The 113,417-nt window shown below is 52.3% G+C and carries 105 protein-coding genes and 1 tRNA gene (2 of these 106 only partly in view); 65 read left to right on the top strand and 41 right to left on the bottom strand.

Annotated features, from left to right (window positions below; genetic code table 11):
* On the bottom strand, positions 1 to 614 hold the 5' portion of the coding sequence (locus AC3CB2_RS21450) for a LysR family transcriptional regulator (protein ID WP_037037725.1). 289 nt of this gene lie to the left of the window's left edge; the window shows 614 of its 903 coding nt (coding positions 1-614); its start codon is at positions 612 to 614; its stop codon lies beyond the left edge, outside the window.
* Positions 615 to 699: 85 nt separating this feature from the next.
* Here AC3CB2_RS21450 and AC3CB2_RS21445 point away from each other — a divergent pair, with 85 nt between their 5' ends.
* Positions 700 to 1,332 carry a class I SAM-dependent methyltransferase gene (locus AC3CB2_RS21445; protein ID WP_352936279.1) on the top strand — a complete coding sequence of 211 codons (633 nt, stop codon included), beginning with the start codon at positions 700 to 702 and terminating at the stop codon, positions 1,330 to 1,332.
* On the opposite strand, the gene AC3CB2_RS21440 is transcribed toward AC3CB2_RS21445, so the two are convergent.
* The 6 genes from AC3CB2_RS21440 to AC3CB2_RS21415 form a co-directional block, all read right to left on the bottom strand.
* Positions 1,329 to 2,189 (bottom strand): endonuclease/exonuclease/phosphatase family protein, encoded by an 861-nt coding sequence (locus AC3CB2_RS21440; RefSeq protein WP_352936277.1) that lies wholly within the window; start codon positions 2,187 to 2,189, stop codon positions 1,329 to 1,331. The genes AC3CB2_RS21445 and AC3CB2_RS21440 overlap by 4 nt on opposite strands.
* Positions 2,190 to 2,424: 235 nt before the next feature.
* Positions 2,425 to 2,877, bottom strand: a complete 453-nt coding sequence (locus AC3CB2_RS21435) for a hypothetical protein (RefSeq protein ID WP_352936275.1) — start codon at positions 2,875 to 2,877, stop codon at positions 2,425 to 2,427.
* Positions 2,878 to 3,138: 261 nt separating this feature from the next.
* Positions 3,139 to 4,866 (bottom strand): ABC transporter ATP-binding protein, encoded by a 1,728-nt coding sequence (locus AC3CB2_RS21430; protein WP_352936273.1) that lies wholly within the window; start codon positions 4,864 to 4,866, stop codon positions 3,139 to 3,141.
* Between the two features lie 11 nt (positions 4,867 to 4,877).
* Positions 4,878 to 5,840, bottom strand: a complete 963-nt coding sequence (locus AC3CB2_RS21425; RefSeq protein ID WP_352936271.1) for an ABC transporter permease — start codon at positions 5,838 to 5,840, stop codon at positions 4,878 to 4,880.
* A gap of 21 nt (positions 5,841 to 5,861) precedes the next feature.
* Positions 5,862 to 6,842, bottom strand: coding sequence for an ABC transporter permease (locus tag AC3CB2_RS21420; RefSeq protein WP_014287057.1), 981 nt, complete (start codon positions 6,840 to 6,842; stop codon positions 5,862 to 5,864).
* An 84-nt stretch (positions 6,843 to 6,926) separates the two neighbouring features.
* Positions 6,927 to 8,507 carry an ABC transporter substrate-binding protein gene (locus AC3CB2_RS21415; RefSeq protein WP_352936269.1) on the bottom strand — a complete coding sequence of 527 codons (1,581 nt, stop codon included), beginning with the start codon at positions 8,505 to 8,507 and terminating at the stop codon, positions 6,927 to 6,929.
* Between the two features lie 315 nt (positions 8,508 to 8,822).
* Here AC3CB2_RS21415 and AC3CB2_RS21410 point away from each other — a divergent pair, with 315 nt between their 5' ends.
* A complete protein-coding gene (locus AC3CB2_RS21410; RefSeq protein WP_352936267.1) occupies positions 8,823 to 9,173 on the top strand; it encodes an ArsC family reductase in 351 nt (116 codons plus the stop codon).
* Between the two features lie 85 nt (positions 9,174 to 9,258).
* Here the strand turns inward: AC3CB2_RS21410 and AC3CB2_RS21405 are convergent, their stop codons facing one another.
* Together AC3CB2_RS21405 and AC3CB2_RS21400 are read right to left on the bottom strand one after the other, a co-directional pair.
* A complete protein-coding gene (locus AC3CB2_RS21405) occupies positions 9,259 to 10,500 on the bottom strand; it encodes a B12-binding domain-containing radical SAM protein (protein ID WP_352936265.1) in 1,242 nt (413 codons plus the stop codon).
* Between the two features lie 113 nt (positions 10,501 to 10,613).
* Complete coding sequence (locus AC3CB2_RS21400; RefSeq protein WP_352936263.1) at positions 10,614 to 11,417, bottom strand: creatininase family protein; 804 nt, start codon at positions 11,415 to 11,417, stop codon at positions 10,614 to 10,616.
* Positions 11,418 to 11,625: 208 nt separating this feature from the next.
* Here AC3CB2_RS21400 and AC3CB2_RS21395 point away from each other — a divergent pair, with 208 nt between their 5' ends.
* From AC3CB2_RS21395 to AC3CB2_RS21385, 3 genes are all read left to right on the top strand, one after another.
* Positions 11,626 to 12,561 (top strand): hypothetical protein, encoded by a 936-nt coding sequence (locus AC3CB2_RS21395; protein WP_352936261.1) that lies wholly within the window; start codon positions 11,626 to 11,628, stop codon positions 12,559 to 12,561.
* 93 nt (positions 12,562 to 12,654) lie between these two features.
* Positions 12,655 to 13,449 (top strand): ABC transporter ATP-binding protein, encoded by a 795-nt coding sequence (locus tag AC3CB2_RS21390; RefSeq protein ID WP_352936259.1) that lies wholly within the window; start codon positions 12,655 to 12,657, stop codon positions 13,447 to 13,449.
* Between the two features lie 178 nt (positions 13,450 to 13,627).
* Complete coding sequence (locus tag AC3CB2_RS21385; protein ID WP_008551675.1) at positions 13,628 to 14,155, top strand: MarR family winged helix-turn-helix transcriptional regulator; 528 nt, start codon at positions 13,628 to 13,630, stop codon at positions 14,153 to 14,155.
* 156 nt (positions 14,156 to 14,311) lie between these two features.
* Here the strand turns inward: AC3CB2_RS21385 and AC3CB2_RS21380 are convergent, their stop codons facing one another.
* Positions 14,312 to 14,839 (bottom strand): DinB family protein, encoded by a 528-nt coding sequence (locus AC3CB2_RS21380; RefSeq protein ID WP_352936257.1) that lies wholly within the window; start codon positions 14,837 to 14,839, stop codon positions 14,312 to 14,314.
* Positions 14,840 to 15,041: 202 nt separating this feature from the next.
* Between AC3CB2_RS21380 and AC3CB2_RS21375 the strand changes: the two genes are divergently transcribed.
* Positions 15,042 to 16,091 (top strand): LacI family DNA-binding transcriptional regulator, encoded by a 1,050-nt coding sequence (locus AC3CB2_RS21375; RefSeq protein WP_008551321.1) that lies wholly within the window; start codon positions 15,042 to 15,044, stop codon positions 16,089 to 16,091.
* A gap of 302 nt (positions 16,092 to 16,393) precedes the next feature.
* On the opposite strand, the gene AC3CB2_RS21370 is transcribed toward AC3CB2_RS21375, so the two are convergent.
* The gene (locus tag AC3CB2_RS21370) at positions 16,394 to 16,873 is read right to left on the bottom strand and encodes a hypothetical protein (RefSeq protein WP_352936255.1); all 480 of its coding nucleotides are present in this window, start codon (positions 16,871 to 16,873) and stop codon (positions 16,394 to 16,396) included.
* Between the two features lie 349 nt (positions 16,874 to 17,222).
* Between AC3CB2_RS21370 and AC3CB2_RS21365 the strand changes: the two genes are divergently transcribed.
* On the top strand, positions 17,223 to 17,639 hold the full coding sequence (locus tag AC3CB2_RS21365; RefSeq protein WP_014287048.1) for an AprI/Inh family metalloprotease inhibitor: 417 nt from the start codon (positions 17,223 to 17,225) through the stop codon (positions 17,637 to 17,639).
* Positions 17,640 to 17,642: 3 nt separating this feature from the next.
* On the opposite strand, the gene AC3CB2_RS21360 is transcribed toward AC3CB2_RS21365, so the two are convergent.
* On the bottom strand, positions 17,643 to 18,821 hold the full coding sequence (locus AC3CB2_RS21360) for a pyridoxal phosphate-dependent aminotransferase (RefSeq protein ID WP_352936459.1): 1,179 nt from the start codon (positions 18,819 to 18,821) through the stop codon (positions 17,643 to 17,645).
* 195 nt (positions 18,822 to 19,016) lie between these two features.
* On the opposite strand from AC3CB2_RS21360, the gene AC3CB2_RS21355 reads away from it, so the two are divergent.
* The 5 genes from AC3CB2_RS21355 to AC3CB2_RS21335 all read left to right on the top strand — a co-directional run bounded on the left by AC3CB2_RS21355 (position 19,017) and on the right by AC3CB2_RS21335 (position 23,009).
* Complete coding sequence (locus AC3CB2_RS21355; protein WP_352936253.1) at positions 19,017 to 19,253, top strand: hypothetical protein; 237 nt, start codon at positions 19,017 to 19,019, stop codon at positions 19,251 to 19,253.
* A 160-nt stretch (positions 19,254 to 19,413) separates the two neighbouring features.
* Positions 19,414 to 20,511: a CobW family GTP-binding protein gene (locus AC3CB2_RS21350; protein WP_008551310.1), complete on the top strand. Its 1,098-nt coding sequence runs from the start codon at positions 19,414 to 19,416 to the stop codon at positions 20,509 to 20,511.
* A gap of 6 nt (positions 20,512 to 20,517) precedes the next feature.
* A complete protein-coding gene (locus AC3CB2_RS21345) occupies positions 20,518 to 21,495 on the top strand; it encodes a WD40 repeat domain-containing protein (RefSeq protein ID WP_014287044.1) in 978 nt (325 codons plus the stop codon).
* 21 nt (positions 21,496 to 21,516) lie between these two features.
* The gene (locus tag AC3CB2_RS21340; protein WP_352936251.1) at positions 21,517 to 22,041 is read left to right on the top strand and encodes a DUF2937 family protein; all 525 of its coding nucleotides are present in this window, start codon (positions 21,517 to 21,519) and stop codon (positions 22,039 to 22,041) included.
* Positions 22,042 to 22,067: 26 nt separating this feature from the next.
* The gene (locus tag AC3CB2_RS21335; protein ID WP_008551573.1) at positions 22,068 to 23,009 is read left to right on the top strand and encodes a LysR family transcriptional regulator; all 942 of its coding nucleotides are present in this window, start codon (positions 22,068 to 22,070) and stop codon (positions 23,007 to 23,009) included.
* Between the two features lie 14 nt (positions 23,010 to 23,023).
* On the opposite strand, the gene AC3CB2_RS21330 is transcribed toward AC3CB2_RS21335, so the two are convergent.
* Entirely contained in the window at positions 23,024 to 24,112 is a 1,089-nt protein-coding gene (locus tag AC3CB2_RS21330) for a Glu/Leu/Phe/Val family dehydrogenase (RefSeq protein ID WP_352936249.1), read from the bottom strand.
* A 230-nt stretch (positions 24,113 to 24,342) separates the two neighbouring features.
* Here AC3CB2_RS21330 and AC3CB2_RS21325 point away from each other — a divergent pair, with 230 nt between their 5' ends.
* The 15 genes from AC3CB2_RS21325 to AC3CB2_RS21255 all read left to right on the top strand — a co-directional run bounded on the left by AC3CB2_RS21325 (position 24,343) and on the right by AC3CB2_RS21255 (position 43,241).
* Entirely contained in the window at positions 24,343 to 26,238 is a 1,896-nt protein-coding gene (locus tag AC3CB2_RS21325) for a HoxN/HupN/NixA family nickel/cobalt transporter (protein WP_352936247.1), read from the top strand.
* A gap of 704 nt (positions 26,239 to 26,942) precedes the next feature.
* A complete protein-coding gene (locus AC3CB2_RS21320; protein WP_008551339.1) occupies positions 26,943 to 28,031 on the top strand; it encodes a TRAP transporter substrate-binding protein in 1,089 nt (362 codons plus the stop codon).
* 129 nt (positions 28,032 to 28,160) lie between these two features.
* Complete coding sequence (locus tag AC3CB2_RS21315; RefSeq protein WP_008551693.1) at positions 28,161 to 28,694, top strand: TRAP transporter small permease subunit; 534 nt, start codon at positions 28,161 to 28,163, stop codon at positions 28,692 to 28,694.
* A gap of 6 nt (positions 28,695 to 28,700) precedes the next feature.
* Entirely contained in the window at positions 28,701 to 30,281 is a 1,581-nt protein-coding gene (locus AC3CB2_RS21310; protein ID WP_008551314.1) for a TRAP transporter large permease, read from the top strand.
* 453 nt (positions 30,282 to 30,734) lie between these two features.
* A complete protein-coding gene (locus AC3CB2_RS21305; protein WP_054783525.1) occupies positions 30,735 to 32,717 on the top strand; it encodes an AMP-dependent synthetase/ligase in 1,983 nt (660 codons plus the stop codon).
* Between the two features lie 5 nt (positions 32,718 to 32,722).
* Positions 32,723 to 33,532: an ABC transporter ATP-binding protein gene (locus tag AC3CB2_RS21300; protein WP_037037744.1), complete on the top strand. Its 810-nt coding sequence runs from the start codon at positions 32,723 to 32,725 to the stop codon at positions 33,530 to 33,532.
* 9 nt (positions 33,533 to 33,541) lie between these two features.
* Positions 33,542 to 34,525 carry a branched-chain amino acid ABC transporter permease gene (locus AC3CB2_RS21295; RefSeq protein ID WP_008551597.1) on the top strand — a complete coding sequence of 328 codons (984 nt, stop codon included), beginning with the start codon at positions 33,542 to 33,544 and terminating at the stop codon, positions 34,523 to 34,525.
* Between the two features lie 12 nt (positions 34,526 to 34,537).
* Positions 34,538 to 35,614 carry a branched-chain amino acid ABC transporter permease gene (locus tag AC3CB2_RS21290; RefSeq protein ID WP_008551299.1) on the top strand — a complete coding sequence of 359 codons (1,077 nt, stop codon included), beginning with the start codon at positions 34,538 to 34,540 and terminating at the stop codon, positions 35,612 to 35,614.
* 74 nt (positions 35,615 to 35,688) lie between these two features.
* A complete protein-coding gene (locus tag AC3CB2_RS21285) occupies positions 35,689 to 37,002 on the top strand; it encodes an ABC transporter substrate-binding protein (protein ID WP_014287033.1) in 1,314 nt (437 codons plus the stop codon).
* Positions 37,003 to 37,091: 89 nt separating this feature from the next.
* Complete coding sequence (locus AC3CB2_RS21280) at positions 37,092 to 37,955, top strand: ABC transporter ATP-binding protein (protein ID WP_008551673.1); 864 nt, start codon at positions 37,092 to 37,094, stop codon at positions 37,953 to 37,955.
* Between the two features lie 123 nt (positions 37,956 to 38,078).
* Entirely contained in the window at positions 38,079 to 39,104 is a 1,026-nt protein-coding gene (locus AC3CB2_RS21275) for a ribonuclease T2 family protein (RefSeq protein WP_352936243.1), read from the top strand.
* Between the two features lie 74 nt (positions 39,105 to 39,178).
* Positions 39,179 to 40,423: a phenylacetate--CoA ligase family protein gene (locus AC3CB2_RS21270; RefSeq protein ID WP_352936241.1), complete on the top strand. Its 1,245-nt coding sequence runs from the start codon at positions 39,179 to 39,181 to the stop codon at positions 40,421 to 40,423.
* A gap of 174 nt (positions 40,424 to 40,597) precedes the next feature.
* Positions 40,598 to 41,644 (top strand): ferrochelatase, encoded by a 1,047-nt coding sequence (gene hemH / locus AC3CB2_RS21265; RefSeq protein WP_352936239.1) that lies wholly within the window; start codon positions 40,598 to 40,600, stop codon positions 41,642 to 41,644.
* A gap of 149 nt (positions 41,645 to 41,793) precedes the next feature.
* Positions 41,794 to 42,768: an SPFH domain-containing protein gene (locus tag AC3CB2_RS21260; RefSeq protein ID WP_083417390.1), complete on the top strand. Its 975-nt coding sequence runs from the start codon at positions 41,794 to 41,796 to the stop codon at positions 42,766 to 42,768.
* A 5-nt stretch (positions 42,769 to 42,773) separates the two neighbouring features.
* Complete coding sequence (locus AC3CB2_RS21255) at positions 42,774 to 43,241, top strand: NfeD family protein (protein ID WP_352936237.1); 468 nt, start codon at positions 42,774 to 42,776, stop codon at positions 43,239 to 43,241.
* A 3-nt stretch (positions 43,242 to 43,244) separates the two neighbouring features.
* Here the strand turns inward: AC3CB2_RS21255 and AC3CB2_RS21250 are convergent, their stop codons facing one another.
* The 3 genes from AC3CB2_RS21250 to AC3CB2_RS21240 all read right to left on the bottom strand — a co-directional run bounded on the left by AC3CB2_RS21250 (position 43,245) and on the right by AC3CB2_RS21240 (position 46,115).
* A complete protein-coding gene (locus AC3CB2_RS21250) occupies positions 43,245 to 44,105 on the bottom strand; it encodes an OmpA/MotB family protein (RefSeq protein WP_008551683.1) in 861 nt (286 codons plus the stop codon).
* 24 nt (positions 44,106 to 44,129) lie between these two features.
* A complete protein-coding gene (locus AC3CB2_RS21245; protein WP_008551696.1) occupies positions 44,130 to 44,900 on the bottom strand; it encodes a motility protein A in 771 nt (256 codons plus the stop codon).
* A 201-nt stretch (positions 44,901 to 45,101) separates the two neighbouring features.
* Positions 45,102 to 46,115: a KpsF/GutQ family sugar-phosphate isomerase gene (locus AC3CB2_RS21240; protein ID WP_352936235.1), complete on the bottom strand. Its 1,014-nt coding sequence runs from the start codon at positions 46,113 to 46,115 to the stop codon at positions 45,102 to 45,104.
* Between the two features lie 305 nt (positions 46,116 to 46,420).
* Between AC3CB2_RS21240 and AC3CB2_RS21235 the strand changes: the two genes are divergently transcribed.
* The 4 genes from AC3CB2_RS21235 to AC3CB2_RS21220 all read left to right on the top strand — a co-directional run bounded on the left by AC3CB2_RS21235 (position 46,421) and on the right by AC3CB2_RS21220 (position 52,039).
* Positions 46,421 to 47,869, top strand: coding sequence for an outer membrane beta-barrel protein (locus tag AC3CB2_RS21235; protein ID WP_352936233.1), 1,449 nt, complete (start codon positions 46,421 to 46,423; stop codon positions 47,867 to 47,869).
* A gap of 202 nt (positions 47,870 to 48,071) precedes the next feature.
* Complete coding sequence (locus AC3CB2_RS21230) at positions 48,072 to 49,289, top strand: lytic murein transglycosylase (RefSeq protein WP_352936231.1); 1,218 nt, start codon at positions 48,072 to 48,074, stop codon at positions 49,287 to 49,289.
* 62 nt (positions 49,290 to 49,351) lie between these two features.
* Positions 49,352 to 50,512, top strand: a complete 1,161-nt coding sequence (locus AC3CB2_RS21225; protein WP_352936229.1) for an SGNH/GDSL hydrolase family protein — start codon at positions 49,352 to 49,354, stop codon at positions 50,510 to 50,512.
* Between the two features lie 186 nt (positions 50,513 to 50,698).
* Positions 50,699 to 52,039: a methyl-accepting chemotaxis protein gene (locus AC3CB2_RS21220; protein ID WP_352936227.1), complete on the top strand. Its 1,341-nt coding sequence runs from the start codon at positions 50,699 to 50,701 to the stop codon at positions 52,037 to 52,039.
* Between the two features lie 295 nt (positions 52,040 to 52,334).
* On the opposite strand, the gene AC3CB2_RS21215 is transcribed toward AC3CB2_RS21220, so the two are convergent.
* The 3 genes from AC3CB2_RS21215 to gltB form a co-directional block, all read right to left on the bottom strand.
* The gene (locus AC3CB2_RS21215; RefSeq protein WP_352936225.1) at positions 52,335 to 53,993 is read right to left on the bottom strand and encodes a DUF1963 domain-containing protein; all 1,659 of its coding nucleotides are present in this window, start codon (positions 53,991 to 53,993) and stop codon (positions 52,335 to 52,337) included.
* Between the two features lie 686 nt (positions 53,994 to 54,679).
* On the bottom strand, positions 54,680 to 56,113 hold the full coding sequence (locus tag AC3CB2_RS21210; RefSeq protein ID WP_008551603.1) for a glutamate synthase subunit beta: 1,434 nt from the start codon (positions 56,111 to 56,113) through the stop codon (positions 54,680 to 54,682).
* Between the two features lie 11 nt (positions 56,114 to 56,124).
* On the bottom strand, positions 56,125 to 60,807 hold the full coding sequence (gltB, locus tag AC3CB2_RS21205) for a glutamate synthase large subunit (RefSeq protein ID WP_352936223.1): 4,683 nt from the start codon (positions 60,805 to 60,807) through the stop codon (positions 56,125 to 56,127).
* A gap of 722 nt (positions 60,808 to 61,529) precedes the next feature.
* Between gltB and AC3CB2_RS21200 the strand changes: the two genes are divergently transcribed.
* The 7 genes from AC3CB2_RS21200 (at position 61,530) to AC3CB2_RS21170 (ending at position 67,400) form a co-directional block, all read left to right on the top strand.
* Positions 61,530 to 61,823 (top strand): BufA1 family periplasmic bufferin-type metallophore, encoded by a 294-nt coding sequence (locus tag AC3CB2_RS21200; protein ID WP_008551278.1) that lies wholly within the window; start codon positions 61,530 to 61,532, stop codon positions 61,821 to 61,823.
* Positions 61,824 to 61,919: 96 nt separating this feature from the next.
* On the top strand, positions 61,920 to 62,822 hold the full coding sequence (bufB, locus tag AC3CB2_RS21195; protein ID WP_075697942.1) for an MNIO family bufferin maturase: 903 nt from the start codon (positions 61,920 to 61,922) through the stop codon (positions 62,820 to 62,822).
* Positions 62,806 to 63,642 (top strand): HvfC/BufC family peptide modification chaperone, encoded by an 837-nt coding sequence (locus tag AC3CB2_RS21190; RefSeq protein ID WP_352936220.1) that lies wholly within the window; start codon positions 62,806 to 62,808, stop codon positions 63,640 to 63,642. The genes bufB and AC3CB2_RS21190 overlap by 17 nt, the downstream gene beginning before the upstream one ends.
* Positions 63,643 to 63,713: 71 nt before the next feature.
* Entirely contained in the window at positions 63,714 to 64,304 is a 591-nt protein-coding gene (locus AC3CB2_RS21185) for a DoxX family protein (protein WP_054783539.1), read from the top strand.
* Positions 64,305 to 64,445: 141 nt separating this feature from the next.
* Positions 64,446 to 65,294, top strand: coding sequence for an endonuclease/exonuclease/phosphatase family protein (locus AC3CB2_RS21180; protein ID WP_352936218.1), 849 nt, complete (start codon positions 64,446 to 64,448; stop codon positions 65,292 to 65,294).
* A 78-nt stretch (positions 65,295 to 65,372) separates the two neighbouring features.
* Positions 65,373 to 66,410, top strand: a complete 1,038-nt coding sequence (locus AC3CB2_RS21175) for a threonine aldolase family protein (RefSeq protein ID WP_352936216.1) — start codon at positions 65,373 to 65,375, stop codon at positions 66,408 to 66,410.
* Between the two features lie 186 nt (positions 66,411 to 66,596).
* Positions 66,597 to 67,400, top strand: a complete 804-nt coding sequence (locus AC3CB2_RS21170; protein WP_352936214.1) for a hypothetical protein — start codon at positions 66,597 to 66,599, stop codon at positions 67,398 to 67,400.
* Positions 67,401 to 68,029: 629 nt separating this feature from the next.
* On the opposite strand, the gene AC3CB2_RS21165 is transcribed toward AC3CB2_RS21170, so the two are convergent.
* On the bottom strand, positions 68,030 to 68,494 hold the full coding sequence (locus AC3CB2_RS21165) for an Hsp20 family protein (RefSeq protein ID WP_008551438.1): 465 nt from the start codon (positions 68,492 to 68,494) through the stop codon (positions 68,030 to 68,032).
* Positions 68,495 to 68,840: 346 nt separating this feature from the next.
* Here AC3CB2_RS21165 and AC3CB2_RS21160 point away from each other — a divergent pair, with 346 nt between their 5' ends.
* Positions 68,841 to 69,209, top strand: coding sequence for a hypothetical protein (locus tag AC3CB2_RS21160; protein ID WP_352936212.1), 369 nt, complete (start codon positions 68,841 to 68,843; stop codon positions 69,207 to 69,209).
* An 81-nt stretch (positions 69,210 to 69,290) separates the two neighbouring features.
* Here the strand turns inward: AC3CB2_RS21160 and AC3CB2_RS21155 are convergent, their stop codons facing one another.
* Positions 69,291 to 69,929, bottom strand: coding sequence for a pyridoxamine 5'-phosphate oxidase family protein (locus AC3CB2_RS21155; RefSeq protein WP_352936210.1), 639 nt, complete (start codon positions 69,927 to 69,929; stop codon positions 69,291 to 69,293).
* 118 nt (positions 69,930 to 70,047) lie between these two features.
* Here AC3CB2_RS21155 and AC3CB2_RS21150 point away from each other — a divergent pair, with 118 nt between their 5' ends.
* Positions 70,048 to 70,989 (top strand): alpha/beta fold hydrolase, encoded by a 942-nt coding sequence (locus AC3CB2_RS21150; RefSeq protein ID WP_352936208.1) that lies wholly within the window; start codon positions 70,048 to 70,050, stop codon positions 70,987 to 70,989.
* Here AC3CB2_RS21150 and hisN read toward each other — a convergent pair.
* Positions 70,986 to 71,777 (bottom strand): histidinol-phosphatase, encoded by a 792-nt coding sequence (gene hisN, locus AC3CB2_RS21145; RefSeq protein WP_352936206.1) that lies wholly within the window; start codon positions 71,775 to 71,777, stop codon positions 70,986 to 70,988. The genes AC3CB2_RS21150 and hisN overlap by 4 nt on opposite strands.
* A 422-nt stretch (positions 71,778 to 72,199) precedes the next feature.
* On the opposite strand from hisN, the gene catB reads away from it, so the two are divergent.
* A complete protein-coding gene (catB, locus tag AC3CB2_RS21140) occupies positions 72,200 to 72,823 on the top strand; it encodes a type B chloramphenicol O-acetyltransferase (protein ID WP_352936204.1) in 624 nt (207 codons plus the stop codon).
* Positions 72,824 to 72,838: 15 nt separating this feature from the next.
* Here catB and AC3CB2_RS21135 read toward each other — a convergent pair whose 3' ends face one another.
* Positions 72,839 to 73,741 (bottom strand): N-formylglutamate amidohydrolase, encoded by a 903-nt coding sequence (locus tag AC3CB2_RS21135; protein ID WP_083417428.1) that lies wholly within the window; start codon positions 73,739 to 73,741, stop codon positions 72,839 to 72,841.
* A 398-nt stretch (positions 73,742 to 74,139) separates the two neighbouring features.
* On the opposite strand from AC3CB2_RS21135, the gene cpdR reads away from it, so the two are divergent.
* The 4 genes from cpdR (at position 74,140) to AC3CB2_RS21115 (ending at position 75,955) form a co-directional block, all read left to right on the top strand.
* A complete protein-coding gene (cpdR, locus tag AC3CB2_RS21130) occupies positions 74,140 to 74,496 on the top strand; it encodes a cell cycle two-component system response regulator CpdR (RefSeq protein WP_008551455.1) in 357 nt (118 codons plus the stop codon).
* 133 nt (positions 74,497 to 74,629) lie between these two features.
* Positions 74,630 to 74,704, top strand: a tRNA-Val gene (locus AC3CB2_RS21125).
* A 192-nt stretch (positions 74,705 to 74,896) separates the two neighbouring features.
* Positions 74,897 to 75,022 (top strand): type B 50S ribosomal protein L36, encoded by a 126-nt coding sequence (gene ykgO, locus AC3CB2_RS21120; RefSeq protein ID WP_008551489.1) that lies wholly within the window; start codon positions 74,897 to 74,899, stop codon positions 75,020 to 75,022.
* A gap of 222 nt (positions 75,023 to 75,244) precedes the next feature.
* Complete coding sequence (locus tag AC3CB2_RS21115; protein WP_352936201.1) at positions 75,245 to 75,955, top strand: tetratricopeptide repeat protein; 711 nt, start codon at positions 75,245 to 75,247, stop codon at positions 75,953 to 75,955.
* A gap of 11 nt (positions 75,956 to 75,966) precedes the next feature.
* On the opposite strand, the gene AC3CB2_RS21110 is transcribed toward AC3CB2_RS21115, so the two are convergent.
* Positions 75,967 to 76,506 (bottom strand): TetR/AcrR family transcriptional regulator, encoded by a 540-nt coding sequence (locus tag AC3CB2_RS21110; protein ID WP_352936199.1) that lies wholly within the window; start codon positions 76,504 to 76,506, stop codon positions 75,967 to 75,969.
* Between the two features lie 79 nt (positions 76,507 to 76,585).
* Between AC3CB2_RS21110 and AC3CB2_RS21105 the strand changes: the two genes are divergently transcribed.
* Positions 76,586 to 77,524 carry an oxidoreductase gene (locus tag AC3CB2_RS21105; RefSeq protein WP_352936197.1) on the top strand — a complete coding sequence of 313 codons (939 nt, stop codon included), beginning with the start codon at positions 76,586 to 76,588 and terminating at the stop codon, positions 77,522 to 77,524.
* 114 nt (positions 77,525 to 77,638) lie between these two features.
* On the opposite strand, the gene pyk is transcribed toward AC3CB2_RS21105, so the two are convergent.
* Together pyk and AC3CB2_RS21095 are read right to left on the bottom strand one after the other, a co-directional pair.
* A complete protein-coding gene (pyk, locus tag AC3CB2_RS21100; protein WP_008551633.1) occupies positions 77,639 to 79,069 on the bottom strand; it encodes a pyruvate kinase in 1,431 nt (476 codons plus the stop codon).
* Positions 79,066 to 79,560 carry a DUF1036 domain-containing protein gene (locus AC3CB2_RS21095; RefSeq protein WP_037037809.1) on the bottom strand — a complete coding sequence of 165 codons (495 nt, stop codon included), beginning with the start codon at positions 79,558 to 79,560 and terminating at the stop codon, positions 79,066 to 79,068. The genes pyk and AC3CB2_RS21095 overlap by 4 nt, the downstream gene beginning before the upstream one ends.
* Before the next feature lie 994 nt (positions 79,561 to 80,554).
* Here AC3CB2_RS21095 and AC3CB2_RS21090 point away from each other — a divergent pair.
* Positions 80,555 to 80,821, top strand: a complete 267-nt coding sequence (locus tag AC3CB2_RS21090) for a DUF2312 domain-containing protein (RefSeq protein ID WP_008551513.1) — start codon at positions 80,555 to 80,557, stop codon at positions 80,819 to 80,821.
* A 202-nt stretch (positions 80,822 to 81,023) separates the two neighbouring features.
* Here the strand turns inward: AC3CB2_RS21090 and mepK are convergent, their stop codons facing one another.
* From mepK to AC3CB2_RS21075, 3 genes are all read right to left on the bottom strand, one after another.
* Positions 81,024 to 82,715: a peptidoglycan L,D-endopeptidase MepK gene (gene mepK / locus AC3CB2_RS21085; protein ID WP_352936458.1), complete on the bottom strand. Its 1,692-nt coding sequence runs from the start codon at positions 82,713 to 82,715 to the stop codon at positions 81,024 to 81,026.
* A gap of 245 nt (positions 82,716 to 82,960) precedes the next feature.
* Entirely contained in the window at positions 82,961 to 84,613 is a 1,653-nt protein-coding gene (locus AC3CB2_RS21080; protein WP_054783548.1) for a L,D-transpeptidase family protein, read from the bottom strand.
* Between the two features lie 286 nt (positions 84,614 to 84,899).
* Positions 84,900 to 86,456 (bottom strand): sigma-54-dependent transcriptional regulator, encoded by a 1,557-nt coding sequence (locus AC3CB2_RS21075; RefSeq protein ID WP_352936195.1) that lies wholly within the window; start codon positions 86,454 to 86,456, stop codon positions 84,900 to 84,902.
* Between the two features lie 228 nt (positions 86,457 to 86,684).
* Here AC3CB2_RS21075 and AC3CB2_RS21070 point away from each other — a divergent pair, with 228 nt between their 5' ends.
* The 3 genes from AC3CB2_RS21070 (at position 86,685) to AC3CB2_RS21060 (ending at position 89,989) form a co-directional block, all read left to right on the top strand.
* Positions 86,685 to 88,532 carry a M3 family oligoendopeptidase gene (locus tag AC3CB2_RS21070; RefSeq protein WP_425328967.1) on the top strand — a complete coding sequence of 616 codons (1,848 nt, stop codon included), beginning with the start codon at positions 86,685 to 86,687 and terminating at the stop codon, positions 88,530 to 88,532.
* A gap of 174 nt (positions 88,533 to 88,706) precedes the next feature.
* Positions 88,707 to 89,339, top strand: coding sequence for a hypothetical protein (locus AC3CB2_RS21065; protein WP_352936193.1), 633 nt, complete (start codon positions 88,707 to 88,709; stop codon positions 89,337 to 89,339).
* Between the two features lie 38 nt (positions 89,340 to 89,377).
* On the top strand, positions 89,378 to 89,989 hold the full coding sequence (locus tag AC3CB2_RS21060) for a hypothetical protein (protein ID WP_352936191.1): 612 nt from the start codon (positions 89,378 to 89,380) through the stop codon (positions 89,987 to 89,989).
* Between the two features lie 54 nt (positions 89,990 to 90,043).
* Here AC3CB2_RS21060 and AC3CB2_RS21055 read toward each other — a convergent pair whose 3' ends face one another.
* The 3 genes from AC3CB2_RS21055 to AC3CB2_RS21045 all read right to left on the bottom strand — a co-directional run bounded on the left by AC3CB2_RS21055 (position 90,044) and on the right by AC3CB2_RS21045 (position 91,787).
* A complete protein-coding gene (locus AC3CB2_RS21055) occupies positions 90,044 to 90,514 on the bottom strand; it encodes a PaaI family thioesterase (protein WP_352936189.1) in 471 nt (156 codons plus the stop codon).
* An 18-nt stretch (positions 90,515 to 90,532) separates the two neighbouring features.
* The gene (locus AC3CB2_RS21050) at positions 90,533 to 91,309 is read right to left on the bottom strand and encodes a helix-turn-helix domain-containing protein (RefSeq protein ID WP_352936187.1); all 777 of its coding nucleotides are present in this window, start codon (positions 91,307 to 91,309) and stop codon (positions 90,533 to 90,535) included.
* Positions 91,310 to 91,409: 100 nt separating this feature from the next.
* Positions 91,410 to 91,787 (bottom strand): VOC family protein, encoded by a 378-nt coding sequence (locus AC3CB2_RS21045; protein WP_352936185.1) that lies wholly within the window; start codon positions 91,785 to 91,787, stop codon positions 91,410 to 91,412.
* Positions 91,788 to 92,086: 299 nt separating this feature from the next.
* Between AC3CB2_RS21045 and purB the strand changes: the two genes are divergently transcribed.
* From purB to AC3CB2_RS21020, 5 genes are all read left to right on the top strand, one after another.
* Positions 92,087 to 93,415: an adenylosuccinate lyase gene (gene purB / locus AC3CB2_RS21040; RefSeq protein WP_008551578.1), complete on the top strand. Its 1,329-nt coding sequence runs from the start codon at positions 92,087 to 92,089 to the stop codon at positions 93,413 to 93,415.
* Between the two features lie 30 nt (positions 93,416 to 93,445).
* The gene (locus tag AC3CB2_RS21035; protein ID WP_008551442.1) at positions 93,446 to 93,805 is read left to right on the top strand and encodes a VOC family protein; all 360 of its coding nucleotides are present in this window, start codon (positions 93,446 to 93,448) and stop codon (positions 93,803 to 93,805) included.
* Between the two features lie 154 nt (positions 93,806 to 93,959).
* The gene (locus AC3CB2_RS21030) at positions 93,960 to 94,760 is read left to right on the top strand and encodes a metallophosphoesterase family protein (protein ID WP_008551496.1); all 801 of its coding nucleotides are present in this window, start codon (positions 93,960 to 93,962) and stop codon (positions 94,758 to 94,760) included.
* Complete coding sequence (locus tag AC3CB2_RS21025) at positions 94,747 to 95,298, top strand: RBBP9/YdeN family alpha/beta hydrolase (protein WP_352936182.1); 552 nt, start codon at positions 94,747 to 94,749, stop codon at positions 95,296 to 95,298. The genes AC3CB2_RS21030 and AC3CB2_RS21025 overlap by 14 nt, the downstream gene beginning before the upstream one ends.
* Positions 95,299 to 95,358: 60 nt before the next feature.
* The gene (locus tag AC3CB2_RS21020; RefSeq protein WP_352936180.1) at positions 95,359 to 96,267 is read left to right on the top strand and encodes a heme-dependent oxidative N-demethylase family protein; all 909 of its coding nucleotides are present in this window, start codon (positions 95,359 to 95,361) and stop codon (positions 96,265 to 96,267) included.
* On the opposite strand, the gene AC3CB2_RS21015 is transcribed toward AC3CB2_RS21020, so the two are convergent.
* On the bottom strand, positions 96,264 to 97,088 hold the full coding sequence (locus AC3CB2_RS21015; protein ID WP_352936178.1) for a helix-turn-helix domain-containing protein: 825 nt from the start codon (positions 97,086 to 97,088) through the stop codon (positions 96,264 to 96,266). The two genes, AC3CB2_RS21020 and AC3CB2_RS21015, sit on opposite strands and share 4 nt — an antisense overlap.
* Before the next feature lie 84 nt (positions 97,089 to 97,172).
* On the opposite strand from AC3CB2_RS21015, the gene AC3CB2_RS21010 reads away from it, so the two are divergent.
* The 6 genes from AC3CB2_RS21010 (at position 97,173) to AC3CB2_RS20985 (ending at position 102,792) form a co-directional block, all read left to right on the top strand.
* On the top strand, positions 97,173 to 97,586 hold the full coding sequence (locus AC3CB2_RS21010; protein WP_352936176.1) for a DUF3224 domain-containing protein: 414 nt from the start codon (positions 97,173 to 97,175) through the stop codon (positions 97,584 to 97,586).
* A 115-nt stretch (positions 97,587 to 97,701) separates the two neighbouring features.
* On the top strand, positions 97,702 to 99,072 hold the full coding sequence (locus AC3CB2_RS21005; RefSeq protein ID WP_352936175.1) for an ABC1 kinase family protein: 1,371 nt from the start codon (positions 97,702 to 97,704) through the stop codon (positions 99,070 to 99,072).
* A gap of 136 nt (positions 99,073 to 99,208) precedes the next feature.
* The gene (locus AC3CB2_RS21000) at positions 99,209 to 99,493 is read left to right on the top strand and encodes an aa3-type cytochrome c oxidase subunit IV (protein WP_208609234.1); all 285 of its coding nucleotides are present in this window, start codon (positions 99,209 to 99,211) and stop codon (positions 99,491 to 99,493) included.
* A 157-nt stretch (positions 99,494 to 99,650) separates the two neighbouring features.
* On the top strand, positions 99,651 to 100,964 hold the full coding sequence (locus AC3CB2_RS20995; protein WP_054783559.1) for a hypothetical protein: 1,314 nt from the start codon (positions 99,651 to 99,653) through the stop codon (positions 100,962 to 100,964).
* A 141-nt stretch (positions 100,965 to 101,105) separates the two neighbouring features.
* Positions 101,106 to 101,876, top strand: a complete 771-nt coding sequence (locus AC3CB2_RS20990; protein ID WP_014286984.1) for an acetoacetate decarboxylase — start codon at positions 101,106 to 101,108, stop codon at positions 101,874 to 101,876.
* A 10-nt stretch (positions 101,877 to 101,886) separates the two neighbouring features.
* Complete coding sequence (locus AC3CB2_RS20985) at positions 101,887 to 102,792, top strand: alpha/beta hydrolase (RefSeq protein ID WP_352936172.1); 906 nt, start codon at positions 101,887 to 101,889, stop codon at positions 102,790 to 102,792.
* 48 nt (positions 102,793 to 102,840) lie between these two features.
* On the opposite strand, the gene AC3CB2_RS20980 is transcribed toward AC3CB2_RS20985, so the two are convergent.
* Together AC3CB2_RS20980 and rpsU are read right to left on the bottom strand one after the other, a co-directional pair.
* On the bottom strand, positions 102,841 to 103,701 hold the full coding sequence (locus tag AC3CB2_RS20980) for a tetratricopeptide repeat protein (protein WP_352936170.1): 861 nt from the start codon (positions 103,699 to 103,701) through the stop codon (positions 102,841 to 102,843).
* Positions 103,702 to 103,896: 195 nt separating this feature from the next.
* Positions 103,897 to 104,145, bottom strand: coding sequence for a 30S ribosomal protein S21 (rpsU, locus tag AC3CB2_RS20975; protein WP_235861627.1), 249 nt, complete (start codon positions 104,143 to 104,145; stop codon positions 103,897 to 103,899).
* A gap of 705 nt (positions 104,146 to 104,850) precedes the next feature.
* Between rpsU and AC3CB2_RS20970 the strand changes: the two genes are divergently transcribed.
* Together AC3CB2_RS20970 and AC3CB2_RS20965 are read left to right on the top strand one after the other, a co-directional pair.
* Complete coding sequence (locus tag AC3CB2_RS20970; protein ID WP_244421328.1) at positions 104,851 to 105,588, top strand: class II glutamine amidotransferase; 738 nt, start codon at positions 104,851 to 104,853, stop codon at positions 105,586 to 105,588.
* Between the two features lie 184 nt (positions 105,589 to 105,772).
* Positions 105,773 to 107,173, top strand: a complete 1,401-nt coding sequence (locus tag AC3CB2_RS20965) for an MATE family efflux transporter (RefSeq protein ID WP_208609232.1) — start codon at positions 105,773 to 105,775, stop codon at positions 107,171 to 107,173.
* 71 nt (positions 107,174 to 107,244) lie between these two features.
* On the opposite strand, the gene AC3CB2_RS20960 is transcribed toward AC3CB2_RS20965, so the two are convergent.
* The 3 genes from AC3CB2_RS20960 to AC3CB2_RS20950 all read right to left on the bottom strand — a co-directional run bounded on the left by AC3CB2_RS20960 (position 107,245) and on the right by AC3CB2_RS20950 (position 109,257).
* A complete protein-coding gene (locus tag AC3CB2_RS20960; protein WP_352936167.1) occupies positions 107,245 to 108,333 on the bottom strand; it encodes a 5-(carboxyamino)imidazole ribonucleotide synthase in 1,089 nt (362 codons plus the stop codon).
* Between the two features lie 84 nt (positions 108,334 to 108,417).
* Positions 108,418 to 108,921 (bottom strand): 5-(carboxyamino)imidazole ribonucleotide mutase, encoded by a 504-nt coding sequence (purE, locus tag AC3CB2_RS20955; RefSeq protein WP_008551529.1) that lies wholly within the window; start codon positions 108,919 to 108,921, stop codon positions 108,418 to 108,420.
* A 123-nt stretch (positions 108,922 to 109,044) separates the two neighbouring features.
* Positions 109,045 to 109,257 (bottom strand): YdcH family protein, encoded by a 213-nt coding sequence (locus AC3CB2_RS20950; RefSeq protein ID WP_008551464.1) that lies wholly within the window; start codon positions 109,255 to 109,257, stop codon positions 109,045 to 109,047.
* A 399-nt stretch (positions 109,258 to 109,656) separates the two neighbouring features.
* Between AC3CB2_RS20950 and AC3CB2_RS20945 the strand changes: the two genes are divergently transcribed.
* Positions 109,657 to 109,827 (top strand): YdcH family protein, encoded by a 171-nt coding sequence (locus AC3CB2_RS20945; protein ID WP_008551400.1) that lies wholly within the window; start codon positions 109,657 to 109,659, stop codon positions 109,825 to 109,827.
* Positions 109,828 to 109,888: 61 nt separating this feature from the next.
* Here AC3CB2_RS20945 and AC3CB2_RS20940 read toward each other — a convergent pair whose 3' ends face one another.
* Complete coding sequence (locus AC3CB2_RS20940; protein ID WP_352936166.1) at positions 109,889 to 111,535, bottom strand: acyl-CoA synthetase; 1,647 nt, start codon at positions 111,533 to 111,535, stop codon at positions 109,889 to 109,891.
* Between the two features lie 469 nt (positions 111,536 to 112,004).
* Between AC3CB2_RS20940 and AC3CB2_RS20935 the strand changes: the two genes are divergently transcribed.
* A complete protein-coding gene (locus AC3CB2_RS20935) occupies positions 112,005 to 112,577 on the top strand; it encodes a hypothetical protein (RefSeq protein WP_352936165.1) in 573 nt (190 codons plus the stop codon).
* Here AC3CB2_RS20935 and AC3CB2_RS20930 read toward each other — a convergent pair.
* Together AC3CB2_RS20930 and AC3CB2_RS20925 are read right to left on the bottom strand one after the other, a co-directional pair.
* Positions 112,560 to 113,324, bottom strand: a complete 765-nt coding sequence (locus AC3CB2_RS20930; RefSeq protein ID WP_352936164.1) for a sulfite exporter TauE/SafE family protein — start codon at positions 113,322 to 113,324, stop codon at positions 112,560 to 112,562. The two genes, AC3CB2_RS20935 and AC3CB2_RS20930, sit on opposite strands and share 18 nt — an antisense overlap.
* 79 nt (positions 113,325 to 113,403) lie before the next feature.
* Positions 113,404 to 113,417, bottom strand: partial view of a sulfite exporter TauE/SafE family protein gene (locus AC3CB2_RS20925; protein WP_352936163.1) — the 3' end only. It continues 745 nt past the right edge of the window; 14 of the gene's 759 nt are visible here — the last part of the coding sequence; its start codon lies off the right edge, out of view; it ends in the stop codon at positions 113,404 to 113,406.

The raw sequence follows: 113,417 nt of genomic DNA, 5'->3' as shown, positions 1-113,417 counted from the left end.
AGGAACAGATCTGGTCGGTCAAAAGCGATGAACTCGTGGGTTGCCATGTCGCTGGTGGACTGAGGGCGGCCTTTGCGGTCCAGATAGGTTTTGCTGGCGTAAAAGTGCGCCGTTGTTTCCCTGACAAGCCGTGCGGTGAGGTCTGGCTGTTCCGGTCTTACATGGCGAATGGCGATATCGGCTTCGCGCAGCTGCAGATCGCTGACGGCATTGGTGGCGACGATCTCAACATGGATGCCGGGTGCGATCTCGCGGAGCTTCTTTAGGATTGGCGGGAGGATATAAGCCGAAGCCGTGTCGCTGGCACTGATGCAGACGGTGCCGTCAATCTCCTGCGATTGGCCTGAAGCCGTCAGCGAGATGCGGTTGGCAGCTTCGCCCATGGACTTCACGTGTTCCAGCAGTTCCATGCCTGCCTGCGTAAGGGAGAGCGAGCGTCCTGCGCGTTCAAACAAGGTTACGCCAAGCGCTTCCTCCAGCGCGGTGACTTGTCTGCCCAATGTGGGCTGGGTGAGGCCCAAAGCCCTTGCTGCAGCCGACAGGGAGCCTTCCTCCGCAGTGACAAGGAAAGCGCGGGCCTGGTTCCAATCAAAAGAGACGCTCTGCCAATTCATGCATATTTGTATACCTCAGCTGCGAATTTTGGCAATTTGTTTTGAGAATTTGCATGGATACACTGCAGGAAATGGAGGGTTTTCTATGCAGGATTCCGCAGGATTTTGGGACAAACAGGCGCCGGGGTATGTGGCGCGTCCTATGAAAGACGTTGCTTCCTATGAGAAGGCAATGGACCGTGTGCGCTCTTATCTCTCCTCTGAGCAAGAGGTGCTGGAGCTGGGGTGTGGCAGTGGCTCAACCGCGATGCTTTTAGCCAAGCATGTCAAGTACATGACTGCCAGTGACATTTCCGGAAAGATGATTGAGTTTGGGCAGGAAAAGGCCTGGAACGATGGCATTGAGAACATTAGCTTTGTGCATACTCCCGCTGGCAGCAGAGTGTTTGAGGGCAAAAGCTATGATGTGGTGATGGCCTTTAATGTGGTTCATCTGATCAAGGGGCCTGTGAGTGTTCTCAAGCAGGTGCACCGGATGTTGAAGCCGGATGGGTTGTTTATCACCAAAACGCCGTGTGTGGGTGATTGTCCGTTTTACTGGCGGTGGCTGATCAACGTGATGCGTCTTGTTGGTTATGCGCCCTATGTGAACTACTTGAAGCAGGTACAACTGGAGCGGATGATTGAGCAGTCGGGTTTCAAGATTGTCGAAACCGGCAACTATCCATCTTCGCCGATGGGGCGGTTTATTGTGGCGCGTAAGGTTCAGGCTGCTTAGAGATCGACCTGTGCGTAAAGGCCGTGGTGGTCTGAGCCGTAGTAAGGGCGGAGAAACGTTTGGCCGCCCTTTGGTGCGAGCACATGGTCAATACGCATGGCGTAGGTGCCTTTGAACAGGAAGCTGGCTTTGAAGGGGCCAGCCATCTGCGTGTTCGTTACCTCGGTGTACTGGCCCATAATATGGGACCACGGCACCATGTTGAAATCACCCGCCACGAGCTTGAGGCCCTTTAGCTCAGACAGGATCGGGATGATCTGTTCCGCCTGATTTTCCTGATAAAACGGCCAAGGCCAGTGCTGGTGGATGGAAACGACCCAGAGCGGACCTTCCTTGCTTTGGATATGCAGGGCAGCGATGCCCAGACCGATCTCGCAGCGGAAGGAATCTGTAGCGAGTGGCAGGCGGGAGAGCACGGCCACAGCGCCGACTGCCGTGAACGGGCAGACGATGTGGGAAGGGTAGTTTTCCTTCAACGCATTGATCAGCGGCAGGTGCCTTTTATGGACCTCCTGCATGGTGATGACATCCGGTTTCAGCATCAGGATATCTTCCAGCACATCAACACGGTCGCCGGGCCGGAAGCTCAGGTTCTTCTGGTAGACGGTGAGGTCATAGCTGTTTGGAACGCTCTCTCCCTGATACGCCCACAAAACGGTTGCGCTGCTGAAGATAGCGATGATGAAGCCGGTGATCATCATGGTGGGCTGGCGATAACAGAACAAGGTGAGGACCGCGAGCAGGACCGCCAATGGCAGCCGGAACACTGACAAGCTATCGCCAAGCGGATGTACCATGCCCAGAAAGGACATGAGGAGCAAGGTGATTACTCCGATTATGGAAAGGTGCATAAACATGACAGGTTTTCGTCTGCGAAAGAAGGAAGATGCGAACCTGCTATGTGTACGCCTAACTTTGGCGAATATTTGACAGCGCAATCATTTGGCGGAAATGCTGGGTTTTTTGAGAATTAGCGGGCCGTCGTGCGCCAAAGAAAATGCCGCGCCATTGGTGGATGGCACGGCATGAGAAGCTGCTCGTTTACTCGGTCAAAGCTTGTTTTGTGCTCTGACGAGCTAGAGGGGCGTTCCGTCAGGATTTGTCTGGTTGCCCAACGGTGATGTGACCGCGGCAGGTGCCGTCAGAAAATACGCCGGTGACTGGGTTTTCACCGATCAGGCCGGAGGCAAACATCTGCACTTCAACTGGTGGGTTGTTTGCGCTGTCTTCAAAGACGATTTCGTAGGTGTTTGAAATTGTGAAGATACCTTCGCCAACGGTGCCGTCAGACTCTGCAATCAGAACGCCGGAATCCTCGGAGGCTGCCTGATCTTCACTTGTGTCAGCTTTGCCGTTCTTCGGGGTGACTGTGTAACCGCCGGAGTAACGTGTTTTGCAGGTGCCATCATCAGGCGAACCATCAACCAGAGACAGGTTGGTGAACTCGACTTTGGGTTGGCCGGTGTCGTGATTGTCAGCCAGTACTGGAGAGATGAAAAGGGCCAATGCGCCAAGGCCAGCGATGGTAGCAGTTGTTTTTTTCATTGTGAGCCTGCTCTGATCGGGAGAAGTTGCATTTGTAGCTTTGAGTCCTCGCGGACGCGCAGACCATAGCGGCGGTATCCTTAACGAAAATCCTAGTGCACCTCGTAAGTTTTCTCTGAAGGTAATACGAGGTGAAGATTGAGATAGTGACTTTAAACGCTATTGAGTTAGAGATTGTGGGATCGCGTTAACTTGTCTGGCATGCAGGCAAAAGAAAAGGGCCCGTGAGGGCCCTTTGTGGTGTTTGGGATTTGGGGGGCGTCAGGCCAGTTCTTCTTCGAGGTTCTGGCGGGACAGGCCTTCCATGCTTGGCATCAGGGAGAGGAGCTCCTTGGTGTAAGCGTGTTGGGGATTGTCGAAGAGGTCTTCGGTGTCCGCGACTTCCAGAAGCTGGCCGTGGCGCATAACGCCGGTGCGGTTACACATCTGCCGGATGACCGCGAGGTCATGGCTGATGAACAGCATGGTCAGGCCCAGCTCGTCCTGAAGATCCTTCAGCAGGTTGAGGATCTGAGCCTGAATTGACACGTCCAGCGCAGAGGTTGGCTCGTCACAAACCAGGAAGCGTGGGCGGGTCGCCAGTGCTCGGGCAATGGAGATACGCTGACGCTGACCGCCGGAGAACTCGTGCGGGAACTTGGCAGCAGCTGCAACGCCAAGGCCGACGTGCTCCAGAAGGTCATCAACGATCTGGTTTACTTCGCTGTTGGTGCTGGCCAGTTTGTGAAACTTGATTGGTTCCGCAACAATATCACGCACACGCATACGGGAGTTCAGGGAAGAGAACGGATCCTGGAAGATCATCTGCATCTGACGACGCATTGTCAGAACCTGCTTCTTGTCCTTCAGACTGGTCAGTTCCTGCCCTGCGAAGTGGGCGGTGCCACCTGCTGGATGGTAGAGACCAGTGATGACGCGGGCCATGGTTGATTTACCGGAGCCACTTTCGCCCACGAGGCCAAAGGTTTCACCTGCGTGGATGTCAAAGCTGACCTTATCCAGAGCGGTGAAGTACTGCCTGTTCTTAGAAATCCATGCGTCCTTGGTGAGGAACTTCATGGTGATGTCTTTTACATCCAGCAGTGGACCATCGACAGACTTGTAGTCACGGGCCTTACCCAGCCAGTGGGTGGAGATGTCGATCTGTTTGAATGGCTTAGCGGAGCCTTCAATGTAGTCTACCTGCGGGAAGCGATGTACTTTCACGTCAGGGCGAGGCACAGCAGCGATCAAACTCTGGGTATATGGGTGCTTTGGAGCGCCCAGAACCTGCTTAGACTCGCCGTATTCGACGAGATCTCCGCGGTACATCACTGCAACGTGGTCGGTGAGGTCCGCAATCACACCCATGTCGTGGGTGATGACGACCATTGCCACATTCTTCTCTTCACACAGACGCTTCATCAGCTTCAGGATTTGCGCCTGAATGGATACGTCCAGAGCGGTTGTTGGTTCATCGGCGATGACAACTTCCGGGTCTGCGCAGAGGGCAAGGGCGATTACAACGCGCTGGCGCATGCCACCAGAGAACTGGTGCGGGTACTGCGAGATACGCTCTTGCGGGTTTGGAATGCCGACCTGATCCAGCAGATCCACCGCGCGGGCACGTGCTTCTTCCTTAGAAAGCGGCAGGTGCAGGCGGATGGTTTCGACCAGCTGAAACTCGATGGTCTGCAGTGGATCCAGAGAGGTCAGCGGATCCTGGAAGATCATGCCGATGCGTTTACCACGCAGCTTACGCATGCTTTCCGGATCAAGATTGTCGATGCGCTGACCGTCGAGGTGGATTTCACCTTCTGCAATGCGGCCTGGATGTTCCAGCAAGCCGATGGTGGCGTTACCAACGGTGGACTTACCAGCGCCACTCTCGCCCACAACGCCGAGGATTTTACCGGCGTCTACGGAGAGATTGACATTGCGGGACGCCGTGAAGACGTCTTTGCGGCTCGGAAACTGAACGGTGAGGCCGCGAATATCTAAGATGCTCATGGTCTCTCTCCCTAGCGCAGTTTCGGGTTCAGTGCGTCGCGGAGCCAGTCGCCCAGCAGGTTCACTGCCAGAACGAGGATCGCGAGCGCCAGACCTGGGAAGATCGCAATCCACCACTCGCCTGAGAACAGGAAGTCGTTACCGATGCGGATCAGCGTGCCCAGAGATGGCTGTGTTGATGGAACGCCAACGCCGAGGAAGGAGAGAGTTGCTTCTGTGATGATCGCCAGAGCAAGGTTGATGGTTGCAATAACCAGAACCGGGCCAAGCACGTTTGGCAGCACATGACGGATCATGATGATCCATGCCGGAATGCCGATCACGCGGGCAGCCTGAACGTATTCCTTGTTCTTCTCAACCAGCGTGGAGCCGCGCACTGTACGTGCATACTGCACCCAGAAGGACAGACCGATGGAGAAGGTGAGGATCCAGATTGCCCAGGTTTCACGGTCGATGTTGCCGAAGATACCGTTTGCGATACCGTCAATAAGCAGCGCGAGCAGGATTGCCGGGAAGGTGAGCTGAACTTCTGCGATACGCATGATAATCGCATCTGTACGACCACCCACATAACCGGAGATCAGGCCCAGAGTAATGCCAAGGACTGCTGCAAAGGCAACGGACAGGAAGCCCACTGCCAATGAAATGCGCATGCCGTACAGGATGCCGGAAAGCAGGTCTCGGCCCTGATCGTCAGTACCCAGCAGGTAGCGTGGGTCGGACCATTCCATGCCGATTGGCGGGATACGCGCGTCCAGAATGCTGATCTGGGCCAGATCGAATGGGTTGAACGGTGCCACGATTGGCGCAAACAGAGCAGCCAGCATCAGACCCAGCGTAGTGATGGCCGCAAGAACGGTCACCTTGGAGCTGAGGAAGCTGTGCAGCAGGTCGCTGTCCAGAAAACGAGCTAATGCGGAGCGGGAGGCTTCTGAAGCCTCGCTGCCGGAAACGGTTGGTGTGTTATCTGTCATGATTGTTGTCCTTACCGTTTCTTATGCGCGGCCGCGTTCGGTGCGCAGGCGTGGGTCAATCACAACGTAGAGAATATCTACGATGAGGTTGATGACCACGAAGATGAAAGCGGTGAGCAGCAGGTAAGCTGCCATGATCGGAATATCCACGTTCTGCACGGCTTGCAGGAAGAGGATGCCCATACCTGGCCATTGGAACACTGTCTCGGTGATAATCGCGAAGGCGATGATGGAGCCGAGCTGCAGGCCGGTGATGGTGATAACAGGCACCATCGTGTTTTTGAGTGCGTGGATGTAATAGACGGACCGGTTCGGCAGGCCGCGTGCGCGGGCGAACTTGATGTGGTCGGTGCGCAGAACTTCCAGCATCTCAGCGCGGATCAGGCGCATGATGAGGGTCATCTGATAAAGACCAAGGGTGATCGCCGGCAGGATGATTGCCTTGATACCACTGATGGTCAGGAAGCCTGTATCCCAGAACGAGCCGAGCTCAGTGACTTCGCCACGACCGAAGCTTGGCAGCCACTGCAGGGTGACTGAGAACAGGAAGATAAACAGAATACCGATAAAGAATGTTGGCAGGGAGATACCTACGAGAGATACCGACAGGAACATCTTTGAGAGCCATGAATCGCGGTTCAGACCGGTGTAAACGCCCATTGGAATGCCGAGTGCCAGTGCGAAAACTGCAGAAGCAAAGGACAGTTCCAGAGTTGCAGGCAGACGGCGACCGATCAGGTCTGCCACAGGCTGCTTGAACTGGTAGGAGTTACCGAAGTCGAATTGGATCGCACCCATGACATAGCGGAAAAACTGAACGAGAACAGGGTCATTCAGGCCGAGGCTCTGGCGCAGGGCTTCACGTTGCTCTGGGGTGGTCTCAATGCCCACCATCTGGTTTACAGGATCTCCAACGAAGCGGAAAAGCAGGAAGGAGATTAAGGCTACGACAAACATGACCACGAGAGCCATGGCGATACGCCGGGAGATAAAGCCAAACATGGTGTTTTATAGTTGTTCCTGAGAATAGAGGTGCCCGGCGCCGAGGGCGCCGGGCTATTATCTTTTTTTGGCTAAGCGTTAAACTTAGTTCTTCACTACATATTTGAAGTGGAACTCGTTATCCGCACGCTGCTTCAGAGTAACCTTGTCGGAAACACCCCAAGCCAGACCCTGCTGGTGCAGAGGAATGTGAGATACTTCGTCGTTCAGGATTGTGTAAGCTTCTGAAATCAGAGCGTTACGCTTCTCTTCGTCGTTTTCGGAGAGAACCTTCTTGGTCAGCTCGTCAACTTTCGGGTTACAGTAACCACCCAGGTTGAATGGGCCGCCGGCGCCTTTGTCGTCACGACAGTTGTTCAGGTTCAGCAGAACGTTGTAGCTGTCGAAAGAACCTGGAGTCCAGCCGAGCATGTAGAAGGAAGTGTCGTAACCACCGGACGCGAGAACCTTCGCGAAGTATTTCGCTTTAGGCTGTGCGTTCAGGTTCACTTTGATGCCTACGCGTGCGAGGAATGCTGCAGTTGCCTGACAGATTGCTTCGTCGTTCACGTAACGATCGTTCGGGCAGTCCATGGAAACTTCAAAGCCGTCACCGTAGCCAGCTTCTGCAAGAAGCTTCTTGGATGCTGCTGGGTCGTATGGGTAACGAGAGAAGTCGCCGGAGTTTGCGAACAGGAATGGTGAGATCATCAGAGCTGCTGGCTCGGACAGACCACGCATGATTTTCGCTTTGATCGCGTCAACGTCAATTGCCTGGTAGAACGCCTTACGAACGCGAACGTCCTTGAATGGGTTCTTGCCTTTGATGTTGGAGTGGAGCAGCTCATCACGCTTCTGGTCGAAACCGAGGAAGATGGTGCGCAGCTCAGGACCGGTCAGAGCGGATGTGCCAGCATTGCCGTCTACACGCTTGATGTCCTGTACCGGGATCGGGAACGCCATGTCCAGCTCGCCAGAGAGAAGAGCTGCAACGCGGGTTGCGTCAGATCCGATTGGGGTGAACTCAACACCAGTCAGGTTGTGTACTTTGTTGTCCCACCAACCGTCGTTTACGGTGAAAGTGGTTTTAACGCCTGGCTCATGCGTTGCGATTTTGAACGGGCCGGTGCCGTTTGTGTTCAAAGATGCGTAGTTTGGATTGGTGTCAGAAGCAGAAGTCACCTTTACAGCGTTGTTTGCTTCAGTCCATTCCTTATCCATGATGTACCAAGTGGACCACTCGGAGTGCAGGATTGGGTTAACGCCTGGCAGGATGAAGTCAACGGTGTAGTCATCGACCTTAACAACCTTCACGTCTTTCGCGATGCGGGTTGTCATGTCGGAGCCTTCAGCGCGCACACGGTCTGCAGAGAAGACCACGTCGTCAGCTGTGAAGTCGTTACCGTTGTGGAACTTTACGCCTTTGCGCAGGTGGAAGCGCCAGCGGGTTGGCTCAAGAACTTCCCAGCTTTCAGCAAGGGCTGGTTCGATCTTAAGGTCTGCAGAACGGCGCACGAGGCCTTCATATACGTTGCCGTGCATGCCGAGTGTAAAGGTTTCGTTCAGGCTGTATGGGTCCAGCTGGTTGTATGTCCCCTGAAACGCGAACTTAAACGTTTCTGCATTTGCCTGAGTTCCGGCAGCAAGCGTCATGGCCAATGCAGCGGATGCAATCTTTAAACGCATTCTATTTTTACTCCCCTTGTCCCCCTCATGCAGATAATTAATTGTTCTGCAGGGGCCCCTCTGGTTTCGCCGTCCACTTATTAGGCGGATTCTGGCGTCTTAGTGATATTACCCATATGAATGAATGCGTCTAGGGGGCATTGCGTAGTTGAAACGAGGAAATAATGTGGGAGCAGCGCAATTTCATAGCGTATTCAGGCGCTAAGGGATGTATTTCTTGCGGTTTAATGCGTATCAGTTGAGAGACACTCCAACGTTAAGATGAGTATATTTCATCTAATGATGAGGAAATGAAGGGTTCTGATCTTGTTGATTATGTATGGTATTCGCAATTGCGACAGTGTTCGCAAGGCTCGTAAACTTCTGGATGAATCAAAAGTCGACTACACTTTTCACGATTACAAAAAAGATGGTGCAGATGAAAATGCACTCAACGAGGCCTGCGAGAGATTCGGGTGGGAGTCTGTTCTTAATAAACGCGGTACCACATGGCGCAAACTGGATGATGAAACCAAGGCGGGCGTGGCTGATCAGGCTTCTGCTATCGCGTTGATGATGCAAGAAACTTCATTAATTAAAAGGCCACTTATTACGGGTGGAAAGCAGCTTTTGCTTGGTTTTGATGCGGCTTTGTGGGGTGAAATTATGGAAAAAGGAGAGCTGTAAAAGCTCTCCTTTTTTGGACGGAAAAGTTCCAGGGTTGGGATCCTTTGGGCTTTGCCATCCTTCCAATGGTATGAGGCGCTGGCAATCACGAAATCTGAAGTGTGGTTGCCAACCCGAAATCTTTTATCTGACGAAGTTTTCTCGAAGCTGACCGCGATACTGAGTAAAAATGCTGCGAGAATTCTTCCGCCCCGGCCTCAAGCTCTTCACAGCTCATGTTTTTTGGTTGGTAGACGGCGTGGGCGCCATCGTATTCACCCCAGTTGTCAGAGAGTAATCTGTCTTCCTGTTCCAGCTGTTTGTAGAAGCGTGAACCAGGGAACGGAATGGCAATGGCTGGGGCAGTAATATCGACCCCTATCTCATGGTAGAACTTGGCGGTTTCGATGAAAATTTCTGGTGTATGTTCGTCAAAGCCAAAAATTGCTGTGGTGTCGACAATAATACCATGTGCATGAATGTTAGAAATTTGAGATTTTAAGTTTTCAGGTTTCACAAAACCCTTTCCGGCACGCTTAAGAGCTGCTTTGGATGGGGTTTCTATTCCAATCAGCAAGTACTTCGCACCGGAGCGGGCAGCTGCTTCGAGAAGTTCCGGGTCATCTGCTATGCGAATAGTGGTCTCACCAGCCCATCTAATCTTGAGCGGTTCTAACGCTTTGAACAGCTCCAGAGCGTAGTCGCGATCCTCGGTCAGGTGGTCTGCGTGCAGCTCCACCCAATCCGTTTCCATTTCAGAAATCTCATTAATAATGTCTGGAATAGGCCGGTAGCGGGTTTTTCCGAGCATGCCGGGGATGAGGCAGAAGCTGCAATTGTGTTTACAGCCACGGCTCACCAGTACAGACCACTCCCAATTGTACTGCTCAGCCGTGATGAGGTGGCGTGGATACGGGTTGAGTTTGGACATGTCGGCATAGGTGCCGGTGTATCTTGGTTTGAGGTCGCGGTTCTGGGCGTCCTGCAGCAGCTCGTCCCAGATGTTTTCGCATTCACCTGTCATCACTGCATCTGCGTATTCGCTGGCTTCATCCGGCATGAAGGTGGCGTGGAGGCCGCCGATCACAACCTGACTGCCTTTTTCCGAGAAAGCTGAGGCGAGCTCGTAGCCTCGGTTGGCGTCCGGCGTTGCGAAGAAAAGCACCACGAGGTCAGCGGTCACCTTGCGGGGATCGACCATCTTGATGGTTTCGTCATGCATCTCCAGCTGAAAATGGCGGGGGGTTGCTGCCGCAGCTGAGAAGATGGACTGAGGCGGGCCTCCACGCGCTTTCTTGTAATCTTTAAAGTAGCTCGGTGCAGATGCTTTGATGAGACAGATCTTCATTGCCAACCTCATGTGTTTGTTTTGAGTAAACTGTCATAAATGACAATTTATGGCAAGAGGAATTTTTACGAGGTATTACCACGTTGAAATTGCGTGATTAATTCAGGTTCTGGTTAGTTCTTACCGAAAGATGAAACATCAAATCTTTGCACATCGCGTAGGAGTTTGATGAACTCCTGAGAGGCGTGTGTGAGGGATGCCTGACCTTTCTCTGCAGTGGCAAGGGCCGCGTTGCCGAGGGCTCCGGTTTTGTTCAGATCTTCGCTCATCCAGCCATATTGATGGCGACCATGGGCGCGTAGGTAAGCATCGTTTTTGATGTGGTCGGTTTGAGTGGAGGTGAAGTCTGTTGCCTGATCCATGCGCACCAGATCCGGGCGAAGAGCCAGCATGATGGATGTTTCGATGTCACCGCCATGAATGCCGTAGGTGAACTCTTCCTCAGAGAAGAGACCTTCCGGTTGCCCGAAGCGGAGCCAGCTGGATTCCACGGCGAGCATGTTGTGTTTAAGACGCAGGTCGCGGGTGATGATGTCCATTAGTGGTGAGTTGCCACCGTGGGAGTTGGCCAGCACCAGCTTGCGGATGCCTGCTCTGGCGACACATTCCCCAATCTCAATCCAGGCTTTGACAGCGGTTTCCCATGTAAGGCTGAGCGTGCCGGGGAATGAGTGATGCTCGTCTGACTTGCCGACAGCTTGAACGGGCAGGAATGTGACTGGCAGATCATCGGGCAACAGCTCAACCGTGCGAGTGACTTGCCCTTCCGCGATGCAGGTGTCCGTGTAGACCGGCAGGTGAGGGCCATGCTGCTCAATCGCCGCAATCGGCAACACCGCGATCCAGTCGCTGGTGTCATTCTCAGAGAAGTCAGTCGTTGTCATCTCATGCCAAAAACGGCGGGGCAGGGCGCTCATGTGGTTTTCCGGTGTTTGTTGTCTTGGCGCGCAGAGTAACGCGTCGGAGCGCAGACGTCATGGGGGAAGGCGCGGGATGCTCTGGTTTTTCAGAGGTAGTGGGTAGGCAGGCGTTTACTCTGGTGATTGGCTGTTGGGGCTAGTGGCTCACGCGGAGAGCAATGCCCCGTCCTTCTTGGTGGCTAACAATAAGAAGGAGAAGCCGATTATGTTTTCCAGAAAGACACGAAAAGGACTGCTCGGCGGTGTTGCACTGGCGCTGGCTGGGTTGATGGCTGGTGAGGCTGGGGCAGATGATGCAGCATTGGCATCTGGCAAAAATCGCGCCCTGTTGATTGATCAGCGCATTTGTAAAAATGTGAATGTGGCGATTGCCATCGAATGGGCGAGAAAAAACAACTACGGATCAGACATTTTTTATATGACTCCTGAAGGTGCGTTCTACGGTGTAAACACCGGGAAATACATGCACGACTACAAAGACTTTATGGTGTTGTCTCATGGTAGTCCTAAGACGATCGGTGGTATTCCAAACAAGACTTTTGCCGAGCATTTCTATTTGACACAGGATGAAGCCCCAAACAGTATGTTCTTTAAATCCTGTAGTTCTGCTGTAGCCCCAGATGGAAAGCCAAGCCTGCTTCGCTATATGCAACAACAGTTCAAAAATTCTGAAGGTTGGACTGAAGGTACCAAGGGGATTGGTGTGTTGTCAGGTGCGCCAGGTCCATGTCAGCTAGTCCCTCAAGCTGTGATGAGGTATGCCGGTGCAGAAGTGCGAACAGGTGCAGAGCGGAAAACTTTACTTGATTTTGACGCCATTGCTGATCCCATTGTTCGCAACGCGTTTCAGACGGTTCCAAAGAAAACCATCCGAGAGAATATCACCGATAAATGGAATGCTAGTGGCGTTTTTGCTAACGGCAAGGACTTTAAGGCGACATGTGAGGTTCTTATAGCAAATGTGAAAAATAAGCGCACTGAGTTGCTGGAGTTTATCGAAGACGCCATCATAGAGTTTGGACAGGAAGATCAGATCCCTGACAACTCTTTGGCAAACATGCTAACTAACTATTCTTATTCCAAAGGTGGTGTTGCCAATGTGAACTGCGGTCGGACTGCTGATTGTCCTTCTAACGAATAGCAGAGAAACCCAGATGGACTTGCGTTTTGAGTTGCTCAGAGCGCAAGTCTTCCGTACCGTCCGTGCTTTGGCGACCTTACATGAGATCGCTTTATGTCTGATAGCAAAGAATATCTGATTGTTGGTACGCACTCCCCCCTCCTATCCCTAAACAACATCTCCAAGACCTTCGACAATGGCACCACCGCTATCGATGGGTTCGACTTGGATGTGAGAGCGGGGGAGTTTTTGAGTATTCTTGGGCCGTCAGGGTGTGGGAAGTCTACTATTCTGCGGCTCATTTCTGGGTTGGAGGAGCCAAGCTCAGGCGAGATTGTCCGGTCTGGACAGGGTGAGGTTGGGTTTGTGTTTCAGGAACCGACCTTGCTGCCGTGGGCGAGTACCTTTGAGAATGTCTATTGGCCGTTGAAGGTGAAGGGTGTTTCCAAGCGTGATGCGAAGGATCGCGTTGAGGAAGCGCTGGAGATGGTTGGGCTTTCCAATTTTGCAACGCATATGCCCTCTGAGCTTTCTGGCGGCATGAAGATGCGAGTTTCCATCGCGCGGGCTCTTGTCACCAAGCCGAAGCTGTTACTGATGGATGAGCCGTTTGCGGCGCTGGACGAGATTACCCGTAACAAGCTGAATGACGATCTGCTTGAGCTGAAATCCACCTATGACTGGACCATTCTGTTTGTGACGCACTCTGTTTATGAGAGCGTGTTCCTGTCCTCCCGTATTGTGGTGATGGCCGCTGGGCCGGGGCGGATTACCCACGACATGACGTTGGATGCATCTTACCCCCGCTCACTGAATTACCGGATGGAATCACAGTACGCGGCGTATTGCCGTGAAGCGGTGGATGCTTTGGAACAGGCGATGGGACACCGGATAAAAGTATCCGCGTAACCTCAAAAATCCCACTGAGTAGAACTTAAAGAGCTTATTCGCCTAAGAAATCTCATTAGGTCACTAAATAATTATCGAACTGTCATCTGAGTTATATATTCGGCGGCTATCACTGCTGTACGGCGCCTTTTTTCGGGCGTTTTACGTTGATCGGGACAGCAGCGAGATTAGCCAGACCATGGGTTTCAATTTTAAAAAGAGCACGACTTTTCGTCTTGCTCAAGCCGCGAAAGCGCAGCGGGCGCGTTCTGGGGCACACTTATCGCGCATTGGATTGCATCCGGGGCAGGAAGCGGTTCTGAAGGTTTTGAGCGAGACAGATGGCAAGACCATGAGCCAGCTGGCGTTGGCGCTTGGTGTACAGCCTCCGACAGTTACGAAGATGGTGACACGTCTGACTGCGCAAGGGCTTGTGTTTCGTCGGATCTCCGAAACTGATGGCCGGCTTGCGAGAGTGTTTCTGAGTGAAGAAGGCCGTGAGCGGATTTTGCAGGTCGACCGTGCATGGAAGCGGCTTGAGAAAGAAGCGCTGGCTGGCATGGATGACAAGGACCGCAAGAAGCTGCGTCGTTTGTTGCGTCAGGTTGAGAAGAACCTTTCTGCCAGCTTTGAAGATGATCCGGATCTGGAAGATGAGCTGGAGAATGAAGACAAAACTGCTGAAGCGCAGGCAGAAAAGAAAGTAGAGCTGGAAGCGGCTGATTGAGCTGACGGCTTCAGGCCTGCGCATTGAACACAGGCCTTTATATTTTATAGATTTAGAGCATGCTTGCGTTCATTTGCATTCACGCCCCATACTCTAACTTCTTTATTTTGAGCGAATTCTTGTCGTTTGATTGAACTCAATCAAACGGAACGCACTCTAAGCGTCCCGGCAAAGAAACAGCAGATCTGTATCTGGTGTTTCCAGTCCGAACTGGGTGAGCAGGGTTGTTATCTGCCCCCGGTGGTGGGTTTGGTGGTTGAAAAAATGCAGCACCAGATCCCCGAAGTTTTTCGTCGCTGGTATGCCCTTCATGTTGGCATATGAAAGAGCCTCGTCTGCCTCAGATGGGGTGATGTCCCCTGCAAATTCTTCAATGATTTCATCCAGACTCTGACGTGCTGCTTTCAGGTCCTCCCAGTCTTCAAAAGGGATGGACGTGAGCGCTGTTGGGACCGGAAATCCCTCTAGTTTCTGCAGGCTTTTGTAGCTTGGTGAGTGCTGGGCGAAGCGGCGCAACCATGTGAGATCTCCCACCACGATATGATTGAAGGTTGCAAAGATGGATTGGAAAAATGCGCCGCGATCTTCCTTCAGCTGCTCCTCACTGAGTTGCTCCGCACATGTGTAGAGCCGGGTGTTCATCCAGGTGTTGTATTGGGCGAGCAATTTGAAGTCGGAATACATATTCTGAAACCTACCAATGCGATTATGAGTTATCGGCAAATATATCAGGATGTCTGATGGGTTTAACAAGTGACTGAAACTTGAGAATTCATAATGAATTCTCTTTGTTGGCAGTCTGGAGTATTGCTATTTGCTAATGTTGCTGTGCATAAGTGCTTAAGAATACAAAACGGATCCGGCTGGATATGCGAGGACATCAGCATTGAGCGGCACTGGTAAACCATTGAGATTAGGCGATCTTGCTGAGAAACTGGGTGTTTCGACGGCTACAGTTTCCTTGGCTCTGAGAGATTCTCCTTTAATCGCTAAAGCCACCAAAGCGCGGGTGAAAGCCTATGCTGAGGAAGTGGGCTATATCTATAACCGCTCGGCAGCATCTTTGCGGACATCTCAATCCAACATGATTGGGGTGGCGGTTCACGATATTCTCAATCCTTACTTTGCTGAGGTGTTTCGTGGGCTGGAAGAAACGTTGGCGCAGCACAACAAGACCATCCTGATCTGTAATCACCGTGATATTGTGGAGCGTCAGAAGCATTTCACGGACACGCTGCTGCAGCACCGCGTGGATGGGCTTATTCTTTGCGCTTCTGTTGGCACCACAGAGAAGGATATCAACTCAATCGTGCGGCAGGGCGTGCCGGTGACGTTGGTGTGCCGGGATGTGGCTGGTGCGGATGCACCTTGTGTTCGCGGGGATGACTTTCTTGGCTCCTATCGCATTACGAAGCATCTGATTGAGCAGGGGCATACGCAGATTGCAATGGTTGGTGGTCGGCGTGGCAGTTCTGCAGGCCGGGACAGAAACCGTGGTTGGCGCTCGGCTTTGGAAGATGCGGGCATCAATGCGGATGACCAGATGGATATTCCAGAGCTGATGACGCAGGATGATGGCCGGTCTGTTGCCAGGCAGATTGTTGAGGCAGACCCGAAGCCAACGGCTGTGGTGTGCTTTAATGACCTTGTTGCGCTGGGCGTGATGAGTGCTGTGCGGCGACTCGGTGTGGAGCCGGGGCCAGAGCTGGCGATTGTTGGCTATGATGACACCGACGGCACCGAAAATCGTACGCCCGCTTTGACCACTGTGGACAATGGCGCGAGCACCATCGGTGTAAAGGCTGCAGAGCTCATGCTTTCGCAGATGAAAGGCGAAAAGCTTAATAGTGAGTTGATGTTAATTGAGCCGAAGCTGCGCATTCGCGAGAGTGCTCCGCCACCGGGTGAGCGCCTTGTTTCCGTGGATGGGTTGTGAGCGAATCCTGAGTAACTGACCTTTGAAATGGTGTGGTGGCCGCGTGATCGTGAAACTGCCGCATTGAAACTCTATGTTTACTATGCCGCGCTTATCTAAGCGGCATCTTGTATTGCGTTTCGGAGTTTCACCATGGTCAGTTTCCGCGGTAGTGTTGAAGATCATAAAGACCTGAAGATGTTCGGCTTTTTCACGCTGGCCATGACTTGTTTGGTGCTGCTCGTCGGTTAATCAATCAAACGACTCATCTGTTTCGATTAAGGAACGCTCTTGAATGAGCGCTCCCTTTGTTGGCTTGGTGTTTAGCCGATATTCCTGATATTCAAGTTGCCGCCCTGAATGCGGATAATGTGCTTGCCGTCGCCTGTATCGTTGCTGACAGGAGGCTGGTTGTTGTTGCGTTGTCTGATCAGGTCGCGCAGGCGGTTGTAGCCGTTGGTGAGCGCTCCGCCGGTGTTTCTCCATTCATCCGTTGCCCCAAATAAAATGGCTTCGTCGAAATTGGCAGAGTTTTCTTGCAGGCGCAGGCTGTCGATGTAAGCGAAGACTGTGTCTGCATCTGCAGCGTTGAAGATCTGCAGATTGGCTGGCGCAACATAAGGGATTTGCTGGCCGTACATGACGAGATGAGCAGCCATGAAGCGATTGCCAACACGGACCGCGACGCCGATGCAGGAGTTCAATGTCGTTGTGATTGCATAATCGAGCAGGCCGGTTGGGCTGGCAAACTCCTGCTCAGCCAATGCCTGGGGGTTGCAGGCCTGGTTCATAACGTACGCCATTTCGTCTTCCTTGTTTGTTGTTGTTTTGAATGCGGGAAGGGCCGCTGACCTTAGAAGACGAAGAGGCGGTTGATTTGTGAAGCAAATCACCTAAAGCGGATGTGCTTTGCACTTCATGTAAATAATAACTAGTATATAATTTGATTTATTTTAGATTGTATCTGTACTTAACAAGTAATGCGTGTATTTGTTTTTGTGTTAAATCCATGAATAATTTATGTTTTTAGAGCTGTTATCTCTCGCTTAGTTTCTTGTTAACCTTGAGTTAACTGATTGCGCCCAGAATCTGAACATAAAACAGATCCTGGAGGCTGTTCGCATGCATGGGATTTTGAGAAAAACAGTAGTAATGGCTGGCGCAACCCTGGCGTTTGCTGGCTTAGGCGTCCTTTCCAGTCAGGCCAGCGTGATTTCCGGTCACTGGTCCATTTCTGATGCATTGTCATCCAAAACCTGTTCTGCGCAACTGGAGACGGAGCCAGCTGCGAGCGGGTATGGCAATGCGTTCAAGACAACCAACTGTCAGGGGCTTTATGCGCCGATCTCCAAAGCCACGGCGTGGCAGTGGAGCTATGAAGAAGGTTTGTCTCTTCTGGATGCCGAAGGGCAGGTGGTGCTTCAGTTCGATATTGACGAACTGGATGGCTTAACCTCCGTTGGTCCGTCCTCGCTGTTTCTCATCATGCAGCCAGTGCATCATGACAGCAAAGCTTCCGACCTTTCCGAGCTGATCGAAAAAGCCATCGTGGTAACAGCGCAGCGCTAAAATCTAGCTTTTGTGGGTGCCCAAAAAGTCGGCCACGCGGTCTAATGCGCGGCTGATGTTTTCCTCTGAGTTGGCATAGGAAAAGCGCAGATAACCTTCTCCCAAAACGCCGAAATCAGGTCCGCCGATGAGAGCGACACCAGCTTCCTCCAACAGAGCTGATGCCAGAGGTTTGGCTTGCCAGCCGGTTTCCTTGATGTTCGGGAAAGCGTAGAAGGCGCCTTTGGGTGTTTTACAGGAGATGCCGGGGAGGGCGTTGAGGCCTTCCACCACCAGTTTGCGCCTGCTGTCGAAGGCTTGCATCATCTGATCAACTGCATCCTGTGGCCCTTCAATTGCGGCGATGCCAGCGTATTGGCTGGGTGTGTTGACGCAGGACCAGCAGTTCACGGCTAGTTTGCGGGCTTTGTCGATGAGAGATGATGGCCAGACGGAATAGCCCATGCGCCAACCAGTCATGGCCCATGTTTTGGACCAGCCGTTGAGCAGGATGAGCTGATCTTTCAGCAGCTCAAATTCCAGCAAGGATGTATGTTTGAGCCCGTCATAGGTCATGCGGGAATAGATCTCATCTGAAAGCACGGGCAGGTTTGGATGGCGTTCTAAGCCTTCGACCAGTTTCTCAATCTCTGAACGTGGTGTAACTCCGCCTGTTGGGTTGGCTGGGGAGTTGAGGATGAGAAGGGCTGTGCGTTTATTGATGAGATTCAGGGTTTCCTCGGCTGAGAAGGCGAAGTCGTTTTCCTCGCGGATTGGCACCGGGATGGGGGTGGCGCCCGTGAACTCGATCATGGAACGATAGATCGGGAAGCCGGGATCCGGGTAGAGGATCTCTTTGCCGGGTTCTCCAAACATCAGGATAGCCATGAACATGGTGACCTTGCCGCCGGGGACAACCATGATGTTGTCAGGAGAGACGCTTATGCCTGTTTCCGCATGAAGGCTTGAGGCAATGGTTTCGCGTAGTGGGAGAATACCGGTGGCGCCTGTGTAGCCGTGGTGTCCGTCGCGCAGGGCTTTGACGGCTGCTTCCACGATGTGTTCCGGTGTTTGGAAATCAGGCTGCCCGATGCCGAGGTTGATGATGTCGCGGCCTTGTTGGGCAAGCTCTGTGGCACGTGCCAAAACGGCGAATGCGTTTTCATCTCCGATGCGGTCAAACGCTTCTACGGTTTTCAGCATGATGGTCGGCCTCCCAGTCTCCCAAAACAATCGGCTGGATGGTAGGGGATGGAAGCGATTGAATGCAAACAGAAAATAGTAGAGTGGGTTGAGCCGCTTGCGATTGCTCGTGCCCGCTTCGCTCATCGATGTTGGCTTCTTGCTTCTGTCAAATAACGGGCCTAGGATCTCCATGTATTTTGATTGGAGATTTTTATGAGTAGCCTTCGTGTGCCTGAGGCAATCAGGTCTATGGGTGTTTTCCAGTTTGTGACAAGAAGCCCGGCGCGCACATTTGTGACAATGGCGATCCTGATTTCGATTTATCTGTTTTTCTTCTCCCCCCTGCTGAACAGCAGCATGCCGATTGCGATCAGCGTTGTGGTGTTTTTTATCGTCTTCTGCATTGTTTTCCTGCTTGTTCTGGAGCTTCGGTACAAGCTGGGGCTGTGATCCCCGTTAAGAGGTATCGGCCAATTCCTGGGGGACAGGAACCCGGATATCAAACAATCAGCAGCTAGGGTCTTTTGCTGGCAGATCAACTGTCTATATTGAGGGCACGAAATTATCGTGCCAGCTGATTGCGAGCGCACGCCCATCCAAGGAGACGTAAATGTCCGAGGCTGCTGATAGCCGTATTCCTGTTACCGTGCTGACCGGGTATCTGGGCGCAGGTAAAACCACCTTGTTGAACCGTATTCTGAGTGAAAACCACGGCACGCGCTATGCTGTGATCGTCAATGAATTCGGTGAAATCGGTATCGACAATGACCTTCTCGTTGAGTCTGACGAGGAAGTCTATGAAATGAACAATGGCTGCATCTGCTGTACTGTTCGTGGCGATCTGATCCGTACCGTTGAGAACCTGATGAAGCGCAAGGGTGCGTTCGACGCGATTATCGTGGAGACCACCGGTGTTGCTGATCCTGCTCCCGTGGCGCAGACGTTCTTCATGGATGATGATGTGCGTGAAGCGGCGAAGCTGGATGCTGTGGTTGCTGTTGTTGATGCGCGCCACGTTCAGCAGCGCTTGAAAGACACCAAGGAAGCTGAAGACCAGATCGCGTTTTCTGACGTGATTTTGCTGAACAAGACCGACCTTGTTTCTGCTGAGGAACTTGTTGGTGTTGAAGCGGCGATCCGCAAGATCAATCCATATGCGAAGATCCACCACACAGAGCGTTGCCAGATTGAGATCGGTGATGTTCTGGATCGTGGTGCATTCGAGTTGGATCGTATTCTGGATCTGGACCCGGAATTCCTGAAGAAAGCCGAGCACGCGCATGATCATGAGTGTGGTCCGGATTGCGATCACGATCATCACCATCACGGGCATGACCACGGCCACGCACATGACCACGATCATCCTGACCATGAATGCGGCCCGGATTGTGATCATGACCATGAAGACACGCACTCTGTGAAGTCCTTCTCCTTCACTGCAGGTGATCTGGAGCCGAAGGTGTTCTTCGACTGGATCAATCAGGTAACCCAGATTCAGGGTCCGAATATCCTGCGTATGAAGGGTATTTTGGCCTTTAAAGATGATCCGCAGCGTTATGTGGTGCAGGGTATCCATATGATTGTGGAAGGCAACCACCAGCGTGACTGGAAAGACGATGAGAAGCGTGAGAGCCGCATCGTGTTCATCGGTCGTGAGCTGGATGGTGCAGCGCTGAAGACTGCGTTTGAAGCTTGTGTTGCGGAGTAAGTTCTGGTGCCTGTAACTGCTCCTCTTGATACCGACGGTTTTGTTGTTTCGGCAACCTTCCTCGGAGACGTAGCGGCCTTTGCCAGTGGTGAAGGTTCTGTTTTTTTTGCTGGTGGGCCGGAGACGCAAACTCCGGTTCACAAAAACGGTTTGCTCTGTGCAACGCCTTCACTGGATGGCAAGTCTCTGATCACCGGTGGTGGTGATGGGAAGATCTGCAAGGTCAGTGCTGATGGCAGTGTTGAAGAGCTTGCAGAACAGCCTCGCAAGTGGATCGACATTATCGCTGCTGGTCCGCAGGACAGTGTGGCGTTTGCCTCTGGCCGTACGGCATGGGTTCGCCTGAAAACAGGTGAGATCAAAGAGTTTCAGCTGCCACGTGCGTTTGCAGGTTTGGCTTTTGCGCCAAAGGGTATGCGCCTTGCTGCGTCCCGTTATGACGGGGTAACGCTGTTTTGGGTGAATGCGGCTGGTGATCCGCAGGAGCTGAGCTGGAAAGGTGCACATGGTCATGTGACTTACTCTCCAGATGGCAAGTACCTTGTGACCACCATGCAGGAGAACGCTCTGCACGGATGGCGTCTGGCTGACAGTCAGGACATGCGGATGACTGGTTATCCGGCCAAGGTGAAGTCTGTGAGCTGGTCTGCAAAGGGCAAGTATCTGGCGACATCCGGTGCGCAGGCTGCGATCCTGTGGCCATTCATGGGTAAGTCTGGCCCAATGGGGCAGGCGCCTCTGGAGCTGGGTGTGCGTGGCGACAGCATGGTGACAACTGTTTGCTGCCATCCGCAGGAAGAGATGCTGGCGATTGGCTATCAGGATGGCATGGTGATGGCTGTGCGGTTCTCTGATAATGCCGAGGTTCTGCTGCGCCGTCCGGGTGCTGGTCCTGTTTCTGCGCTTGCGTGGGATAAGAAGGGCGATCGTCTGGCGTTTGGTACAGAAGAAGGTGCTGCTGGAGTGATCACTCTGCTGGATTAATTTGGGTGTGGGAGGTTTGCGATGATGTTTGCAAGAGTACTGACGCTTGGCGTTGCGCTTGTAAGCGGCACTGTGACCTCTCAGCTTCCTGAGTTTGCTCAGCAATACCGACAGCGCATGGGCGGTGCCATTGATGCGCTGGAGGAAGTGAAAGCCGACTTTGTTGCGGATGCAGCTGCCACCAATCGGAGCATTTCAGAGGCTCTGGCTCATATGGCGCAGAGCGCGGATGAGTTTGTACAGTTGCGCGGCACAAGCATCGAGCGGTCTCTGGATCGGCTTGAGGCGTTGAAAGACCAGCAACTGGCGATGGCGACCGCCGCTGCATTTGAGCGTGTCTGGATCTTCATGAAGGAACCGGACACCAAACTTTCCAAAGCAACCTGGGAAGATTTTGAGCCAGCCGTACCAGTGACCGTTGAAGGCGGCGTATTGGCCGGGCTTGGCTTCGCGGCAGGTTTGTTTATGTTGCGTCTGGCTGGGCTTGGTGGACGCGTGAGACGCCGGCGGAAACGCCAGTTAAAACCGCAGACCAATGCACAGTGACGACTGCCACTCAAGAGGTTTGACCGATGGATTCCATCACACGAATTAGATGTTTTTTGCAGGTGGTCGAAAGCGGTGGCTTTTCAGCAGCGGCGCGAGACATGGGGCGCTCTAAAGCCCTGATCTCCAAATATGTGAGCGAGCTGGAAGATGAGCTGGGCGTTCGTCTGCTCAACAGAACTACACGCCAGATTTCTTTGACACAGGTTGGAGAAGCTTACTTCCGTGAAGCGGGTGAGTTGTTGCAGCGCTTTGATGATCTGAAAGACGCTGTGCAGCAGGATCACCGGGAGGTGCGCGGCAGGTTGCGGTTGAGTGCGCCACGGTCTTTTTCTGAAGCAACGCTGGGCAGGGTGCTAGCTTCCTTCCTGCAGGAACATCCGCGGGTTGAGCTGGATATTGAGATGGAAGATCGCTTCGTCGACATTGTTGAGGAAGGGTATGACGTAGCCATCCGCGTGGCTGAGCTTGAAGATTCCAGCCTGATTGCCCGCAAGATCCGTGATGTGCGTGTGGTGGTTTGTGCTTCTCCCGCTTACTGGGAAGCGCACGGGATGCCGGAGAAGCCGGGTGATCTGGCCAACATGCCGTGCATCATCGATACCAACTACAAGCACAAGACCAACTGGATGTTCCTTGAGAACGGGGAGCGGTTCTCCGTTCCTGTCAAAGGCCCCATGCATGTGAACAGTGCGAAGACAGCCGTTGCTGCTGCTCTGGCCGGTCTGGGTGTTGTTCGGTTGCCGATCTTTTATGTGCTGGAAGAGTTGATGTCAGGTCAGTTGATACCGGCATTAGAAGACTGCGAAGTGCCAGGACCTGCGATGTATGCTGTTTACCCGCATCGCCGCCACCTTTCGGCGAAAGTGCGTGCGTTTGTTGACTACATGGTCAACTGGCATAAGCAACTGGAGCAGCACGGTGACTGCCCCAAGATGCTTGATGGGCCTGTTCCTAAAGAGGGCTGAGTTCGCTCTCTTAGTTAAGCCGGATTGTGGTGGTGCTGGAAGCGCTCTTCTGCCAACTCATCTGCGATGATGTTGGTTGGGCGTTTCTCTGCGTCTGCTCTCTCGAAGATCTGAGTGAGCGTGTTGCCGATAGCGAGTGTCTTCTGGCGGACGATTGTGTCTGATGCGCCAGGCTCTCCCAATGCAACGGAGATCACGCCGCCTGCGTTGATGGCGTAGTCCGGTGCGTAGAGGATGCCACGCTTCATGAGAGCTGCACCGTCTTCTGGAGTTTCCAGCTGGTTGTTTGCGGCGCCTGCGACGACAGCTGCTTTCAGCTGAGGAATGGTGTCAGCGTTCAAGCCACCACCCAGAGCACATGGAGCGAAGATGTCCGCTTCTACGAGGTGTGCGTCATCCGGAGATACGCTGGAAGCTCCGAGTTCTTCAATTGCGCGCTGAACAGCCGGGTCGTAGATGTCGGAGACAATAAGGCGTGCGCCTGCTTCGTGGAGCTGGCGGGCAACGTCATAGCCCACATGACCGAGGCCCTTCAGGGATACGGTGAGGCCGGTGAGATCTTCAGAACCGAACTTGTGTTTGGCAGCGGCTTGGATGCCGACGAAGGTGCCGAGCGCGGTGTACGGAGATGGGTCACCGAAGCCGGTTGCTTCTGTGCCGCGTGCGAACTGGGTCTGGCTGCCGATGATTTCCATATCGTCAGAGCTGATGCCCACGTCTTCTGCGGTGATGTAGCTGCCGGAAAGGCGGTTGATGTGTCTGCCGAACGCTCTGAGAAGCTCAGGGGTCTTGTCAGTGCGTGGGTTTGCGATGATGACTGACTTTCCTCCTCCCAAAGCAAGGTCAGCCAACGCGTTTTTGTAGGTCATGCCTTTGGAAAGGCGGAGAACATCAGTCAGTGCTTCATTTGCGCTTGCATAGTTCCACATGCGGCAACCGCCCAGACCAGGACCGCGATTGGTGTTGTGAACCGCGATGATTGCTTTCAGCCCTGTTTCGTTGTCTGTTGCAAATACGATTTGCTCGTGGCCAGCGAACTCTGGATGATCCAATGGGGTCATGTAGGTATCGATCGTTATTTTATTATGCAATGGCACGTTCATTCAGCCCTCCCAAACGAAATTGAACAAGAAGCGTTGCGGGGATATTGGTTTATTCTTAAAGCAATATCCGGTTTATTTCGTAGGTGATGAGCATCAAATTCGGAAGAATTATCCGAATGGTTCTAAATTGCGGGAAAATCGTATCTCAGGATCTTCAATAATTGGGTCTTGAATTTGCCGTTATTTTATTACACTTGTCGTGTCGGGTTCTCATATATTGTTAAGGCGCCATGTCTGATAAGCTTCTACGGTTTTTGACCGCATTTTGCATGCTGTTGGTATTTCTGTTGCCTTCTCAACAGGTTGCCGCTCATCCGCACATGTTTGTGCAAGCGCGTGCCGAACTGGTTTTCGATGATGATGGGTATTTGACTCACATTCGGCACAAGTGGCTGTTCGATGATCTGTACACGGCTTATGCGGTGCAGGGGCTGGATGCGAACCAGAATGGATTTTTCGAAAAAGACGAGTTGGCGGAACTGGCCAAGATCAATATTCAGGGTCTGGGCGAATACGGCTACTTCACCTTTGGCGATGACAGTCAAACGGAGATAGATTTTACCGAGCCGTTTGAGCCTTCCATGAAGATGATCAAGGTGGCTTTTGATGACTACTGGCTGATCAGTGATGAAGACAAAGCAGCGATTGCTGAAGATATTGCCAGTGGGCGTAGTCAGCCGGATACCAGCCCTGTTTCACTGGTCGAGCTGAGCTTTACGCTTCCTTTGAAAAAGAAGGTCAAAGCGGATAAGCCGATTACGCTCGATGTGTATGACCCAACCTACTACATCGATTTCAAATGGCCGAAGTCTGGTCTGGCTGTGACGCTGAGCAATGCTCCGGGCAAATGTTCTGTTGAGCTGGTGCATCCGCCGGAACTAGATGGGCAGATTGCTGCACAGTTGGCGACGATTGGTGCTGATCAGAGAAACGTGCCTGAGGAGCTGCAGAGCTACACACAGGCGCTGGTCAATCAGGTAATTGTATCCTGTGATGGCGCAGCTGTGGCTGCTGCCTCTGACGGCGGCAACACCAAGTTTATCTCCGAGATCACGCCTGAACCGGCTGAAAGCGCACCAGAGACGGCTGCGGACGCTGTTGCTGCGTTGGCGCAGGGCGGTGAGCCGATGGCTCTGTCGACGGCTTCTGAGCGTCTAAGCGCTGATGAGGCGGCTGCAGAGGTGCGTGGTCCTGACATGAACATCTTCCAGCAGGGCATGGCGACGATCACACGACTGCAGAACGAGTTCTATCTGAAGCTGACAAGTGCGCTTAGAAACTTCCGCAGCAATCCATCTGCTGGCTGGCTGCTGATGCTGATCAGCTTTGCGTATGGTGTGTTCCATGCAGCTGGGCCGGGTCATGGTAAGGCGGTTATCTCCTCTTATGTGATTGCGGATGAGCAGACCTTAAAGAAGGGGATTGCTCTGTCCTTCGCTTCTGCCTTTGCGCAGGCCGTGACGGCGATTGCTTTGGTTGGCGGGGCAGGGGTGCTGTTGCATCTGACGAGTACGGCGATCAACTCAACAGCGCGTTGGTTTGAGCTGGGGTCTTATGTGCTGGTCTTCCTGCTTGGTCTCTACCTTGTCTGGCAGCGCGTTCTGAAGCCTTGGTTTGGTAAGAAGCCGGCTTCCAGTTGCGGGCACTCGCACAATCACGACCACAGCCATCACCACCATGACCACGATCATCATCACGACCATGCGCACGAAGGTCATGGAGAGATTTGCTCCAGTTGCGGGCATGCGCATGCGCCGGATCCGAAACTGGTCCAAAACTCAACAATGACGCTGACCAGTATCTGGTCCATTATTCTGGCTGTTGGGCTACGTCCATGTACCGGAGCGCTGATCGTGCTGGCCTTTGCCTTCTCGCAGGGCATGATCTGGGCTGGGGTGGCTTCTACGCTTGTGATGGCTCTTGGAACGGGAATTACCGTTTCCATTCTGGCGAGCCTTGCTGTGCTTTCCCGTGATGTTGCTCTGCGCATCTGGGGGGCTGATAGTCAGGCTGGTACGGTCATCCTGCGCGGCTTTGAAGTGGTTGGTGCGCTGACCATTCTGCTGATGGGAACGCTGATGCTGATTGCTGGTCTCAATGGTGGCGCAACGGCAGGTCTGTTCTAGAATAAGGCGATTTTTGGAAGAATCGCTCTCGAAATGCCCTTGAAAATTGCTTCGAGGCAATTTCGTAGCGAAGATTTCGAAGAAATTCGCGCTATCGTTAATGCGCGAAGGTGTGAATTTTTACACCTTCGCGGTCTACCCAAATCTCACTCTCCGATCCGCTGGTGTTTCTTAGCTGTCTTTGTTCCACAAAAAGAGGCTGGGCAGAGCCTGATTCCGTGGTTTTGACGTGTGGTGATGAGTTTGGGTGGTTCAGTGTAGAATTTGCGCATTCTGAAGATTAGTTTCATCTAAATTATTGTATTTTAAAGCATCTGCTGGCTGGCCTGCGAAGTTGCCCAGAAAAACTGCAGGAAATTCACTGTTGAGAATTAGGTCAAGTCCACTGACTTATTAACATTGAAATAAAAGGCTATGAATTTTGAAATACGAGGTCGATTATTAGTCCTTTGGGGCGGGATTTCCTAAAAATGTTTCGATAGTTACGTTGCGGTTGGTTTCGGTTGAAAACGTATTGATGAGGTACGCTCAGTTGATCCAAGAATAATTAATTTGTCCAATACGATGCAGATTTCCTTGTATTTTCACGTAGTTTTAGGGTTATAAGAAGTTGGTCATGTTGTCGCAGAGATCTCAGAGGACGAGTTTCGTTTCTGCGGAGGCATAAAGAGATTTGATTTAAGAAGCTCTTGGGAGGAGTTTTTATGGACCGCCGTAGTTTTCTGAAAAATGCTGGTTTGGCAGGCGCAACCGCTGGCGCAGCTACTCTTGCAGCTCCTGCGCTCGCATCTGGCAAGCGCGAACTGAAAATGGTCACCACCTGGCCAAAGAACTTCCCGGGTCTTGGTACCGGCGCACAGCGCATCGCTGACCGCATCACTGCTGCAAGTGAAGGTCAGCTGACTGTTAAGCTGTTCGCTGCTGGTGAACTCGTTCCTGCATTTGAGAGCTTCGATGCTGTTTCCAACGGTACAGCTGACATGTACCACGCTGCTGACTACTACTGGCTCGGCAAGCACAAAGCATTCGGTTTCTTCACCGCAGTTCCAATGGGTATGACTGCTGCTGAGCTGGAAGCATGGATGCACTTCGGTGGCGGTCAGGAGCTCTGGGATGAGCTGGCTGGTCAGTTCAACGTTAAGTCCTTCCTGGCAGGTAACACCGGTCTTCAGGCAGGTGGCTGGTTCAACAAAGAGATCAACTCTCTTGAAGACCTCAAAGGCCTGAAAATGCGTATGCCTGGTCTGGGTGGTGAAGTTCTTCGCCGTCTTGGTGCATCTGCTGTTGCACTGCCTGGCTCCGAAATCTTCCCAGCACTGCAGTCTGGCGCGATCGACGCGACCGAGTGGGTTGGTGCATGGAACGACATGGCATTCGGCTTCTACAAAGTTGCTAAGTACTACTACACCAAAGGCTTCCATGAGCCAGGTGCTGGTCTGTCCTTCGGCATGAACAAAGGTGTTTGGGAAAGCTTCACACCTGGTCAGCAGGAGTTGATCCGTTCTGCATGTATGGCAGAGAACAACTACATGTTCGCTGAGTACAACCACAACAACGGCGCTGCTCTGGAAACTCTTCTGACCAAGCACAACGTTCAGGTTCGTGACTTCTCTGACGACGTGTTCGATGCAATCGGCCGTAAAGCTGAAGAAGTTGTTGCGGAAGTGGCTGAGACAGATGACATCTCCAAGCGCATCTACGAAAGCTATGTTAAGTCTCGTAAAGAAACCTCTGCATGGTCCAGCCTTGCTGAGCGTAACTACCTGACTGCTCGCGATCGTATCCTGGGCTAATTTTTCTTAATGCTGCACGAGCTCTCCGCAATCCTTGCGGGGAGCTTTTCTTTCAAAAATTCTATCCTGGCCTTTGGGGCCCAATAATAATCCTAGAGGCTTGGTTTAGACCAAGACGAAGAGGCGGGCATGCGCGCCCTAATGAACCTGATTACCTCAGTCAATGGCGGCATCGGCAAGACCTGCGCCTGGCTGTCTCTGGGCATTGTGCTTGTCCAGTTTACAGTGGTGGTGATGAGATACGTTTTTGGTATCGGCTCCATCTGGATGCAAGAATCCATCACCTACATGCACGGTTTCCTATTCATGTTGGCTGCTGCTTATACGCTTAGCGTTGATGGGCACGTGCGCGTTGATATCTTCTATCGAGATGCTCGCCCACGCATCAAAGCAGTGATTGATCTGATCGGTTCGGTCTTCTTTCTGCTGCCGATGTGTGCAGTGATTGTCTACTGGTCATGGGGGTATGTGGCCAGCTCATGGGCAATCTGGGAAGGCTCTCAGGAAGCCTCCGGTATTCAGGGGCGTTATCTTCTGAAGAGTGCGATCATCGCCTTTGCCGTTCTCGTCTCCCTACAGGGTGTTGCCATTATTATTCGCAGTGTTCTTGCCCTTGGCGGTGACAAGAAGGCACTCGACTCATTCCGTCAGATTCAGGAGTAAACGGAGATGGATGGATTTCTTCATACTCTTGATATTTTGATGTTTGCGGTTGCCTGTATTTGTTTGCTTGCGGGCTTCCCTGTTGCATTTACGCTTGCTGGTGTTGCGCTTATCTTCGCTCTGATCGCGTCGTTCTTTGGCGGTAGCGTGACACTTGGTGCGATTCCAAGCCGTATTTTCGGCACCATGTCCAACGAGACCCTGATTGCGGTTCCACTCTTCATCTTCATGGGTGTGATGCTGGAACGCTCCAAGGTGGCTGAAGAGCTGCTGGAGACTATGGGTCGTCTGTTCGGCCGTATGCCGGGTGGTCTGGGCATCTCCGTGACAATCGTGGGTGCGCTGCTTGCAGCTTCTACCGGTATCGTGGGCGCGACTGTTGTGACCATGGGTCTGCTTTCCCTGCCAACAATGCTGCGTAATGGCTACAGCCCGCGCATCGCGTGTGGTTCGATTGCGGCTTCCGGTACTCTGGGACAGATCATTCCACCATCTATCGTGCTTGTGTTCCTGGCTGATCAGCTGTCCAACGGCTATCAGATCGCACAGCGTGAGATGGGCAACTTTGCTCCGGAACCATTCTCTGTTGGTGACTTGTTTGCGGGTGCGCTTATTCCTGGCATGGTGTTGGTTGGTCTGTATCTCTGCTACCAGCTGTTTGTTGCGTTTACACAGCCGCATAAGTCACCACCAATGCGGGATGATGGAACTGACGGACCAACTCTCAGTCAGGTTCTTCATGCGCTTGTTCCGCCAATTGCGCTTATTATTGCGGTGCTTGGCTCAATTCTGGCTGGTATTGCAACTCCAACTGAAGCAGCTGCTGTGGGTGCTGTGGGTGCGTTGTTGCTGGCCGGTTACCGCATGAACGAAGAGAAGCCTTGGCCGGTTTATCTGGCGGTTCTTTCTCTGATCGTGATGCTGGGTCTGACAAGCTTCATGGATCTGCGTGTTGCGCGTAACGAGATTCCAACTGGCGATATGGTTGGTATCTGGGTTGCGAGTGCTGCCTGTGCGATTCTTGCTTACGGCCTTTTGGTTTCGCTGTACCGCGTGATGGCCAAGAAGGTTCTGGTTCCGGTGATGCAGTCCACCACACAGATTACCTGTATGGTGTTCGTGATCCTGATCGGTGCGACTTTCTTCTCTCTGATCTTCCGTGATCTGGGTGGTGAAGAGCTGGTGAAGGAAGCGCTGACTGGTCTGCCGGGTGGTGCACTGGGCGCTATCATCGCTGTTATGCTGGTGATGTTCGTCCTCGGCTTCTTCCTGGACTTCCTGGAAATCGTGTTCGTTGTGGTTCCACTCGTTGCACCAATTCTGCTGCAGCTTGAGATGCCTAACGGTGAACCGATGCACCCTGCATGGCTTGGTGTGATGATGGCTGTGAACCTGCAGACATCGTTCCTGACGCCTCCGTTCGGCTTTGCGCTGTTCTATCTGCGTGGTGTGGCTCCACCGTCCGTGAAGACCACGGATATCTACTTCGGTATCATCCCGTTTGTGCTCATCCAGATCCTGATGCTGGTGATCCTGTGGTACCTGCCAGAACTTGCAACCTGGCTGCCTAAAGTTATCTACGGCTGATAGTAGTAATAGATTAGTATATGTAAGGGGCGCGAGTATTCGCGCCCCTTTTTTGTTGCAGTGCGGATAACCAAAAGTAGTGATTCTTTTTTGACTTAGCCCAATGTTCTACAAAAAGGAATTGAAACTTAATCGAAAGTATTGGCTATTGATTTACCTAGCGTATTTCGCTTATGCGTGACCAATATATTGCATGTATACCTTAGTATAGATATTTTCTAATGTAACTCGTTGAAATATCACAGTTTTGCATTGCACAAGTGCCGCAGGTTGCAATGCGCAACGAATAAAACCAATTAAAAAAGTTTTCGTATCTTGCTAAGACTTAGCTCAGGGAGGAACTCGCAGGTGGAGGACTTGCGAGGCGGGGCTATTAGTCTTTCGTATTTCCTCAGAGTAAACAGGCAGACCAAAGGCACAAGTGTGTGGCCTTTGGCGAGAGGTGATTCAAAGATGCAGGTGCCTCCGTCAGCGGGTATGGATACATTTCCGCAGTTGCTTATTCGGAATGCGCGGGATTGGGGGGATCGCCCCGCGTATCGCGAGAAGGACCTCGGGATCTGGCAGAGCTGGACCTGGCTTGAAGTCCTTGAGGAAGTTCGCAAGCTCTCACTGGGGTTGAAAAGCCTTGGATGTAAAGAGGGCGACAAAGTTGCGGTGATTGGTGCAAACCGTCCGCATCTTTATTGGGTTTTTGCAGCAGTGCAGGCGTTGGGTGGTATTCCGATCCCAGTTTATGCCGACTCCGTGGCTGAAGAGATTGCTTATGTTCTCGGCCACGCTGAAGTGCGTTTTGCAGTTGCTGAAGATCAGGAGCAGGTTGATAAGCTGATCGACATGTCCGAGAAGCTGCCGCTGCTCGAGCATATCATTTACGAAGATCCAAAGGGTCTTCGCGATTACGATCACACTCGCCTGCACCGTTACAAGACAGTTCAGGATGCTGGTCAAGCTCTGCTCGACAATGACGAGAAGCTGGCTGATGAGTGGTTTGAAGCGGTCAAAGGTGGCAAGCGTGAAGACGTTGCCGTGATCCTTTACACCTCTGGTACGACGGGTCGTCCTAAAGGTGTGATGCTGACCTTCAATAACCTGATGGTTTCCGTTCAGAACGCGAACAAGTTCGATAATCTGGATGAGAATGCAGACACCGTTGCTTACCTGCCTATGGCATGGGTTGGTGACCACGTGTTCTCGTATGCCCAGTGTATTACGGCTGGTTACTGCGTGAACTGTCCTGAGGGTCCTGAAACAGTTTCCATCGACCGTAAGGAAATTGCTCCGACTTATATGTTCGCACCACCGCGCGTGTTTGAGGGGATGCTGACGCACATCATGGTTCGCATGGAAGATGCGGGCACCATGAAGAAGAAGCTGTTCGACTACTTCCTCGACTACGCAAACAAGGTCGGTGAGCGCATTCTGAATGGTGAGAGTGTCTCTCTGTTCGAGCGCATGAAGTATGCTGTTGGCGAGTTCTGCGTTTACGGTCCACTGAAGAACGAGATGGGTTTCTCCCGCGTTCGTGTTGCTTATACCGCTGGTGAAGCGATTGGTCCTGAGATCTTCAAGTTCTACCGCTCCATCGGTCTGAACCTGAAGCAGCTCTATGGTCAGACGGAATCTTCCGTGTTCATCACCTCGCAGCCTGACGGCCAGATTTATGCTGATACCGTTGGTGTGCCTATGCAGGATGTTGAGGTGCGGATCGCTGATAGTGGTGAGGTCATGTACCGTTCACCAGGCGCGTTCCTTGGCTATTACAAGAACGATGACGCGACCAAAGACACCAAGACCGAAGACGGCTGGGTGCACACTGGTGATGCAGGTATGTTCCTTGAGAATGGCCACCTGAAGATCATCGACCGTGCAAAGGACGTGGGCAAGCTGAACGACGGCTCCATGTTCGCGCCGAAGTACATCGAGAACAAGCTGAAGTTCTTCCCGAACATCAAAGAGGCTGTGACCTTTGGCAATGAGCGGGACTACGTTTGTGCCTTCGTGAACATCGATCTTGTCGCGGTTGGTAACTGGGCAGAGCGTAACAACATTGCTTACGCGTCCTATCAGGAACTGGCAGCGCATCCTGAGGTTTACAAGACCATTCAGAGCCATGTGGATCAGGTGAACAAGGATCTTGCCGAAGAGCCGATGATGGCTGGTGCTCAGATCAAGCGCTTCCTGGTTCTGCATAAGGAGCTGGATCCGGATGATGGCGAACTGACACGTACCCAGAAGGTCCGTCGTAACTTCGTTGCTGACCGTTATGCGCCGCTGATTGAAGCGTTCTATGCCGGTGAGACTTCCAAACATGTGGTGACCGAAGTGACCTTCGAAGACGGTCGTCAGGGTACGATCGAAGCCACCGTCGAGATCCGTGACATGGAAACTTATAATAGTAAGGCAATGTCCGCGATTGGGGAGGCGGCAGAATGACTGTAATGGATCCAACGCTCGAAGAGGTCAAAAGAAAGGCCGAGGAGCGCGAGGTTCTGCTGGATCTTGAGAACGTTTCTCTCTCCTTTGGCGGTGTTAAAGCAATCACGAATATCTCCTTCAACATCAAGAAGGGGGAAATTCGCGCAATCATTGGTCCTAACGGCGCGGGCAAGACGTCCATGCTCAACGTGATCAATGGTTTCTATCAGCCACAGGAAGGTGTGATCACCTTTAATGGCGAAAAGCGTAAGTCCATGAAGCCGCACCTTGCGGTTAGTCAGGGCATCGCTCGAACCTTCCAGAACGTTGCTTTGTTTAAGGGCATGTCCACGCTGGATAACATCATGGCCGGACGTGCAACGCGGATGAAGCAGAACATGTTCTGGCAGATGCTCTACTGGGGCCCTGCGCAGCGGGAAGAAATTGAGCACCGTAAGAAGGTCGAGGAAATCATCGACTTTCTCGAAATCCAGCATATCCGTCGCACACCTGTGGGGACGCTTCCATACGGCTTGCAAAAGCGCGTTGAGCTTGCCCGAGCGTTGGCGATGGAGCCTGAACTGCTGCTGCTCGATGAGCCGATGGCAGGGATGAACCTGGAAGAGAAAGAGGACATGAGCCGCTTCATTCTGGATGTGAATGATCAGCTCGGCACCACGATTGCTCTGATTGAGCATGACATGGGTGTTGTGATGGACCTTTCCGACCGTGTCGTTGTTCTGGACTATGGCCGCAAGATCGCTGATGGCGTGCCGGATGAAGTGCAGAGCAACCAGGAAGTTATTGATGCCTATCTTGGCGTGTCACACTAGGGGGCTCTCGTGGAAACGCTTTACACTGTTTTAATCGACCCGTTTGTTCAGATGGTCGAAGTCCCGGACTTCTTTCTGCAGGTGCTGTGGGAAGGCCTTGTTTCAGGTGTCCTTTACTCTCTGATCGCGCTTGGCTTTGTTCTTATCTTTAAGTCCTCGCGTATCTTCAACTTTGCGCAGGGCATCATGGTGGTGTTTGCGGCGCTGTCACTTGTCGGCCTGCATTCCTTCCTCGTGCCTTACGTTGGCAATGAGTTTGTTGCTGCTGCAATCGCGATGCCGCTCACTCTGGGCATCATGTATGCGCTGGCGATGGGCGTTGAGCGTATGGTGCTGCGTCCACTTGTTGGTCAGCCAGACATCATCCTGTTCATGGCGACGATCGGTATCACCATGTTCCTCATCGGCTTTGGTGAGTTCGTGTTTGGTGGTGAGAACAAGGTGATGATCACCGAAGCTCTCGGCATTCCAACTGGTGCTATTGAGTTTGAACCGTTCGGCGGCTTCCTGCTTATGGAAGAGAAAGACGTGTTCGCGGTTGTCATGGCGATCATTCTGGTGATCAGCCTGCTGGTCTTCCTGAACAAGTCTGCGATGGGTCGTGCGATCCGTGCGCTGGGTGATGATCACACAGCAGCTCTGTCCGTGGGTATTTCCCTGAGCACGATCTGGGTTCTGGTGTGGTTCATTGCCGGTGTGATTGCTCTTGCGACAGGTATTGTCTGGGGTGCTCGTGCAGGTGTGTCCTTCGCGCTTGAAGTGATTGCCTACAAAGCGCTGCCGGTGCTGATGCTTGGTGGTCTGGAGTCCGTCTCCGGTGCGATCATTGGCGGTATCGCTATCGGTCTTCTTGAAAAAGTCTTTGAAATCTACTGGGGCCAGCCTCTGTTCGGTGGCAACACTGAAACCTGGTTCGCCTTCATCTTTGCTTTGATTGTTCTGCTGTTCCGTCCGCAAGGGCTGTTCGGTGAGAAAATCATCGAGCGCGTGTAAGGGAGGCCTGGCGTGTTTTACAGAACTTCTGGTCAGTTCAAAACAAGTTACGAAAGCGATCAGGCGCTCTTCCCAATCAAACAGGATATGGTCCTGCTGGTTGTGATCCTTGCCACCATGTATGTGATCTTTCCGATGTTCGCATCTGAGTTCACCTACAAGGCTCTGCTGGTGCCGGTGCTGATTTACTCCCTTGCTTCGCTCGGGCTGAATATTCTGACGGGGTATGCAGGGCAGCTGTCGCTGGGTACTGCAGGCTTCATGGGTGTTGGCGCCTATGCCTGCTACAAGATCACCACGATCTTCCCTGAAATGAACATTGTGATTGCTCTGTTCCTTTCCGGCTTCTTCTCGGCAGCGGTTGGTGTGGCGTTTGGTTTGCCATCGCTGCGTATTAAAGGCTTCTACCTTGCGATTGCGACGCTTGCTTCGCAGTTCTTCCTGGTGTGGCTCTTTGAGAAGTGGGCATGGCTTTACAACTACAACGCATCTGGTGCGATTGAAGTGCGCACCATGGACATCTTCGGTCTTGTTGTGACCGGTCCTAATGCGTCGCCGATGGTTCAGTACTACTTCGTTCTTGGCATCGTTTCTGTGGTGACCTTTGCCATGATCAACCTGACACGTGGCCGTTACGGTCGTACCTGGAAGGCTGTTCGTGACATGGATATCGCTGCGGAGCTGGTGGGCATCAACCTGATGCGTGCGAAGCTTTCTGCCTTTGCTGTGAGCTCCTACATCGTTGGTATTGCCGGCGCGCTGATGGTGTTCTTCTGGAAAGGCGCAGCTGAGCCTAACCTCTTTGATATTCCAATGAGTTTCCAGATCGTCTTTATCGCGATCATCGGTGGTCTTGGCAGTGTGATGGGTAACTTCCTGGGTGCGATCCTGATTGTGGCGCTGCCAGTTGTGCTGAACCTGTTGCCTGAAATTCTCGGAATTAGCATCGGGTCTGCCACTATGGAACACGTCAACGTCATGGTGGTTGGTTCTCTCATTATCATGTTCTTGATTGTCGAGCCTCACGGTCTTGCGCGGTTCTGGGCGCTTATTCGTGAAAAGCTCATCATTTGGCCATTCCCTCACTAATAAAGAACTGCGTTTTAGCAGCTGGGGAATAGAGGAAGTGGCCCGCGGCATTAGCCGCAAACGCGGAGGAAAATATGAAACACTTTACGAATTTCGGTAAGGCTGTTGCAGCAGGTGCTCTTGCAGTCGCTATGAGCACAGCTGCGATGGCAGCGGATGGTCTTAACTTTCCTAACCTGACATATCGTACAGGCCCATTTGCGGGCACTGGTACTCCGATCATGAACGGTCAGCGTGACTACATGCTCATGCTGAACGAGCGTGATGGCGGTATCGGCGGTGTGCCAATCGACTACATTGAGTGTGAAACCGGCTACAACACCAACAAAGGCGTTGAGTGCTACGAGAAGACAAAGGGAGATGCTCTCGTAACTCAGCCATGGTCCACCGGTATCACTCTGCAGGTTATGCCACGCACCAACGTTGACCGTATTCCAATTCTGGCACCTGGTTACGGCTTCTCGCCAATGTCAGACGGTAATACATTCGCTTGGGCGTTTAACCCACCTGTGTCCTACTGGGACGGCGCATACATGATCCTCGACTACATTGCTGGTGGTGACATGTCTTCGCTGAAGGGTAAGAAGATTGTTCTTCTTCACCTTGATCACCCATTCGGAAAAGAGCCAATTCCGCTTCTGGAAAAGCTTGCAGAAATGCATGACTTCAAACTGGTTCCGATTCCTGTTGGTCTGAAAGAAATGCAGAACCAGTCTGCTCAGTGGCTTCAGATCCGTCGTGAGCGTCCAGACAACGTCGTTATGTGGGGTTGGGGTGCTATGAACGCCGGTGCGATCACCGAAGCGGTTAAGACCCGTTACCCAATGGAAAACTTCATCGGTATCTGGTGGTCCGGCTCTGATGCTGATCTGCAGAACGTTGGCGCAAAAGCGAAGGGCTACAAGTCTGTCAGCTTCAACGCTCCGGGCAACTTCCCAGTGCTTGATGACATCCGTACGCACGTTGTTTCCAAAGGCAACTCAGAGATCAAATCTGAAGCTGACATGGACACCATCTTCTATCAGCGCGGTATCATTATCTCCATGATCCTGGCGGAAGCAGCAAAAACTGCTCAGGACCACTTTGGTGAGAAGAACATCAATGCTGAACAGCTGCGTTGGGGTCTTGAGAACCTGGACATCACCGAAGCTCGTCTTGAAGAGCTGGGTATGAAGGGCATGACACCACCACTGAAGATGGCTTGTGACAACCACACTGGTCATTCTGGTGCATGGATGCTTGAGTGGAACGGCGAAGAGTTCGTACAGGCAAGTGACCTGCTGACTCCAAACCGTGAGCTGATCAAGCCGCTTGAGCTGGAAAAAGCTGCTGACTACGCGAAGAACAACGCTCCATGGCCAGGTCGTGGCGACCTCGCTTGTAACTAAGCATTGTTTGTTTTGGTCGGGCGCATTGGTGCCCGGCCAACTCTACCCAAGTCAAATAATCGGAATGTTCGCAGGCTAAGGCTGATCTCATGAACGCAATTGCAGAACAGACATCAAATTCCAAGGCACCAGCCGCTAACCTGCAGGTTGCCGAAGACATTTTGTCTATTAACAACATCGAAGTCATCTACGACCACGTGGTGCTGGTTCTCAAAGGGGTGTCTTTGACCGTGCCTAGAGGTGGTATTGTTGCTCTGCTGGGTGCGAACGGTGCCGGTAAGACAACAACCCTGAAAGCTATTTCCAACCTGCTGCAAGCAGAGCGTGGAGAAGTGACAAAGGGCAACATTGAATTTCAAGGAAAGCAGGTTCAGGCGCTTTCTCCGAACGAACTGGTGCGCCGCGGATGTATTCAGGTGATGGAAGGCCGTCGCTGTTTTGGTCACCTTTCCATTGAAGATAACCTGATGACCGGTGCTTACACCCGTACAGATGGCAATGCTGAGATCAAGCGCGATCTGGAAATGGTGTATGACTATTTCCCGCGTCTGCGTGAGCGTCGTGGTTCTCAGGCGGGTTACACCTCAGGTGGTGAGCAACAGATGTGTGCGGTGGGCCGTGCCTTGATGAGCCGCCCTGACATGATCCTGCTGGATGAGCCAAGCATGGGTCTTGCGCCGCAGCTGCAGGAAGAGATCTTCGAGATCGTGAAGAAGCTGAACAAGAACGAAGGCGTTTCGTTCCTGCTGGCTGAGCAGAACACCAACGTTGCGCTGAAGTATGCGACCTACGGGTACATCATGGAAGCAGGCCGTATCGTGCTGGATGGTGACGCTGAGTCTCTGCGTGAAAACGAAGACGTGAAAGAGTTCTATCTTGGTGTTGGCGGCGAGGGACGTAAGTCGTTCCGTGATGGCAAGCACTATAAGCGTCGTAAGCGCTGGTTGGCATAATCTGCGCCAATTGAGAGGATAACCCCAAAAAGATGGGGGTGAACTGTCACAGGAAGTCAATGTATCTGGTTTTGAATAATCTGCATGCTGCTTATTGCTGCAAAAGGTATTTTGGAGGACCACATGCATTTTCTTTCTAAGGTTATTGTCGGGGCTGCGCTTTTGGGCGTGGCCTCAGTTGTGCCGGCTTCCTCTCAAGTCAAACTGGACGGTTATTTCCTTGCTGAAGAAGCCTGTCCGGCGTTCAAGTCTTTCCGAAAGCAGACCAATCCGGGCGGTGTTCATGTGGAACGGATGCGGGCCTATGAGCTGCTGGGAAAGAATAAAGCGCAGGCTTCGCATTACTTTATCCGAATGAACGGTGTGAACCCGGCAGAGCGCTGGGTGGATGTTTCCTGCGGTCTTCATCTGGTTGAGGCTGAGGGCAGCGGGCAGACGGCTGGCAATGGTTCCGGTGGGTCGGCTGGATCAAAGGTAGTTCGCCCTGCGGTGAAGGGGCCATCGGCTGATGCGGAGTTTTTGCTGGCAGCAAGCTGGCAACCGGCGTTTTGCCAAACTCACCAAGAGATCTCCGAGTGTTCTTCTCAGGTGGAAGGGCGGTTTGATGCGAGCCACTTTGCGTTGCATGGTTTATGGCCTCAGCCGCGTGGGAACTTCTGGTGCGGTGTGACGCGTGCAGAAAAACGTCTTGCTGAAGAGCGCTCTACACGCGGGCAGCTGCCTCCTGTTGAGTTGGAAGACGCGACACGGCAAGAGCTGGACAAGGTGATGCCAGGCGCTCAATCCCATCTGGATCGTTATGAGTGGGTGAAGCACGGCACTTGTTACAGTGACAGCGCTGAAGAGTATTACGCGGAATCTCTTGATCTTATGGAGCAATTGAACGGCTCAGCTGTCCGTGATCTGTTTGCTTCCAATATTGGTGAAGTTCTGACGACTGCGCAGGTTCGTGCGGCGTTTGATGAGTCTTTTGGCGCTGGTGCGGGGAACCGAGTTGAGGTGCGTTGTAAGGGTGGTTTGATTACTGAGCTCTTTATCAATCTGAAGGGCCAGATTGAGCCGGATACCCCGATGAGTGAGTTACTGCTGGCGGCGAAGCCAGTGCAATCTGATTGTCAGGGCCGGGTTGATCCTGTCGGGTTCAACTGAGGCTGCTGTTTGTATGACTTGTAGGAGGCTTTGCCTCCTGCCCAAGAGAAGTTTGAGGCCATGGGAGGGCTTCTATGGGAAACGAACATTTTGATGAGTTGGAAATCCGTTCGCCAGAGGAGCGTGAAGCTGATCTGATGGCGCGCCTGCCAGGCCAGATCGTTATGGCGAAGGCTGAAGCTTCTGGTTGGGCAAAGCATCTGGCCGATATTGATCCTGCTGAGATCACAAGCCGGGAGGCTCTGGCCAAGTTGCCTGTGCTGCGTAAGTCAGATCTCTTGGCTGCGCAGGCAGAAGAGCCACCGCTGGGCGGCTTTGCTGCGGGTGACTTCTCTACCTACAAACGCATCTTCATGTCTCCGGGCCCAATCTGGGAGCCGCAGGGGCCTGAAGCTGATCCTTGGAAGTCTGCGCGTGCATTCCATGCGACAGGTATTCGTCCGGGTGACATCGTGCACAACGCGCTGTCCTATCACATGACACCGGGTGGTTTCATCCTGGATCAAGGCGCGCGCGCTTATGGCTGTGTGGTCTTCCCAGCAGGTATTGGCAACACGGACATGCAGGTTTCTGCGATCTCCAGCCTACGTCCGACGGCTTATGCCGGTACGCCGGATTATCTGAAGGTTATTCTGGATCGCGCTGCTGAGATGGGGGCAGATGTCAGCTCCATCACCCGCGGTCTTGTTTCCGGTGGTGCGCTTTATCCGAGCCTGCGTGAGGAATACGCAAATCGCGGTGTGAAGGTGTTGCAAGCCTATGCAACGGCTGATCTGGGTATCGTGGCTTATGAGAGTGAAGCCATGGAAGGCATGATCGCCAACGAAGATTTCATCATCGAGATCGTTCGTCCGGGCACTGGTGAGCCTGTTGCTCCGGGTGAGGTTGGCGAGCTGGTGGTGACCACATTCTCACCAACCTATCCGCTCATTCGCTTCGCTACAGGTGATCTTTCCGCTGTGATGCCGGGTATTTCGCCTTGTGGCCGTACCAACATGCGCCTGAAGGGCTGGATGGGCCGTGCTGACCAGCGCACCAAGGTGAAGGGCATGTTTGTTGACCCTGCCCAGATCGAACGTCTGCGCAAACAGGCTGGCGATGATATTGGTCGTGCCCGTCTTTCCGTAGTTCGTCAGGGAGAGCAGGATCACATGATCCTGAAGGTAGAAACAGAAGCGGCAAGCGATGACTTTATCGCTGCGCTGAAGAAGTCCCTGAAAGAGCACACTGGCCTGAATGGTGATGTGGAACTGGTGGCGCCAGACACACTGCCGAACGATGGCAAGGTGATCTCTGATGAGCGTGAAGTGACCGCATAAACGCCGTTGAACCTAATCGATTTTTGAGGTGCCAGCCTGCACATGTAGGCTGGCATTTTTCTATTCTGGGTAGTTTCACCGTATTATTCAGAAAATCGTTGGGTTTGACCTTGGCGCGGGCAACGGGAAACTCTATTTAGCAAAGGGATTGGATCTGATGCGCATAGGGGTCTCATGAACCAGAGCACAAGCGGCAACGCCACAACGCCGGGAAATCACCCTCCGGTCTCATTCGGGAAAGTGGGTGTTCTTCTCGTAAATCTCGGGACACCTGACGGGACCGATTATTGGTCCATGCGCCGCTATCTGGCGGAGTTTCTCTCAGATCGACGGGTTATCGAATGGTCACGCTTCCTGTGGCTGCCAATTCTCCATGGTATCGTGTTGAGCAAGCGCCCGCAGAAATCCGGTGCAGCTTACAAAGAGATCTGGAACAACGAGCTTGATGAGAGCCCGCTGCGTACCATCACACGAAGCCAGTCAGACAAGCTGACTGAGATTCTTGCTGATCTGGGTGAGAACGTGGTTGTCGACTGGGCAATGCGTTATGGCAATCCATCCATCGCGAGCCGTCTTGATGAGCTGAAGGCGCAAGGGTGCGATCGTATTCTCGTCTTCCCGCTGTATCCGCAGTACTCGGCCTCTACGACAGCGACCGTGAATGATGAAGTGTTCCGCGCTTTGTTGAAGATGCGCTGGCAGCCGACCATTCGCATTGTGCCGCCTTATCATGATGATGAGACCTACATCGACTCACTGGCGACTTCGATCAAGAACAAGCTGAGTGAGCTGGATGAAGAGCCGGAAGTGGTCCTGGCGTCCTTCCACGGTATTCCGCAGAGCTATTTCGACAAGGGCGATCCTTATCACTGCCATTGTCAGAAAACGACTCGCCTGATGCGTGAGAAGCTGGGCTGGGATGACAAGAAGCTACAGATCACCTTCCAGTCCCGTTTCGGTCCAGAAGAGTGGCTGCAGCCTTATACCGACAAGACTGTCGAGAAGCTTGCAAAAGAAGGCGTAAAGCGGATTGCCGTTTTGAATCCGGGCTTTGTGGCGGACTGTCTTGAAACGCTGGAAGAGATCGCCGGTGAAGCTGCGGAGATCTTTGAGGAGCATGGCGGGGAGCAGTTTACGCATATCCCGTGCCTCAACGATGCGCCTGAAGGTATGGCTGTGCTGGAGAACGTGGTGCGCCGCGAGCTTCAGGGCTGGATCTAGAAATTTAAGTTTTAGTTTACTATGTGAAGAAGAGCACTCGTTTCTTTTGGGAAGCGGTGCTCTTTGGCATTTATTTGAGCAGTTTTCTCTGGTCTTAATGGGACAAAGCTAGGATAGTTTAGGCAAATTACTCCAAAGGACTAATAGATATGGATATTTTGACAGGTAGTTCGATTACCGTCCTCATACTGGTCGCTGTGATCATTTTTGTGGTATTTGCTGGCGCGAAAATGGTTCCTCAGGGTTACAACTATACGGTTGAGCGCTTTGGTAAGTACCGGAAAACATTGCATCCGGGGCTGAATATCATCATCCCGTTTATTGATCAGGTCGGTCATCGGGTGAACATGATGGAGCAGGTGCTTGAAGTTCCGGCGCAGGAAGTTATCACCAAGGACAACGCTACTGTTACCGGCAACGGTGTGGCCTTCTATCAAGTGCTGAACGCGTCTCAGGCCTCCTATGAAGTGCAGGGTCTTCAGAACGCTATCCTGAACCTGACCATGACCAACATCCGTAGTGTTATGGGTTCTATGGTTCTCGATGAGCTGCTTTCCAACCGTGATGAGATCAACTCTCGTTTGCTTCGTGTGGTTGATGCGGCCTGTGAGCCTTGGGGCGTGAAAATCACTCGTATTGAAATCAAAGATATCAATCCACCGGATGATCTGGTTGATGCTATGGCACGCCAGATGAAAGCGGAACGTGAAAAGCGTGCGGCTATTCTGGAAGCTGAGGGTGACCGTCAGTCTGAAATTGCGAAGGCAGAAGGTGTTAAGCAGTCCCTGATCCTGGAAGCGGAAGGCCGTAAGGAAGCTGCGTTCAGAGATGCGGAAGCACGTGAGCGTATGGCTGCAGCTGAAGCGAAGGCGACCGAAGTTGTATCCAAGGCGATTGCTGAGGGTGATATGGGCGCGATCAACTACTTTGTTGCCAACAAGTATGTTGAAGCATTTGGTGAGCTTGCAAAATCTCCAAACCAGAAAACACTCATTCTGCCGATGGAAGCGACTGGCATGATCGGCAGCCTTGCTGGCATTGCTGAGATTGGCAAGGAAGCGCTGAAAGAGTCGCAGCAGCGCAGCTCCAGCCGTATCCCAAATACAGGTAGTTCAGAGGGCTAATCACCATGCTTATTGAGCTGTTCCAAAACAGTATTGAACCTTGGGTCTGGTTTGCGTCCGGGCTGGTTCTTGTAGGGCTGGAGTTGGCTGTGCCGGGCTCTTTCTTGATCTGGTTTGGGGCAGCGGCTCTCGTTGTTGGAGCTGTTGTCGCGTACTTTGATATCGATTGGCGCTGGCAGCTGGTGTTGTGGGGTGTGCTTTCCCTCGGTTTCCTTCTCGTTGGACGACGTCTGACCTCGAGAAATAACGATGGTGAGGGAGACCCCTATCTCAACAAGAGGGGTAGCCGGTATCAGGGGCGTGTGTTCGTGTTGAAGAAGGCACTGGCCCACGGCAAGGGTACGCTTGAAATTGGCGATTCTGTCTGGCGTGTGAACGGTCCGGATCTACCAGCAGGTGCGCATGTGAAGGTTGTTGGCCAGGAAGGCACAACGCTGATCGTGGAAGCAGCACCTGAAAGTGATGCAGCCTGATCCTTACTGATAGGGATTGAAGTCTGGTGGCAGCGGCGGTTCTTCTGCCATCAGCAAAATAGAGATGCGGCGGTTCGCTGCAAGATACGGGTCATTCGGGAAGAGAGGCTCCGTATCAGCTTTTCCCACTACAGAATGAATATTGTTGGACGGCAGGCCGTATTCGGAAAGAATCTGGCGTGCGGTGTTGGCACGATCTGCAGAAAGCTCCCAACCGGTTTCACTCGGCGAGGTGATCAGCTGACCCGTGGTGGTGTGACCGGTGATGCGGACGCGGTTTGGCAGTTTGGCCAGAACGGGTGCCATCTTGGCCAGCAGGCGGCGGGTGATCTCATAGGGATACTTGGACCCCTCCGGATACATGGAGCGACCTTCCTGATCGACAATCAGGATGTTGAGACCTTCGTCAGTTTCTTCAAGGATGATATTGTTTGAGATCTCGGTGATCTCTGGCATTTCCTGAAACGCCTGGCGCAGGGAAACCGCTGCCGTTGCAAACTGACGTGGCTTTTCGATATCCGCTTTCTTGGTGGTGTGGGTGTTCGCTTCCGGGCCTTGCTTGCGTTTTTCAGGGTGGCTTTCTGTAGCAAAGTCGGCGTCAGTGATCTGTTTTTCGTAGGTGATGTCCTTCATAAAGTCGCGCAGCGGCACGCCTTCAATTTCCAGAACACCAGCGCGTTTCGTCACCTGTTTGATACCGAATGCGTCTTTGATGGAACCAGCAACAACCTGAAGCTTCTGCTTGTCCTGCACTGAGAACGAGATGATCAGAACGAAGAAACACACGAGCAGGGACATCAAGTCCGCAAAGGTCACCATCCATCCCGGAGCGCCTGCGGGTGCTTGTTTTTTTCTGCCTGCCATGGTGTTTCCCCCTTACCGAAGTGCTTATGCTGCTGCTTCGATCATGTCGCTGCGACCTTTTTCAGGGATGTAAGCCAGCAGCATTTCGCGGATGAGGGATGGGCTCTTGCTCTCACGGATCTGAAGCACGCCATCGATCACGAGTGTCTGGTTGAGTTCTTCCTGCTCGAACTTGGAATCAAGTTTGTCAGCAACCGGAATACACACCACGTTTGCGATGAGAGAACCGTAGAGTGTCGTCAGAAGTGCAATCGCCATGGACGGGCCGATGGTCGATGGATCATCCATGGTCGCAAGCATCTGCACCAGACCGACGAGCGTTCCGATCATGCCGAAGGCCGGGGCGGAATCACCGAGCGCACGATATACGCGCGCGCCTTCGTTCAGGCGGGTCAGGTAGAGGTCGCGTTCTTTTTCCATGGAGTCGCGAATGAGGTTGTAGTCGTAGCCATCAGCTACATACTGCATGCCTTTCGCGAGGGTTGGCTCTTCAATCTCAACGTTTTCGAGACCGAGTGGGCCTTCCTTTCGAGCGGTTTCTGCGAGATGAGCGATGTTTTCAACCAGCTCACGTGGCTCGATCTTCTTATGGGTGAAGGCGAGTTTTGCGCCCATACCAAAGGCACTGAGCAATCCATTTAAGGGAAACCTGACAAGCGTGGCTGCAAGTCCACCGCCGACAACAATCAGAATGGAAGGAAGGTCAACGAACTGGCTGAAGCTTCCGCCCAGAAAAATAGCTATCAGCACGGTTACGCAAGCAGCAATAACGCCGATGATCGTGGCTAGATCCATTTAGCTTACCCGAATGCACGCCTTTGATGAGGCAATTTAACTAGTATTAATTTGGGGTATTATGGCTAACCAAATCCTAATAAATGGGAAAAATCCGTTTGGGCAGAATAACGGATGTATTTCGGTGAGGGACGGTAGGATTCAAAAATGCCCGTAGATGAGGTCATCCCGGGCATTTGTCTGTTTTATTTGTGCCAGCGTTTAGGCCGCGCCGATCTTCAGAAGATCTAGGGTACGGATGATTCCAACCGGCTTGCCATCTTCGACGATGAACAGCGAGCTGATTTTTAGAGAGTTCATCATCTCAAGAGCGGATGGTGCCAACAGCGTTTCTTCGATGGTCTTCGGATTATGGGTCATCACCTCTTCGACGGCCTTCTCAAGGAAGTCCGGGCTGATGTGGCGGCGCAAATCACCATCAGTGATGATGCCGATCAGCTTGCCAGCAGTATCTGTAACCCCGAGAACACCAAAGCCCTTTTGCGTCATCAGGACGAGAGCTTCTTTCATGAGCATGCCCGACTGAGCCACAGGCAAATGATCGCCAGTATGCATGATGTCTTTTACATGCATCAAGCTCGCACCAAGTTTGCCGCCCGGATGATAAACCTTGAAGTCCTGAGCCGTGAAGCCTTTTGCTTCCAGAAGAGCAATTGCCAATGCGTCGCCCAGTGCCAGCTGAATCAAGGTGCTGGATGTTGGTGCCAGACCGTGGGGGCAGGCTTCTGGAACTTGTGGAAGGGTCAGGCAGATGTCAGAGGAAGATCCCAGTGCGCTGGATGCGTTGCGTGTCAGTGCAATCAGCGGCACCTTAAAGCGGCGCGTGAAGCCCAAAAGGCTTGCAAGCTCTTGAGTCTCGCCAGACCAGGATAATGCAATCACAACATCATCTTCTGTGATCATGCCCAGATCACCGTGGCTAGCTTCGCTTGCGTGTACGAAGAAGGCTGGCGTGCCGGTGGATGCGAGTGTTGCTGCCAGCTTGGTGCCAATGATGCCGCTCTTGCCGATGCCGGAAACAATAACGCGGCCTTTGGAATGAGCGATGGTTTCTACCGCTTTGGTGAAAGGTTCTGCCAAACCGTTCGCCAGGCTCGCCTGAAGCGCGTCAAGCGCTGCAACTTCAGTTTCGATCGTCCGTGTAGCAGACTGGATCCACTCCTCTGCCGGGCGCAGAGGACGGTCTTCATGCGTTAGAAAAGATGGCATATGCATTGGGCATTACTTCTTAGCTTGGCTCTGATGAGCACTATGACGCTTTTGCAGCAAGATTCCTGCACTAGATAAGAGTGCATTGTGAACACTCTGGGGCAAGACTTGGTTTACCCTCTAGCAAATTTAAATTGAGAAAACAATCAAGGGTAGAGCGTCCCGTAGCAAGGAAACGTTAACCATGTTCGGCGAGTGTGGGGCTGGTTGAATTTCCTTCATTTGAAGGTGGATTGCTGGAATATTTTATGCGGTTGCGCCCTAAGGTTTTGAGAGCTCTTCGAGCCAGGTCTTGTCTGACCTGTGTTTTGATGCTGGGCGCTTTTTCTCTCCAAGATGCTGCTGCTCAAACCAGCAATTTTGAGTTCCGCGAAAGCCTGTCCTTTGAAGATGATCCGAGTTCTGGTTTTGAGCTTCCCTCTGAAGCCGATGCTCAGCCGTTTGAGCAGGAAGTTGAAGAAGGGCTCCAGCGGCCAAATGCTCGTCCACCTGTCCCGACCGTTGGGCAGCAGCTGACCGGAATAAGCCGGAGCAGTCGGGCCCCCAAGTTTTCTGAAAGAGTGGAAGCTGTTTCGCGTTTGTCACGTCCTGTTGGCGGGGGCGGGATTGATGATGAAGGGGTCTTTGATGGAGAAACCGTTCAGGATCGACCTGTTGGCATCCAACTGGGTTCTTTGCGCTTAACGCCTTCCTTTGATGCTGGTTTGGGTTGGACCGATAATGCCGAGCAGGCAAATGGCGGTACGCCTGACGGGTTCTACGAGGTTGATGCAGCCGTTGGTGTGGTTTCTGACTGGGAGCGCCATGAGCTTGGTTTGGAACTGCGTGGAAGCCTGCGGGCTTTTTTTAATGAACCTGACAACAACCAGCCTGTCGTCACCGGACGAGGCAATGTTCGGCTGGATCTGGGGGATCTGACAGTCGCTGATGTTGAGGGTGTTTATTCCTTCTCTCGCGAAGAGCGGTCTTCTGCTGAAAACGAAGCGACAACCGGACGGACCAACTCTGTTCAGGAGATTGGCGGGCGGTTCTCGTTGAGCAGGCAGGTTTCCGTTGTGCAGTTGCGCGGAGGCATTGGCGTCGATCGGACGGTTTATGGCGGGCAGATGAGCAGCTCACAGCCGCGCGATAACACGGTGTTTGATGCAACCCTGCGCACCTCGTTTGATAATGGCGCGACGTTTGAACCGTATCTGGAAGGTGGCTTTCTGGTTCGGAAGTACGATGAAGATTGCAGCGGTGATCCATCCTGTTTTGACAGAACTTCGCGCGGATACTTTGCCAAGGTTGGTATGAGCATTGACCGCGGGCCGAAGCTGCGTGGCGAGTTTGGTGTTGGGTATCGGGCCGAGTATCTGGATGATGATCGTCTGGATGCACTGCAGGGCTTCATTTTTGATGGAGCCTTTGTGTGGTCCCCGACACGCCGTGATACCGTCACTGTCAGTGGCGCGACCAGTTTTGCTGGCACGAACATCAGTGGGGCATCGGGTTCCATCCTTTATGCGGGGGATGTGCGGTATGCGCATCAGTTCACGCAAGATCTGGTTGGAGATGTTCAGCTTAGCTACACCTACAGAACGTATCAAGGGGTGAATATTGTTGAGCAGGAAGGAACCGGGTCATTCGGTTTGGTGTGGGCGTTCTCCAAGGATGCGGCGCTGCTTTCCCGCTATACATTCCGTGCGTTTGAGAGTTCCACTGCTGGTAGCAATTACACCAGCAGCCTCATAGAAGCGGGCCTTCGGATAAGACGCTGATTTAATGCGTTATTTAGAGTACGTTAATTTTCAGCGGACGCATCTAGTAAGAATTGACAAGCTTAAAAAGGGGTTTTGATTAAAAACGGCCTTTTTTTTACCATGGTTGACAGTCATGGCAGTATTGCCTCCGAGGGCTAAGCAAAAAGACTGCGCGGCATGCGCTCAATAAACTCCCAATCGGGTGACTGGAGAAAGCTTCATGCGATTTTCTTCTTTGCCAGCTGTCCTGTGCGCTGGGTTTCTACTTTTCAGTAGCTCCTACGGCTTTGCTCAAGGGAGTGATTTTCAAAAATGGATTGCAGGCTTCAAGCGGACTGCGGTTGCGCAGGGCGTGAGCCCTCAGCTCTATGATCGTGTGTTTAAGGGCATGACCCCTGATCCGCGGATCAAGAAGAGTGCTGAGAACCAGCCTGAGTTTACCCGTGCAATCTGGCAGTATCTGGATAGCGCAGTCTCGCAGGATCGTGTGATGCATGGCCGCCGCATGGTTGATGAGTGGGCTGGCTGGCTTGATAAGATCGAGAGCAAGTATGGCGTGAACCGCCATGTGGTGCTGGCGATCTGGGGCATGGAGAGCTCCTACGGGCGTATTCTCGACAACAAAGCGATTGTGCGATCCACACCGCGGGCGTTGGCGACACTGGCTTATAATGGTGGGCGCCGTGGAAAGTATGCACGCAAGCAGTTGGTCGCTGCGCTGAAGATTTTGCAGAACGGCGATGTTTCTCCGCAGCAGATGCAGGGTTCCTGGGCTGGTGCGATGGGACATACGCAGTTTATTCCGACTACCTACCAAGCCTATGCAGTTGATATTACAGGTGATGGCAAACGCGATATCTGGAACAGCATTCCGGATGCGTTGGCGTCGACAGCGGCTTATCTCAACAAGATGGGTTGGCAGTCCGGTCAGACCTGGGGCTATGAAGTCACTCTGCCGAAGAACTTCAATTACCGCCTGAGCAATCAGCGCAAGCAGCAGTCGCTTGCCAGCTGGAGCAAGCTGGGTGTGAAGCGGGCAAGCGGGTCGGACTTCCCTCGTGGCGGAGACATGGCACGGCTTTATACGCCTGCCGGGGCAAATGGTCCGGCGTTTCTGCTGCTCAAGAATTTTTACGTGATCAAACGCTACAACAACTCCAATGCCTATGCGCTTGGTGTTGGGCATCTTTCTGATCGTTTGCTTGGGCTTTCCGGTTTTGTTGCGGACTGGCCGCGTGGAGATCGTCCCCTGACATTCAGTGAGAAGAAAGCACTACAGAAGCGTTTGAGTGAAATGGGTTATAAGCCGGGTGCCGTTGATGGCAAGATTGGCCAGAGGACCCGTCAGGCAATTCAGGCTTATCAAAAAGCGTCAGGACTTGTTCCAGATGGTCACGATTCAATAAAGCTTCTTAATAGGTTGCAAGGTAGAACATAATCGGGTTTCCTAATTGCAGGAAGCCAATGGTGGTGGTTGGTTCCTGCTGGAGACTCGCGGATATGCAACGATCCTTTTTGTCACTTGTGTTTGTAGCGCTGGTAAGCCTTTGCTTTGTCAGCGTTTCTGTTGTGCCTGTAGACGTTGCAGCTCAGGTGCGCAGCAACAGTGCAAATGCGCCTAAGAAGGGCAACAAGTCGTTTTTCGGCTGGTTGTTTGGTGGCAGCAACAAGCGGATTGAGCAGGCGAATCCCTCCAAGAAGAAGCGCCGCAGAAGCAGCACCCGTAAAAATCGTAGTGGGGGTGTTGCTGTTGTAAACGCTCCGAAGATCGTCGAGAAAGAGAAAAGCAAGGACGCAAAGGTCCTGCTGGTTGTCGGTGACGATCTGGCGATGGGGCTGGCGGACGGTCTGAAAGCGGTTTACGCCGAGACACCCTCCATCAAAGTGAAAAAGCTAGTTTACCCTCAAACCGGGCTGGTGGCGGTTAAAAAGCCAGACTGGCCGGAAGATGTGACTGCTTCGCTGAAGAATGAGGATGTTGGCCTCGTGGTTGTTGCCCTTGGTGCACGGGACAATCGGAATATCAGCGTTGTCGAGCAAGGGGTGATTGATGGTCAGCCTGCGACCTATGCTGAGGAACTGCAGTTTCAGGGGGAGGAGTGGAAGAAGGAATATCGCTTCCGGACCGCGTCTCTGGTGGCTGCTATTCGCAATGAGCAGTTGCCGCTGATCTGGGTTGGCCTTGCGCCTGCTGAGGAATACCTGACGAGTGCGAACTTCAGCTATCTGAATGACTTGTTCAAAGAGCAAGTGGAGCCGGCAGGTGGTATCTTCGTTGATATCTGGGCAGCTTTTCAGGACGACAATGGAGAGTACACCACGCATGGTCCGGATGTGACTGGTAAGAGCAGGCGTTTGCGCTCGAAAGACGGTGTGTACTTCACGTGGGCTGGATACCGGAAAGTGGCCTACTTTGTTGAGCGTGAGATTGCCCGTATTTTTGGTAGTGCGACGGCCTTTATTTTTGAAGGGGTCAAAGATGATCCTAACTTTATTGTCCTGACGGGTCGTTTGACCTCCCCTGAAACCAAGCTGATCGGGCCGGATGACAAGGGCGGGAAAGCAGCGGCAGGGAGTGATCTGTTTAAGCTGACTGTATCTGGTGAAGCTTTGCCAGAAGTTTCCGGACGGGCTGATGATACGCGCTGGACCGGATTTTAATATCTGAAGTATTTTTTAGCGTGTAAGCGGTGAATATTAGCAGTCACTCAAGAAGAACTGCAAAAAATTAAATTTTATCGCTGTTTTTTTGAAAATACATGCAATTCACACCCTGCTGGTAGTGTTCTGTTTACATACATGGGTAACATTACTCACATTCAACTTATGGGTGAAGTGGGGCTTTTGATGGTTACCCAACCGCATGTTTTTAAGTTGTCGATGGTGGCGAAGTTTGTGCTGGTCGTGTTTATGGCCATGACAATCATGTCGCTCGGCACGCTATTTTCCTTCGTTACGATTTATAATGCGCTGACGTCTGCGTTGGGGGACGAGACGTTGAGATCTCAGCTTATGTCTGATCATGGGCAGAGTGCGCTGGAAACGCTGCTTGTCGACAATCTGATGTTCATCGTGATGGTCTGTGCGCCTGTTGGTGCGCTGTTCTTTGTTGTTGCGGTTGTGATTGCGCGGGGGATGCGAACGAATATGGCTGCGCTGCAAGGCGGGCTGGATGCGTTGGCAGATGGCGCTTTGGATACTGAGATCAAAGGCACAGAACGGGGTGATGAAATCGGCGCGATTGCACGCTCTATTGCTCAGTTCCGGGTTGCGTTGAAAAAGAAAGCTGAAGCCGATGCTGCTGCGAAGATGCAGCAGGAGCAGGAACTTGCGGATGCGCGCAAAGAAGCTTTGGCTAGTGTTGCGCGGGAGTTTGAAGCCTCCGTCGGCCATGTGGTGCATGATCTACTGGAGATCAGCCAGGCTGTTGAGACGCGCTCCAGAGAGCTGGATGCGAGTGTTCAGGGGGCTCATAGCGCCATGGCTTCGTCCAGCGATGTGGCGCAGACCACGCAGACCTCTGTTGAAGAACTGGTGGAAGCTGCCGAAGGTGTTTCGCACTCCTCCGGTATGATTGGTGACAACACCACTCAGGCTGCTCAGTTTGCGCAGGATGCCGCGGAGCACGCGCACAAGACCAACGAGATTGTGGGGCGCCTTGCGGAGAGCGGTAAAGCGATTGGTGAAGTGATTGAGTTGATTGATCAGATTGCCAATCAGACCAACCTTCTGGCTCTCAACGCGACTATTGAAGCGGCGCGGGCAGGGGAGGCTGGCCGTGGCTTTGCCGTTGTGGCGAGTGAGGTGAAGAACCTTGCGGGACAGACTTCGAGAGCAACCGAAGAGATTTCAACTCAGGTTGAGTCGGTACAGAAGGTGGCTGAACAGGCGGTGACGGCTATTCGCTCCATTGGAGAAACCATTGAGCGGATCAACTCCCTCTCGACTGGCATCAATGAAGCGGTGAGTGAGCAGAGGCAGGCAACGGATGATATCTCCCGCAACCTGAACAGCGCGCACCAGAATGTTTCTCAGGTCGCCTCAAACATGCAGGATCTGGACAGCGAGTTTCAGGGCACCAAAGATGCCTCGAACGACCTGCATCAGGCCGCCGGCAAGCTCGGCCTTCTCTCCGAAAACCTACGCTCCGAAGTCGCCAGCTTCCTTGAAAACGTGAAGGCTGCTTAAAGCTCTTTGAGCAGCTTTTGGGAGATGTGGGGGAGTGAGAGAGTGTCGTGCTGAAAAAGGACTTAGCGGAAGAAACTAGAGTGCGGTTTCTGAGGCAAACGAGCACGCGTTGGGCCATTTGCGGACATTCAAGCAGTAGTTGAGGTCAACTTTGCTAAACTGCTAAGCAATGGCCCATAGAGTCTTTTCGTTGTGATCTTAACACATAAGCGATTTTGCTGGGTGATCCAGGTTTGCGGCTGACGTACGGCATCTCACTTATCAATAGCCTAGATGGATCTGTAGCCTCGGATTGCTAAGTGCAGTCATAGTTCCATTCCGCCAAATCCCAGCGACCTGCCTTGACATCTTCAGGTCTCATCCAGATTTGCAAGCTACCACCCAGACAGCCCAAACCCATCTCTTTGTCATCCTCCAACTGGAGCAACATTAGATAGTTCGCAGTGTTACGGCGCTCTACAGCACCTTGTACATCGAGCCCATAGCCAAACATTTGGTGTGGATTGCTTGAGACGCTGGGTAAAGCCCTGATGTGAGGAGCGCGGCTTGGTAGACCCTGTTGGGATTGCTGATACAGGTAGGCATTTACCGTCGGGTGCTGAAGTGACACGAGTTTCTTAAGAGCATGTTGTATAGACAATAGAATACTTTGCCGCGTGGTATTTGCGGTTTCATAATCAAGTTGCTCGCGCTTGGCCATATCAAACCGCGTATATACGTTCGCAGAAAAGTCCCATTCTCTTTTTTCTTTAAAGGAACGCAACGCTTTGAATAGACGAGCTTTAGCTTCACCTATTTGCGTGCGGGCGGCCTTATCCGAATTTTGCTTCATTAGTACATGCCATTCCAGATGTATTTCCCTGTAGGTCTCTGAAACGAGTAGTCGAATGGATTGTCTGTCGCTTTCGTTCACCAACTCCATTGGTTGGTGTTCAGCCGCCATCTCAGCGAGGGTCACTACCTGAGCAAGAAAGTGCTTTTCAATTTCCTTTGCGCGCGCTGTCAGTTGTGTAGGTGTTTTGCTTTCCCAATAGTCGTGTCGCCTCAGGTTGATACTACGTTGATAGTACTCCAATAGCTCGTGATTAAACTCTGTTACCATCTGCCAAGTCTGCGGCCAATGGAGGGCAACATTTGTGTCGAGTTTATGGTAATCTCCCCCAAAGATGGGCTGGTCAGAAATTGGGTGGACTAGGGACCAGTCAGGTAAACCCGTGAGTATACTGGTTAGAGGGATTTGCTCCGCTGAATTAGAAAATGCAACCTGAGCAACTTCTTTACCAAAGTGCAGTGTGTATGCCCTACGCCTTGCCTCACTGCTACATTCAGAGACAGCATCAAATATTGAATCCGGTAATCCCTCTGGAATTGGAAAATCTGGGTCAATAAAACTATCGCCTTTTACAAGCTCCACTGGGACCTTTCGGTAAGCCCCATCTTCAAAGCTTTGGCTTCGTTTCACTAATTCATTATCAAAAAGGAAACTGTCTTGGCTCGGCGTTAGGCTGGACTTACAGGGGTGCACCTCAATAGGCTCGGTTGGTACTGGACCATGCACGACGCAAACCGTGCGAGGTTTTTGGTCTAGGCTGGTTTGTGCTTCTTTGATCTTGTCTTTATCGCCTGATTTGATCGCTTGTTCTAACTCATAAAGATACCAAACCTCAGATTCATCCTCTAGTCCATCAGGGTGAACAAAGAAGTAAAGGATACCATTCCTGCTAAATTCATAGGGTAGCGTGGGGAGATCACTAAGGTTGATCTGTCCTAAAAAGCTATGAGCATATTTTCCGTCTTCACCGGTATCTCCGGGCCATTCCAACTCTGGTGTCGCAACAGGCCACCCGCCCAAAAAAGTGAGAGACGACGCATTCCTATGCAAGCTATGTTCAATAAAGACAGTCGGCAGAGTGTTCTTTGAAAGATAGTCTTCGATAATCTGCTCTTCATTCATATGTCATAAGCTTGTTTATTCAGGAGTAGGCTGCTAAGGCGCAGCTGAATGCGTTGGAATTTTAATTGAAATCTTGTTGCTTAAACCTTGCGCCAGCCTGAGAAACTTATCCCCCTTGCTTGAAAGTGCCCTCATACTCATTGCATGCCCACGTGACGGGCTGCTGGCGGGCCGTCCGTCGGTGTGTCGTGGGCTGGGTGGGGCTTTTGCAAGGGGTAACGCATCTTGCAAAGGTCCGGTGGCACCGATTTTCAGGCGTGACTGCATGGCCTGAGAGGAAGGGCCCAAGCCTGAAGGGCATCACGCAGTGGCATTTGCTGGTCAGAGCAGCACATGTCAGGGGTAGCGGACCTGTTTGGATACGGAAACTTATCTGAGCAAAGCCGCTGTCTTTCCGGGAAACCGGCTATCGTGTCTTTCAGGATAAGAGGCGATGTTGGCCATACCAAAATGCCCGGGCAAGGCGCGTAGTCAATGCCGAAGACTCATATCTAATAAGTAGCGCAGGTGTTGCCTGCCGCCTTGCTCTTCCCGACTTTCGGGAAAACTGCTTCACCACTGCATGGGATGCCATGTGGTGCTGTTGGTGCTTGTAAAGGCAAGTCCTGGTGTACAAACGTGCTGCTATCAAAAAGCCCCGGGAAGCGGGGCTTTCCGGGGCTTTGTTGTTTGATTACACGCCGTGTTTAGCGTGGCAGGTTGGAAGACCCTGTCAGGAACTCATCGATTGATTTCGCTGCCTGACGGCCTTCGCGAATGGCCCAGACCACGAGGGACTGACCTTTGCGAACGTCACCAGCTGCGAAGACCTTTTTGATGGAGGTCTTGTAGTCCTCGGTGTTCGCCTTCACGTTGGTGCGTGGGTCCAGCTCCAGCTCGTCGCCAGCTTCCTTGATGTAGGTCTCCATGTTTGGACCGGAGAAGCCGATGGCTGCCAGAACGAGGTCTGCTTTCAGGATGAACTCGGTGCCTTCAATCGGAACACGTTTTTCATCGACACGAGCACACTTAACGCCGGTTACAACGCCGTCTTCATCGCCAACCACAGCCAGAGTTGCTGCGGAGAACTCACGCTCTGCACCTTCTGCCTGAGAGGTAGACGTGCGGAACTTGGTTGGCCAGTAAGGCCAGAACTGGTTCTTGTCTTCCTTCAGCGGAGGCATTGGACGGATGTCCATCTGGGTTACAGAGAGAGCGCCCTGACGGAAGGAGGTGCCCACACAGTCAGATGCGGTGTCGCCACCGCCAACAACAACAACGTGTTTGCCGCCAGCCCAGTATGGATCTTCCTCGGAGATGTCTTCTCCGCCGACACGGCGATTCTGCTGTACGAGGAACGGCATTGCGTACATGGCGCCTTTGAGGTCCATGCCCGGAATGCCCGGATCACGCGGACGCTCAGCACCAGTGCACAGCAGTGTTGCATCGTGACGGGTGTAGATTTCCTCGAACTCTACATCCTTGCCGATTTCACAGCCGTAGTGGAAGGTTACGCCTTCGGCTTCCAGCTGCTCAACGCGGCGGTCGATGTAGTGCTTTTCCATCTTGAAGTCAGGAATACCGTAGCGCAGCAGACCGCCAGCCCGTGGCTCACGCTCATAGATGTGCACGGTGTGACCTGCGCGTGCCAGCTGCTGGGCAGCAGCCAGACCAGCAGGGCCGGAGCCGATGACGGCTACGGTTTTACCGGTCTTGGTTGTTGCTGGTTCAGGCTTGATCCAGCCTTCTTTGAAGGCGCGGTCTACAATTGCCTGCTCAACGGTTTTGATCGCAACCGGAATGTCTTCCAGATTGAGCGTACACGCTTCCTCACAGGGCGCAGGACAGATGCGTCCAGTGAAATCCGGGAAGTTGTTGGTTGAATGCAGGTTGCGAGATGCTTCTTCCCAGTCGCCGGCAAACACCAGATCATTCCAGTCCGGAATCTGGTTGTTGACCGGACAGCCGGTTGGACCGTGACAGAAAGGAACGCCACAATCCATACAACGCGCTGCCTGACGCTCTACGTCTGTTTGTGAGAGCGGAACCGTGAATTCACGGAAGTGGCGAATGCGATCTGATGCCGGCTGGTACTTCTGTTCCTGCCGGTCGATCTCCAAAAAGCCAGTTACCTTACCCATGTCTTCCCCTCTTATTCCGCAGCCGCGAGGCCCATACGCGCAGCTTTCATTTCCTGAAGCGCGCGACGGTATTCAACCGGCATAACTTTCACAAATTTCGGACGCCATTCTTCCCAGTTGGCAAGAATGTCTGCTGCCTTCGTGGACCCAGTATACTTCACGTGGTTTTCAAGAATGAGACGCAGACGTTCGTCGTCGTGGCGTGTCATGTCAGCTGACAGGTCCACACGTCCTTTGTGCTCGATGTCGCCGCCATGGTGGTGCAGCTTTTCAAGCAGGTCGTCTTCTTCTTCCACTGGTTGGATTTCAACCATCGCCAGGTTACAGCGAGAGTTGAAGGATCCGTCTTCATCCAGAACGTAGGCAACACCACCGGACATGCCTGCTGCGAAGTTACGGCCCGTCTGACCGATGACAACAACAACACCGCCGGTCATGTACTCACAACCGTGATCGCCAACACCTTCGACAACCGCGGTTGCACCGGAGTTACGAACTGCAAAGCGCTCACCTGCGACACCGCGGAAGTACACCTCACCGCTGGTTGCACCGTAAAGAACGGTGTTGCCGACGATGATGGAGTTTTCCGGCACGATGCGGGTGTTTGCCGGTGGGCGTACGATGATACGACCGCCTGCGAGGCCCTTGCCGACGTAGTCGTTCGCGTCGCCTTCCAGATCGATGGTCACACCTTTGGCAACGAACGCGCCAAATGCCTGACCTGCAGTACCGGTCATGGCGATGTGAACGGTGTCGTCCTTGAGGCCTTTTGCGCCGTAGCGTTTTGCGATCTCACCAGAGAGCATTGCGCCAACGGAGCGGTCAACAGACTTGATTTGCGCAGGGAAGGAGACCTTCTCTTTGTTTTCAAGCGCTGGTGCAGCATTTCTGATGAGCTCGCGGTCGAGGATGTCGTTGATCGGATGCTCTTGCAGCATGGACCAACGGCTTTCTTCCGGAGTTGCATCTGGGCGGTAGAAGATCTTGGAGAAATCAAGACCCTGAGACTTCCAGTGGTTGATCGCGGACTCTTTGTCGAGCATGTCAGAGCGACCGATGATGTCGTCCAGCTTCTTGACGCCGAGTTCAGCCAGCAGGCCACGCAGTTCTTCTGCAACGTAGAAGAAGTAGTTGATGACGTGCTCAGGAGTGCCTTTGAAGCGCTTGCGCAGGACAGGATCCTGAGTTGCGATGCCAACCGGGCAGGTGTTCAGGTGACACTTACGCATCATCAAGCAACCTGCTGCAATCAGCGGTGCAGTTGAGAAGCCGTATTCGTCAGCACCCAGCAGAGCACCGATGAGAACGTCACGGCCTGTACGCAGACCACCGTCTACCTGCAGGGCAACGCGGGAGCGCAGACCGTTGAGAACGAGGGTTTGCTGAGTTTCAGCAAGGCCCATTTCCCAAGGAGAACCAGCGTGCTTCAGCGAGGTGAGTGGAGATGCACCGGTGCCGCCATCAAAGCCGGAGACAGTGATGTGGTCTGCACGTGCTTTGGCAACACCTGCTGCAACTGTACCAACGCCCACTTCTGACACCAACTTAACGGAGATGTCTGCAACCGGGTTCACGTTCTTCAGATCGTAGATCAGCTGTGCCAGATCTTCGATGGAGTAGATGTCGTGGTGTGGTGGCGGCGAAATCAGACCAACACCCGGGGTGGAGTGACGGGTTTTCGCGATCACTGCATCCACTTTGTGGCCTGGCAGCTGTCCGCCTTCACCCGGCTTTGCACCCTGTGCCACTTTAATCTGGATCATATCGGAGTTGACCAGATATTCGGTGGTTACACCAAAGCGACCAGAAGCAACCTGCTTGATTGCGGAACGCATCGGGTTTGGAGATCCATCCGGCAGCGGGTTGAAGCGTTCTGCTTCTTCACCACCTTCACCGGTGTTGGACTTGCCGCCGATTTTGTTCATGGCAATCGCAAGCGACGTATGTGCTTCGCGAGAGATGGAACCGAAGGACATAGCGCCGGTTGAGAAGCGCTTGACGATGTCTTCTGCGGATTCCACTTCGTCGATGTTGATCGGACGACGGCCCAGCTCTTCCGCGGATTTCACGCGGAACATGCCACGGATGGTGAAGCGACCGGAGGTCTCGTTCACTTCCTTCGCAAACTCCAGATACTTTTCTGGCAGGTTGTTGCGAACAGCATGCTGCAGAGTTGCGATGCTGTCTGGAGTCCACATGTGGCTTTCACCACGGGAGCGGTAAGCGTACTCACCGCCAACATCCAGAGAGCGGCGCAGGATTGGGATATCCTCAAATGCGTCGTGATGGCGAACAACAGTTTCTGCAGCCACTTCACCCAGGCCGATGCCTTCGATGGTGGTTGCTGTGCCGAAGAAGTATTTTTCGATGAACTGGGAGTTCAGGCCAACTGCATCAAAGATCTGCGCACCACAATAGGACTGGTAGGTGGAGATGCCCATCTTGGACATGACTTTGAGCATGCCTTTGTTGATGGCTTTGATGTAGCGGGAAACAACTTCGTGCTCATCCACCTCCTCAGGGAAGTAGCCCTCAGAGTGCATGGAGCGGATTGTTTCGAATGCGAGGTATGGGTTGATTGCCTCTGCACCGTAGCCAGCCAGAACGCAGAAGTGATGAACTTCGCGTGCTTCACCGGTTTCAACCACGAGACCAACGGAGGTGCGAAGACCTTTGCGGATCAGGTAGTTGTGGACTGCAGCTGTTGCCAGAAGAGCCGGAATTGCGATGCGGGCACGTGAGATCACGCGGTCAGACAGGATGATGATGTTGTAACCACCATGCACTGCTTTCTCAGCGCGTTCACACAGACGCTCCAGAGCCTCTTCCATACCTTCCGGGCCTTTTTCGGCGGAGTAGGTGATGTCGAGGGTCTTGGTCTGGAACTGGTTGTCAGCGATATCACCAATCGCGCGGATCTTTTCCAGATCAGCGTTGGTGAGGATTGGCTGACGCACTTCCAGACGCTTGGAGGTTGAAAGGCCTTTCAGATCAAACAGGTTCGGGCGTGGGCCGATAAAGGACACGAGGCTCATGACCAGCTCTTCACGGATCGGGTCGATCGGTGGGTTGGTCACCTGTGCGAAGTTCTGTTTGAAGTAGGTGTACAGCAGCTTGGACTTGTCCGAGAGAACAGACACAGGGGTGTCGGTGCCCATGGAGCCCAGCGCTTCCTGACCAACTGTCGCCATTGGCTGCATGAGGAGCTTGATGTCTTCCTGCGTGTAGCCAAATGCCTGCTGACGGTCGAGGAGAGTTTCACCAGCAACCGGTGCACGTTCACGCACAGGTGGGAGCTCTTCCAGAACCATCTGGGTGCGGTGCAGCCAGTCTTTGTATGGGTGTGCGGTCGAAAGCTGACGCTTGATTTCCTCGTCGGAAATGATGCGGCCTTCTTCCAGGTCGATGAGCAGCATCTTGCCTGGCTGCAGACGCCATTTCTGAACGATCTTCTCTTCCGGAATGTCCAGAACGCCTACTTCGGAGGACATGATGACGAAGTCATCGTCTGTCACGATGTAGCGGGCAGGGCGCAGGCCGTTACGGTCAAGCGTTGCGCCGATCTGGCGACCGTCCGTGAACGCAACTGCTGCCGGTCCATCCCACGGCTCCATGAGAGCTGCATGGTACTGGTAGAAAGAACGACGGTTTTCGTCCATCAATGGGTTGCCGGCCCACGCTTCGGGGATCAGCATCATTGCTGCATGTGCAAGGGAGTAGCCACCAGTGGTGAGGAATTCCAATGCGTTATCGAAACATGCAGTATCTGATTGGCCTTCGTAGGAGATTGGCCAGAGTTTGTTGATGTCATCGCCAAATGCCGGAGAAGACACAGATGCCTGACGGGCTGCCATCCAGTTCACATTGCCGCGCAGGGTGTTGATTTCACCGTTGTGCGCAACCATGCGGTATGGGTGAGCCAGATCCCAGGATGGGAAGGTGTTGGTTGAGAAGCGCTGGTGGACCAATGCCAGGGCAGAGACATAGCGCTCATCACGCAGGTCATCGTAGTAGGCGCCAAGCTGGTAAGCGAGGAACATGCCTTTGTAAACGATGGTGCGGCTGGAGAAGGAGACGATGTAGAAGCCTTTATCTACTGCATCGCATTTCTCGCGCACAACGTTGGAGATGACTTTGCGCAGGATGAAGAGGCGACGCTCCAGAACATCACCATCAGTATTGTCTGGTAGAGTTACAAACAACTGACGGGATACTGGCTCAGTAGCAGCAATATCCGGTGCTTTGGACAAAGAAGAATTGTCGACTGGAACATCACGCCAGCCTAGAATCTCAAGTCCTTCTTCAGATACACATTCCGCAACGATGCTTTCGCACTGCTCGCGGAGCTTTTTATCTTGTGGAAGAAAGAGGAATGCTACGCCGTATTCGCCTGCTTCTGGCAGTTCGAAACCGATCTTCGCGCATTCTTCTTTAAATAACTCGTGTGGGACCTGGGTCAGCATACCTGCACCGTCACCCATCAGAGGGTCAGCGCCCACGGCGCCGCGGTGTGTCAGGTTTTCAACGATCTGAAGGCCGCTTTGTACCACATGGTGAGATTTTGCGCCTTTGAGGTTAGCTATAAAGCCGACACCACAGGCGTCGTGCTCTTTGGCTGGATTGTAAAGCCCCTCAGTGGCAGCAGTGCGGAGTTTTTCCGTAACGGTGCCAGTGGTGGTAGCACGGGTTTTCATAGTTTCCCCCCCACTCATATGCATCGTGTTTCCTCCTTTTTCTGCCATTTTTGGCCTCACTTTCGCTCATCTCAATGTGACCGGTTAAGGTCACTTCCTCGTTCGGGTCGCGGGGATGTCTTCCTCGCGGCTCGTTCGAAGCCCCGGCACGGCTTGCCCCGGATCTGTCGAATGAAGCACGGCCTCTTTATATGTAGGGCCGCCCATTCGGAGTTTCCTCCGATCTATCTTACCCCTTTGGCGAGTGCATTGCGATATGTCCGCAAGGCACACATTTGGGGGAGAATGTCGCGGCGTTGGGAACGCGCCTACATTCTTCTCTTTAGCGTTGTGTGGATCTCTTAGGCGGATCGCTTGGAAGGTGTCTTCCAGATTGTCATCAACGCATGCGGGATAATAAGGACAGCACTCCTGTCCTTTTCCGCGTCGCGAACATGCCAGATTTCAGAGGGTAGAGCAAGAGTGTTTCAGAAAGACTTTATTTCTATTCTTTTAATTTTATTAGGCCGATTGTCGCATTGGCACCTAAAACTCAAGTTAGATGCAATAATATTTCAACTATTCACGAACCCGTGAGGAGGATGATCTCATTTTATTGGTTTAATCGCGCGAAAATAACATGTGTTTGATTTCCCATTGATCGAGTTTTTTGCAAGAACTGTCTTCAGAGGCGAACCAAACCTGTTGAACACATCGCCGAATTTCAATTGAGGAGTTTTGAAATGTCCAAAAAAACGTTGTCCGCTGCTGTACTCGCAACCGCTGTTACTGCTGCTGTAGCTGGTGCGAACATTACTGTTGCTGAAGCTGCTTCCAAAGAAAAATGTTACGGCGTTTCTCTTGCTGGTGAGAACGATTGTAAAGCTGGCGCAGGCACCACTTGTGCGGGTACTTCCACTGTAGACTATCAGGGCAATGCTTGGACACTCGTACCAGCTGGCACCTGTGAATCCATCGAAGTTCCAGGTGACCGTAAAGGTTCTCTGACTGAACTTTCCCGCGACCTGCCAAAATAATCGCTTTAAATTACAATATACTGCATGGCACCGGGGCGGGTTCTACCCCTCCGGTGTTTCTTTAAGAAGAAGTCATAATAGAGAACGAGGTGCGATATGAGTGCGCAAAGGGTCAATGCAAAACTGCCTGCACGAGGTGGCGTCGGCTTAAAGGCTGATCACTACCGCACCATTCTCAATGAAAAACCAGATATGGGCTTCTTCGAAATTCACGCGGAAAACTATATGGGTGCTGGTGGTCCTCCACATGGTTACCTTGAAGCGATCCGTCGGGATTACCCTCTTTCCGTTCATGGCGTTGGCCTTTCCATTGGTGGTGCTGATCCTTTGAACAAAGATCACCTTGCTCGTGTGAAAGACGTTGTTGACCGTTACGATCCAGGTCTCTTCAGTGAACACCTGGCGTGGTCAACGCATGACACTGAGTACTTCAATGACCTTCTGCCGCTGCCATACACAGAAGTGACTTTGCAGCAGGTGGTTGATCATATTGATGAGGTGCAGACTTTCCTTGGACGTCAGATGCTGCTTGAAAATCCAAGTGCATATGTGATCTTCAAAGAAAGCACCTACGAAGAAACTGATTTTCTTCGTGAAATTGTGAAACGGACCGGCTGCGGATTGCTGCTGGACGTGAACAATGTGTTTGTTTCTGCAACCAACTCCGGTGGTTCACCTGAAGACTATGTGGATCGGTTCCCGGTTGAACATGTTCAGGAAATCCATCTGGGTGGGCACGCCCCAGAAACAGACGAGCTGGGTTATCCTCTTCTTATCGATGCACATGACCGCAAGGTCGCTGATCCGGTCTGGGCTCTGTATGCCCGCACAATTGATCGGACTGGTCCTCAGCCAACACTGATTGAGTGGGATGCAAACATTCCGACCTGGGAAATTCTGGCTTACGAAGCCGAGCAGGCTGATGTGGTGATCCAATCCCACATTGAAGCACACGCAAATGCTTCTGAAGAGCGGAGTGACCATGTCTCAGGCGCCTGATAACACGAAGGAAAAGATTGCCTTGAAAGGATTTGGCGTTCCTTTGCAAGACTTGCAGACGAACATGCAAGGCTTTGACATGTTTTCTGACGGGTTGATGAATCCAGCCGTTCCAGTTCCCGACGGGGTTGTTGGACGTGATGGTAATCCATCAGAGAAGCGTTATGGCGTTTACCGCAATAACGTGATGGCGAGCCTGATTGATGCAATGGCTGCCAACTTTCCTGCGGTTCATGAGTTGGTTGGGCGTGATTACTTTCGGGCCCTTGCTGCAGAGTTTATTCGCAAAAGCCCGCCTGAGCAGCCTGTGCTTAGCGAGTTTGGTGGCAGGTTCTCCGAGTTCATTGGCGCGTTTCCTCCATTGGCGGATTATCCGTATCTGAAGGATGTGGCGGAGATGGAATGGGCTTGGCTGCGTGTGTACCACGGTGCAGATGCGAGCCCTCTGGCGCCGGATGCATTGACCAAGATTGATCCAGCAAAACTAGGGGATGCGGTGTTTACGCCGATCCCTGCACACAAACTGATTTACTCCCGTTTTCCGCTGAGCGAGATCTGGAAGCAGAACCGTTCAGAGAACGTGGAGGGTGTTACTCCAGAAGCTGATCAAGCGATTTTGATTTGCCGTCCAGACATGGACGTGACACTGACCGGATTGGCTCAGGACGTAGCGGCATTCGCTGATTTGCTGTTCTTTGGCAAGACATTGGGAGAGGCCGCTGACGTGGTTTCGTCCTCTTTTAAACTCTTTGATCTGTCGCAGGCATTGGGCTGCCTGTTGAGCGCGCGCGTGTTCGCGAGCGTCCATATCAAAGCTTAGTAATGATTACGCGGGGCCGGGCGGTATGGCCCCCGAGTGGTGGGAAGCACCTGAGGAGGAATCCGATGAGAATGCTTGTAAATTTATATCAGGGCGTATTTGGCTGGCTAGAGCGCGTTACTGAAGGTTGGTTCCTTGGTTTGACTGCGCGGTTCCTGTTTGCTGGCGTCCTGTTCATGTACTTCTGGAACTCAGCGCTGACCAAGTTGGGTGATGGTTTCTTCGGATTCCTGTCGCCATCAACAGGTGCTTATGCGCAGATTCTGCCGCATATTACTGAAGCGGCTGGTTATGACATCTCCCAGATCGCGTTCTTTCCGTATGGCTTGATCGTTCTGCTGGGAACATGGGGTGAAATCATCATTCCTGTGCTGATCGTCGTGGGTTTGTTCACCCGTGCTGCGAGCATCGGTTTCATTGGTTTTGTGGTTGTTATGTCCATCGTGGATGTGGTTGGTCATGGTGTAGACTTGCCGACTATTGGTGCACTGTTTGATCGTCATCCATCTGCACTGATCTTTGACCAGCGCGCGCTCTGGATCTTCCTGGCAACCGTGCTGGTGATCCGTGGTCCTGGCGTTTTCTCTCTGGACTGGGTGCTGGGCAAGTGGTTTGGCATTCACCATGAGACTGGTTTGTCTGATACCAAGAGCCACGCATAAGGTTCTGATTTACAGCCTCCCTATCGTGTAGGCTTAAGTACAGATTATGGGCGCATCACTGTTGAGTTGATGCGCCCTTTTTTGTTTGCGTATAAGACTAGAGCCCACGCGACAAAAATGAGGGAGGTGGCTTTGCAGATAATGTCTCTGAACGGTTGGGGCGGAACGCTTTACTCCGACTTGCTGCCTTATCTCTCACAAGCCCTGCCTGCTGTACTGTGTTTGCAGGAGGTGGTGCATACGCCCGAAAGTGATAAGGACTGGCTGACTTATCGCGATGGGGATCATGTTTTGCCTCAACGCGCCAACCTCTTTCGGGATGTCTGCGAAGCTCTTCCGGAACATGTTGCTGTCTTTTGTCCCGCAGCGCAGGGTGTTCTGTGGGATGACGAAAAGTCCGTCCCTTCTCAATGGGGACTGGCAACCTTTGTGCATCGCTCGTTTCCCATAATTGGGCAGGTCCAAGGGTTTGTGCATAAGGGCTTTTCAGCGGATGGGTACGGGGAACATCCGCGATCTCGCAGTGCGCATGGGGTTCGCGTGTATGACTATGCCAGCGATCGGGCGGTGAGCATCACTCAGATGCATGGGCTGCGTGACTTAAAGGGTAAGATGGATACGCCAGATCGTCTTGCGCAAGCTAAGAGGCTTCTCAAGATTTCGCAGGCTGTATCTGAACCAGAAGACCTGCGAGTGATTTGTGGTGACTTTAATGTGGAGCCTGACAGCGAAACAATAAGACTGCTTGAAGCAGATGGTTTGGTTGAGTTGGTCAAGCACTATGGTGTCGAGACGACCCGGAACTCCTATTACAAGAAGCCGGGAAAGTTTGCTGATTATATGCTGATTGATCAAGTCGATCAGATTTCAAACTTTCAGGTGCTGCAAAAGCCTGAAGTCTCTGATCATTGCCCTCTTGTTTTGTCGCTGAAGTCTGGTGTGACTGATGCTGAACAGCAATGCGCTCATTCTGGGATTGAAGCGACTTAAGCTGCTTCTGGTGGAGAGCTTTGCCGTTTAGGTCAATAAATGGCTTGAGTTCCCTCGGTTTGTTGTTATTCAAATCCTATGATTTTTGCGAGTGACAACTGGGCAGGTGCGACGAGTGCAGTAATGACTGCACTCTCGAACCATACAAGCGGCTTTGCCACCGCTTATGGGGTTGATCCATTGAGCCGCTCTATTGAGCAGCAGTTCAATGATCTCTTTGAAAAAGAAGTGGCTGTGTTTCTGGTTTCAACCGGTACAGCAGCCAATTCCCTGGCGCTTGCTACTTATGCGAAGCCGGGTGGTGCTGTGTTCTGCCATGAAGATGCACACATCAACGTGGATGAGTGTCATGCGCCGGAGTTCTTTACTGCTGGCAACAAGCTGATTGGTATTGGCGGTGAGCACGGCAAACTGACGCCAGATGCATTGCGGATTGCTATGGACAAAGTGCCGGATAACAATCCGATGCACGGACGTCCTGCTGCGGTTTCCATCTCACAGGTGACAGAGTTTGGAACTCTCTATCAGCTGGATGAAATTCAGGCGTTGGCTGACGTTGCTCATTCCCGCAATGTGCCTTTGCATATGGATGGTGCGCGGTTTGCGAATGCGTTGGTCTCTCTGGATGTTTCACCAGCGGAGATGACATGGAAAGCCGGTGTGGATGTGCTGTCCTTTGGCGGAACCAAGAACGGCTGCTGGTGCGCGGAAGCTGTGGTCTTCTTCAATCCAGAAGATGCTGAAGGGTTTGAATATCTGCGTAAACGTGCAGCTCAGGTCTTTTCCAAGGCACGCTTCATCTCAGCGCAGTTTGAAGGTTACCTGAAAGACGACAGCTGGCTGGCGACCGCTCGTCATGCCAATGCGATGTGTACTCGTCTTGCTGATGGTATGCGTGACATTGAAGGTGTGCGTCTGCCAATCAAGCCTGAGGCAAATGAGCTGTTCCCAGTGTTCACCAAAGAACAAGCTGCTCGTTTGGAAGCTGCTGGCGCGAAGTTCTACGACATTCCAGCGGACTTCACTTCCGAAGACGAAGTGTTCCTCCGCCTGGTCACCTGCTTCGCTACGACGCCAGAAATGGTCGACGAGTTTCTAGCCCATCTGCGCGGCTAACAGCGGCAAAATTTATCATCTTAGGGGAGATCGGAATGCGGCCCCCTAAGGTGTCTGTTTACGCGTATATGCTTTGCGCAAGAAAAACTCATTAGTGAGTAATCACGTGCTTTTCGAGCCGTTTTGATTGTGGGCTCCATGCATGTTTATAGGTCGCTAATCGGAGATAATCTTTTGAGATATATAGTGATTGCTGCAGCAGCTTTGCTCACACTGGGCTTAGCTGGATACATGCTGTTTTGGAACGGTGGACCGACTGCAGAGGATGTGATTGCCGCGATACGTGCGGAGCAAAATGAGCCTGATCTTGATATCACACTGCGTGGATGTCAGTTAACTGTCGAGCTGGAGAAGAAGACCAAGGGCTTTAATGACTCTGATAACTATACCAGCACATACCTCACTGCAGATTTGAGAGGTTTTCAATTCAGAAGAGTTGAGATTTTTACACTGCAGCCCAAGGGGGCCTTGCTAAAAGCAGGGTGGGACCAGTTGGCGAGTAAACCGGTTTCGCTTGCTGCTTCTCTGATAAAGTTTTCTGAACCATCGCATAAGCGTTTGAAGGGTGGAACGTTAACGCTTCAAAGCGCCTCTGGTCAGACAACCGAGCAGAAACGTTTTACCAGCGATGAAGCAAGTGCTGTTGATCATAAAGCGCTTCAAAAGATTTTTGCTCAACCAAACGGTACGTTAACCTTCAATCTCACGAGTGTCTTCAAGTCTGATGAAAATGGTGGCTTAGGAACACCTCAGATTCATGAGGATGCTCCTTTGTTCTATCAGTTTGCTCAAAAGGCAAAGAGACTTGAAAACCCTCAAGCCTTGGTTGTTAACTTGATGTATCTGGGGGATGCCCCGAAAGAAGATCAGTTGCTAACGGGAGCAGTGCAAATTCCCCGGCACCTTCAGTTCAGAGTTGCATCAGTGAAAAAAGCCGAAGAGCTAACCGGGCTACTCTACAACTACAAGCAACAGAACTGTCAGATGTAAATCCGACGGCAATATGCTTGCATCGCGGTTGCATCTTGTGGTTGCGGTGTGGGCGGTTGAGACGTAGAATGCTGGCCTGCGGAGGGATATAAATCCGCAGACCAGCGGGGCACCTGCAAGGGTATAGCAAGGGTGTTAGAGGCTAACCCTCGCGGTGTCGGTCCAGTGGGTTCAAGGCTCTGCCTTAAGCTTTGCACTCTACATATGTTTTTTTGCGTGTAACTTACCACTCAGATTTTCTTAAGTAGCTGAGTGGGCATAGGAAACGCGGTTATTCCTGAAAATGATGCTGAGTTTGCGTGTGAAAGCGCAGAAGTATGCAGTGGTGAGCGCATAAAAGAACGCCCCGCTGGGGCAAGCGGGGCGTTAATTGTGTCTGGCCCTTTGGGGGGGGAGAGGCAGCCAGACAGATCCGCATGGGAATGTGCGGAGGAGGAACCTGTTGATTTGAATGAGATTGGCTGACTGGAGGCGGGCCAGCCAATCTTAGAGAGACTGCGTGCTTCTAAACTCGGTTTCTGCTTCAGAAACACGCCTTGGGTTATTCAGAATGTTACCAGGGTGGCCACTCGCGAGGGTGGGAGTTTGGGAGGAAGGTTCCTCGCGAGGGCTTTGCGGTTTGGGCTGCTTTAGTGAGCTACTGTTTCGCCTTCAATCTGTTTGTGTTCTTTCTTGTCACCAGATGTGATGTTGATTTTGCGCGGTTTCATTGCCTCAGGGATTTCTCTGATGAGGTCAATGTGGAGCAATCCGTGCTCCAGACTTGCGCCAATCACTTTCACATACTCAGCGATCTGGAAGCGGCGTTCAAAAGCGCGGGAGGCGATTCCGCGATAGAGAACTTCTTTTTCATCGCTTTCAGGCTTTTTCTCGCCGGAAACAGTCAAGACATGTTCTTTAGCTTCAATGGTCAGTTCATCTTCCTTAAAACCGGCGACTGCCATGGAGATGCGGTAGGCGCTCTCTCCTGTGCGCTCAATGTTGTAAGGAGGATATGCTGATCCCTGCTGCTCCGTTCCTGAGTCCAACATGGAGAAAAGACGGTCGAAACCAACTGTGGAACGGTAGAGGGGAGTAAGATCGAAATGACGCATTTTTAGTGTCCTCTTTTGTGTGGCTAATCAGCCATCTGAGCAACGTTCACCATTCGCCGCAAAGCGCGCGGACGATGAAATTTTCCTTTTGCTTACAGTGCCTTCCCGTCATTGGCGAAGGTTCTAAGCGGTGTCAGACCCACTCTGTGGCGCCTGTGATTTTGAGATGGGAACGGGCTGAATAAGTTTCAAGAGCTTTTTTTCAAAATAGGTGTTTTTGCTCGTTTGGTGCCCGGATTTTGCAGATTAACAGAACCTGAACGAGGGCTTCTGATCCCGTACATCTGGTGCTTGTTAGTGTCTTCTTGTGTTCAGCCAATACCTACTGCCAACAAGGAGAAAACAGATGAATGCTTTGAAGAAAAAAGTTACCGGACTGGCCGCTGCAGCTGTTGTGGCTTTAGGAGTTTCTGGCGCGGCGGCTCCGGCGAGTGCTGCAACCAAATTTAGTTTTGATGGGCCAAATGTAAGCGTTCAGGTGACGCAGGCTCACTATAAAAAGCATCGTCACTGGGGGCATGGGCAGCATCATGTGCTGAACAAGAAGCAGATCAAACGTCGTCTGCGTTCCTGGGGCTACCGCAACTTCAAGAAAGTGAAGCGTAAGGGCGATGTTTACATCGTGAAAGCCAACTGGCAAGGCCATTATCCGGCTCGCTTGGTTGTTGATGCTTACAGTGGCTGGATCCTGAAGTACCGTTACCTGGGCTACTAAGCGCGACTGCCGACCTTCTTAATCTGTTTATCCGTCTGACCTGCCTTTTTGCGATCAAGGCAGGTCTTTCGGTGTCTGGGTTTAGTAAGCTGTTTCTTTCAGACGAGCTGGGTAAGCTTTGTCGTAGGCTGCGCCATCAAACTCAACTTTTGAAAGAGACTGTGCCATTTGCCCCGCAGATGGGATCGACTTGCGGTCAACCTTTGCTTCTTCTGTCCAGAGGCCAGAGCGGTAAATGGCTTTCTGACATTGGAAGTAGATGGTGTCGACAGTCACTGTGATGACCGACTTGGGTAGTTTGCCTTCCATCATATGTGCTTCCAGACGAGCTGGATCCGTGGAGATGCTGGCCTTACCGTTAATTCTTACAGTTTCGCCAATACCTGGGATCATGAAAAGCAAGGAGATGCGTGGATCTCTTACGATGTTGCGCAGGCTGTCGATGCGGTTGTTGCCGCGGCGATCCGCAAACTCGATGGTTTTTTCGTCGATGACCTTTACAAAACCAGCTGGGTCACCACGTGGAGAACAGTCTGTTCCCTCTTCTGCGACAGTCGACAGTGCGAAGAAGGGAGACGCTTCGATAAATGTTTTATAATGCTCCGAAATGTAGCCAACCTCTTTGTCGATCGAGATTTGCTTGGGGCTGCCATAGAGCTCTTCGAGTTGTTCAATACTTGTGATTTCGTGGGAAACAGATTTCAGGTCTGCGTCTTGCATGAAAAATATCCTTAAGTCCGCATACTGGAACTGAGAAAACTTCCAGAAATTGCGGTTGCGGCGGGTTACCCGGAGAGGCTATCAAATTGAGTGAGAGAGAACTAGAGGTTACGTGCTGATGCTGCTGGTTGATACGGATTTCAATCGTGTTCCTGAGGGGACCGAGTCTGGCTTTGTGCAGACGGAAGACAATGTGAAAATCCGTTGGGCACGCTGGGCTCCGACAGGGTCTCCCCTGAAGGGAACAGTGACCATTGTTCAGGGACGGACCGAGTTTATTGAGAAATACTTCGAGGTCGTTGAGGAGCTGCGCGCACGTGGCTTTTATGTGGTGGCCTTTGATCTGCGCGGGCAGGGTGGTTCAGAGCGGTTGCTGAAGAATGAGCGACGTGGCCACGTTGAAAGCTTTGATGAATTTGCGCTGGACCTGCACGCTGTTCTCGACAATGTGTCTCTCTCTGATTGTCCCGGTCCTCACTTCCTGCTTGGGCACTCGACAGGTGGGGCTGTGGTTATGCATGCAAACCGGCGCCTTAAGACCAAGATTGATCGTGCGGTGCTGACAGCTCCTCTGGTGGGCCTTGCGATGAGTGGGCGGATTCGCAAGTTTGCAGGAGCTTTGGCGAAAAGCCTTGTTTGGGTTGGAATGGGGAACGCTTTTGTTCCCGGCGGCAACGACAAGATCCTCGTTGACTATGATGGCAACACGCTCACTTCTGATCCTGATCGCTTCAAGCGCATGAACGATATTCTTGAAGCTGCGCCGCAGTTGGGGCTTGGTTCGCCTACTGTGAGCTGGTTCCGTGCGATGGGCATGGCGACAGAGCGCTTTAAAGAACCGGAGTTTCAGATTGAGTTCGGAGTCCCGTCTTTGGTGATAGGAGCTGGACGGGATGAAGTCGTTTCGACGGATGATGCCGAAGAGCTGTGCCGCTCGTGTCCAGGCATGAGTTTTCTGGAAATTCGAGGATCTCGCCACGAGATTTTAATGGAGCGAGATCCTTATCGGGAACAGTTCTGGGCTGCGTTTGACGCGTTTATTCCCGGAAGCGCTGATTAAACAGCAACGCTTGCCAGTTTGGTGAGGAGTTCGTCGTGCAGGCGTTTGTCGCCTGTTGCGAGAACCTGACCGCCGTCTGCAGCATTGCCGCCAGTCCAGTTGGTGACGAAACCACCAGCGCCTTCGATGATCGGGATCAGAGCGAGGATGTCGTAGGTGTTCATGCCTGTTTCGATGACTGCATCAAAGCCAGCTGCTGCCACCATAGCGTAGCCATAGCAATCCGTGCTGTAGCGGGTGAGGCGGGCTTCTGCGCAGATTGCATCCCACACAGGGCGTTCGGTCTCTGTGAAGAGCGACGGCTCTGTTGTTGTGATGATTGCTTCTGACAGAGAGGCGCAGCTGCGTGTTTTCAGCGTGCGCTCGCCCAGAGGGCCGGTCATGAAGGCTTCTTCACAATTGCCCCAGAAACGCTCGCTGTTGTACGGCTGGCTCATGATGCCTTGAGACGCCTTGCCGTTGGTTCTGAGGCCGATCAGCGTGCCCCAGAGTGGTGTGCCGCAAATGAAGGAGCGGGTGCCGTCGACAGGGTCAAGAACCCAGACGTTTTCTGCGTCGTCACGGGTTCGGCCGTACTCCTCACCGATGATGCCGTGGTCTGGTCGTTCAGCTTCCAGAACAGCACGGATTGCTTCTTCTGCTGAGCGGTCCGCGATGGTGACCGGATCAAAGCCTGCGTCCAGTTTGTTGTCGACCTCATAGCCGCTGCGGAAATGCTGCATGGTTTTTGCGTCTGCAGCGTCAGCAAGTTTGTGAAGAAAAGCGTAATCAGGATTGGAAGAGGTCATATCAATTCATCCGGTAGGAGCAGTCAATCGCCTGCGCACCATAGTCAGGATTTTCAAAAGTGCAAATGCGTCGGGCCAATAGACTCATTTTTAATGTGCCAGGAGCGTCTACGACTTAGTGCTAGTGCACTGCATGAAACTCATACCAACGTCCATGATCCCTGAAAAATCAGGGTGTTGTCGCGAGGATACAAACTGGCCAATTCGTCTAGGAAAAGCGCGATTCCAGTGTTGAGTGCTTGACGTTTTTGCGATGCGGTGCGAGCCTTGTTGCAGCGCGACATTTGGAGTCTGCGCCGCCCTTCGCGAAAGGGTGTTTCCTCCCTAGACTAGAGGCCGCCTCCCGGATGAGCGCGGCCTTTTTTTTGTTAAGTTGTTAATGCTCCCCATCGCAGGAAGGTTGCAAGGCAGGGGAGGAAAAGGTGCCAAATTATTTTGAGTGTCCGTTTAAGGGTATTCCGCTTCGGGAGCAGGTAACCAATCCCAACATCATCGTTGGAAAACATTCTTATTATTCCGGTTTTTATCATGGCCACAGTTTTGATGAGTGCGCGCGCTATCTGAGTGCTGAGGAGGATGAGCAAGACAAGCTCATCATCGGCTCGTATTGCTCGATTGGATCTGGCGCCGTGTTTATGATGGCTGGCAACCAAGGCCATCGGGCAGAGTGGGCTTCGACATTCCCATTCCATTATTTTGATGAGCCTGTGTTTGAAGGGGCATCGGATGGCTATAAACCTTCAGGCTCAACGTGTATCGGCAATGATGTCTGGATTGGATCTGAGGCCATGATCATGCCGGGTGTGCAGATCGGAAATGGCGCCTTGATTGGCAGCCGTGCAGTGGTGATAAAGGATATTCCTGCTTATACGGTTGTTGCAGGCAATCCAGTCAAGGTTATCCGTTCCCGCTTTTCTGAGGAGCAAGTGCATATGCTTCAGGAGATGAAGTGGTGGGATTGGAATGATGATACTTTGAAAGGGGCCATGCCGTTGTTGTGCTCGTCAGACATCGAGCGGCTTTACGATTATTGGCTTGGCTTTTAAGGGATGGGCTGCAGTTTATTCTGCAGCCAATGTTTCTCTGGTGAAGGTTTCTGTCACCATTTCCACCAGTGCGGTCAGAAACTCCATCAAGTCCTTACGCAGGTCATGGAACCCTGAGTGAGGTTGATGGGCGTGCTCATCCATATAGAGTGCGCGGTTGATTTCGACCTGCAGGGCGTGAATGCCACGCTCAGGTCTACCGTAGTTCTCAGTGATGTAGCCGCCAGCGTAAGGGCGGTTGAGCGCTACGTTGTAGCCCATGTTCTGCAGCAGACCGACTGCGCAGGAAGAGAGCCATGCGGAGCAACTGGTTCCAAAGCGGTCCCCAATGACGAAATCGGCTTTGGGATCGTGGTTCTTGTTGGAGTTGGCCGACGGCATGGAGTGGCAATCCACCAGGACCGCAAGGCCGAACTTGTCCTGTACGTTGTTCAGGAGCCCCCGCAAGGTGTTGTGATAGGGCTTATAGACCCTTTCAATACGATCCAGACCTTCTTCTGCAGGAATGCGGGTGCGGTAGATCTCGCGGCGTTCGCCAACGATACGAGCGATGGTGCCGAGGCCGCCTGCAACGCGCAGAGAGCGCGAATTGATGTGCTTTGGGAGTTTGCCTTCGAACATCTTTGGATCGAGCTCATAGGCTTCTCTGTTCACGTCAATATACGCACGTGGAAAGTTTGCCTTGAGCACCGGAGCTCCGAGGTGCTCAACGTCTTTGATCAGAAGATCGACAAAGGCGTCCTCGCTCTGGCGGATCTGTGTGGTGTCCAGACGAGAAGATTGCAGGAATGACGAAAGGTACGCCCGCCCGGAGTGGGGGCTGTTAAAGACAAAGGGGACAGAATGTTCATCTGGGGAGAGGACCTCAAAAGCGGGGACCTGATCTCCGGTGCCAAGCGTACTGCTGTAGTTCGCAATGGCTTTAATCTGATGATCTTCCAAAACTGTCACAGAGCTTATATTCCTTAATCGCCGCAATCCCGCTCAGTATAGAGCGAGATCGCTCCATGGGCCAGACATTACAAAGTCTGCTTATGAAATAGGCAAGAGATCTCAGAGATTTTACGCAGTTTGCGGGGGCGGTGTGGCTCTGGACCCTCAGTTGACGCAGAAGTCTCTTCAGAAGTGAACCTGTTTCATTTGTCCCTATTGTTTTGACAGGTATTCCCGAGTAGTTTCCTGAACCTAACAGCGTACGTTATTCGGAATCTGTCGGATTGCGAGGGGTGAGTGCGTCTGACATATTCTAATAATTTACGGGGCGGCTCTGAGAGAGGAACCTCGTCGCTGCACCTGGAGTTTTAAGGTTGTCGAACATGTCTCGAATTCTGCTCGCGGAAGACGATAATGACATGCGCCAGTTCTTGTCCAAGGCACTTGAGAAGGCTGGGCACACTGTTGTTTCCTTTGATAACGGAAAGAGCGCATACGAACGCATCTGTGAAGAGCCTTTTGCGCTTTTGCTGACAGACATTGTGATGCCCGAAATGGACGGGATTGAACTGGCTCGCAAAGCTACTCAGCTTGATCCGGATCTGAAGGTCATGTTCATCACTGGATTTGCTGCTGTTGCGCTTAATCCTGATTCCAAAGCACCGCAGGATGCAAAGGTTCTTTCCAAGCCTTTTCACCTAAAGGATCTGGTGCGCGAAGTGGAAAAAATGCTCGTTTAGTCAGTTTTTAGGGGCGAATGTGGAAAGAGACAGCAAATTTCCAATTTTGGACTTGCACGTTCTCCAGATTCCTCTTATACGCCTCTCCACCGCAGCGTTGAAGCGCTGACGGACGAGCTTCTTTGAAAGTTTCGGGCGTGTAGCTCAGCGGGAGAGCACTACGTTGACATCGTAGGGGTCACAAGTTCGATCCTTGTCACGCCCACCATTTTTCGTCGGTTAACATCTTGGATGTATATCCGGCGGAGCGGGTCCTGATCTCAGGTCCAGCGCCGCTTCTTTAAGAACGCAGCGCGGCGAGATCAGAGGCTGTACACTGGAGGCGCTTAGCGCCTCTTTTCACTGGCGGATCGTGGTACTTCAGGATCCCTAAGTATTGTCCCTAACCGGGGGTAGGATAATGAAGATTAAGAACTCTCTTAAGGCACTCATGGGCCGCCATCGTGATAACCGCATGGTACGCCGCAAGGGTCGCGTTTACATCATCAACAAAAAGAACCCACGCTTTAAAGCACGTCAGGGTTAAGTTTGTTGCGCTGATTTGAAATAAAGCAGCGCGAAAAACCCTTGGTTCTAAGAGTTGCAAGCCGCGTAGCAAAAGTGAGATGCTTTTGCTATGCGGTTTTTTTCGTTTGAACGCCCAAACAGCTCCGCTTCAGGAGCACTCAGGTTTCTGTTCAATAGACTTTCCGGATTTTCTGGAAGGGCCCCTTTCTCTCGACATTCTGACTGGTTAAGGCGCTCTGCCGTGGCAGGTAGTGCGGCAGCACTGGCATGTCTGTTGGTCACTGGTGGTTCTGTGGCCTTTGAGCGTGATGGCTCTACAGGGCGCTCAGATCTGCAAGTGGTGCGCGGATTGCCAGATGGGCATCCAAAGCTCAACATGGGGCCGGATGCGGTTCTTGATGGGCCTGCTGGCGGGCCTGCTCAGATTGGGCGGTCGGCGCCAGGTCATGGGCATTCTGCGCATCATACGCGTCAGCAGTTGCTGGATGCGCTCTTTCTGGAGCTCAGGGATGCTGACACGCTGGGAGACGCTCAGGCGATCTCTCGCCGCATCCATAGCCTTTTCATGCAGTCCGGGAGCCATACGCTGGATTTGCTCATGATGCGCTCTGCGAGGGCGATTGAAGGCAAGGAGTACGGTTTGGCGTTGGATCTGTTGGATGCGGTGGTTCGTCTTGATCCCGGATATGTAGAGGGATGGAACCGACGAGCGACGGTGCATTTCCTGAAGGAAGATCTGGGACGTTCTCTTGCGGATATTGAACAAGTGCTGCGGATTGAGCCGCGGCATTATCCGGCGCTCTCTGGCTTTGCCATGATCCTTAGAAAGACGGGTGAGAATGAGAAAGCACTGGAAGTGTTCCAGCATGTGCTGAGCATTTATCCGTTGCTGGAGAATGCTCAGGACGCCGTTAAAAGCCTGCGTGAGGAACTGTGGGGGCAGTATCACTAGCAGGTGGGGTTTTAGCCCAGAATGCGATCAGCAGCTCTTGTGATGCCGTCTTTATATTCCGCGTAGCTTGAGACTGTGAGAGACAGCCCTTTGGCGAGTGTGAAGAGGATGAAGGCATCGTCTTCGGCTTGTTCTTTGGTGCGGTCGTCATAACTCTCAGTAATGACGTCAGCGATTTTGAGCATGACCTGAGGCATCAGGCCTTTGCCGACAGATGACATGACCTGCTCACCCATCTGAACCAGCTCAGCGCCATGTACAGAGTTCCGCATCAGGTCTACGTGCTGACCAATGATGGTGTCTAATGCGCTCAAGATGCGGGACTTGGTGTCATCTGACTTTTCTTCAAGGATTTTGAGGGCTTGAAGGCCGATCTCTTCAGAGTACTCCTCGATTATGGTCTGGAATAGCTCTTCCTTACTTCCAAACTTCTTATAGAGCGATTGGCGTGAGAGGCCGACCGCGTTTGCGACGTCACCGACTGAAGTCTTCCGAAAGCCGTATTGGGCGAAAACACCCAGCGCCTTCTTTTTGTCAAAGTTTGTTTTCATGTTTACCTAGTTGACAATTATGGTTCATGTTGTCAACTTTGTTATGCAGCAGAGTGAGTGCTGCGTATTGGAGAATGAAATGAGCACAGCGAACAAGAGCAGCGCAGTTTCCGATTGGACTGCGGACCAACTGCCTTCTCTTGAGGGTAAGACTTATATCATAACAGGCGGTAACTCCGGAATTGGGTTTGAGGCAGCAAGGATGCTCGCGGGAGCGGGCGGTAATGTGGTCATTGCCTGCCGGAATGCTGAAAAAGGTTCAGCTGCCCAGCATGCGTTGCAAACTCAAGCGAAAGGAGAAGTTGATCTGGTTCAGATGGATCTGAGTGATCTGGCGTCCGTTCGCTCTGCAGCAGAAATTGTTGCTTCAAGATACACCAAGATCGATGGGCTCATCAATAACGCTGGTATTATGCAAACGCCTGAGTTGAAGAGTGTTGATGGCTACGAGTTGCAGTTCGCGACCAATCATCTTGGCCATTTTCTCTGGTCTGGCTTGCTGAAGCCTAATGTTGAAGCTGCTCAAGGGCGGTTTGTTGTCGTTGCGAGCCTTGTTCACAAGATGGGCAAGATCAACTTCAACGATCTGATGATGCGTGAAACCTACGCGCCTATGAAAGCCTACTCGCAAAGCAAACTGGCGAATGTGATGTTTGGACTGGAGCTTCAGCGGCGTCTGTCTGATGCGGGGAGTGCGTCCTTTGTCACGATGGGCCATCCGGGGTGGTCTGCCACCAACCTGCAGAGCACGGGGCCGACAGGTCTGATGAGCAAGACCTATAAGTGGATGAACAAGTTGTTTGCTCAATCTGCTGAGAGAGGAGCGTTGCCGACTGTATTGGCTGCCGCTGGCCTTGAGGCTGAGCCGAATGGGTACTACGGCCCTACGAAGCGGATGGAGAGTGTTGGTCCTGTTGGTGTTGCACGCATCGCCAGCCATGCGTTAAACCCGGAAATTGCGCGGCGGCTGTGGGATGAAAGTGAATGGCTCACTGATTTCAAATGGGCGTTTTACTAATGGAAGTTGGCGAAGCCCTCTTTAGGCTATCAGCGGTTTAATCGATTGAAAGAAAAAGCCCGTGATACTGGATCACGGGCTTTTTCAGTAGTGTTGGATGTGTTGGTTGACGGCTTATGCGTCTTCGGAACCAACGAACGCGACGCGCAGCATGTTTGTGGAACCTGGGGTGCCGAATGGAACACCAGCAGAAACCAGAACGCGCTGACCTGGCTTTGCAAAACCTTCGTTGTTTGCAAGGCAGCATGCGCGGTTGATGAGGTCTTCCTCAGTTGCTGCATCCTGGTTAGCCACACAGTGCAGACCCCAACCGATGGTCAGGCGGCGAACTGTAGACATTTCAGGAGAGAACGCGATGATTGGAGTTGCAGGACGCTCACGGGAAGCGCGCAGTGCAGTTCCACCAGATGCGGTGTAGGTCACGATTGCAGCCAGATCCAGAGTTTCAGCGACCTGGTGAGCTGCTGCAGTGATTGCGTCAGCGCCGGTTGCTTCTGGTTCTGTACGCTGAGCGTGGATGATGGAACGGTAGTTCTCGTCCTGCTCAACTTCGGTCGCGATTTTGTCCATGGTCGCAACAGCTTCAAACGGGAAGTCACCAGCAGCAGATTCTGCGGAGAGCATCACTGCGTCTGCACCTTCAAACACTGCGTTTGCCACGTCAGAAACTTCTGCGCGGGTTGGCACTGGGGAGGTGATCATGCTTTCCAGCATCTGTGTTGCAACAACAACTGGCTTACCAGCTTTGCGGCATGCGCGGATCATGCGCTTCTGCAGGCCTGGAACTTTCTCGAGAGGCATTTCAACGCCAAGGTCACCGCGAGCAACCATGATTGCGTCGGACAGCTCGATGATCTCGGAGAGACGGTCGATTGCCTGAGGCTTCTCGATTTTAGCCAGAACGCCAACGCGGCCCTGAGTGGTGTTGCGCACTTCGATGAGGTCTTCTGGGCGCTGTACGAAGGACAGTGCAATCCAGTCAACTTTTGCATCGAGAGCAGCCAGCAGGTCTGCGCGGTCTTTTTCGGTCAGAGCGCCAACTGGGATTTCTGTATCTGGAACAGAAACGCCTTTACGGTTGGAGATCTTGCCGCCCACTTCAACAGTGGTCACACAACGCTGCGGAGATGCTTCGGTCACGCGCAGGCAGATCTTGCCATCGTCTACGAGGAGACGGTGACCAACTTCGAGGCTGCCGAGAATTTCCGGGTGTGGGAGGTAAACGCGGGATGCGTCACCTGGGGTTTCGTTTGCGTCTACAACAAAGGTTGCGCCATTTTCGAGAACTGGCTTCGCATCATCTGCAAAAGTGCCAACACGCAGTTTAGGGCCCTGCAGGTCAGCGAGAATGCCGATTGGACGGCCTACTTCTGCTTCAACTTCGCGGATGCGACCAACCAGATTGTTGAGGACTTCGTGGGAGGAGTGGCTCATGTTGATGCGGAAAACGTCCGCACCTGCCTGCCATAGCTTTTTGATTGCTTCTTTTTCGGAAGACGCCGGGCCGAGAGTTGCTAGAATTTTGACCCGTCTGTTACGCTTCATCGTCCACCTGTTCCTTGCTCTACCGGCTCCGTCAGCTGGACCGTCCAGCTGCTTTGCTCGCCTGTATCTATTTCAAAGAAACCTGTTCGCTCATAGCCACGAGCGACACAGTCTTCTATACCGCGAATGGTGAACTTTTTTTGACGTACACACATATACGCCTTGCCATCCCATTCGCCATTTTGATCCGTTTGTACTGCGTACAAGTAATAGTAACGTGACGCCAAATCGCCGGACACCAACGTGTCGCAGGCGTTTTTGTCGATGGTCCACCATCCTTCGGTGATCCAATCGGCGCCATCACGGTAGCCTATTGCGATGTTGACTGTGCTTTCGGTCTTATTACATGCGCGAAAGTCGGCTTTTGCAGAGGGGATCTGCTGAAAGCTCAGAACTCCAAAAGCAACACAGGCAAGAGCCAGTGAATTTTTCCGAAAACGGTTTGTTACAGCAGATGCGAAGTCGTTTCTGGATGTTCTCATAACAGTCATATGTACAGCTACAAACGGCAGTTTAATGCGTTCAGTTGATGCCCTTGTCAACGTGGTTCGGCCCATGGCCGATGCGTTTCAGAGCACGACTAAAGGGTAATACAGGTTGTTCTGAGTAAAGAACGTTGCCCCAGCTCACCATTGGCCACACAAAAACGGCAGGATGATGAATTGATGAAAACCCGACATGTCATGCTTTGGTTGCCCCGCCCTGACTCTGGATGAGTGTGGACGACCCCCGTCAACACTTGAAATATGATCCAAAAGTCGGATCTTACCTCTAGGAATCTAAGTATCTTTATTGGCCTGAGTTCTGCATGGAATCAAGAGGAAAGCCTGAAAAGCTTATCTCCTCCCACAGTTCCTCTTGCTTATTGCGAATATATTTAGAAAGAGAAGACAAAGAGATAAACGCCGTTTCGGACAAATGTCCGGTTTTTGTGGTCAGCTTTGAAGCATCGGTCCGGCCACCTACATGAAAATCCTTAGTGCTGCGACAAGTTATTTCTTTGTAATGCGACACTTTGTCAGGAAAAGTTTCGTAGCGTTGTTCCATTGAATGAAAATAGAAAAGTTGTCATCTTAAATTTTCAAATGAACACTTCCGTTTAGAGATGAAGCACTCTGATATATTTAGGGTGTGAATTTGTCGCGCAGATTTATCTTTGGACAATTGTGAGTATGTTTTGATCTATGCAGCAGTGCGTACGTAGCGGCACCTATCTTTACGGTAGTTGGAAGCCATTGAATGGATTGAGACTATCGGACCGGGAATGTGGACTGCAACGCTAAGATGAATTTTGTGACGAGTGTTGCCAGCTGATTGTGCGTCAATTGAGGCGAGTGTTTTATATTCCCATTGAAACTTAGTTCTTCCCCCAGATCCTGTGAAGGTTGCTGAAAACACATCGTGAACGGTTGACCCGTCTGCTCAGTTCTGGCAGCAAGACAACAAGGTTAATGGTGTTTCGCACGAACGTAAGGTGGATTTCATATGTCAGATGCCGGTGGTGTAGCAGCAGATCAGCTGCGCGCATTTATTGAGCGTATTGAACGTCTTGAAGAAGAGAAAAAAGTTATCGCGGACGACATCAAGGATGTTTATGCGGAAGCTAAGGGCAACGGCTTTGACGTGAAGGTTATGCGCAAGATTGTTTCCTTGCGTAAGCGTAAGCCACATGAGCGTGAAGAAGAAGAGGCGATCCTCGACCTTTACCTGCATGCGCTTGGCATGGCTGGCCCTGTTGAGGTGGACGCGTAAGCGCTCATCCAGCAAATTGAGAATACTGAAAGAGGCTCCTTACTGCGGTAAGGGGCCTTTTTTGTTGGGAAGTGTGACCTGGTGCTCTGGATGGGGTGAGCTGAGACTGGCTGTCTTTGAAGCTAGTATAGAAAGCAGTTATCGCGAGGCTGGGTGCTCTCGCGTTGAAATGGCTAGGTTCTCAAATGGAAGCTGGAGGGGCTTACCGGGAAGAGACTTTGACTGAACCTGTGTAGATGGAATCGAGCCATGCGATTGCTGAGCCGCGGTTGATGTTTTTGCGGATCGGGCGGTATGGCGTTTGGGTCAGAGCGTCTTTCAGAACGGAGGTGACCGGTGACATCAGAACTGCCAGTTGGTTCTGGTCAGGATGTTCCATTGTGATAGTGCGGCGGTTTCTTGCGGTCCAGGTTGGGTCCAGCATCAGCACTGCGTTTGCTTTTGGTGCAGAGTGGAAACCTGTCAGCGGTGCTTTATGGACTGCTTTGGAGATCACAGTCTGCTGCGCCGGTTGTGGCTTTGGCGGCAAGAGGTTTGGCAAGCGCTGCTCAGCAAATGGTGCCTGAGCTGAGAGTGCGGACTTCTTGTTGAACTTGTTCTTAGCCTGCTCGTTTCCAGATGCTGGGGAAGCGTACGCGAGCTGTGAGTTCACAAGCGGGCGAAGGCTGTCTGGTGTTTTTTCGCCAGTTGCTGCGATAATTGCAGCGATGCCGTCTTTTGGTGTTTCCACTTTTTGCGGAATAACTGGCGCGCGCTGAGGTGCAGCAGGGGTGGCCGCCGGCAAAGCGGCGACCTGAATGATTTGCTGTGGCTTGATGCGAGGGCGAGCGGAAGCGAACAGATTGAGGTTCTGCTCAGTCGCTTCAGGTGCTGCTTCGGTCTCAGCCTTTGGCTTGGCGTAGGGTGTGATAGACGCCAGCGCGAGTGGTGATGCTGCTCCCGGAACCGGGCTTGCTGCTGGCTGTGTTGCCAGCAGTGCCACTTTCGGCTGCGGAATCGCATTGAACTCGTTTTCTACACGGCGGCTTGGATCAGGCTCACGCTCGCGTGGTGCCTTTGTTGCCGGTGTAGGAGCTGGTTTGCTTGCTTCATTGCTGTCAGAGTTGCTGAACAGGCGAGAGAAGAAACCGCCTCCGCTGTTGGATGACGTTGCTCTGGCGCTTGCTTTAGATGAAGAGCTGGAGCGGCTTGCAACGCTTGTTGAACGACCGGAGTCTCTGCGCTTCACTTCAGCAAGGGTCTGCTTATAGCGTGCCAAAGGCTTGCCGTCAGACGGCACGTGAATGGTATCGCCTTTCGGGAACACCTTGACCAGCTGAGAGCGTGTCATACGTGGCCAGTGACGCACGGAGCCTGTGTCCATGTGAACGAACGGTGTGTTTGAGCGTGGGTAGTAGCCGACGCCACCAACATGCTGACGCAAACCAAGGGCGCGCAGCTTTGCTGTGCTTACACCTGGAATGAAGAAGTCCATTGCGCGGCCTCTGGTGTGCTGGCTGTTTTTAGCCACACCGCTGGAGCGCTTGCGGAGCATATTGTTGGTTTTGGGAGAGCGGTATGCTGAGACAACATGGATGTACTTGCTTGTGCCGGCCTTCTGGTAAACTTCCCAGATGAGGTCAAACAGTTCAGGATCCATTTTGGTTGGCTCATTCTGACGCCAATCCCGCAGGAAGTTGTTGAGCTTGCGAAGGCCTTCTTTGTCATAGCGGCCATTGCGCTTGAAGGTGATTTCCGCCCGCTCTTTTGTGTGTGTGAAGTACAGCTTTAGCGTGCGTGTACTCGCACTAGCCGAAGCAATTGAGGTGAGGAAGAACGCACAAAGAACAGCTGCGACCAGCATTGAAATGCCAGGCAGACGTTTACCAAAGTCCGAGCGCCCGAATGCAATCATGTCACGCAATTGAATCTCGCTTTCGCGTTATCGGCTAAAACCTTACCCCAGAGCCCCACCTCTTTCGTTCTAGTGCGGACAAGGTTAATGAGCCTTTACTTTAGTTACAATTAACGCGAACTAGTGACTTACCGGCAACAATCCAAGTTTTTTGCCAAAAACCGCTATTTACATGCGACAAATGCGCGCGAATCCGCACGCATAAGTCGTCATATCACTGTGGATACATGTGGATTGTGACAATTTTAAAGATTCAGAGCGTCGATCACAGCCTGATTGTGTCCGTAAATATCCGGACGTCTTTGTAGCTTTCCGGCCTCATCCACAAATGCAGTGAAGTAAGAGATGTGGACAGGGATATCTTTTTGCAGATTCACCTGTGTCTGCTTCTTACCCACGAGTGAGCGAATGTAGTTGCCGGTGATGGTGTCTTGTGTCGCCATCAGTGCATCTGAGAATTCGAACGGGTTCTGCACGCGTACACAGCCATGAGAGAAGGCGCGTTCGGAGCGATTGAACAGCGACTTGGATGGTGTGTCGTGCAGGTATACGTTGTGCTTGTTCGGGAACATGAACTTGATTTTGCCAAGTGCATTGCCACGGCCCGGACGCTGACGAATACGGATCTGCTTGAAGGTCACCGCATCCCAGTTCACACGGCGTGGATCAACGATCTTGCCGCCATACACGATCTCGTAGTTGCCTTTTTGCAGGTAGCTTTGCGGGTTGCTTGCGCGCAGTTCCGGCAGAAGCTCCTTGGATGCGATGGAATATGGGACGTTCCAGTATGGGTTCACGACCACATGCTGCATCTTGTCTGAGAATACCGGCGTCTTGTTGGAGCGTTTGCCAACGACAACGCGGGTTTCGTACAGAACGAAGCCTTCCATGTTCAGGCGAACCATGAACTCTGGAATATTGACGCGCAGGTGGGTTTCTCCCAGATCCCGCGGCATCCAGCGCCAGCGTTCCATATTTGCAATGACGTCTTTGATCGGGTCGCCACTCACGCGGCCATTGAGGGCCAGCAGAGTGCGCGGGCCAACAGCACCGTCCGGATGCAGGCCGTTTGCAGCCTGGAATGCCTCAACAGCGTAAGCCAGATCCTGCGTGTAGACATTCATCTGGGATTCAACGGTTGGAACACTCAAGCGCTCACGCAGCAGAGCAACGCGGGAGCTTTTGCTGCCCACTTTCAGGAGCTTACCAGCAGGAATGACGACTTGTTTTTCCAGATCGCCATTGTCGGTCTGCTCGCGCAGTTCGGCGAGTTGTTTTTTCAGGGCTTTGTATTCAGCATGCGGTGGGTTGAATGCTGCCAAAACCTGTGCCGGAGCTGCCGAGCGCGCGACGGAGGTCAGCGCTTCAATCGGGTCCGGGCGTTCTGGGCGAAGGGTAATGTCCTCGGAAATCGCGTAGGGGCTGACGCGGCCAGCTTGTGCGTCCTCTGCGTATTTGAGGATGGAATGGGTCAGTTCCAGTTCTGCCGCTGCGATCTGGTCAGGTGTTGCTTTGCCATCTGCGTTGAAGTCAGCTGCCGGAACCGGGTAGTCAGCGGTGTGCAGGCCTTCTTCATCAGCGGATTGCAGAGTTTCAATAGCGGACAGAGCGCCGGATGAGAGCTTGCCTTTGAGTATCCAGGCTGGCTGGAAGCTTCTGTTTTCGTAGAAGAGTTTTGCTGCAGCTGCCTCACGCTTTGCATGGAAGTTCTGACGGCGATGCTTTTTGCTGAATGCCTTTTGAATTTCCTGCGCAACCGGATTTGACAGAGCAAGGTTTACTTGCTCGAGCTGCGCGTCAAAATTGTCAGGAATTGCGGCTTGCGCAGAGTACACAGTTGATGAAAGCGCAAAAACTGCCCCTGCGAGCAATACTGATGTGCTCGTTCTACCAAACATTTATGACTACCCACCTGATAACTCTTTGATATTTCAAAGCAGAAGACGAATACCTTGAAATCTAAGAGTGTTGTTTTGCCCGAACTTATATTTATTACGCATATACACTAATGCGTTTTGAGATAGCACGTGTGCGTGATGTTTTAAATTCAAGGTTCAGTGATATGAACTTAAACCCACGGTTTTTTGCCACATATTGTGCTAGAAAATGCCTCAAAGTACGCTCAAACAAAATTGATAAGCGAACTTCGTTCTCCTGGCTTGCGCCACGCTTGCGACTTGCGCTTTAGTGCGCTGCTTTGTTTTCTGGAGTTTCTTCCAGACCGTATTCTTTCAGCTTGCGATAAAGCGTTGAACGCCCGATGCCCAAACGCTTGGCGACTTCGGTCATGCGGCCTCCATAATGGGATATGGCTGTCCGGATCATCTCTTCTTCGACACCGGTCAGGGTGCGTACATGGCCTTCGCCATCGAGTGAACGCATATATCCAAAGGGAGGTTGCTCCGCATCGAAGGCTGATACGGCTTCGACATGAAGAAATTGTTCGTCCTGCTGTTCCTCCCATTTACTCGCTACACTCAGGGATGAAGAATAGACGTCAGCTTGCGGCTCTTTTTTTCCGACAGACGGCGCTGCCGCGTAACTCATTGGCGTATCAGTCGCTTGAGCTATTTGCGGGAAGTCATCGCATGTCAGGCTTGGACCATCGCACAGGACAACGGCGCGGAATACTGCGTTTTCAAGCTGGCGAATGTTGCCAGGCCAGTCATAACTCTTAAGCATATTGACCGTGTCAGAAGTGATGCCCGTAACTTGAGGCTTGCTTTCTTCTGCAGCAAAACGTGCGAGGAAATGGCGTGTGAGCTCGGGAATATCCTCACTACGATCTCGCAGGGGAGGGATCCAGATTGGGAAGACGTTGAGGCGATAATACAGGTCTTCGCGGAACTTACCTTCCTTCACCTGATCGATCAGACGGCGGTTGGTTGCAGAGATCAGGCGGAAGTCCACTTTGACAGGCTTGCGGGCGCCAACTGGATCCACTTCACCTTCCTGAAGAGCTCGAAGAAGTTTGACCTGCACTTCCAGAGGTAGTTCGCCGACCTCATCCAGAAACAGCGTGCCGCCATTTGCTTCCTGAAATTTACCGATGTGTCTGTCGACGGCGCCGGTGAAAGCCCCTTTTTCGTGACCGAAGAGGATGGACTCTACCAGATGATCAGGAATGGCACCGCAGTTTACGGTAACAAACGGCTTAGACTTGCGTTCGCTGGAGCCCTGAATGGCACGTGCGATCAGCTCTTTACCGACACCGGACTCGCCTTCAATCAGGATCGGGATATTGGAGGACGCTGCCCGTTCGCCCAGTCGCAGCACACGATCCATTGGCTCTGACCGCGTGACGATGTTGTCAAAAGTGAGCGTGCCTTCTGAATGCTTGCGGATGCGGGTGAGTTCGCCTTCCAGCGTAGCGACTTTCAGCAGGTTGGTGATGGAAACCTGAAGACGTTCCGGTCGGCTTGGTTTGACGACGAAATCCTGAGCGCCTGCACGCATGGCCTCAATGACGGTTTCAATGCTGCCATTGGCGGTTTGCACGATAACAGGGACGGCGTTTTTGGCTTCCCGGGTTTCTTTAAGAACCTGAAATCCATCAACTTCCGGCATCATCAGATCCAGAATGACCAGATCGATTTCGGATTGGGCACTTCCTGTCAGGATTTCCAGCGCTTCACGGCCATCAACACAGCTTTTTGAGCGGTATCCGAACCGCTTTACTGCTTCTTCCAGCAGGCGGCGTTGGACCGGATCGTCATCTACGATCAAAATGCGCTGTGCCATGGGAAATCCCTTCAAATCGATTGGGCAGTAATGCATAGTGTGCCAATTCAGGTCATCCTGCACTCAATTTGGTAAACAAATTGCCCACTTCATTTTGGGGATCTTGTGAAAACACGCCATTGCATGTGCACGGATTGGACGCATATTTAAACAGTGTGCTACGGAACTTGTTCTGCGCACCTCAGATTTCTTTTTTGGTTACATGCCAACCCACAATCGGACGCTCAAATGACACTTAAGCACGCCACTCCTTTCCCTATCGCTTATCAAAGTGCAGAGGCTGCAATGACAGCCGGAAGCCTTGGTGACTTACCGGAGTGGGATCTTTCTGTATTTTACAGCTCTATCGAAGATCCTGCGATTGATCAGGATATGGAGCGTGCGAAAGAACTGGCAGAGCAGTTCGAGGCAGATTGCAAAGGCAAACTTGCTGAGATCGCTGGCCGTTCCGGTGATGAGATGGCCGAGATCGTTCGCCGTTATGAAGAGCTGGAAGACATGATGGGTCGCATTGGCTCTTATGCCGGTCTCTCTTATGCTGGTGACACGACTGATCCGGCGCGCCAGAAGTTTTATGGCGATGTTCAGGAAAAGCTGACAACCGCCAGCCTTCACATGCTGTTCTTCTCTCTGGAGATGAACAAGATTGATGAAACGGTTTTGGAAGAGGCTCTGAAGTCAGAGAAACTGGCTTACTATCGCCCTTGGCTGGAAGACCTTCGCAAAGAACGGCCTCATGAACGTAGTGAGGAAATTGAGCAGCTCTTCCATGAAAAGCATGTGACCGGTGCTGCTGCGTGGAACCGTTTGTTTGATGAGACCATTTCCGGTTCCCGTTATGAGATTGATGGCGAAGAGCTTTCCATTGAGCAGACGCTGAACCTGCTGCAGGGTGCTGATGCGGAGCTGCGCAAGAAGGCTGCTGGCGCACTTTCGAAAACCTTTGCCAAGAACCTGAGCATCTTTACGCTGATCACCAACACGCTGGCGAAAGACAAAGACACCTACGATCGTTGGCATAACTTTGAAGATATTGCTGACAGTCGTCACCTTTCCAACCGTGTTGAGCGGGAAGTGGTTGATGCGCTGGTGGATTCCGTTCGTGCTGCCTACCCGCGCCTGTCTCACCGCTACTATGCGATGAAAGCCAAGTGGCTTGGCGTTGAGAAAATGCACTTCTGGGATCGCAATGCGCCACTGCCGCAGGCGGATACGCGTGACATTCCATGGGATGAGGCAAAGACCACTGTTCTGAACGCCTATTCCAAGTTCTCGCCAGAGCTTTCAAGCATTGCAGAAGAGTTCTTTGATAAGAACTGGATTGATGGTGCGGCTCGTCCGGGCAAGTCTCCGGGCGCGTTTTCTCACCCAACCGTTCCAAGCGCGCATCCGTTTGTGCTGATCAACTATCAGGGCAAAATCCGTGATGTGATGACACTGGCGCACGAGCTTGGCCATGGCGTTCACCAAGTGCTGGCGGCTCCTAATGGCGCGCTGATGGCACCAACACCGCTGACACTGGCTGAAACTGCTTCTGTGTTTGGCGAGATGCTGACCTTCAAGGATCTGCTTGCAAAAGCGGAAACACCTGAGAAGCGTCAGATCATGCTGGCGGGCAAAGTGGAAGACATGCTGAACACGGTGGTTCGCCAGATTGCGTTCTACACGTTTGAGCGTCAAGTGCATGAGCTGCGCAAGGAAGGTGAGCTGACCTCTGAACAGATCTCGGCGATCTGGATGAGCGTTCAGGAAGAGAGCCTTGGTGAGGCGATTGACCTTGAGGGCGGCTATGAGAACTATTGGACTTACATTCCGCACTTCATCCATTCACCATTCTACGTTTATGCCTATGCCTTTGGTGATTGCCTCGTGAACTCGCTTTATGCGGTTTATGAGGAAGCTGAGGAAGGCTTCCAGCAGAAGTACTTCGATCTGCTGAAAGCAGGCGGCACCAAACACCACAGCGAGTTGCTCGCCCCATTCGGCCTCGACGCCACCGACCCAGCCTTCTGGCAAAAAGGTCTGGCTGTGATCGAGCGGTTCATTGATGAACTGGAAGAGATGGATATGGCGTAAGCCAAACCGAGTTGGATTTCTTCAGGAGGCGAGGGCAATTGCTCTCGCCTTTTTTGCGTATACCCCTACGAGTTTTCCCACGCTTACTTAAGTTTTCAGTTAGATCTGAAGGGCGCTGGTCCTCGAGGTTTGGTTCTAGACTGATGCTCTAAATCGTATGAGCGGAGCGGGATCATGCGCAATCTTCTGGCGATGTTGGCTATGGCATTTACGATCAGTGCATGTGGGTCGTACAAGCCCACCAGCAATCAATCGCATTTAGCCACGTTTCCGATAGACAAGACTAAGAATTATCTGATTTGGCGCTATGGAAGCGTTCAGCCAGATCTGTCTTCGATTTTCTGCAAGGTGAATGCTTCGGGTGCAATAGAAGATTGTGAAGACGAAGAAGAAAGCAATAAAAACAAGCTGACCTTCAAAGTGTTTGACGGGCTTTTTGGATCATATCGAGTGACTTTCAAGCACGATGACGACTACTTCCTGATGTCTTATTCGGAGCCTGCGCGGTCTGGCAAATATGCATTTGTTTCTGGAAAATCTGGGCAAGGAAGGCACACTTTCAAGATCGGTGATGCAACATTTGTAAGTAACTTCAAACCGGGAACGGTGACAGTTATTCCCTATGGATGGGAGCACCGGCGCAGTGAAGCCGACCTAAAACGTACTGTTGAAGCAAGTCTGAAACAGGCGTTCGGAGATCGGGCGAACGTACTAACTGTACGGGTTGCCCGCAAAGTTCCGATCGACTGCACCAAAGAAAGTCATGGTTTCTTGAAGGGGACAGAGACCAAGTGCAAGCTGAGATGAAATCTTCCAGTAGATAAATTGTTGCGACAGGAGCTCTCATGAGTGTCAAAAACAAACTGTTGCTTTTATCGATGGCTGTTCTTCTCGGCGCGTGTGGAGGTGGCCTTCAAACGACTAATGTGCCTTCAGAAGTGGACCTCCAGACTTGGAAGGTTTTTGAGAAAGCCTGTATTTCATTAAACAAAAAAGCGCGAGATAGATATCTAAAATCGGCAGGCTGGAAAGTGGCTTCTTCTGCAAGTCATGACCTCACATTGGTTTCGATCGCAGAGAGCCAAAACTTTGATAGAAAGACGACCAAGGCTTATCGCGCCCCAAACAATGATAGCGTGATTGTTCTGGGCGAGTACAAGTCAGCGGATGCGACAGAAGCATCACCTGCATGCTACCTGGCAACAAGCATGAAGTATGGATCTATTAGGTTCTTCGACGGCAAAGTGAAAAGCTATGTCTTTGATGACTATACAAAAGATGCAGGTTCTTTCTCAAAGAATGTAAGGATTTCCGGAGGTGTGAACCGCACGAGTTGGATTAACGAAGTAGAGACTGACACTGGGAGTAAACGCTCGGTTGATGTGGCTGGTGTAAGCTTCATTTCTGGAGAGCACAGCAGATCAACACCTTCGCTAGTTCTACGAGTAAATAAATAACTCAGCACTTTTGAAAGCTGACCGGCGAGAGATGTTTTCTCTCGCCATTTATGCCTACTGCTGAATATCAGCTCTGCCGCGGACGGCCATCATGGTGCCGGAGAGGGTGGCGACTTTTTTCTCGGTGCCGTCTTTGATGGCGTAGGCTGCGGCGTTGACGAAGGTGATGGTGCGGCCGGGTTTTTCTACTTTTGCCCGGAACACGAACTGCTCACCTGCGGCAGGGTTCATCAGATTGGTTTTCAGCTCGATTGTGAGCACGGCGGCGTCTTCCTCCATGAGGGAGAAGGCGGCGTATCCGGCGGCGCTGTCCAAGGCTGTGGTGACGATGCCAGCGTGGAGGAAGCCGTGCTGCTGGGTGAAACCCTTGTTGTACGGCATGGTCAGCTCGACGATGCCTGGTTCCACTTTGGCGATCTCGATGCCAAGTGAAGCCATCGCCGGTTGGCGGGCGAAGCTGTCTCTTACTTTTTTTTCATAGCCTGCAAAGCGCGGCGTGAATTCTGTCATGCTGTCTGCGAGCATTCTTAATGTCCTATGGGTTTAATCTATCACTATGCCTAGTCTTAATGCCGGGCTTTCCTGCTGGTCTTGAAGAAAACGGACAGAGTTGCTTTCTGACCAGACTTCTCTGAATTGTGCAGGGGAATGGCCGGTTTTCTCTCTGAAATCTCGGCTCATATGCGCCTGATCTGCGAAGGCATGTTCGTAGGCGATGTCGCTGAGCGGTGAGTTGCTCTGCGAAATGTCTGATAGCGCGCTCTGAAATCGGTTGAGTGCTGCAAATGGTTTGGGCGAGATGCCCATACGCGACTTAAACTGCCGACGGTGTGTACGTGCTGATCGCGCATTTGCCAGCTGGTGTGAGGTCTCATCGCCTGGTGTGAGAGACATCAGGATCGTACAGGTTTCGATGAGGGCCTGACGGATGCCTTCCAGCTCTCCAGAGTGTTGCTCACAGTGTGAATGGAGCGCGTTGATCTTATCAATTGCTGCCATGGGTGGCTGTTGGATCGCCAGAGGTGGCAGCTGTTTGAACTTTACGCCCCAAATCACACCGAAAATCTGACGGGTCTTGGGAGAGATTGTCGGTTTGGGCGGAACGTACCTGAGCTTTAGTGGGCCTCCGTTGCGGTCGGTGGAGTACTCAAATCGCAGGGAGGCATAAGGAGAGGCGAAGTTTCCTTTGCTTTGTGCTGAAAGAGTGCCGTTGTCGCGGAGATAAAATGTGCTTTCAATGAAATGGGCTTGCCAATCCGGAGCTTCAAACTCCAGATAGCAGGCTTTTGTTTCGGCAAAATCAGCTGAAGACACAGTCACTCACGCACCTCATTGGATTTATGAGGGGAGTGTAGAGGGATTTGAGAGGCTTACTAAAGCTCAACGTTTGTCGTAGCTGGCTGGTGAGCTTTCTCTTCGGCTATCTATGCTGATCAATCAGAATTGGGTTTCCATCAGGATCAACCACGGTGAAGCTTGCTGGTCCTATGGTGGTTTCGTCAGCTTCCGTTCCATGGATTTCGACGCCATTAGCTTTCAGACGCTTCTGAAGCTCTCTCACATCAGTGAACTCATCCAGTGCCTGAGCTTCCTGATCCCAACCAGGATTGAAGGTGAGCATGTTCTTTTCAAACATTCCCTGAAACAGCCCAATGACCGTCGCGCCGTTCTTCATGATCGCCCACCCGTTCGAGCCATCGCAACTGGGATCGCAGGTGAAGCCGAGCTTCTTGTAGAACGCGATTGATGCGTTGATATCTTTAACTGTGAGACTGATTGAGAACGCGCCCAGTTGCATGTGATATCCCCCCAAGAACCACGATGAAATGTTCAGGTGAGGTAGCATAGAGGAAGTTCTGCCGGGCTCAAGCTGGGTAGATTTTGCGATTTCATTGTGGCGTGTTTGATTGAGAAAAATTTGATCAAAAACTGCAGGTTCTTTTTTCATGGAATGAAGAAATCTTCACCTGCACATAGCAACGCAAAATTCTCCAAAAAAACGCGTTTTTTCGGTCTTCCTGCTGCTTTCTGGCATTGTTCTAGGGAGCCTGTGCTGCTACATCCTGCGACAGAATTGTAACGCATACGAGGACTGGCATGATCCCGCGCTATTCGCGTCCTGACATGGTCGCTATTTGGTCTCCTGAAACAAAGTTCCGCATCTGGTTTGAGATTGAAGCTCATGCTTGTGATGCTTTGGCAGAGCTGGGTGTGATCCCTAAAGAATCTGCTGCAAAGATCTGGGAGAAGGGTGGTCCGGCTACCTTCGACATCGCGCGGATTGATGAGATCGAGCGTGAAACCAAGCACGATGTGATCGCGTTCCTGACGCATCTTGCTGAGATCGTTGGTCCGGATGCGCGTTTCGTGCACCAGGGTATGACTTCCTCTGACGTTCTGGACACTTGCTTCAACGTTCAGCTGGTTCGCGCGGCGGATATTCTTCTCGCCGACATGGACAAGCTGCTGGCAGCTCTGAAGCGCCGCGCGTATGAGCACAAAGACACCGTAACTATCGGTCGTTCCCACGGTATTCATGCTGAGCCAGTGACCTTCGGTCTGAAGATGGCGCAGGCTTATGCTGAGTTTGATCGCTGTAAGAAGCGTTTGGAACTGGCGCGTGAAGAGATTGCGACCTGTGCGATTTCCGGTGCGGTTGGTACCTTCGCGAACATCGACCCTCGCGTTGAAGAGCACGTTGCTGAAAAGTTGGGTCTGGGTGCTGAGCCTGTTTCTACTCAGGTGATCCCGCGTGATCGTCATGCCATGTTCTTCGCGGTTCTGGGTGTGATTGCGTCTTCCATCGAGCGTCTGGCGACTGAAGTTCGTCACTTGCAGCGCACCGAAGTTCTGGAAGCTGAGGAGTTCTTCTCCAAAGGCCAGAAGGGTTCTTCTGCGATGCCGCACAAGCGTAACCCAGTGCTGACTGAGAACCTGACCGGTCTGGCGCGCATGGTTCGCTCTTACGCAATGCCTGCTATGGAAAACGTTGCTCTGTGGCACGAGCGTGACATCTCTCACTCTTCCGTTGAGCGTATGATTGGTCCTGATGCGACTGTAACTCTGGACTTTGCGCTGGCTCGTCTAACCAACGTGATGGAAAATCTGGTGGTTTACCCAGAGCGCATGATGGGTAACATGGACCGTCTTGGTGGTCTGGTACACTCTCAGCGTATTCTGCTTGCTCTGACACAGGCTGGCGCTTCCCGCGAGGATAGCTACCGTCTGGTACAGCGCAATGCGATGAAGGTTTGGGACAGCTATCAAGTTTCCGGTAGCGCAGATGTGGACTTCCTGAGCGAGCTGCTGAACGATGAAGATGTTCGCAAGCACCTGTCTGAAGAGCAGATCCGCGAGCGCTTTGACCTTGGCTACCACACCAAGAACGTTGACGTGATCTTTAAGCGGGTGTTTGGCGAAGCCTAAGTTGCCCCGTTGATAGCAGTGGAGGGGAAGATGAAGCTTTATGGTCTGCGGATTTTCGTGAATGATATCGGAAAGGCCAAGGAGTTTTATGCTGAGACGCTAGGTCTTCCTCTCAGCTGGGATATGCCTGAGCTTGGCGCGTTTGGTGCCAAGCTCGACAACGCTGAGCTCATTATTGAGCAGGCGCATAACGAAGAAGACCGCGAGTACATTGGTCGCTTTCTTGGTGCGTCTTTGCAGGTGGACGATATTGTCGACACCTATGAACGCCTCTCAGAAAAGGGCGTTGCCTTTTCCAGCCCACCTGAAAAGCAGGTATGGGGCGGAGTTCTTGCACATTTTCATGATCCGTTTGGCAATGTTTTGACACTGCTGGGCGAACCTCGCTGACAACTTGGCCTGTTTAAGGTTTTAATCACGCCAGTGCTGGCAAAGCTTGCTGCCTGATGCAGTGGCTTGGCCAACTGTTTTGCCAATGTTGTTGTGCGTATTCTTTTTTCGCAAATGAGTTGCTCGTCAGGAATACGCTTTTGGAGTTTTTGCTATGAGATTTGCGGTTATCTCCGACATTCACGGTAACCTGCCTGCTCTGGAAGCTGTTCATCGTGACATCAAACGGAAGTCACCGGATCTGGTGTTCAATCTGGGCGATTGTGTTTCCGGGCCGTTATGGCCGGAAGAGACCGCTCAATATCTCATTGCTGAAAACTGGCTCACGGTGCGGGGTAATCATGACCGGCACCTGGTGGATCATGCCCAGTCCAATATGGGGCCAAGCGATGCGCATGCCTACTCTCTGCTTTCTGATGAATCAAAGGCCTGGCTGAAGCAGTTGCCGACGCAAATGGAGCACGTGGAGAATGTGTTTTTGTGTCATGGCACGCCATCGGCAGATAATGTTTATCTGACTGAAGAGCTCAGTGGTGACCGTACCAAGCTTGCGTCCCCTGAGTATGTGCTTGAGCACATTGGCAATGTGACGTCACCGCTGATCGTATGTGGGCACACACATATTCCGCGGGTGGTTTGGCTTGAGACAACGGGTCAAATCGTTATGAATGCAGGCAGTGTGGGGCTTCCGGCGTATGATGATGACAAGCCGCATTCGCACGTAATGGAAGTTGGAAGCCCGCATGCGCGGTATATGATTGTGACCCGTGTTGGCACGCGGTGGTCCTTTGAAGAGCGCATGGTGAACTATGATTGGGACCATGCGAGCAGAAAAGCTGCGCGTAATCAGCGTGGAGATTGGGCTGGAGCTTTGAAAACCGGCTATTTTCGTCCTATTAAGCTGCCAGACTTTTTAGCACGACCACGTATTGAGGAACCCTATGAAGATTTCTGAGGCGGACATTCTGATTGTCCCCGGCCTGCATGGCTCCGACGCAAATCACTGGCAAAGCCGCTGGCAGGCTAAGTTCTCCACTGGTCGGCGCATTGAGCAGAAAGACTGGAGCAAGCCAGATCTTGAGGAGTGGGTGAACAATGTTGTGAAGGCGGTTGAGGAAGCGACGCGTCCGGTGGTGCTTGTTGCGCACTCCGCTGGTGTTGCGACCGTTGTTCATGCAGCCCCTCGCATCAAGAACTGGGTGAAAGGTGCTTATCTGGTTGCTCCGGCAGATGTTGATGACAGCTCCTGCGTGCCATCTGAACTGCATGGCTTTGGCCCATTCCCAACGTCTCCGTTGCCATTCCATGCCAAGGTTGTTGCCAGCCGCAATGATCCTTACTGCACCTACGAGCGTGCGGAGCAGCTTGCGAAACTGTGGAACGCGCGTTTGCAGGATGCGGGTGAGAGTGGTCACATTAACTCTGAAAGCGGACAGGGGCCGTGGCCAGAAGGCATCATCTCTTTTGCGCACTTCATGAAAGAGCTCGGGTAATCCGTCTAGGTTGCTGAATGCCCTCCATCCGGTGCATGGTTTGCATGGGGAGGGCGTTTGATGTCGCGATTTGCTCATACACCTTATGATGGCTCCAAGAAGCCGTTTACCGTTGGGCTTGAACCACTTGATTTGAAAGAGTGGATTGAGCCCGATGAGTTTTTGATTGCGCATTTGGATGAGAAAGAGCGGCTCATAGCTGACCCAAACGCGTTTGTGTTTGCTGCTGAGGCAAATACGGAAGCAGCTCAGCGTGAGGTGGCTGAGTTGATCTCATCGCACTTGCTGGCTCAATTTCCAGAGCTTTATACGTGTGATGGTGATGGAGCTCTGGCTTTGCGGGGAACTGACAAGAGTATTGAGCTTTCTGCTGGTGCTGAAGCACCGCTTCTGTCGATCTCCCGATTGGTGCAGGAAGATCTGGTGCTGATGCGCAAAGGAGAGGACGGGTATCGGCTTGTGGCGGCGAGCCTGTGCTTTCCCTCCAGTTGGTCGTTGGCTGAAAAGTTTGGTGGTTCAATGACTGCCATCCACGAAGGGGTGCCCGACTTCAATGGCCACCGAATGGGGCAGATGGTTCAGCGGATCTTTGAGCGGTTGGAAGCTGACAAGCCCGTCTGGCGTTTGAACTGGTCGCTCTATACAGATGGTGATCTGCATCATCCTGTTTCCCGTTTGCGGCATGAGGTCTTTTCTCAGCCAGAACAGGCTCTTGAGCAGCTTTATGTGCGTGTTGAGAAGCAAACATTGCGACGATTGCCAGAGAGCGGTGACATCCTCTTCACAATCCGCGTGCATCATGATCCCATCAAAAACTTGCTGAAACATCCTGACGGAGATCAGTTGGCGCAAGGCCTGAAAGCACAAGTTCTTGGGCTGAATGAGGATCAACTGGCTTACAAAGGCATCAAAGCGCATGCTCACGTTATCGGGCAAGCGCTTGATGCTGTTGTGAAAGAAACGGCTTAGGCGGGTTCGGCTTCTGGCAGGTAATGGCTTGGGGTATGGCCTGTTAGTTTTTTAAAGGCTTTGCTGAAATGGGCGTGGTCGAAGTAGCCGAGAGAATGTGCCAGGTCGGTCAGGCTCAGGTTCTGGCCCTGATTAATCGCGTCAACCGCAGCCAGCATACGGTATCGTTCAATCACCCACTTAGGGTTTACGCCAACGTGGCTTTGGAACAAGCGCTGAATTGTTCTTGATTGGATGCCAGAGATCTTGGATAGGTCTGTCAGATTGTTGATCTCATCTGATTGAGCAATAAGCTCCACAAGTGCGCGGGCATCTCTTGCTTTTGACGTGAGTGGCTGTTGGAGCTTGAGCAAGTGCTCATCCATCTGTTGGGCAAAGGCCTTCGGGAGATTGGCTTCCCTCAGGTCTGAGATGAGTTGTTGCTCTGGAACCTTGAGGAACGGCTCAATACTCTCGTGGGTGTTGAGGAGCTGTGAAGGATTGTAGCGGAAGAAGTCTGCGAAGGCTCCAGGGCGAAACTTGACGCCAAAGACGCGGCCCGTCTGCTGCAGCGTATAATGAAAGACACCCGTGTTGATGCCAAAAACACCTGTCGTTTGGGTGGTGTCTATGACGATGTGTTGGGATGGGTGCGGAAGGTTGGCTTGCTCGTAAGGTGGCTTATCTCGCAGATCCCATGTGATCAGCCAGTAAAACTCGATCGCTTCCTGTAACGGTTCGGCAGGCTCGAGCCAGTCCAGATTGAAATGCTGGAGGCTGCATTGCTGGTTCAGTAGGCCGCTGATCTGGTTTGAAGTGTCATCCTGATTTGGCATGAGCATAAAAGATAGCAGCTGTCGCGCTTTTACAAGCCCTTCGATTGAGAGCGCAGTAGATCTTCGGTTCGTTCAATCGAGGAGTTGAAGATGGCAAAACTCAAGTGCACCTACAAAGTTGAAGATTGGAAAGAAGAAGTTTCCGAGACACTTTCCAGTATGAGTAAGATTGCAGCTGTTCGTGCTTTTGGTCCTGTTGGAGGGGATATTGTAGGGCAGGTCAATACGTTTTATCAGTTGGCGTATGTGACTGAAAAGATGGGCAATTATAATGGCTACACGCAGGTGTCCGGTCGGTGTGGGTCGCGTGAAGGCACGTTTCTCGTTGAGGAGACGGGTGTTTTTGATGCTGAGGGTGTTCGGTCGGAAATGACGGTGGTGCCAGGTTCCGGGACCGGGGATTTCGAAGGCGTATCCGGGTCCGGCAAGTTTGTGACGTCTCATGGCAATGCGGTTGAGAGTGAGTTTGAGCTGGAGTTTGCAGAGAGGGTTGAGCAAGCCTGAACAAAGATGTGATTAGGTAAATCTCAAAAGTGCCCTTGGGTTCTCTGCGTTTTCTGCTAGGTTTTGCAGTGCACTATATATATTGCATAAAGAGTGTGAGACGCAGGAACCCCATATGCCTTCATCTCGTGATCGCGAAGCAAACCGAATGACTGCCCGCATTGGTCGCTATGCCAAGGTTGGCGGCAACATGAGCGGCATTGCAGCCAAGCTTGCTGCTGGCAGGCTGTTCGGTTGGGATCAAGACCCCGCAAAGAATGCCGCCGCTATTGCAGAATCTCTTGGAGAGCTAAAAGGGCCCCTGATGAAAGTGGCGCAGCTGCTTTCGACGATCCCGGACGCGGTGCCGCCAGAGTATGCAGCAGAGCTGGCCAGCTTGCAGGCGAATGCTCCGCCGATGGGATGGGCATTCGTTAAGCGACGTATGCGCGCTGAGCTCGGGCCAGGGTGGCAAGGCAAATTCGATAAGTTTGAGAAGGAGCCAGCAGCTGCGGCTTCTCTTGGTCAGGTGCACCGCGCGTTTAATCAGGATGGATCGATGTTGGCGTGCAAACTGCAATATCCTGATATGGATAGTGCGGTAGAGGCCGATTTGAACCAGTTTGATATGCTGCTGGCATTGCACCGGCGGTTCCGGCCAGCGATTGAAACATCCGAGATTGCGAAGGAAGTCGGCGCCCGTCTGCGCGAAGAGCTGGATTATCGACGTGAAGCACGACACTCGAAGCTTTATGCCAATGTGTTTGCAAAGGATGAAGAGATCCAGATCCCAGAGGTGGTTGAGGATCTTTCAACACGGCGCTTGCTTTCCATGAGCTGGTTGGAGGGGCGTCCGCTGCTTGCGTACAGGCAGGAGAAGCTGGAGGCCCGCAATAAGATCGCGCAGGTCATGTTCAAAGCCTGGTGGCATCCTTTTGCTCATTACGGGGTGATCCATGGAGATCCTCATCTTGGCAATTACACAATCTTTGAGGATGGCAAAGAGCCCGCGGGGGTGAACCTTCTAGATTATGGATGCGTGCGGATCTTCCCGCCTGACTTTGTTCAGGGTGTTGTTGATCTGTATCACGGGCTGCTTGAGGATGATCAGGCGCGGGTGGTTTCAGCCTATGAGACTTGGGGTTTTGAAGGGCTGACGAAAGAACTCATCGAGACGCTGAACATTTGGGCGAACTTCATTTTTGGTCCGTTGCTCAGTGACAGGACGCGTTCCATCGCGGATGGTGTGTCTCCAGCGACCTATGGCCGGAAAGAAGCGTTCCGGGTACATCAGTCTTTGAAAGAGTTGGGACCGGTAAAGATCCCTCGCTACTTCGTTTTCATGGACCGTGCTGCCATTGGGCTTGGATCTGTGTTTCTGCATTTGCGTGCTGAGCTGAACTTTCACCAGCTGTTCAACGAACAGATTGATGGGTTTGAGCGGGATGTGCTGACTGCCCATCAAAAGCAGCAACTGGACTTATGTGGTTTGACTGCTGCTGATTGAAGCCCATACTCTGCCAGCTGGAATTATCCCCGACACCTCGGTTATTTCCGGAGCGGTTCTTAACGGAAGTTGCGTCACATGACATTGTGATGTTAAAGACTCGTATCGGGAAAACTACTTGTTTCGAGGGGGAATCATGGCTGACGGGAGCGCGTCTGTTATGGATTATGAGGAACACGAGAAGACCTACAAGAACTTCATCAACTTCTCAAAAGTTGGCGTTCTTGCAGTTCTTACGTTCGTATTGGTTATTGCAATGGTTGGATTTGGTGGTACTGCCGGGACGGTATGGGCAAGTATCATCACAGTCGCCAATGTGATTGCAGCAGGTGTTGGTATGGCATCTGGCGACAGAGCCCACGTTGTGCCGGGAATCGTCTTCCTGATTGCGTGTGCGGTGACGGTTGCATTGACAATCTAGGAAACCCTCAGGTTTCAAAAGGTTTTGAGGATCGCAGGAGCTGTGTGCTTCTGCGATTTTTCGTTTCAACCCCGAGATTCAGCGGAGGCGCTGCCCTTTTCTGATCATTATTGAAGGATAGGGCCTTAGTAATAGTTGTTCTGAGTTCGGGTATCTTATGTCTACTGCGCAAACTGTTCGCGTACTCCTGCGCTGTTCTTTATTGCTTGCTATCTTCATTGTGGTCGCGATTGCTTCATCGCCGTCTCACTCTGCCTCTTCAGATTTGGGTTTTTCCCAGATCCTGAAGGAAGAGGGTGTTGCCGTGCGTGGCAGCAATTATGAGATTTTACCGCCCGTCCTTCGGAATGGGACGCTGCTTCAATACAGCCTTCGGGTTCAGGGTAAGACCTACAAAGTGCGCGGTACTGCGACGCTGAAAAAGCGGATTAATGAGCTTCAAGCTCTGCGCGGTATTGAGCAGATGGATACGGTTTCGCAGGCGGGCGAGGGCGTCGTAAGTGCTGTTGCCAAGCCACTGACCTTTTTAGGAAGCCTTGTCACCGATCCGAAAGAAACACTCAGTTCCACTGCTGATGGGGTTGGGTTGCTGCTGAACGGGACAGTCAACACAATTACCGGTAACTCTGGTGCGACTGCGCCTTCCAAAGGCGGAGCCAAGAAGACTTCTGCGGTTGAAAGTGTTGCTGCTGCTGTGGTCGGGCGAGATAAGGCACGCCGTTACATTGCTGTGGCTGCGAATGTTGACCCGTATACGACCTTTCCTCCGCTATCAGATGAGCTTGATAAAGCTGCCTGGGCCTATGCCACTTCTAACCGCCTGACCAATCTGGCGACTGTGTTTATTCCTGGTGGTGCTGGCACCGCTGTGAGTGGAGTGCTGGCAACGACGAACTTTAGTGAAGCGTTGAAGGCGAGCCCAACAGTTGCGGATGAGAAGATGCGGGAGATGCTGGGTGAGATGGCTGTTCCGCAGCGGACCACGCAGTCCTTCCTGAGTGCTACATCCATGACACGCGGCGAAAAGATTGTGTTTGTTGCAAGCCTGAATGCGTTGAAAGGTGTTCGTGGCAAAGCTGCGTTAATTGATCAGGCGAGCCGTCGAGGCTTGTCTCAGGAAGCCGGTTATTATTATCTGATTGGCCTGATGATGATTGCTGATTACCACATTGATACGGAGCGCCTTGCTTCTGTGGAGTTGGTTGAGGGCGTTGCAATCGGGACTACGCGTACAGGACGGAAAGTTGCGTTTGTAGCGGGTGACCGAATTGGGTGGAGCGTTGATCAGTCTACCACCACGCTCAACATTGCCAGCCGTGTAAATCAGAGTAGCTCCGGGACTGGCGCAAGTGAGCTTCGCATGTTTGGACTGGTTCATCCGACGCTGAAAACAGAGCTCGGTGCGTTGAACTGGGTTATCCGCGAAAAAGCGCCGGTCGCGACCTTCAAGGAAATCGACATAACCAGCTGATTGAAAAAGTGTTTGGGGTGAGCTCTGAAAGTGTCACCCCAAAACCCAAGGGGCAACATCCAAAATATCGATGCTTATGGTGAGAGCGCGCTGGCTGGTGATTTGGCCGTGCATCACACCCTTTCATGATCGAGGTGGTCCATGAAAATTGCCGATATTCTTGAACAGGCTTCCATGCCGATTGCTTCTCCTGCTTATCCCAAGGGGCCTTACAGGTTTATCGACCGCGAGTTCTTTGTGGTCTCCTATGAGAGTGATCCCGACGCTATTCGAGAAGCCTTGCCAGAACCGCTGGAGCCGGATGGTTCCAACAAGGTGATGTTTGAGGTGATCCGCATGCCAGATTCTGCTGGCTTTGGGGATTATACTGAATCTGGCATCGTGATCCCTGCCAAGTTTGGCGACCATCCAGTCAATTTCACCCAGCAGATGTTTCTTGATGATACGCCGCCGATCTTTGGAGGGCGTGAGATTTGGGGATTCCCTAAGAAGCTGGGGCATCCAGAGTTAAGTGTGACAGGGGCAACGCTGACAGGGCATCTGGAGTTTGATGGGGTAACGATCGCGATCGCGACGATGGGCTATAAGTACCAGCACCTTCTTTACGATGTGGAGCATGGTACGCAGTGTCATCCGGATGCGATCCTGAAGAAATTGCAGAAAACGCAGGTGAATCTGAAGCTTATTCCTGATGTTGATGGCTCATTGGCGATTGCTCAGCTGGTTGCTTATGAAGTCGCTGATGTGACTGTGAAGGGGGCCTGGTCTGGCCCTGCGAGCTTACAGCTGTTTCACCATGCCAATGCGCCGGTTGCTGACCTGCCTATGCTCAAGTCGCTGGGTGGAGTTCACTTTATCACCGATCTCACATTGCCGTATGGCCGGGTTATACATGATTACCTGAAGCCGTAGGAGGCTGGTGATGCTTGGGCTTCTGCAAAGCTGCTTCAGGATTATTGTCGGTCTGATGATGGTGGGTTTGTCGTTCTCTCAGGCTGCTGGCTTTGAGCTGAAACCCTATAAGGATGAACTCTTTGCTTATCCGCTTGTGTTGGAGCAGGGGCAGGGCGATGCGTTTTTGAGGCTCGATTACCAGATACAACGGGACTTGCGGGAGCGGGATGAAATTCCTGAGCGGCGCGTTGACGGACGGTATGTTTCCAGCAGACCGTCCTGGTACGTACGGGAACGCTCAGCAGTCTTAGCAGGCAGCAAGCGAATGCACATTCGTGTTGGCTCTCCTGATGCCAAGACGAAACTGTTGGTGCTTTATCTGCATGGAAAGGGCGGTAACCGGAAACAGGGGAATGCGGACTGGACGTTTGGTGGGAACTTCAATCGCCTCAAGAACCTGATGGTGCGAAACGGCGGGGTTTATTTATCGCCTGACGTGAAGCTTGAAAGTCCGAGAGGCACGCAGGAAATTCGGGAGCTGATTGCGCAGTATCGAGAACTCGCCCCAAATGCTGCTGTGATTGTTGCCTGTGGCTCCATGGGGTCTCAGGTTTGTTATGGCTTGGCTAGTGACGCTGGTGTGGCAGGCCGTCTGTCTGGTTTGTTTTTCCTTGGAGGTGCTACAGATCGACGGCTTCTTTCAAGCGAAGCTTATGGGGCTGGTGTGCCTATCGTGTTTGGTCACGGGAGTGCAGATCGGGTGTACAGCTGGGAAAAGCAATATGCTTTGTTTCAGGCGCTTGTATCCAAGACAAAGGGATATCCGGTGCGGTTTCGTTTGTTTGAGACGGGCTCTCATGGCACGCCGATCCGTATGATTAATTGGCGGGATGAGATCAACTGGATGCTGAGGCACAGTCTGGGGTCGAGGTAATAAAAAAGGCCGGAAGCCCGGCCTTTGGAAGCTCTATGTATAAAGCGCTTAGGCTTGCGGTACGCCAGAGGACACTGCCAGACGCTTGGCGCCTTCTTTCGCGATCTGGTTTGTCGAGGAAAGCTGCAATGCTCTGGTATAGGACTGACGTGCCTCAGTGATCTGCCCCAAAGCTTCTTCAGCGCGACCGCGGTTTGCCCATGCTGATGCGGACTTTCCGTTCAGTGCAATTGCTGCGTTGAAGTCTTTAAGGGCGGATTTTGCATCGCCGAGTGAAAGGTAGGTTACACCACGTGCGATCAGTGGTGAGTAAGCACGGGAGTTCAGGCCGACTGCGGATGAGAAGTCATTCAGCGCGGCTTCCTGCAGGCCCTGTGCCTGATAGATGAGGCCGCGGTTGTGGTAGGCCTGTGCGTCACCAGCGTTCAGACGGATAACTTCGTTGTAGTCCCGCAGGGCTGACGTGTTCTGGCCGATGGAACGGTACGTGTTGCCGCGTCCGTTGAGAGCCTTCACATAATCTGGCTTGATGGACAGAGCTGCGCTGTAATCCTGAATGGCTTGTGAGGTGTTGCCTTTGCGGCGTTCCACCAGCGCGCGGTTTGCATAAGCCTGATAAGAGTTAGGACGCAATTGCAGGGACTTGTTGAAGTCCTCAGTTGCTTGATCAAGGCGTCCTGCTTTTGCATATGCGATGCCGCGCTTGTTGTAAGCGTCTGCATCGGTTGGGTTTGCGTCAACAACAGCACTCAGACTATCGATGTTGGAGGAAGAGCCAACAGCTTTGTCGATAGGTACATTCTGATAAACAAGGCCGGAAGAGTTGGATTGGCACGCTGCAACGCCAAGCGCGAGCAGACACGCGCAGATGCCTTTAGCCAGTTTATAGTTCACGAGAATGTGCCCCATTCTTAAAGAGTCCTTGCAATGACACGGTAGCCTACACTTTAGTGTGGCAAAAAAAGGTCGAATGAACCAGCAGAAACAACAAACGGACCAACCGGCTTACCGGTTAGTCCGTTCTGAATTCAAGCTCCGAGAAGGTCGCAGGCTGTGTCAAACATTGTTGAACCTTAGCTTTGCGATGCCCCGGATATCGCCGAATTAACGACGGCCTTTGCCGAGCAGCAGGCCTTCACGCTGTGCGCGCTTACGTGCCAGCTTACGGGTGCGGCGGATAGCTTCAGCCTTTTCGCGAGCCTTCTTTTCAGATGGCTTTTCGTAGTGGCCACGAAGCTTCATTTCACGGAAGATGCCTTCACGCTGCATCTTTTTCTTAAGCGCTTTCAGCGCCTGATCGACGTTATTATCGCGAACGAGAACCTGCACGCGTTTATCCTTACCTTCGAGCATTCCGGATAAGATATCCAGAACGACATAAATGAAATGATTGATAGCGATGCTTAGCGCATATGCACGAGTCACAAGGACTTCGTCGCCGCTGATGCGTCGCTTCTTGACGGGGTAACTAGCAGACTGAGTGTGGGCTGTCTACCTCCTTACTTGAGAATCTATGTTAATTTATAGATGGGATAAGGGGGAATACCTCTTCCAGAGCAAGGCAATCGCAGCAGCAGTCGTACGTTTTCTTCAAGTTGGCGTATCGGCGGCTTCTTGCTTAAAGTAAAAGATAAGTAAAAATAGCTTTCAAAATCCATTATAACTTTATGGCTGAACTCTGATGCGCATAATGCAATCTTTGGTTGTGTATGGTTGAATCTCTCTTTTGATGCCGAAAAAAGTCACAGGAGCTTTTCTGAACGGTGGAAATCGAGGTGGAGTTTTGAGTGAAATTTGCTTCAAACGCCGTTCGTCGTATTCGGAGATAGAGGATGAGTCGAGCGGGACACTGCGCTTCTGGCATGCTCACTTTAGATTCTCAGAAGGGTCACTGAGAAAACTCGTTACTCTAGTTATAGGGAAGGGGTTTATACGTGCAGGTGGATCATGCATAATCTGAGAACCTCATTTGGGTAATCGATCAGAAGAAAGAATAAAGTAATGTGCCGCTGGCTTGCGTACCGTGGAGCTCCCATTTTTATGGAAGAGCTGATTTCAATGCCCAACCATTCTCTGATTGCGCAGAGCCTGCATTGTGCGGAAGCCAAGGTGAACACCAATGGTGATGGTTTCGGAATTGGCTGGTATGGCCATAAACCTGAGCCGGGTCTTTATCGTGACACACAGCCAGCGTGGGGTGATGAGAACCTGCTGAGTATTACAAAGCAGCTGAAGTCCTCATTGTTTTTTGCGCATGTGCGCGCGTCTACTGGTACTGCGACCTCCCGATCCAACTGTCATCCGTTTGCCGTTGGCAAGTGGATGTTCATGCATAACGGACAGATCGGGGGATATGATGATATCCGCCGGCAGATCGAAGGCATGATCAACGATGACTTTTATCGTTTTCGCCAGGGTACAACGGACAGTGAAGCTCTGTTTCTTGCGATGATGAGCCATGGCCTGGATGTTGATCCTGTGGGGGCTGTGCAACAGGTGCTGACGAAAACGCTTGAGATTATGCGTTGCAATGATGTCATTGCTCCGTTGCGTGTAGCGATGGCCTTAACTGATGGCGAGCGTCTTTATGCGGTGCGTTGCTCCAGCGACAAGATCGTACCAAGTCTCTATTATCGCTTGCATAACAGTAACTTGAGTGTTGTGTCCGAGCCTTTGGAGAAGGGTGGGCAAGGTTGGTACGAAGTGCCTTGCGGTCACATCATGATCTATGGCGGTGATAATGCGCCTTGCTTTATTCCTCTGGACATTCCCGAAGAGTTTTGCAAAGTAGCGTAATCGACTTTTTCACTAGCGGAATTGCTTAGGCAGGGAACCGCTGAGAAATTGTCGGTCTGTTTCTATTATAGGAAGTTTCCTCCCAGCGAGGTGATGCGGTCAATTGCGGGTCGCGATCTCGTTTATGTTCTTGAGAGGCTCAAGTTCTGGAGGGGCTCCATGCCCTTTTCTTCAGGAGCTTATGATGACGCGGGTTGAAAGCACCAGCGTTGCCAAACCCACAGCCATGTCTGCATGGTGGGGGGAGTCCAATGCAACGCTTATTTTGGGATTGCCGTTGATCGGTGCGCAGCTGGCGCAGATGGCAATCAACGCCACCGATGCATTGATGATCGGCTGGCTCGGCGCAACAGAGCTGGCCGCATCCGTGCTGGCCTTGCAGCTGTTCTTTCTGATCTGGCTGGCTGGACTTGGATTTGTTCAGGCCGTTATGCCATTGGCATCCAGAGCCGAAGGTAAAGGCGACGTACGCAATGTGCGTCGTGCTTCGCGCATGGGGCTTTGGATCTCGCTGATCTACACGACCTTTGCGATGGTCGTGCTGTGGAATGGCGAAAGTGTTCTGCTGGCGTTGGGACAGGATCCTGAGGTTTCTGCCATTGCTGCGGATTATCTGCGCATTGTGCAGTGGTCTATGTATCCGTCTCTTTTCGTGGCGGCTTTGCGTAGCTTCCTGACCAGTATTGAGCGCTCGCAGATTGTGTTGTGGGCGACTGTGGTGAGTGCAATCGTCAACGCTCTGCTCGATTACGTGCTGATCTTTGGTTACTTCGGGTTCCCTAAACTAGGCATTTTGGGTGCAGGTATTGCGTCCGTTGTGACCGCTTTAGCGTCCTGTGTGATCCTGGTGGCCTATGTGTTCTGGGAAGAGAAGTCTCGCAAGTACGAAGTGTTCGTGCGTTTCTGGCGCGCTGACTGGCCTGCGTTCTTTGAGATCCTTCGCCTCGGCTGGCCGATTTCCCTGATGCTGGTTGCTGAAGTTGGCTTGTTTGCTGCTGCGGCGCTGATGATGGGCTGGATTGGTACCTTGGAACTGGCTGCGCACGGTATTGCGGTTCAGCTTTCTGGTATCGCCTTCATGATTCCGCTTGGCTTTGCCAATGCTGCTGTTGTGCGTGTTGGTATCGCGTCTGGCCGTGGTGATGCAGATGGCATTACTCGTGCTGGCTGGGTGGCGTTGATCTGGTCTATCGTGATCGGCCTGCTCGGAGCGGTTCTGTTTGTCGCGATCCCGGATACGTTGATTTCGTTTTATCTGGACAGCAGCAACCCTGATGCAGCTGATGTGATCCGTCTTGGTGTGCCGCTGGTGTTTATCGCTGCCGTTTACATGGTGGTTGATGGCATTCAAGTGGTTGCCGGTGGTGTGCTGCGTGGTCTTTCCGACACCCGCATACCGATGGTGATTGCGGTGATTGGGTACTGGATTATCGGTGTGCCGCTCTCCTACGTCATGGCCTTCACGTTCAACTGGGGTCCGGAAGGGATCTGGGTTGGATTGGCGAGTGGTCTCTTTATCACCGGCATCCTGTTGTTGATCCGGTTCCAAAAGCGAGATCAGCTTGGTCTGGTGAGGCTGGGATAGGCTTCAAGATAAAAGAAAAGCCCCGAAGACGGATTGGTCTTCGGGGCTTTTTTGTTGGATGTCGTTGCTGACTATGACTTTGGAGAGAGGCGGTTGATGTGGCCCATCTTGCGGCCTTCGCGTGTCTCTGCTTTGCCGTAAAGTGTCAGACGAGCATTTGGTTCCAGTAATGCGGCTTCCCACGTGTTCACGTCGTCGCCAATCAGGTTTTCCATAATGACGTTGTGCGCACGGGTTGGAGTGCCAAGTGGCCAGCCCGCGACAGCGCGTACGTGCTGTTCAAACTGAGAAACAGGACAAGCGTCTTCGGTCCAGTGGCCAGAGTTGTGAACGCGAGGTGCGATCTCGTTGACCTTGAGCTCTGTTTTGTCACCGTCCTTCACCACGAACAGTTCCACGCCCATCACACCGACGTAATCCAGGGCAACTGCAATGCGGGTTGCCATGTCTATGGCTTCCTGCGCTGTTGCTTCGGGAATGTCTGCCGGGACTCTGGAGGTCTTAAGGATGTGGTTCTTATGGTAGTTGTCTGCTGGGTCGTAGCATTTCACGGTGCCATCGACACCACGAGCGACGATGATGGAGACTTCCTTCTCGAACGGAACGATGCCTTCCAGAATAGCTGGCTGGTTGCCGAGCTTATCCATGGCGCCTTCGATGTCCTGAGGTGTGCGGATCATGATCTGGCCTTTGCCATCATATCCAAACCGACGTGTTTTCAGGACGCCTTGGCCGCCTAGTTCCATGAGGGCTGCTTCCAGCTCTGCCTGATTGTCGACCTTGATGAAAGGAGCGACCTGCGTAGCAGCTTCTTCTGAGAGGAAAGTCTTCTCTTCGAGGCGGTCCTGCGAAACTCTCAGCGCGAGTGGGCCCGGGCGGACTGGCACGAACTGTTCCAGAATGCGGGCGGTTTCGCCTGGTACGTTCTCGAACTCATAAGTGACGACAGAAACGCTTTTTGCGAACTGGGTGAGCGCTTGCTCGTCTTCGTAAGCTGCAACGGTCTTTTCTGCGGAGACCTCAAAGGCCGGGCTGTTTTCATCCGGGCAATAGATATGGCACTTCAGGCCCATCCTGCTGGCAGCTTGAGCGATCATGCGACCAAGCTGACCTCCACCCAGAATACCAATCGTGTCACCAGGACGTAGTGTGGAACCCATTTCGAAAACTTTCCAGAGTTAGGGGCCAGATGTTAGGGCAGTTAAAACAAATGAGGCGCCTGCAAATGGGCGCCTCTGAAACTCTTATTCTTCCGGATTGACTGGCTTTTCAGCAACAGCCTGACTTTGCTTCTCGCGCCAGTCATCCAGATTGGCGGCGATCTCCGGATTGTTGAGTGCCAAAACGGCTGCTGCCATGAGTGCTGCGTTGACTGCACCGGCGCGGCCAATGGCCAAAGTACCAACCGGAATGCCTGCTGGCATCTGTACGATAGAGAGCAAGCTGTCCTGACCTTTCAGGGCGCGCGACTCAATCGGAACACCGAAGACTGGCAATGGAGTCATAGATGCTGCCATGCCCGGCAGGTGAGCTGCTCCACCGGCGCCAGCGATGACAACCTTGAAGCCATTCTCTTTTGCGGTTTTGGAGAACTCTACCAGACGGTCCGGAGTGCGATGCGCGGAGACGATGCGAGCATCATAGGAAACTCCCAGTGCTTCTAGCGTGTCTGCGGCGTTTTTCATGGTTGGCCAATCGGATTGGCTTCCCATGATGATGGCGACTTCTGGCTGATCTGTGCGGTTCATAAAACGGGCACCCTCTGAGCGGCTGGGAAGAAAGCGCGGATTATAGAAATACCACGGCGTGTTTCAACCCAATTACTACAAGAAATGCCAATAATATACGAAGGTTAGAGCTCTGCCTCTAATTTAGGCAATAATGTCAGGTAAGAGCTGGGTTTCCAGTACCTGAATCTTATCTCTTAGCATGAGTTTTTTCTTTTTCAGGCGTTGCAGCTGAAGGACATCTGATCGTCCTGTTTCGATGAGTGCTTCAATGGAGTGATCCAGATCCCGATGTTCCTGCCTCAGCTCCGCCAGTTCGGAGCGAATGCTATCCTGATCAAGGTTGTCTTCCGTCATCGTTTTGTCCTCACATGACACGTATCGGTCTGTGTGCAACTCTACCCATCAGTGAATAAAATCTGGTGGGGCGCGTTGTCGCAATTCACCGCTCTGTAACAGTATACCGAATGTGTCGGCGCGATGAACATGAGTCTGACGATTTTTACAGGAAGTCGTGTCGCATGACGAATTTACGTAGCGTATATATAGGGTTGAATACTTGGTGAGCTTCCCTTTTTGCTGGTAGTGGCAATCACTGAAATTTACTGGGTCATTTATAAGTTCCCTAAGTTTTTCATGAATTAACGATCTCGCGTTGTAGAGGCCGAAAAAAAACAGCTAATCATCGTTCGACAACTCATGAAAATGGTGCCATCATCCTCTTGTAACAGAGACAATGTAGGAGGATTAAAACCTATGTCCATCCGTGAGCATTTGACTGAGCTGGAACGCCGCCATGCTACTCTTGAGAAGGAGCTGGAAAGCGCCAAGCATCATCCATCAATGGATGAACTAGAGATTGGCAATCTCAAAAGGCAAAAGTTGAAGCTTAAGGATGAAATCTCGCGATTACGAGTGACGGGTTAGCTTCCTCTTCCAGAATTATCAGAGAATGCGCCGCTTTATGCGGCGCATTTTTTGTTTGTGCTCAGGCCAGCGCTTTGGCTTGTTCCCGCAGTACGAACTTCTGGATTTTGCCGGTAGACGTTTTGGGCAGATCGGTGAAGACAACTGTCCTTGGCGATTTGAAGCTGGCCAGGTGCTCTTTACAGTAGGCGACGATATCAGCTTCGGTCACGCTGCTGTTCTCTTTCAACTCAACAAACGCACAGGGTGTTTCGCCCCATTTGTCATCGGGCCGAGCGACCACAGCTGCCGCGGAGATCTCCGGGTGTTTGTAGAGCACTTCCTCGATCTCGATGGATGAGATGTTCTCACCTCCTGAGATGATGATGTCTTTGGAGCGATCTTTGAGCTGGACGTATCCATCTTCGTGCTGAACGCCGAGATCTCCTGAATGGAACCAGCCACCTGCAAATGCCTCTTGCGTTGCGGATGGGTTTTTCAGGTATCCCTTCATAACCACGTTGCCTTTGAACATGACTTCGCCGATGGTTTCTCCATCAGCTGGGACTGGCTGCATGGTTTTTGGATCCAGCACGGCGAGATCCTGAAGAGCAACGTAGTTGACGCCTTGCCTTGCTTTGAGGGCTGCTTGCTCAGAGCTTGGCAGCTCATCCCAGTGTTCATGCCATTCGTTGACGACAGCTGGTCCGTAGACTTCGGTCAGACCATATAGGTGCGTGACGTTGAAGCCTTCCTCTGCCATTGCTGCGAGCACGGCCTCTGGTGGTGGCGCTGCTGCGGTAAAGAACTCGACTTCATGAGTGAGCTTGCGTTTCTGATCTTCTGGCGTGTTGAGTAGCGTGGACATGACGATTGGGGCGCCACACAGGTGGGTCACTTTTTCGTCTGCTAATGCGTTCCAAATCGGGCCTTGCCGAACTTGGCGGAGGCATACATGGGTTCCTGCAACAAGAGATAGTGACCATGGAAAACACCAGCCATTGCAGTGGAACATTGGGAGCGTCCAGAGATAGACTGGCTTCTTGCCCATGGCGGCTGTGATGATGTTTGCCTGTGCCAGTAGGTAAGCGCCGCGGTGATGATAAACGACGCCTTTCGGATTACCGGTCGTGCCAGAGGTGTAGTTGAGTGTAATGGCATCCCATTCATCTTCAGGGAGTTGCCACTGGAAGTCAGTTGAACCGCTTGCGATCAGCTCTTCGTATTCCAGCTCTCCGATGGCTGGTGCTGATTGAGGGAACTCTTTGTCGTCATAGAGCACAACGGTTGGCTTGAAGGTTGCCAGTTCCAGAGCTTCGCTCATGACCTTTGAGAACTCGCGGTCAACAATAACCAGCTTGCTTTCCGCGTGATCCAGCTGGAAGGCGATGATTGCTGCGTCCAATCTGGTGTTGAGTGCGTGCAGTACTGCGCCAGCCATTGGCACACCGTAATGGGCTTCGAGCATGGGTGGGGTGTTGGTCAGCATCACCGACACACAATCATTCTTTCCTATGCCGTGTTTTGACAGAGCACTGGCAAGGCGGATGGAGCGTTCGTAAAACTCTTTGTAAGGCCGGCGGATGCTACCGTGGATGATCGCTGTGTGGGTTGGGAAAACTTTTGCAGCCCTTTCCAAAAAACTTAGCGGGCTGAGTGGTGTGTAATTGGCGTCCGTTTTTGGGAGGTCTTTGTCGAAATACGATGTGTTTAATGGATGGTTTTTCATGAAATCCCCCAGGCATTCAAATTCCCGCACAAGGGAACAGGAAGATCCCTTGAAGTGATAATGAACTTTCCCAAGATGGTTACTGGCTCTGGTGAAGAGCTAGGAATTAAGAGTGTTACATATTTTGATATATCTGAGTATAGGCAGAGCGGGTAGCCCAGATGACCTAGATGTTAGTCTGATGGTGTTCTTGCCCTTAGACTTTCATCTATAAGTATTTTCTGGGTGTTTTGTGGAATGATGTCGATATATTCGGTAAAATTGTATGCGCTGGTTGCAATAGTCGCGTTAACTTAACGGAAAAGGTGAAATCTTGTTGCCTTTTTGGGCAAGAAGAAAGCTCGCGACAATTTGCAACACCCCAGAAGTCTTCCCCGTTTGCCTTTCGATTTGTAATGTAGACCTGTCTGATAAAAGAATAAATTGCGATCCGTTTTCGGACGGTGAGCGATGAACAAGCAGGGCTCATATGACCGTAACGACACCAAATCGACAGGGGAAGATCGCCATATTCTTTGGCGTGGTTTTCTGCGCGATTACCGTGGTTCTTACGGGGTACATCTTCATGCTTGGGCCACACAGATCGCAGGATGCACAGTGGTTTGTGCTGCTGGTGGCGTTCCCTGTTCTTATTCAGCTGTATCTCAACCGCGCCGTCATTCTCAATCACTTCCGCACCCATTGGTATCTTTGGGCTGTGTCTACGGCAGTGTGTCTGGTGCTTGGGCTGCAACTCAACTTCGCGCAGCTCAACTCGTCGAGTAGCATGGCAGATCAGTTGCGTACCTACTTCTTCTCGTGGGTAGAAGGACAGCCTCCGAGCTCTGAGTTTGCGGGTGATCCGTCAGACACTTACAACGCAAAACAGGTTCGGTACCGCATCGTGTCCCCTGCTCGTGGCGATTTGGATCTCACGGATCCTTCCAGCTACTTTCACGAGAGAGTGCCTTGGAAATCCATGCCGGATGCGACCTTTGAGATGGATGGGCCGATTGCCGCTATCCGGAGCGTGCTTTACCACGGCCTAGGTGAGCGCGACTAAACCGTCTGCAATCAGTTTCAGCGCTACGATGAAGACGCCGAAATAGGTGATCTTATAGAACAGCTGCGGGCTGATAACCTTCGCGATTTTCACTCCCAGATACATGCTTATTGGTGCCAGAGGCAGAAGCACGGCTGAGACCGTGAGGTTGGTGGCGTCGAACTCACCCAACATTGTGTAGGGGATGAGCTTTACTGCGTTGATGACCGCAAAGAAGATGACTGCCGTGCCTGCGAACAGGATAGTTGGCAGCTTGAGTGGCAGGGCGTAGATCTGGAATGGTGGGCCGCCAGCATGGGAAACGAAGCTGGTGAAGCCGGCGATCGTACCCCAGAAAATACCCTTCGCCTTGCTTGGTTTTGGGGCCTCTTTCTCTGCTTTATCACCGATCCAGTACTTCAGAACAAAGGCCAGTGCGATACCTCCGATCAGGAGTCTGATGATTGCCTCGCTGAAGTAAACAGCCGTTGCCCAACCGATTGCAACGCCCAGGATGCCTGCGGGAATGGTGAGCTTGAGCACGGTGGTGTCGTAGGTTCTGCGATAGGCGTAGAGGCCCACAACATCCATTGCTACGAGAAGAGGAAGCAGGATTGCTGCTGCCTGAATAGGTGGGATGATCAGGCTGAGCATCGGTACGCCGAGGATTGCCACACCTCCGCCGAAGCCACCCTTTGAGATGCCTACGATGATGAGGGCGGGGATAGCGACAAGGTAAAACAACGGATTGATGAGGATATCCTGCAACTGTGATGATCCTTTGTAAGAGGCAGCTACAGTCTTTCTAAGAGAAAAGCAGATCTCTCAAAATTGAGAATTCTTTGTGTCACAAACCGCTGG

Source organism: Pseudovibrio sp. SCP20 (assembly GCF_057774105.1).
Note: the sequence above shows the minus strand (reverse complement) of the source record. Positions and strands in the feature narration are given on the sequence as shown.

Bases quoted from the DNA above. Each gene is read 5' to 3' on its own strand.
- AC3CB2_RS21445 (WP_352936279.1), top strand. From the start codon at position 700: ATGCAGGATTCCGCAGGATTTTGGGACAAACAGGCGCCGGGGTATGTG.
- AC3CB2_RS21440 (WP_352936277.1), bottom strand. From the start codon at position 2,189: ATGTTTATGCACCTTTCCATAATCGGAGTAATCACCTTGCTCCTCATG.
- AC3CB2_RS21435 (WP_352936275.1), bottom strand. From the start codon at position 2,877: ATGAAAAAAACAACTGCTACCATCGCTGGCCTTGGCGCATTGGCCCTT.
- AC3CB2_RS21430 (WP_352936273.1), bottom strand. From the start codon at position 4,866: ATGAGCATCTTAGATATTCGCGGCCTCACCGTTCAGTTTCCGAGCCGC.
- AC3CB2_RS21425 (WP_352936271.1), bottom strand. From the start codon at position 5,840: ATGACAGATAACACACCAACCGTTTCCGGCAGCGAGGCTTCAGAAGCC.
- AC3CB2_RS21420 (WP_014287057.1), bottom strand. From the start codon at position 6,842: ATGTTTGGCTTTATCTCCCGGCGTATCGCCATGGCTCTCGTGGTCATG.
- AC3CB2_RS21415 (WP_352936269.1), bottom strand. From the start codon at position 8,507: ATGCGTTTAAAGATTGCATCCGCTGCATTGGCCATGACGCTTGCTGCC.
- AC3CB2_RS21410 (WP_352936267.1), top strand. From the start codon at position 8,823: ATGTATGGTATTCGCAATTGCGACAGTGTTCGCAAGGCTCGTAAACTT.
- AC3CB2_RS21405 (WP_352936265.1), bottom strand. From the start codon at position 10,500: ATGAAGATCTGTCTCATCAAAGCATCTGCACCGAGCTACTTTAAAGAT.
- AC3CB2_RS21400 (WP_352936263.1), bottom strand. From the start codon at position 11,417: ATGAGCGCCCTGCCCCGCCGTTTTTGGCATGAGATGACAACGACTGAC.
- AC3CB2_RS21395 (WP_352936261.1), top strand. From the start codon at position 11,626: ATGTTTTCCAGAAAGACACGAAAAGGACTGCTCGGCGGTGTTGCACTG.
- AC3CB2_RS21390 (WP_352936259.1), top strand. From the start codon at position 12,655: ATGTCTGATAGCAAAGAATATCTGATTGTTGGTACGCACTCCCCCCTC.
- AC3CB2_RS21385 (WP_008551675.1), top strand. From the start codon at position 13,628: ATGGGTTTCAATTTTAAAAAGAGCACGACTTTTCGTCTTGCTCAAGCC.
- AC3CB2_RS21380 (WP_352936257.1), bottom strand. From the start codon at position 14,839: ATGTATTCCGACTTCAAATTGCTCGCCCAATACAACACCTGGATGAAC.
- AC3CB2_RS21370 (WP_352936255.1), bottom strand. From the start codon at position 16,873: ATGGCGTACGTTATGAACCAGGCCTGCAACCCCCAGGCATTGGCTGAG.
- AC3CB2_RS21365 (WP_014287048.1), top strand. From the start codon at position 17,223: ATGGCTGGCGCAACCCTGGCGTTTGCTGGCTTAGGCGTCCTTTCCAGT.
- AC3CB2_RS21360 (WP_352936459.1), bottom strand. From the start codon at position 18,821: ATGCTGAAAACCGTAGAAGCGTTTGACCGCATCGGAGATGAAAACGCA.
- AC3CB2_RS21355 (WP_352936253.1), top strand. From the start codon at position 19,017: ATGAGTAGCCTTCGTGTGCCTGAGGCAATCAGGTCTATGGGTGTTTTC.
- AC3CB2_RS21350 (WP_008551310.1), top strand. From the start codon at position 19,414: ATGTCCGAGGCTGCTGATAGCCGTATTCCTGTTACCGTGCTGACCGGG.
- AC3CB2_RS21340 (WP_352936251.1), top strand. From the start codon at position 21,517: ATGATGTTTGCAAGAGTACTGACGCTTGGCGTTGCGCTTGTAAGCGGC.
- AC3CB2_RS21335 (WP_008551573.1), top strand. From the start codon at position 22,068: ATGGATTCCATCACACGAATTAGATGTTTTTTGCAGGTGGTCGAAAGC.
- AC3CB2_RS21330 (WP_352936249.1), bottom strand. From the start codon at position 24,112: ATGAACGTGCCATTGCATAATAAAATAACGATCGATACCTACATGACC.
- AC3CB2_RS21325 (WP_352936247.1), top strand. From the start codon at position 24,343: ATGTCTGATAAGCTTCTACGGTTTTTGACCGCATTTTGCATGCTGTTG.
- AC3CB2_RS21320 (WP_008551339.1), top strand. From the start codon at position 26,943: ATGGACCGCCGTAGTTTTCTGAAAAATGCTGGTTTGGCAGGCGCAACC.
- AC3CB2_RS21315 (WP_008551693.1), top strand. From the start codon at position 28,161: ATGCGCGCCCTAATGAACCTGATTACCTCAGTCAATGGCGGCATCGGC.
- AC3CB2_RS21310 (WP_008551314.1), top strand. From the start codon at position 28,701: ATGGATGGATTTCTTCATACTCTTGATATTTTGATGTTTGCGGTTGCC.
- AC3CB2_RS21305 (WP_054783525.1), top strand. From the start codon at position 30,735: ATGCAGGTGCCTCCGTCAGCGGGTATGGATACATTTCCGCAGTTGCTT.
- AC3CB2_RS21300 (WP_037037744.1), top strand. From the start codon at position 32,723: ATGGATCCAACGCTCGAAGAGGTCAAAAGAAAGGCCGAGGAGCGCGAG.
- AC3CB2_RS21285 (WP_014287033.1), top strand. From the start codon at position 35,689: ATGAAACACTTTACGAATTTCGGTAAGGCTGTTGCAGCAGGTGCTCTT.
- AC3CB2_RS21280 (WP_008551673.1), top strand. From the start codon at position 37,092: ATGAACGCAATTGCAGAACAGACATCAAATTCCAAGGCACCAGCCGCT.
- AC3CB2_RS21275 (WP_352936243.1), top strand. From the start codon at position 38,079: ATGCATTTTCTTTCTAAGGTTATTGTCGGGGCTGCGCTTTTGGGCGTG.
- AC3CB2_RS21270 (WP_352936241.1), top strand. From the start codon at position 39,179: ATGGGAAACGAACATTTTGATGAGTTGGAAATCCGTTCGCCAGAGGAG.
- hemH (WP_352936239.1), top strand. From the start codon at position 40,598: ATGAACCAGAGCACAAGCGGCAACGCCACAACGCCGGGAAATCACCCT.
- AC3CB2_RS21260 (WP_083417390.1), top strand. From the start codon at position 41,794: ATGGATATTTTGACAGGTAGTTCGATTACCGTCCTCATACTGGTCGCT.
- AC3CB2_RS21255 (WP_352936237.1), top strand. From the start codon at position 42,774: ATGCTTATTGAGCTGTTCCAAAACAGTATTGAACCTTGGGTCTGGTTT.
- AC3CB2_RS21250 (WP_008551683.1), bottom strand. From the start codon at position 44,105: ATGGCAGGCAGAAAAAAACAAGCACCCGCAGGCGCTCCGGGATGGATG.
- AC3CB2_RS21245 (WP_008551696.1), bottom strand. From the start codon at position 44,900: ATGGATCTAGCCACGATCATCGGCGTTATTGCTGCTTGCGTAACCGTG.
- AC3CB2_RS21240 (WP_352936235.1), bottom strand. From the start codon at position 46,115: ATGCATATGCCATCTTTTCTAACGCATGAAGACCGTCCTCTGCGCCCG.
- AC3CB2_RS21235 (WP_352936233.1), top strand. From the start codon at position 46,421: ATGCTGGGCGCTTTTTCTCTCCAAGATGCTGCTGCTCAAACCAGCAAT.
- AC3CB2_RS21230 (WP_352936231.1), top strand. From the start codon at position 48,072: ATGCGATTTTCTTCTTTGCCAGCTGTCCTGTGCGCTGGGTTTCTACTT.
- AC3CB2_RS21225 (WP_352936229.1), top strand. From the start codon at position 49,352: ATGCAACGATCCTTTTTGTCACTTGTGTTTGTAGCGCTGGTAAGCCTT.
- AC3CB2_RS21220 (WP_352936227.1), top strand. From the start codon at position 50,699: ATGGTTACCCAACCGCATGTTTTTAAGTTGTCGATGGTGGCGAAGTTT.
- AC3CB2_RS21215 (WP_352936225.1), bottom strand. From the start codon at position 53,993: ATGAATGAAGAGCAGATTATCGAAGACTATCTTTCAAAGAACACTCTG.
- AC3CB2_RS21210 (WP_008551603.1), bottom strand. From the start codon at position 56,113: ATGGGTAAGGTAACTGGCTTTTTGGAGATCGACCGGCAGGAACAGAAG.
- gltB (WP_352936223.1), bottom strand. From the start codon at position 60,807: ATGAAAACCCGTGCTACCACCACTGGCACCGTTACGGAAAAACTCCGC.
- AC3CB2_RS21200 (WP_008551278.1), top strand. From the start codon at position 61,530: ATGTCCAAAAAAACGTTGTCCGCTGCTGTACTCGCAACCGCTGTTACT.
- bufB (WP_075697942.1), top strand. From the start codon at position 61,920: ATGAGTGCGCAAAGGGTCAATGCAAAACTGCCTGCACGAGGTGGCGTC.
- AC3CB2_RS21190 (WP_352936220.1), top strand. From the start codon at position 62,806: ATGTCTCAGGCGCCTGATAACACGAAGGAAAAGATTGCCTTGAAAGGA.
- AC3CB2_RS21185 (WP_054783539.1), top strand. From the start codon at position 63,714: ATGCTTGTAAATTTATATCAGGGCGTATTTGGCTGGCTAGAGCGCGTT.
- AC3CB2_RS21180 (WP_352936218.1), top strand. From the start codon at position 64,446: ATGTCTCTGAACGGTTGGGGCGGAACGCTTTACTCCGACTTGCTGCCT.
- AC3CB2_RS21175 (WP_352936216.1), top strand. From the start codon at position 65,373: ATGATTTTTGCGAGTGACAACTGGGCAGGTGCGACGAGTGCAGTAATG.
- AC3CB2_RS21165 (WP_008551438.1), bottom strand. From the start codon at position 68,494: ATGCGTCATTTCGATCTTACTCCCCTCTACCGTTCCACAGTTGGTTTC.
- AC3CB2_RS21160 (WP_352936212.1), top strand. From the start codon at position 68,841: ATGAATGCTTTGAAGAAAAAAGTTACCGGACTGGCCGCTGCAGCTGTT.
- AC3CB2_RS21155 (WP_352936210.1), bottom strand. From the start codon at position 69,929: ATGCAAGACGCAGACCTGAAATCTGTTTCCCACGAAATCACAAGTATT.
- AC3CB2_RS21150 (WP_352936208.1), top strand. From the start codon at position 70,048: ATGCTGCTGGTTGATACGGATTTCAATCGTGTTCCTGAGGGGACCGAG.
- hisN (WP_352936206.1), bottom strand. From the start codon at position 71,777: ATGACCTCTTCCAATCCTGATTACGCTTTTCTTCACAAACTTGCTGAC.
- cpdR (WP_008551455.1), top strand. From the start codon at position 74,140: ATGTCTCGAATTCTGCTCGCGGAAGACGATAATGACATGCGCCAGTTC.
- ykgO (WP_008551489.1), top strand. From the start codon at position 74,897: ATGAAGATTAAGAACTCTCTTAAGGCACTCATGGGCCGCCATCGTGAT.
- AC3CB2_RS21110 (WP_352936199.1), bottom strand. From the start codon at position 76,506: ATGAAAACAAACTTTGACAAAAAGAAGGCGCTGGGTGTTTTCGCCCAA.
- AC3CB2_RS21105 (WP_352936197.1), top strand. From the start codon at position 76,586: ATGAGCACAGCGAACAAGAGCAGCGCAGTTTCCGATTGGACTGCGGAC.
- pyk (WP_008551633.1), bottom strand. From the start codon at position 79,069: ATGAAGCGTAACAGACGGGTCAAAATTCTAGCAACTCTCGGCCCGGCG.
- AC3CB2_RS21095 (WP_037037809.1), bottom strand. From the start codon at position 79,560: ATGACTGTTATGAGAACATCCAGAAACGACTTCGCATCTGCTGTAACA.
- AC3CB2_RS21090 (WP_008551513.1), top strand. From the start codon at position 80,555: ATGTCAGATGCCGGTGGTGTAGCAGCAGATCAGCTGCGCGCATTTATT.
- mepK (WP_352936458.1), bottom strand. From the start codon at position 82,715: ATGATTGCATTCGGGCGCTCGGACTTTGGTAAACGTCTGCCTGGCATT.
- AC3CB2_RS21080 (WP_054783548.1), bottom strand. From the start codon at position 84,613: ATGTTTGGTAGAACGAGCACATCAGTATTGCTCGCAGGGGCAGTTTTT.
- AC3CB2_RS21075 (WP_352936195.1), bottom strand. From the start codon at position 86,456: ATGGCACAGCGCATTTTGATCGTAGATGACGATCCGGTCCAACGCCGC.
- AC3CB2_RS21070 (WP_425328967.1), top strand. From the start codon at position 86,685: ATGACACTTAAGCACGCCACTCCTTTCCCTATCGCTTATCAAAGTGCA.
- AC3CB2_RS21065 (WP_352936193.1), top strand. From the start codon at position 88,707: ATGCGCAATCTTCTGGCGATGTTGGCTATGGCATTTACGATCAGTGCA.
- AC3CB2_RS21060 (WP_352936191.1), top strand. From the start codon at position 89,378: ATGAGTGTCAAAAACAAACTGTTGCTTTTATCGATGGCTGTTCTTCTC.
- AC3CB2_RS21055 (WP_352936189.1), bottom strand. From the start codon at position 90,514: ATGCTCGCAGACAGCATGACAGAATTCACGCCGCGCTTTGCAGGCTAT.
- AC3CB2_RS21045 (WP_352936185.1), bottom strand. From the start codon at position 91,787: ATGCAACTGGGCGCGTTCTCAATCAGTCTCACAGTTAAAGATATCAAC.
- purB (WP_008551578.1), top strand. From the start codon at position 92,087: ATGATCCCGCGCTATTCGCGTCCTGACATGGTCGCTATTTGGTCTCCT.
- AC3CB2_RS21035 (WP_008551442.1), top strand. From the start codon at position 93,446: ATGAAGCTTTATGGTCTGCGGATTTTCGTGAATGATATCGGAAAGGCC.
- AC3CB2_RS21030 (WP_008551496.1), top strand. From the start codon at position 93,960: ATGAGATTTGCGGTTATCTCCGACATTCACGGTAACCTGCCTGCTCTG.
- AC3CB2_RS21025 (WP_352936182.1), top strand. From the start codon at position 94,747: ATGAAGATTTCTGAGGCGGACATTCTGATTGTCCCCGGCCTGCATGGC.
- AC3CB2_RS21020 (WP_352936180.1), top strand. From the start codon at position 95,359: ATGTCGCGATTTGCTCATACACCTTATGATGGCTCCAAGAAGCCGTTT.
- AC3CB2_RS21015 (WP_352936178.1), bottom strand. From the start codon at position 97,088: ATGCTCATGCCAAATCAGGATGACACTTCAAACCAGATCAGCGGCCTA.
- AC3CB2_RS21010 (WP_352936176.1), top strand. From the start codon at position 97,173: ATGGCAAAACTCAAGTGCACCTACAAAGTTGAAGATTGGAAAGAAGAA.
- AC3CB2_RS21005 (WP_352936175.1), top strand. From the start codon at position 97,702: ATGCCTTCATCTCGTGATCGCGAAGCAAACCGAATGACTGCCCGCATT.
- AC3CB2_RS21000 (WP_208609234.1), top strand. From the start codon at position 99,209: ATGGCTGACGGGAGCGCGTCTGTTATGGATTATGAGGAACACGAGAAG.
- AC3CB2_RS20995 (WP_054783559.1), top strand. From the start codon at position 99,651: ATGTCTACTGCGCAAACTGTTCGCGTACTCCTGCGCTGTTCTTTATTG.
- AC3CB2_RS20990 (WP_014286984.1), top strand. From the start codon at position 101,106: ATGAAAATTGCCGATATTCTTGAACAGGCTTCCATGCCGATTGCTTCT.
- AC3CB2_RS20985 (WP_352936172.1), top strand. From the start codon at position 101,887: ATGCTTGGGCTTCTGCAAAGCTGCTTCAGGATTATTGTCGGTCTGATG.
- AC3CB2_RS20980 (WP_352936170.1), bottom strand. From the start codon at position 103,701: ATGGGGCACATTCTCGTGAACTATAAACTGGCTAAAGGCATCTGCGCG.
- rpsU (WP_235861627.1), bottom strand. From the start codon at position 104,145: ATGCTCGAAGGTAAGGATAAACGCGTGCAGGTTCTCGTTCGCGATAAT.
- AC3CB2_RS20970 (WP_244421328.1), top strand. From the start codon at position 104,851: ATGCCCAACCATTCTCTGATTGCGCAGAGCCTGCATTGTGCGGAAGCC.
- AC3CB2_RS20965 (WP_208609232.1), top strand. From the start codon at position 105,773: ATGACGCGGGTTGAAAGCACCAGCGTTGCCAAACCCACAGCCATGTCT.
- AC3CB2_RS20960 (WP_352936167.1), bottom strand. From the start codon at position 108,333: ATGGGTTCCACACTACGTCCTGGTGACACGATTGGTATTCTGGGTGGA.
- purE (WP_008551529.1), bottom strand. From the start codon at position 108,921: ATGAACCGCACAGATCAGCCAGAAGTCGCCATCATCATGGGAAGCCAA.
- AC3CB2_RS20950 (WP_008551464.1), bottom strand. From the start codon at position 109,257: ATGACGGAAGACAACCTTGATCAGGATAGCATTCGCTCCGAACTGGCG.
- AC3CB2_RS20945 (WP_008551400.1), top strand. From the start codon at position 109,657: ATGTCCATCCGTGAGCATTTGACTGAGCTGGAACGCCGCCATGCTACT.
- AC3CB2_RS20940 (WP_352936166.1), bottom strand. From the start codon at position 111,535: ATGAAAAACCATCCATTAAACACATCGTATTTCGACAAAGACCTCCCA.
- AC3CB2_RS20935 (WP_352936165.1), top strand. From the start codon at position 112,005: ATGACCGTAACGACACCAAATCGACAGGGGAAGATCGCCATATTCTTT.